General features: G+C 61.3%; 101 protein-coding genes, 1 tRNA gene and 1 pseudogene (2 of these 103 only partly in view). 52 read left to right on the top strand and 51 right to left on the bottom strand.

Going from position 1 to position 115,343, the window contains the following annotated elements:
* Together RBH20_RS05505 and RBH20_RS05500 are read left to right on the top strand one after the other, a co-directional pair.
* Positions 1–2,120, top strand: partial view of an ATP-dependent DNA helicase gene (locus tag RBH20_RS05505; RefSeq protein WP_306706342.1) — the 3' portion only. It extends 331 nt beyond the left edge of the window; only the last 2,120 of its 2,451 coding nucleotides appear in the window; the start codon falls outside the window, past its left edge; its stop codon occupies positions 2,118–2,120.
* 286 nt (positions 2,121–2,406) lie between these two features.
* Positions 2,407–3,495, top strand: a complete 1,089-nt coding sequence (locus RBH20_RS05500) for a TRC40/GET3/ArsA family transport-energizing ATPase (RefSeq protein WP_306706341.1) — start codon at positions 2,407–2,409, stop codon at positions 3,493–3,495.
* Between the two features lie 17 nt (positions 3,496–3,512).
* On the opposite strand, the gene RBH20_RS05495 is transcribed toward RBH20_RS05500, so the two are convergent.
* The 4 genes from RBH20_RS05495 to RBH20_RS05480 form a co-directional block, all read right to left on the bottom strand.
* Entirely contained in the window at positions 3,513–4,337 is an 825-nt protein-coding gene (locus RBH20_RS05495) for an SDR family oxidoreductase (RefSeq protein WP_306706339.1), read from the bottom strand.
* A 55-nt stretch (positions 4,338–4,392) separates the two neighbouring features.
* Positions 4,393–5,202, bottom strand: coding sequence for an endonuclease V (locus tag RBH20_RS05490; RefSeq protein WP_306706336.1), 810 nt, complete (start codon positions 5,200–5,202; stop codon positions 4,393–4,395).
* Between the two features lie 2 nt (positions 5,203–5,204).
* The gene (locus tag RBH20_RS05485; protein ID WP_306706334.1) at positions 5,205–6,143 is read right to left on the bottom strand and encodes a rhomboid family intramembrane serine protease; all 939 of its coding nucleotides are present in this window, start codon (positions 6,141–6,143) and stop codon (positions 5,205–5,207) included.
* 131 nt (positions 6,144–6,274) lie between these two features.
* Positions 6,275–7,219 (bottom strand): response regulator, encoded by a 945-nt coding sequence (locus RBH20_RS05480; RefSeq protein ID WP_306706332.1) that lies wholly within the window; start codon positions 7,217–7,219, stop codon positions 6,275–6,277.
* Positions 7,220–7,629: 410 nt separating this feature from the next.
* Here RBH20_RS05480 and RBH20_RS05475 point away from each other — a divergent pair, with 410 nt between their 5' ends.
* Complete coding sequence (locus tag RBH20_RS05475; RefSeq protein WP_306706329.1) at positions 7,630–7,764, top strand: hypothetical protein; 135 nt, start codon at positions 7,630–7,632, stop codon at positions 7,762–7,764.
* Positions 7,765–7,851: 87 nt separating this feature from the next.
* Here the strand turns inward: RBH20_RS05475 and RBH20_RS05470 are convergent, their stop codons facing one another.
* Positions 7,852–9,930: a hypothetical protein gene (locus tag RBH20_RS05470; RefSeq protein WP_306706327.1), complete on the bottom strand. Its 2,079-nt coding sequence runs from the start codon at positions 9,928–9,930 to the stop codon at positions 7,852–7,854.
* A 227-nt stretch (positions 9,931–10,157) separates the two neighbouring features.
* Here RBH20_RS05470 and RBH20_RS05465 point away from each other — a divergent pair, with 227 nt between their 5' ends.
* From RBH20_RS05465 to RBH20_RS05455, 3 genes are read left to right on the top strand one after another with little or no spacing between them, the layout of a single operon-like run.
* Positions 10,158–10,610: a DUF5788 family protein gene (locus tag RBH20_RS05465; protein ID WP_306706325.1), complete on the top strand. Its 453-nt coding sequence runs from the start codon at positions 10,158–10,160 to the stop codon at positions 10,608–10,610.
* Between the two features lies 1 nt (position 10,611).
* Entirely contained in the window at positions 10,612–12,348 is a 1,737-nt protein-coding gene (gene polX / locus RBH20_RS05460; RefSeq protein WP_306706323.1) for a DNA polymerase/3'-5' exonuclease PolX, read from the top strand.
* Complete coding sequence (locus tag RBH20_RS05455) at positions 12,341–12,805, top strand: Mut7-C RNAse domain-containing protein (RefSeq protein WP_306706321.1); 465 nt, start codon at positions 12,341–12,343, stop codon at positions 12,803–12,805. Before polX ends, RBH20_RS05455 begins: the two co-directional genes overlap by 8 nt.
* 24 nt (positions 12,806–12,829) lie before the next feature.
* Here RBH20_RS05455 and RBH20_RS05450 read toward each other — a convergent pair whose 3' ends face one another.
* Positions 12,830–13,849 carry an outer membrane lipoprotein carrier protein LolA gene (locus tag RBH20_RS05450; RefSeq protein ID WP_306706319.1) on the bottom strand — a complete coding sequence of 340 codons (1,020 nt, stop codon included), beginning with the start codon at positions 13,847–13,849 and terminating at the stop codon, positions 12,830–12,832.
* Positions 13,850–13,964: 115 nt separating this feature from the next.
* Between RBH20_RS05450 and RBH20_RS05445 the strand changes: the two genes are divergently transcribed.
* From RBH20_RS05445 to RBH20_RS05435, 3 genes are read left to right on the top strand one after another with little or no spacing between them, the layout of a single operon-like run.
* On the top strand, positions 13,965–14,672 hold the full coding sequence (locus RBH20_RS05445) for an ABC transporter ATP-binding protein (protein ID WP_306707483.1): 708 nt from the start codon (positions 13,965–13,967) through the stop codon (positions 14,670–14,672).
* Positions 14,672–15,907: an ABC transporter permease gene (locus tag RBH20_RS05440; RefSeq protein WP_306706317.1), complete on the top strand. Its 1,236-nt coding sequence runs from the start codon at positions 14,672–14,674 to the stop codon at positions 15,905–15,907. Before RBH20_RS05445 ends, RBH20_RS05440 begins: the two co-directional genes overlap by 1 nt.
* 52 nt (positions 15,908–15,959) lie before the next feature.
* Complete coding sequence (locus RBH20_RS05435) at positions 15,960–16,439, top strand: DUF5797 family protein (RefSeq protein ID WP_306706315.1); 480 nt, start codon at positions 15,960–15,962, stop codon at positions 16,437–16,439.
* A gap of 23 nt (positions 16,440–16,462) precedes the next feature.
* Here RBH20_RS05435 and RBH20_RS05430 read toward each other — a convergent pair whose 3' ends face one another.
* The 3 genes from RBH20_RS05430 to RBH20_RS05420 form a co-directional block, all read right to left on the bottom strand.
* The gene (locus RBH20_RS05430; protein WP_306706313.1) at positions 16,463–17,509 is read right to left on the bottom strand and encodes a DUF5787 family protein; all 1,047 of its coding nucleotides are present in this window, start codon (positions 17,507–17,509) and stop codon (positions 16,463–16,465) included.
* 40 nt (positions 17,510–17,549) lie between these two features.
* Complete coding sequence (locus RBH20_RS05425) at positions 17,550–18,215, bottom strand: DUF4013 domain-containing protein (protein WP_306706311.1); 666 nt, start codon at positions 18,213–18,215, stop codon at positions 17,550–17,552.
* Positions 18,216–18,571: 356 nt separating this feature from the next.
* Complete coding sequence (locus RBH20_RS05420) at positions 18,572–19,000, bottom strand: bis(5'-nucleosyl)-tetraphosphatase (RefSeq protein ID WP_306706309.1); 429 nt, start codon at positions 18,998–19,000, stop codon at positions 18,572–18,574.
* A 95-nt stretch (positions 19,001–19,095) separates the two neighbouring features.
* On the opposite strand from RBH20_RS05420, the gene RBH20_RS05415 reads away from it, so the two are divergent.
* Complete coding sequence (locus tag RBH20_RS05415) at positions 19,096–19,428, top strand: uS10/mL48 family ribosomal protein (protein ID WP_306706307.1); 333 nt, start codon at positions 19,096–19,098, stop codon at positions 19,426–19,428.
* A 55-nt stretch (positions 19,429–19,483) separates the two neighbouring features.
* Positions 19,484–20,755, top strand: a complete 1,272-nt coding sequence (locus RBH20_RS05410) for an amidohydrolase (RefSeq protein ID WP_306706305.1) — start codon at positions 19,484–19,486, stop codon at positions 20,753–20,755.
* Positions 20,756–20,760: 5 nt separating this feature from the next.
* On the opposite strand, the gene RBH20_RS05405 is transcribed toward RBH20_RS05410, so the two are convergent.
* Together RBH20_RS05405 and RBH20_RS05400 are read right to left on the bottom strand one after the other, a co-directional pair.
* Complete coding sequence (locus RBH20_RS05405) at positions 20,761–21,222, bottom strand: type IV pilin N-terminal domain-containing protein (protein WP_306706303.1); 462 nt, start codon at positions 21,220–21,222, stop codon at positions 20,761–20,763.
* Positions 21,223–21,464: 242 nt separating this feature from the next.
* The gene (locus RBH20_RS05400) at positions 21,465–22,883 is read right to left on the bottom strand and encodes a geranylgeranyl reductase family protein (RefSeq protein WP_306706301.1); all 1,419 of its coding nucleotides are present in this window, start codon (positions 22,881–22,883) and stop codon (positions 21,465–21,467) included.
* 185 nt (positions 22,884–23,068) lie between these two features.
* On the opposite strand from RBH20_RS05400, the gene RBH20_RS05395 reads away from it, so the two are divergent.
* The 3 genes from RBH20_RS05395 to RBH20_RS05385 all read left to right on the top strand — a co-directional run bounded on the left by RBH20_RS05395 (position 23,069) and on the right by RBH20_RS05385 (position 25,179).
* Positions 23,069–23,401 carry a 2Fe-2S iron-sulfur cluster-binding protein gene (locus RBH20_RS05395; RefSeq protein WP_004516873.1) on the top strand — a complete coding sequence of 111 codons (333 nt, stop codon included), beginning with the start codon at positions 23,069–23,071 and terminating at the stop codon, positions 23,399–23,401.
* Between the two features lie 195 nt (positions 23,402–23,596).
* Complete coding sequence (locus RBH20_RS05390) at positions 23,597–24,199, top strand: hypothetical protein (RefSeq protein ID WP_306706298.1); 603 nt, start codon at positions 23,597–23,599, stop codon at positions 24,197–24,199.
* Positions 24,200–24,351: 152 nt separating this feature from the next.
* On the top strand, positions 24,352–25,179 hold the full coding sequence (locus RBH20_RS05385; RefSeq protein ID WP_306706296.1) for a DUF502 domain-containing protein: 828 nt from the start codon (positions 24,352–24,354) through the stop codon (positions 25,177–25,179).
* 26 nt (positions 25,180–25,205) lie between these two features.
* Here the strand turns inward: RBH20_RS05385 and RBH20_RS05380 are convergent, their stop codons facing one another.
* Complete coding sequence (locus RBH20_RS05380; protein WP_306706294.1) at positions 25,206–25,844, bottom strand: stage II sporulation protein M; 639 nt, start codon at positions 25,842–25,844, stop codon at positions 25,206–25,208.
* Between the two features lie 133 nt (positions 25,845–25,977).
* Between RBH20_RS05380 and RBH20_RS05375 the strand changes: the two genes are divergently transcribed.
* Both RBH20_RS05375 and RBH20_RS05370 read left to right on the top strand, forming a co-directional pair.
* The gene (locus RBH20_RS05375) at positions 25,978–26,955 is read left to right on the top strand and encodes a phosphoadenosine phosphosulfate reductase family protein (RefSeq protein WP_306706292.1); all 978 of its coding nucleotides are present in this window, start codon (positions 25,978–25,980) and stop codon (positions 26,953–26,955) included.
* A 700-nt stretch (positions 26,956–27,655) separates the two neighbouring features.
* Positions 27,656–28,846 carry an MFS transporter gene (locus RBH20_RS05370; protein WP_306706290.1) on the top strand — a complete coding sequence of 397 codons (1,191 nt, stop codon included), beginning with the start codon at positions 27,656–27,658 and terminating at the stop codon, positions 28,844–28,846.
* Here RBH20_RS05370 and RBH20_RS05365 read toward each other — a convergent pair whose 3' ends face one another.
* Positions 28,847–30,868: an AMP-binding protein gene (locus RBH20_RS05365; RefSeq protein WP_306706288.1), complete on the bottom strand. Its 2,022-nt coding sequence runs from the start codon at positions 30,866–30,868 to the stop codon at positions 28,847–28,849.
* A 144-nt stretch (positions 30,869–31,012) separates the two neighbouring features.
* Positions 31,013–31,882: an SDR family oxidoreductase gene (locus tag RBH20_RS05360; protein ID WP_306706286.1), complete on the bottom strand. Its 870-nt coding sequence runs from the start codon at positions 31,880–31,882 to the stop codon at positions 31,013–31,015.
* 246 nt (positions 31,883–32,128) lie between these two features.
* On the opposite strand from RBH20_RS05360, the gene RBH20_RS05355 reads away from it, so the two are divergent.
* From RBH20_RS05355 to RBH20_RS05335, 5 genes are read left to right on the top strand one after another with little or no spacing between them, the layout of a single operon-like run.
* Positions 32,129–33,478, top strand: a complete 1,350-nt coding sequence (locus RBH20_RS05355; RefSeq protein ID WP_306706284.1) for an ABC transporter substrate-binding protein — start codon at positions 32,129–32,131, stop codon at positions 33,476–33,478.
* A gap of 9 nt (positions 33,479–33,487) precedes the next feature.
* A complete protein-coding gene (locus tag RBH20_RS05350; RefSeq protein ID WP_306706282.1) occupies positions 33,488–34,432 on the top strand; it encodes a branched-chain amino acid ABC transporter permease in 945 nt (314 codons plus the stop codon).
* Positions 34,432–35,580, top strand: coding sequence for a branched-chain amino acid ABC transporter permease (locus RBH20_RS05345; RefSeq protein ID WP_306706279.1), 1,149 nt, complete (start codon positions 34,432–34,434; stop codon positions 35,578–35,580). The genes RBH20_RS05350 and RBH20_RS05345 overlap by 1 nt, the downstream gene beginning before the upstream one ends.
* A 1-nt stretch (position 35,581) precedes the next feature.
* Positions 35,582–36,337: an ABC transporter ATP-binding protein gene (locus RBH20_RS05340; protein ID WP_306706277.1), complete on the top strand. Its 756-nt coding sequence runs from the start codon at positions 35,582–35,584 to the stop codon at positions 36,335–36,337.
* On the top strand, positions 36,330–37,067 hold the full coding sequence (locus tag RBH20_RS05335; protein WP_306706275.1) for an ABC transporter ATP-binding protein: 738 nt from the start codon (positions 36,330–36,332) through the stop codon (positions 37,065–37,067). The genes RBH20_RS05340 and RBH20_RS05335 overlap by 8 nt, the downstream gene beginning before the upstream one ends.
* A 26-nt stretch (positions 37,068–37,093) precedes the next feature.
* On the opposite strand, the gene RBH20_RS05330 is transcribed toward RBH20_RS05335, so the two are convergent.
* Positions 37,094–37,798 carry a helix-turn-helix domain-containing protein gene (locus RBH20_RS05330; protein ID WP_306706273.1) on the bottom strand — a complete coding sequence of 235 codons (705 nt, stop codon included), beginning with the start codon at positions 37,796–37,798 and terminating at the stop codon, positions 37,094–37,096.
* Positions 37,799–37,905: 107 nt separating this feature from the next.
* On the opposite strand from RBH20_RS05330, the gene RBH20_RS05325 reads away from it, so the two are divergent.
* Positions 37,906–38,490 carry a GNAT family N-acetyltransferase gene (locus tag RBH20_RS05325; RefSeq protein WP_306706270.1) on the top strand — a complete coding sequence of 195 codons (585 nt, stop codon included), beginning with the start codon at positions 37,906–37,908 and terminating at the stop codon, positions 38,488–38,490.
* A 22-nt stretch (positions 38,491–38,512) separates the two neighbouring features.
* Here the strand turns inward: RBH20_RS05325 and RBH20_RS05320 are convergent, their stop codons facing one another.
* Positions 38,513–38,986, bottom strand: coding sequence for a peptidylprolyl isomerase (locus RBH20_RS05320; protein WP_306706268.1), 474 nt, complete (start codon positions 38,984–38,986; stop codon positions 38,513–38,515).
* 129 nt (positions 38,987–39,115) lie between these two features.
* Between RBH20_RS05320 and RBH20_RS05315 the strand changes: the two genes are divergently transcribed.
* Positions 39,116–40,798 (top strand): methylmalonyl-CoA mutase, encoded by a 1,683-nt coding sequence (locus RBH20_RS05315; protein WP_306706265.1) that lies wholly within the window; start codon positions 39,116–39,118, stop codon positions 40,796–40,798.
* 83 nt (positions 40,799–40,881) lie between these two features.
* A complete protein-coding gene (gene mce, locus RBH20_RS05310) occupies positions 40,882–41,271 on the top strand; it encodes a methylmalonyl-CoA epimerase (RefSeq protein ID WP_306706263.1) in 390 nt (129 codons plus the stop codon).
* 25 nt (positions 41,272–41,296) lie between these two features.
* Here mce and RBH20_RS05305 read toward each other — a convergent pair whose 3' ends face one another.
* The gene (locus tag RBH20_RS05305; protein WP_306706261.1) at positions 41,297–41,944 is read right to left on the bottom strand and encodes an NUDIX hydrolase; all 648 of its coding nucleotides are present in this window, start codon (positions 41,942–41,944) and stop codon (positions 41,297–41,299) included.
* 84 nt (positions 41,945–42,028) lie between these two features.
* Between RBH20_RS05305 and RBH20_RS05300 the strand changes: the two genes are divergently transcribed.
* The gene (locus RBH20_RS05300) at positions 42,029–42,997 is read left to right on the top strand and encodes an NDP-sugar synthase (protein WP_306706259.1); all 969 of its coding nucleotides are present in this window, start codon (positions 42,029–42,031) and stop codon (positions 42,995–42,997) included.
* Positions 42,998–43,025: 28 nt separating this feature from the next.
* Here the strand turns inward: RBH20_RS05300 and RBH20_RS05295 are convergent, their stop codons facing one another.
* The 4 genes from RBH20_RS05295 to RBH20_RS05280 are packed head-to-tail and all read right to left on the bottom strand — an operon-like array spanning position 43,026 to position 46,675.
* Complete coding sequence (locus RBH20_RS05295; protein ID WP_306706257.1) at positions 43,026–43,745, bottom strand: diphthine--ammonia ligase; 720 nt, start codon at positions 43,743–43,745, stop codon at positions 43,026–43,028.
* 35 nt (positions 43,746–43,780) lie between these two features.
* Positions 43,781–44,902, bottom strand: coding sequence for a DUF373 family protein (locus RBH20_RS05290; protein WP_306706254.1), 1,122 nt, complete (start codon positions 44,900–44,902; stop codon positions 43,781–43,783).
* A 40-nt stretch (positions 44,903–44,942) separates the two neighbouring features.
* Positions 44,943–45,938 (bottom strand): signal peptide peptidase SppA, encoded by a 996-nt coding sequence (gene sppA / locus RBH20_RS05285; RefSeq protein WP_306706252.1) that lies wholly within the window; start codon positions 45,936–45,938, stop codon positions 44,943–44,945.
* The gene (locus RBH20_RS05280; RefSeq protein ID WP_306706250.1) at positions 45,938–46,675 is read right to left on the bottom strand and encodes a proteasome assembly chaperone family protein; all 738 of its coding nucleotides are present in this window, start codon (positions 46,673–46,675) and stop codon (positions 45,938–45,940) included. Before RBH20_RS05280 ends, sppA begins: the two co-directional genes overlap by 1 nt.
* Positions 46,676–46,762: 87 nt before the next feature.
* Here RBH20_RS05280 and RBH20_RS05275 point away from each other — a divergent pair, with 87 nt between their 5' ends.
* Both RBH20_RS05275 and RBH20_RS05270 read left to right on the top strand, forming a co-directional pair.
* Positions 46,763–47,674, top strand: a complete 912-nt coding sequence (locus RBH20_RS05275) for an RsmB/NOP family class I SAM-dependent RNA methyltransferase (protein WP_306706248.1) — start codon at positions 46,763–46,765, stop codon at positions 47,672–47,674.
* On the top strand, positions 47,671–48,171 hold the full coding sequence (locus tag RBH20_RS05270; RefSeq protein ID WP_306706245.1) for a hypothetical protein: 501 nt from the start codon (positions 47,671–47,673) through the stop codon (positions 48,169–48,171). Before RBH20_RS05275 ends, RBH20_RS05270 begins: the two co-directional genes overlap by 4 nt.
* A 32-nt stretch (positions 48,172–48,203) precedes the next feature.
* Here RBH20_RS05270 and RBH20_RS05265 read toward each other — a convergent pair whose 3' ends face one another.
* Positions 48,204–50,012, bottom strand: a complete 1,809-nt coding sequence (locus RBH20_RS05265) for an ABC transporter ATP-binding protein (protein WP_306706243.1) — start codon at positions 50,010–50,012, stop codon at positions 48,204–48,206.
* A 148-nt stretch (positions 50,013–50,160) separates the two neighbouring features.
* Between RBH20_RS05265 and RBH20_RS05260 the strand changes: the two genes are divergently transcribed.
* The 4 genes from RBH20_RS05260 to RBH20_RS05245 all read left to right on the top strand — a co-directional run bounded on the left by RBH20_RS05260 (position 50,161) and on the right by RBH20_RS05245 (position 53,432).
* Positions 50,161–50,457 (top strand): PqqD family peptide modification chaperone, encoded by a 297-nt coding sequence (locus tag RBH20_RS05260; RefSeq protein ID WP_306706240.1) that lies wholly within the window; start codon positions 50,161–50,163, stop codon positions 50,455–50,457.
* Positions 50,360–50,875, top strand: coding sequence for a lasso peptide biosynthesis B2 protein (locus RBH20_RS05255; RefSeq protein ID WP_306706238.1), 516 nt, complete (start codon positions 50,360–50,362; stop codon positions 50,873–50,875). The genes RBH20_RS05260 and RBH20_RS05255 overlap by 98 nt, the downstream gene beginning before the upstream one ends.
* A gap of 425 nt (positions 50,876–51,300) precedes the next feature.
* Positions 51,301–52,215: a hypothetical protein gene (locus tag RBH20_RS05250; protein WP_306706236.1), complete on the top strand. Its 915-nt coding sequence runs from the start codon at positions 51,301–51,303 to the stop codon at positions 52,213–52,215.
* Positions 52,209–53,432 carry a nucleotidyltransferase family protein gene (locus tag RBH20_RS05245; protein ID WP_306706234.1) on the top strand — a complete coding sequence of 408 codons (1,224 nt, stop codon included), beginning with the start codon at positions 52,209–52,211 and terminating at the stop codon, positions 53,430–53,432. Before RBH20_RS05250 ends, RBH20_RS05245 begins: the two co-directional genes overlap by 7 nt.
* Before the next feature lie 76 nt (positions 53,433–53,508).
* Here the strand turns inward: RBH20_RS05245 and RBH20_RS05240 are convergent, their stop codons facing one another.
* The 3 genes from RBH20_RS05240 to RBH20_RS05230 form a co-directional block, all read right to left on the bottom strand.
* Positions 53,509–55,077 (bottom strand): DUF790 family protein, encoded by a 1,569-nt coding sequence (locus RBH20_RS05240; protein ID WP_306706232.1) that lies wholly within the window; start codon positions 55,075–55,077, stop codon positions 53,509–53,511.
* 77 nt (positions 55,078–55,154) lie between these two features.
* The gene (locus RBH20_RS05235) at positions 55,155–56,426 is read right to left on the bottom strand and encodes a TIGR00341 family protein (RefSeq protein WP_306706230.1); all 1,272 of its coding nucleotides are present in this window, start codon (positions 56,424–56,426) and stop codon (positions 55,155–55,157) included.
* Between the two features lie 136 nt (positions 56,427–56,562).
* Positions 56,563–57,897, bottom strand: coding sequence for a DEAD/DEAH box helicase (locus tag RBH20_RS05230; protein WP_306706228.1), 1,335 nt, complete (start codon positions 57,895–57,897; stop codon positions 56,563–56,565).
* A 151-nt stretch (positions 57,898–58,048) separates the two neighbouring features.
* Between RBH20_RS05230 and RBH20_RS05225 the strand changes: the two genes are divergently transcribed.
* On the top strand, positions 58,049–59,134 hold the full coding sequence (locus RBH20_RS05225) for a right-handed parallel beta-helix repeat-containing protein (protein WP_306706226.1): 1,086 nt from the start codon (positions 58,049–58,051) through the stop codon (positions 59,132–59,134).
* A 94-nt stretch (positions 59,135–59,228) separates the two neighbouring features.
* Positions 59,229–59,299, top strand: a tRNA-Pro gene (locus RBH20_RS05220).
* Positions 59,300–59,534: 235 nt separating this feature from the next.
* Here the strand turns inward: RBH20_RS05220 and RBH20_RS05215 are convergent.
* Together RBH20_RS05215 and RBH20_RS05210 are read right to left on the bottom strand one after the other, a co-directional pair.
* Complete coding sequence (locus tag RBH20_RS05215) at positions 59,535–59,816, bottom strand: hypothetical protein (protein WP_306706224.1); 282 nt, start codon at positions 59,814–59,816, stop codon at positions 59,535–59,537.
* A 63-nt stretch (positions 59,817–59,879) separates the two neighbouring features.
* Positions 59,880–60,158: a helix-turn-helix transcriptional regulator gene (locus tag RBH20_RS05210; RefSeq protein WP_306706222.1), complete on the bottom strand. Its 279-nt coding sequence runs from the start codon at positions 60,156–60,158 to the stop codon at positions 59,880–59,882.
* Between the two features lie 315 nt (positions 60,159–60,473).
* On the opposite strand from RBH20_RS05210, the gene RBH20_RS05205 reads away from it, so the two are divergent.
* Together RBH20_RS05205 and RBH20_RS05200 are read left to right on the top strand one after the other, a co-directional pair.
* Positions 60,474–61,934, top strand: a complete 1,461-nt coding sequence (locus RBH20_RS05205) for a DUF4397 domain-containing protein (RefSeq protein ID WP_306706220.1) — start codon at positions 60,474–60,476, stop codon at positions 61,932–61,934.
* Positions 61,935–62,037: 103 nt separating this feature from the next.
* Positions 62,038–63,288, top strand: a complete 1,251-nt coding sequence (locus RBH20_RS05200) for a mandelate racemase/muconate lactonizing enzyme family protein (RefSeq protein ID WP_306706218.1) — start codon at positions 62,038–62,040, stop codon at positions 63,286–63,288.
* An 80-nt stretch (positions 63,289–63,368) separates the two neighbouring features.
* Here RBH20_RS05200 and RBH20_RS05195 read toward each other — a convergent pair whose 3' ends face one another.
* The 9 genes from RBH20_RS05195 to RBH20_RS05155 all read right to left on the bottom strand — a co-directional run bounded on the left by RBH20_RS05195 (position 63,369) and on the right by RBH20_RS05155 (position 74,695).
* Entirely contained in the window at positions 63,369–65,240 is a 1,872-nt protein-coding gene (locus RBH20_RS05195; protein ID WP_306706216.1) for a PAS domain S-box protein, read from the bottom strand.
* Between the two features lie 54 nt (positions 65,241–65,294).
* Entirely contained in the window at positions 65,295–66,929 is a 1,635-nt protein-coding gene (locus tag RBH20_RS05190) for an AMP-binding protein (RefSeq protein ID WP_306706214.1), read from the bottom strand.
* Positions 66,922–67,776 carry an alpha/beta fold hydrolase gene (locus RBH20_RS05185; RefSeq protein WP_306706212.1) on the bottom strand — a complete coding sequence of 285 codons (855 nt, stop codon included), beginning with the start codon at positions 67,774–67,776 and terminating at the stop codon, positions 66,922–66,924. The genes RBH20_RS05190 and RBH20_RS05185 overlap by 8 nt, the downstream gene beginning before the upstream one ends.
* 142 nt (positions 67,777–67,918) lie before the next feature.
* Positions 67,919–69,085, bottom strand: coding sequence for a branched-chain amino acid ABC transporter permease (locus RBH20_RS05180; protein WP_306707481.1), 1,167 nt, complete (start codon positions 69,083–69,085; stop codon positions 67,919–67,921).
* A gap of 136 nt (positions 69,086–69,221) precedes the next feature.
* Positions 69,222–70,211 (bottom strand): branched-chain amino acid ABC transporter permease, encoded by a 990-nt coding sequence (locus RBH20_RS05175; RefSeq protein WP_306706210.1) that lies wholly within the window; start codon positions 70,209–70,211, stop codon positions 69,222–69,224.
* Positions 70,208–70,906 (bottom strand): ABC transporter ATP-binding protein, encoded by a 699-nt coding sequence (locus tag RBH20_RS05170; RefSeq protein ID WP_306706208.1) that lies wholly within the window; start codon positions 70,904–70,906, stop codon positions 70,208–70,210. The genes RBH20_RS05175 and RBH20_RS05170 overlap by 4 nt, the downstream gene beginning before the upstream one ends.
* Positions 70,903–71,715, bottom strand: coding sequence for an ABC transporter ATP-binding protein (locus RBH20_RS05165; RefSeq protein ID WP_306706206.1), 813 nt, complete (start codon positions 71,713–71,715; stop codon positions 70,903–70,905). The genes RBH20_RS05170 and RBH20_RS05165 overlap by 4 nt, the downstream gene beginning before the upstream one ends.
* 2 nt (positions 71,716–71,717) lie before the next feature.
* Positions 71,718–73,130, bottom strand: coding sequence for an ABC transporter substrate-binding protein (locus tag RBH20_RS05160; RefSeq protein WP_306706204.1), 1,413 nt, complete (start codon positions 73,128–73,130; stop codon positions 71,718–71,720).
* Positions 73,131–73,990: 860 nt separating this feature from the next.
* Entirely contained in the window at positions 73,991–74,695 is a 705-nt protein-coding gene (locus tag RBH20_RS05155; protein WP_306706202.1) for a helix-turn-helix domain-containing protein, read from the bottom strand.
* Positions 74,696–74,848: 153 nt separating this feature from the next.
* Here RBH20_RS05155 and ppc point away from each other — a divergent pair, with 153 nt between their 5' ends.
* A complete protein-coding gene (ppc, locus tag RBH20_RS05150) occupies positions 74,849–77,545 on the top strand; it encodes a phosphoenolpyruvate carboxylase (protein WP_306706200.1) in 2,697 nt (898 codons plus the stop codon).
* 97 nt (positions 77,546–77,642) lie between these two features.
* Positions 77,643–78,095, top strand: a complete 453-nt coding sequence (locus RBH20_RS05145) for a universal stress protein (RefSeq protein WP_306706198.1) — start codon at positions 77,643–77,645, stop codon at positions 78,093–78,095.
* Between the two features lie 23 nt (positions 78,096–78,118).
* On the opposite strand, the gene RBH20_RS05140 is transcribed toward RBH20_RS05145, so the two are convergent.
* The 3 genes from RBH20_RS05140 to glpA are packed head-to-tail and all read right to left on the bottom strand — an operon-like array spanning position 78,119 to position 82,486.
* On the bottom strand, positions 78,119–79,495 hold the full coding sequence (locus tag RBH20_RS05140; RefSeq protein WP_306706196.1) for an anaerobic glycerol-3-phosphate dehydrogenase subunit C: 1,377 nt from the start codon (positions 79,493–79,495) through the stop codon (positions 78,119–78,121).
* Positions 79,492–80,766: a glycerol-3-phosphate dehydrogenase subunit GlpB gene (gene glpB / locus RBH20_RS05135; RefSeq protein WP_306706194.1), complete on the bottom strand. Its 1,275-nt coding sequence runs from the start codon at positions 80,764–80,766 to the stop codon at positions 79,492–79,494. Before glpB ends, RBH20_RS05140 begins: the two co-directional genes overlap by 4 nt.
* Complete coding sequence (gene glpA, locus RBH20_RS05130) at positions 80,756–82,486, bottom strand: anaerobic glycerol-3-phosphate dehydrogenase subunit GlpA (protein WP_306706192.1); 1,731 nt, start codon at positions 82,484–82,486, stop codon at positions 80,756–80,758. Before glpA ends, glpB begins: the two co-directional genes overlap by 11 nt.
* 350 nt (positions 82,487–82,836) lie before the next feature.
* On the opposite strand from glpA, the gene RBH20_RS05125 reads away from it, so the two are divergent.
* From RBH20_RS05125 to RBH20_RS05110, 4 genes are all read left to right on the top strand, one after another.
* Positions 82,837–85,383 (top strand): extracellular solute-binding protein, encoded by a 2,547-nt coding sequence (locus tag RBH20_RS05125; RefSeq protein WP_306706189.1) that lies wholly within the window; start codon positions 82,837–82,839, stop codon positions 85,381–85,383.
* 128 nt (positions 85,384–85,511) lie between these two features.
* Positions 85,512–87,044 (top strand): glycerol kinase GlpK, encoded by a 1,533-nt coding sequence (glpK, locus tag RBH20_RS05120; protein WP_306706187.1) that lies wholly within the window; start codon positions 85,512–85,514, stop codon positions 87,042–87,044.
* Between the two features lie 3 nt (positions 87,045–87,047).
* Positions 87,048–88,130, top strand: coding sequence for a hypothetical protein (locus tag RBH20_RS05115; RefSeq protein ID WP_306706185.1), 1,083 nt, complete (start codon positions 87,048–87,050; stop codon positions 88,128–88,130).
* Between the two features lie 62 nt (positions 88,131–88,192).
* Positions 88,193–89,368, top strand: coding sequence for a Cdc6/Cdc18 family protein (locus RBH20_RS05110; protein WP_306706183.1), 1,176 nt, complete (start codon positions 88,193–88,195; stop codon positions 89,366–89,368).
* A gap of 29 nt (positions 89,369–89,397) precedes the next feature.
* On the opposite strand, the gene RBH20_RS05105 is transcribed toward RBH20_RS05110, so the two are convergent.
* From RBH20_RS05105 to kdgK1, 3 genes are all read right to left on the bottom strand, one after another.
* Complete coding sequence (locus tag RBH20_RS05105) at positions 89,398–90,369, bottom strand: ROK family protein (protein WP_004962100.1); 972 nt, start codon at positions 90,367–90,369, stop codon at positions 89,398–89,400.
* A 52-nt stretch (positions 90,370–90,421) separates the two neighbouring features.
* A complete protein-coding gene (gene pyk, locus RBH20_RS05100) occupies positions 90,422–92,212 on the bottom strand; it encodes a pyruvate kinase (RefSeq protein WP_306706181.1) in 1,791 nt (596 codons plus the stop codon).
* A gap of 100 nt (positions 92,213–92,312) precedes the next feature.
* Positions 92,313–93,272 carry a bifunctional 2-dehydro-3-deoxygluconokinase/2-dehydro-3-deoxygalactonokinase gene (kdgK1, locus tag RBH20_RS05095; protein WP_306706179.1) on the bottom strand — a complete coding sequence of 320 codons (960 nt, stop codon included), beginning with the start codon at positions 93,270–93,272 and terminating at the stop codon, positions 92,313–92,315.
* Positions 93,273–93,622: 350 nt separating this feature from the next.
* Here kdgK1 and RBH20_RS05090 point away from each other — a divergent pair, with 350 nt between their 5' ends.
* The 7 genes and pseudogenes from RBH20_RS05090 (at position 93,623) to RBH20_RS05060 (ending at position 102,747) form a co-directional block, all read left to right on the top strand.
* Positions 93,623–94,816 carry an ABC transporter substrate-binding protein gene (locus RBH20_RS05090; RefSeq protein WP_306707479.1) on the top strand — a complete coding sequence of 398 codons (1,194 nt, stop codon included), beginning with the start codon at positions 93,623–93,625 and terminating at the stop codon, positions 94,814–94,816.
* Between the two features lie 2 nt (positions 94,817–94,818).
* Positions 94,819–96,741, top strand: coding sequence for a HAMP domain-containing protein (locus tag RBH20_RS05085; RefSeq protein ID WP_306706177.1), 1,923 nt, complete (start codon positions 94,819–94,821; stop codon positions 96,739–96,741).
* A 56-nt stretch (positions 96,742–96,797) separates the two neighbouring features.
* On the top strand, positions 96,798–97,226 hold the full coding sequence (locus tag RBH20_RS05080; RefSeq protein ID WP_306706175.1) for a hypothetical protein: 429 nt from the start codon (positions 96,798–96,800) through the stop codon (positions 97,224–97,226).
* A 531-nt stretch (positions 97,227–97,757) separates the two neighbouring features.
* On the top strand, positions 97,758–98,237 hold the full coding sequence (locus RBH20_RS05075; protein WP_306706173.1) for a hypothetical protein: 480 nt from the start codon (positions 97,758–97,760) through the stop codon (positions 98,235–98,237).
* A gap of 122 nt (positions 98,238–98,359) precedes the next feature.
* Positions 98,360–99,066, top strand: a pseudogene (locus RBH20_RS05070) (transposase); the annotation flags it as partial.
* 2,233 nt (positions 99,067–101,299) lie between these two features.
* Positions 101,300–101,713 carry a DUF5805 domain-containing protein gene (locus RBH20_RS05065; RefSeq protein WP_306706171.1) on the top strand — a complete coding sequence of 138 codons (414 nt, stop codon included), beginning with the start codon at positions 101,300–101,302 and terminating at the stop codon, positions 101,711–101,713.
* Entirely contained in the window at positions 101,710–102,747 is a 1,038-nt protein-coding gene (locus RBH20_RS05060) for a tyrosine-type recombinase/integrase (RefSeq protein WP_306706169.1), read from the top strand. Before RBH20_RS05065 ends, RBH20_RS05060 begins: the two co-directional genes overlap by 4 nt.
* 331 nt (positions 102,748–103,078) lie before the next feature.
* Here the strand turns inward: RBH20_RS05060 and RBH20_RS05055 are convergent, their stop codons facing one another.
* The 9 genes from RBH20_RS05055 to RBH20_RS05015 form a co-directional block, all read right to left on the bottom strand.
* The gene (locus RBH20_RS05055) at positions 103,079–103,795 is read right to left on the bottom strand and encodes a helix-turn-helix domain-containing protein (protein WP_306706167.1); all 717 of its coding nucleotides are present in this window, start codon (positions 103,793–103,795) and stop codon (positions 103,079–103,081) included.
* A 30-nt stretch (positions 103,796–103,825) separates the two neighbouring features.
* Positions 103,826–104,815: an amino acid ABC transporter permease gene (locus tag RBH20_RS05050; RefSeq protein ID WP_306706165.1), complete on the bottom strand. Its 990-nt coding sequence runs from the start codon at positions 104,813–104,815 to the stop codon at positions 103,826–103,828.
* Complete coding sequence (locus RBH20_RS05045) at positions 104,812–105,564, bottom strand: amino acid ABC transporter ATP-binding protein (RefSeq protein ID WP_306706163.1); 753 nt, start codon at positions 105,562–105,564, stop codon at positions 104,812–104,814. Before RBH20_RS05045 ends, RBH20_RS05050 begins: the two co-directional genes overlap by 4 nt.
* Positions 105,561–106,238: an amino acid ABC transporter permease gene (locus RBH20_RS05040; RefSeq protein ID WP_306706161.1), complete on the bottom strand. Its 678-nt coding sequence runs from the start codon at positions 106,236–106,238 to the stop codon at positions 105,561–105,563. Before RBH20_RS05040 ends, RBH20_RS05045 begins: the two co-directional genes overlap by 4 nt.
* 4 nt (positions 106,239–106,242) lie before the next feature.
* A complete protein-coding gene (locus RBH20_RS05035) occupies positions 106,243–107,031 on the bottom strand; it encodes a basic amino acid ABC transporter substrate-binding protein (protein ID WP_306706159.1) in 789 nt (262 codons plus the stop codon).
* Between the two features lie 59 nt (positions 107,032–107,090).
* On the bottom strand, positions 107,091–108,413 hold the full coding sequence (locus RBH20_RS05030; protein WP_306706157.1) for an aspartate aminotransferase family protein: 1,323 nt from the start codon (positions 108,411–108,413) through the stop codon (positions 107,091–107,093).
* Between the two features lie 94 nt (positions 108,414–108,507).
* The gene (gene rocF / locus RBH20_RS05025; protein WP_306707477.1) at positions 108,508–109,398 is read right to left on the bottom strand and encodes an arginase; all 891 of its coding nucleotides are present in this window, start codon (positions 109,396–109,398) and stop codon (positions 108,508–108,510) included.
* Between the two features lie 63 nt (positions 109,399–109,461).
* Positions 109,462–110,745: a glutamate dehydrogenase GdhB gene (gene gdhB / locus RBH20_RS05020; protein ID WP_306706156.1), complete on the bottom strand. Its 1,284-nt coding sequence runs from the start codon at positions 110,743–110,745 to the stop codon at positions 109,462–109,464.
* 724 nt (positions 110,746–111,469) lie between these two features.
* On the bottom strand, positions 111,470–112,276 hold the full coding sequence (locus RBH20_RS05015) for an IclR family transcriptional regulator (protein ID WP_306706154.1): 807 nt from the start codon (positions 112,274–112,276) through the stop codon (positions 111,470–111,472).
* A gap of 535 nt (positions 112,277–112,811) precedes the next feature.
* Between RBH20_RS05015 and RBH20_RS05010 the strand changes: the two genes are divergently transcribed.
* From RBH20_RS05010 to nosZ, 4 genes are all read left to right on the top strand, one after another.
* Positions 112,812–113,537, top strand: coding sequence for a hypothetical protein (locus RBH20_RS05010; protein WP_306706152.1), 726 nt, complete (start codon positions 112,812–112,814; stop codon positions 113,535–113,537).
* A gap of 85 nt (positions 113,538–113,622) precedes the next feature.
* Positions 113,623–114,312 (top strand): YqjF family protein, encoded by a 690-nt coding sequence (locus tag RBH20_RS05005; protein ID WP_306706151.1) that lies wholly within the window; start codon positions 113,623–113,625, stop codon positions 114,310–114,312.
* Between the two features lie 200 nt (positions 114,313–114,512).
* Positions 114,513–115,025 (top strand): plastocyanin/azurin family copper-binding protein, encoded by a 513-nt coding sequence (locus tag RBH20_RS05000; RefSeq protein ID WP_306706149.1) that lies wholly within the window; start codon positions 114,513–114,515, stop codon positions 115,023–115,025.
* A 1-nt stretch (position 115,026) separates the two neighbouring features.
* On the top strand, positions 115,027–115,343 hold the beginning of the coding sequence (gene nosZ, locus RBH20_RS04995; protein WP_306706148.1) for a TAT-dependent nitrous-oxide reductase. It continues 1,663 nt past the right edge of the window; only the first 317 of its 1,980 coding nucleotides appear in the window; the start codon lies at positions 115,027–115,029; its stop codon lies off the right edge, out of view.

Genomic DNA, 115,343 nt, shown 5'->3' with positions numbered 1-115,343 from the left:
ACCTCTGTCCGTACGGTCGCGAGGGACAGTTCCCGGACGACGTAGGGACACACGACCGCTGTGAGGACCTCAGGGAGGCGACGGCGCGGTTAGTCGAGGACGACGGGCGTTCGGACGGCGCGGCCGTCGCGGACGCCGAAATCGCCGGTGAGGCAGACGACGACCAGTGGTGGGACCCGCGGAAAGGGCAGGACCTCGCCGCGGCCGCGCGCCCTGACGCGGTCGAGCAATCGACCCTTGGCGACGACACACTTCAGACAGCCGGCGCGGCCTCGCCGTACCGGCAGGCCCAGCCAACAGCTCCGGAATCGATGGCAGAGGGGTCAGACCCGCCGCTGTACTGTCCGTTCGAGGCGGACTGGTACGCCCGCAACAAAGGTTCGCCCGTCGACTTCTCGGCTGGAGAGGAGCACGTGGTGACGATGGACGGCTACCTCCCGGCGGCGACGGAGCGCGGGACCTGCCCGCATCGGGTAATGAGCGTGATGCTGGACGAGGCTGATGTTATCGTCGGGAACTACAACCACCTGTTCGACCCGGGCTCTCGCCCGCTGCTGTCGGACGTGCTCGACAACCAGACGCTCGTCATCGTGGACGAGGCCCACCGACTCGAGGAGCGCGTGCGTGACCTTCTGTCGGACCGCCTGGGCCGTCAGAGTATCGTACAAGCGCGCAACGACTGCACGACACTGATCCAGCGCGCCCAGCAGAGCGCCGACCACAAGGCGCAGGTCCGCGAGGTCCTGTCGGCCCGCGAAGTCCCGCTGGACGCAGTTGACCAGGCCCGGAAGTTCTACGACGACCTCGTCCGGTGGCTCGACAACCGCATCGAGTCCTTCCTCGACGCCGAACACGAGGGCTGGCGCGCGGACCCGTCAACCCTCCCCGAGCACGACCGCGAAATCCCGCTTCGGGACCCCGACACGGTTGAGCAGGACGAACTGACCGAGTGGGCCGAGCGCAAGGGCTACGATGGGTCGCTCTGGCGCTCGCTGTCGAAGGTCGGGGCCGCCGTTGAGGACGCAATCGACCAGCTCGGGCTGACCCGCCAGCCGGTGTGCGCCGCTGTCGGCGTGCTGGCCGGGCAGTGGTGGGAGCGCGACCACGCGACCTTCCTCCGGGAGATCGAACTGGAGCACTCACCGAACCACGGACAGAGCCTCGATTCCGACTACCAGGCCGTCTACACGCCGGGCCTGCTGTGTTACAACTGTATGCCCGCGACGGCCCTGCGGAACGTCTTCGACGACCTCGGGGGCGGTATCCTGATGAGCGCGACGCTGGAGCCGCTGGACGTGTTCACCCGCGTGTCGGGACTGGACTCGATGGCCGAGACGGGCTCGACGGCCCCCGACGAGCAATCCGGCGACGGACGACCGGTCCGGTCGACGACCTACGACCTGCCGTTCCCGCCTGAGAACCGGGCGTCGTACCTCGTCGACGCGACGCCGTTTACCGCGCGCAACCGCGGCGACCCTGGGACGATGCGGCCGCTCGGTGACAACTGGAACCCGACGCGCGACGAGTACGCACAGGCGTTGCGCGCGCTAGCTCGTTCTCCGGGCAACGTCATGGTAGCGATGCCGAACTACCGAGAGGCGCGCTGGGCCGGCGCATACCTGCAGGAGGCCGTCGAGAAGTCGGTCCTCGTGGACGAATCATCGAGCAACGAGGAGACTGAACGGCTGAAACGCGAGTTCTTCAGTGGCGACGGGAAAGTCATGGTCACGTCAACGCGCGGGACGCTAACCGAAGGCGTCGATTACGACGGCGAGAAGCTATCGACCTGCGCGGTCGTCGGTATCCCGCTGGTGAATATCGGTTCACCCCGTGTCCGGGGCGTTCAGCGGGCATACGGTGACGCCTTCGGCGAGGATAGTGCCTTCGAGTACGCCCTGACAGTTCCGGCTGTGCGGCGCGCGCGCCAGGCCATCGGCCGCGTCATCCGCGGCGTTGACGAGGTCGGCGTGCGGGCGCTGGTCGGCCGGCGGTATACGCCGGACGCGCGGCATTCAGTGTCTCCGTACCTGCCTGCCGGCGAACGCGAGGAGTTCACCCGGATGACGCCGGATTTCCTCGCGAGCCAACTGGATTCATTCTGGGCCGACCACCACCAGTAACGCCGTGTCGATTAACCGGAATATTTCGTTGCCAGCGGAAGGCATATACATCGTGGAACGAGTGTACCTATAGATGCCCGAGTGTCAGAACTGCGGTGAATTCGTAACCGAGCAGTACGTACGGGTTTTTACACCAGAAGCCGTTGAAGGCCATGGCCCCCGGGTCTGTCCGAACTGTGAGGACAAACTCCGGGACGGCGCGGACGTCCGTGAAGCGCGATCCTCGAGACAGTAGGACAACTCCTTTTCGGGAAGTACTCAAGGCCAGACAAGCGTAGCTTCTGGCATGAGCGAACTCGACGTCGAAGCGGTCGATGACATCGACGCACCCGCAGGAATCGATGCGGCGGAGTACGTCCTCTACGGCGGGAAAGGCGGCGTCGGCAAGACGACGTGTGCTGCAGCCACCGCGCTGGCCTCCGCGCGAGACGACACGGCGACGCTCGTTGTCTCCACGGACCCTGCCCACTCCCTGTCGGACACGCTGGAGGCAGATATCCCGGCAACGCCAACGCGCATCAGAGAGGAGATACCGCTGTATGCCGCGGAAATCGACCCGGAGGCTGCCGTCGGCGAGGGCCCGCTTGGTGTCGAGGAGGACGCACTGGGCGGCGTGGGCGAACTTCTCGGTGGCGACGGGATGTTCGGCGGGGGTGCAGGCAGTGCAGCGGGCGCAGGCCAGGCCGAGGACCCAATCGGTGGCGAAGAGGGGCTGCTTGGCGGGTCGATGCCCGGAGCTGACGAGGCCGCGGCGCTCCGCCTGCTGCTGGATTACGTCGACGACGACCGTTTCGACCGCGTCGTCATCGACACCGCCCCGACCGGCCATACACTCCGGTTGCTGGAACTCCCCGAGACGATGGACTCGATGGTCGGGAAGATACTGCAGCTCCGCGAGCGATTTTCAGGGATGATGGACAATCTCACCGGCATGTTCGGTGACGATCAGGACGTTGATGCAGAGGCTGGCATTGAGGACTTGCAGGAGCTGTCGGATCGGATCGAGCATCTGCGGTCGATCCTGCAGGACCCACAAAAGACGGACTTCCGCATCGTCATGGTGCCCGAGGAACTCTCTGTCGTCGAGTCTGAACGCTTGCTCGCACAACTCGGTGAATTCAACATCCCAGTCAGCACCGTCGTCGTCAACCGGGTGATGCAAGACCCGAGCGAGGTGCTTGGAGAAGACGTTGACATCGCCGGCCCGAACCACGCCGACTGTGAGTTCTGCGCGCGGCGCTGGCAAGTCCAGCAAGACGCGCTGGCCCGGTCACAGGACATGTTCCGCGGCCATGACGTACGCCGTGTGCCGCTGTTCGCCGAAGAAGTGCGCGGCGAGCGACTGCTTTCGGTTGTGGCGGCCTGTCTGGACTGAACTGAGTGGGGCGGTGATTAGCTTGTCAGCTTCCGGATGACGCCGAACGCTGCATCGCGCCACTGCGCTGGTAGGTAATCGAGCATGAGAAGTAGCTGTGCGCCCTGTCCGACGGGATACCGCGGTTCGGGATCGCTGGCGTTGGCAGCGTCGCGGATAGTCAGCGCAACCGTCCCGGGCGTGACAGAGAGCGCGTCCTGAATACCGACGAGATTTGAGTCCTCGTGGGCCTGATACAGCCAGTCGTACGCGCCGGACGTATCGAGGTTGTCGAGTTCTTCGTCGGCGCGGTTGTCGAAGTTGGTCTCAACCGGCCCAGGTTCGACGAGCACCACGTCGATGCCGAACTCCTCGACCTCCATCCGGAGCGCGTCGCTGAGCCCCTCAAGCGCGAACTTCGAGGCGGCGTAGCCGCCCTGGTTCGGGAACGCAATACGGCCCGCGACGCTGGAGACATTGACGATAGTCCCGTTGTCCCGAGCACGCATATGCGGGAGTGCCTCACGGATGAGTCGGTGCGGGCCGTAGAGGTTCACGTCGAACTGCTCGTGTAGCGCCGCCGTCGATACGTCCTCGACCGCACCAAACTGTGCGTAGCCGGCGTTGTTCACGAGACAATCGAGCCGCCCTTCGGACTCGATAAGCGCCTCGACGACCCGCTCGCACTCCCGTGGGTTTGTCACGTCAAGTTCAGCGGTTTTACAGCCTGTGTGGTCGAGGTCTTCGATGTCCGATTCCTCGCGGGCGGTCGCCCAGACAGTCCAGTCGTCGGCCAGGAACGCCTCGGCACTCGCCCGCCCGATACCCGAGGACGCCCCCGTAATCAGCACCGTCTTCGCCATGTGTTGGCCGGGAGAACACACCCCGGGAAGTTATACTGTCGGTTATCCGACCGAGCTACTCGACGGTTGCCTTCGCCTCGTCGGCGTAGCTGTCGGCCAGTCGGGTCGGCTCGGGGAGTTTGTAGCCGTCGGCAGTGGCGTCGACGGTATCCGCGGCCGTGCGTGCGCTGACGCGATGGCCGGGGCTGACGATGAGCGGATTGATGTGCCGATTCGGTGAGTCGTACTGGCGCGTCTGGAGTGCGTGGCCAATGACTGTCCCGTCGGGGCAAGTCTCGACGCTGTCGTCGGCTGCAATCGGAATCCGCGTTCCTTCTGGATACGTCTCATCGAGGGACCGCTCCGGCGTACCACAGAGGAGACTCTTGGCAACGCCGATGGTCGGCACGTCCAGTGTGACGCCGATGTGTGTCGCCAGCCCGGCTTCCCGGAAGTGGATGCGGCCGCTGCCGTCGACGAGTACCACGTCGGGGTCGGTCTCCAACTCCGCAAACGCGGCCAGGATTGCGCCGCCTTCGCGGAACGACAGCAGACCGGGAATGTACGGAATCTCGGTTCGCTTCACGGCACTGACTCGCTCGATGACCTCGCCGTTCTGTCGCACGACAACAGCCGAGACAGCCTTGTCGTCAACGAACGCCTGATCGACGCCAGCGATGAGGGGCGGGTCCGTTCGGTCGTCGGAGCTGGTGCTCAGTGTCGCCTGGTCGACGTCTGGTGCGTCTCCGGCGCGCGTGATCGCCTCGGGCAAAGCGTCCATGTCATCCTCGAACTGCGCGACTTCCGCGATGTCGCGTTGCAACTCCTCCATCTCAGTCTTCGAGAGCGACGGGTCGGGGACGAACTCGGGGCGAACCGGGTGCATCGTCACGGACGACGCCGGCCCGGACCGCCGGGACCACCCGGTCCACCAGGGCCGCCACCACCGCCGAACTGTATCTGGCCGGGCATCCGGGTCTGTCCCTTGATTTTCTGGCCGTACCAGAGCCCGATGATGAGGCCGATGAGGTGGGCAAGGTGCGCGATGTTGCCACCGAGCAGGCCGGCCCCCATCGGATTGAGCGACCCGAAGATGCTCAACAGGAAGTAGAAGCCGGTGATTGCCCAGATCGGGACGGGAATCAGGAAGTACAGGTAGACGCGCAGGTCGGGTTTCAGGACGGTCAGAAACGCCATGATTGCCAGCGCCGCGCCGCTGGCTCCAAGGACACCAGCAGACGTTCCCTGCACTGCCTGGATTGCGATCTGTCCGAGGCCCGCCAGCGCGCCGGACACGAGGAAGAAGATCGCGAACTTCTTCGATCCGATCTGCTGCTCGACGATCCGGCCGAAGAAGTAGATGATGATCCCGTTCCCGAAGATGTGATAGAATCCAAAGGGGGCGGCATGGGAGAACACGGACGTAACCCAAGTCCAGACGTACTCGGGGTGGTCCGGGCGGAGGACAAACAGCGTCTGGAACGCCTCTTCCCCGAGCGAAAAGAGAACGACATGTTCAAGCATGAACACGATGCCCATAATCGCCAGGAACAGGTACGTGACGTTCCCCCGAAAGTACGCCAGCGGCCCGCCGGGCCCGGTGTCGATACCGAACCGGTCAGCGACACCGCCGCTCCCGGAGGTCTGGCCAGTATCTACACTCTCGTCGAACCCGCTGTCGAACACGCCGCCCGGATCGCTCCAGTTGTCCAGTCCGGGGCAATCGTGGGCCTCGGGAAGCCGGTGTTCCGCACAGTAGGTCCCCCCACAGTGCCCACACTGGTACGGCATGTTCTCCTGCTTTCCACAGGCATCGCACTCCGACATTGTACTACGGTAGGAGTGGGCGGTGGAAAGGGATTGTGCTTATGCTGGGCCAGTCACTGGCAGACCGCTGTGATACTGCGATGTCTGCGCTAGTAGAATCAAAAGGCGGCACACAGCAGCTAAACGGCGACTCACTCGCCAACGTCGGGGTTGCTTTCGGCGTCCCGAAGTACACCAATCCACGCCGGTTCGCCATCGTACTCAATGGACCCGCCGGACACCTCGATGGTACGCGTTTCCCCGTCGGCCTGTCGGCCCTCAAACTCCGAATGGAACGTATCCAGTTCGTCTGAGTCCGCTGTTCGAAGTGACTCGGGCAGTCTGTCGCCGTCGCCCTCCGCTGTGAGGAGAGCCGGCGATTCGTCGATGAGTTCACTCTGGTCATAGCCGAAAATGTCGGCCAGCTTCTGGTTCACGTAGACAAACGTCCCGTCCTGAATAATACAGACGCCCGCGAGCTCCTGTTCGACGAGCCGTTGATACCACGAGAGGGCGTTCCAGAACCGCTGCTCGGTGCGATGTTGCTCGACGGCATTCTCGATTCGGTTGGCGAGAACATCGTATGTGTCTGACCGGCCTCCCTTCTGCATATAGTCCGTAACGCCCGACGCAATTGCCTCGCTCGCAATTTCCTCGCTACCCTTGCCAGTGAACAGAATAAATGGAATGTCCTGATACTGCTTGCGGACCAGCTCAAGAAACTCCAGCCCATCAGTGTTCGGCATATCGTAATCGCTGACGATACAGTCGACTTGCTCTGTCCGGAGGAAATCAAGCGCGGCGACAGCGCTGGCCTTCGTCACGACATCGAAGTCGTCATTGATACGTTCGAGATACACCTCGACCAGTTCACCGACCTGTGGATCGTCGTCGACGTGCAACACAGTACACTGCTGGGACTGCTCGACTTTCGCCAGCGGAATCGGGACCTCTGTCCGCATCTCGTCACGCCGGTCCACTGATTCGGTCCGGAGAAGCGGTGTATGCCGCGTTGCCGCGCGTCGGCTTCCACTGATGGCCGTGCTGGGGAGCTCCACTGTCTTGTCGCCGAGCCACCACTGCTCCTCAGAAGCCATCTTTCCTCCCGGTGGTGTCGACAGCACAGAACCCGTTACCCATCCATTCCATCGAGCCACTCGCGATTGTTGTAGACATTGACCCCCCTGTGTCCGACTCAGAAAGCGAGCCAACAAGACGTATATCTGTCTGATAGTAATCAGGCAATTTCCATTCAATCATCAATACCCAGTCCTGTTCATTAGTTACATACCAGTCTACTAAACGCTACTGATGGGGGTGTTGTTAGAGTGATTCTCATACGTACGCATGGCACGTGCGTGTAATTTTCCCCCTAAATATGCGATTTAAGCCTTAGGTGAGTTGATTTCTGGATTTATCTTTTTATTCTATGCTTAATACAATATATAATATGTAGGTACTTTTCAAATAAATTTAATTATCTCCCTACCATCATCCAAATTGTATCATGTCAGATACCACAATGCGTGAATACCTCGCAGAGCACCCAAAAATGGCCGGCGCACTCTTCACCCTCCTGATGCTACTGTCTCAGGCAGGGACTGCAGCAGCCGCTAACAGCAACACGTACTTTGGGCCGTAAGTTCGGTCAAAAAGCAATCTGGTACGACCGGCTTTTACTCCGCACACTAGTGCGCGAATATATCGTATGAGCGTTACGTAAGCAGAATCAGAGTTCTAATTCAACAGACGAACTCCAATATAGTTCGCCAGAAATCCTCACAGGCACCTCTTGCATCTGTAAAAATTCATGCAGGCTCCCCTCATCGACCTGAAACGTTTTCAGCCTACCGGAACTCAAAAAGTATTCATCAATTTCATCCAAGAGTGGCATAATGATACTTCCAATCCCCTTGTCGTCTGTCGAATAGGTAATCATGGTAACATCGTACACTTGATCTCTGGGCTTTATTTTTAACATATTAGGCGTCCCACTTCTTGCCTGCGTCACGGTAACACCACCGTCACCCACAACAATATACTGCCCACCGAGAATGCTCTCACCGCGTGCGATAGTAAGCGCCGCTCGGAGTGGGAACCCACAGTTTAACAGTCGGGCAACCGCTTCGCCGATGCGAACCGCGCCGTCGTTGAGAACTTCGTTGAGCGTAACGATGCCGGCGATGGCACCCTTTTCAACGAGCGCGAGGCCCTGATTGTACGAGTTGCAGGCGTTCAACAGGAACGTATCGATGCCGACCGAATCGACCGTCGTCACGTCGAGCTTGCCGTCGGAGCAGACGAAGCCGTCGTGCTCGGTGTGGCCGATATAGTGGAAGAACTCCGCGTCGGTCGTGAGGACTGTTCTGAGTTCCGCCGTCGTCAGATTGTCGTGGACTGTAACATCGAACGGCAGGTCGTCGCGGGTGCCGTACACTTCGTCGACGAGCTCTCGTTCCTCGTCCATCCGGGCGTCGTTCTGGACGACGCGAATCGTGATGTCCTCGGCGTTCGTATCGCGGTCAAGTCGGTGTTCGAACGCCGCTTTGGTCAGCTTGCTCGCACCGATAGGGATGCTGTCCCCGATCCAGGCCTGTTCAAGCGAGTCGTGGGCCTGTGGCTCGACATAGTCCGTTTCGGCTGCGGCGGTGCCAGCGTCGGAACTCGCGGCACGAGTGATGACATCGTCGCGGGTGAACTCGGCCTCGGCCTCTGCTGGAACGCTTGCCTGATTCAGTCCTTGCTGCTGGTGTGTCCGGACGATGGCGAGGTCGTCGACAACGTACGGGAGCTGTTCCGCGTTCGTCGGCACCGGGTCGATGTGCGTCGTCAGCCGCCACTTCGGAATGTGGTCCTCAATAACGTCGTACGGGACCTGCAGATAGGTGGCGACTTGCTCCGCCAGTGGTTGCTGGTACAGCGACTGGAAGTCGAGGTCGACGTAGGGCTCGATAGCTGCTCGCTCATGCAAGTCGATCTGATGGAACCCCTCAGTGCGTGTGACACAATCGAGGAAGAAGAGACGCTTGAGCGTGCGTCCGACCTCGGATTCGAACCCTCGTGCAGTATCCAGCGAGTACGTAAATCCTGTGTCGGTCGTGAGCTGTGGCTCGGATGCGGGGACGAGCGAGGCTCCGAGGTAGTACGAAAGCGGCGCGGCAACGAAGATAGATGCGAGATCAGGCGGGAGTTCGAGCGTGACACCGGTATCCGGACTGTCGATATCCGCTGGGATATCCAGACGATTACCGATCTCAAGCGCCGGTGGATGGCCGCGGAGCGTCGGGTAGGAGCGCTCGGGGTCGTGGGCCTTGAGTGCTGACCCGAAGGTTTCGACCGCGGCCATCACGTCAGCCGGCTGCTCGGTCGTCGTGACCGTGGCAGCCGGCCGGTCGTGCTGGGAGCGAGCGCCGATGAGCAGGTCCGTTGGAGCGTCGAACTCGATCCGGGACCGGTCTGAGTCGACGGTGACCTCTATCGCGGTGTCCTCGACCCCCATATACGTCTTGATCTGCGTCAGCGGATCGAGGACGTAGTCATCCGCCGGCAGCGTCTCAGACTCGAACTGCGCAACCTCGGCGGCTATCGCTCCGTCGTCATCACGGACGTACACCATGACCACTGTCGGCAGTTCGATAGCGCGCGTCCGTATCCGGACAGCGTCCCCGACGGGATACTGAAACACGTCGGTCGCCGCCTCCCTGAGCGCGATGGGGGTCGGCGTGTGTATCCGGTAGCGCTGGCGCTCAATCTGGTCAATGACCGCGAGCCCAGGACGGTCGTCAAGCGGTTCGAACGTTAGGGTCATATAATAAACGAGGGGGACAGTATTACTCTCGTACAGTGAGAACGGCAGAGACAATGAAAAAGATATCGCCGACCTCCTTTTGTTTCAGTCTGGACCGCTCACGGAGTCGCCCTGAAACACGGAGACTGAACGGCACGCATGTGTGGAACAAAAACAGGCACCGCCGTGCAAGCCTTGGTGACCGATGGGCGAAGCGGGTAAGGGAGCCCCGGTCTAATACGCTGCTAGTGAAAGAGTTCGAGCGCAAACAGTTGCTGGAGCGCATCGAACGCGACAGCGCGACCGTCGGTGCGGACATTCCCGATGAAATCACTGTCCAGGGCGAGGAGATTGAACTCCAGTCGTTCGTCTTCGAGATCAAGCGTCGGGAGACAGTTCCGCGGGGCGAGCGCGAGCGCGTCGAGCAAGCGAAAAAAAACCTGCGGCGTGAGCGCCTCCAGCGCAAGCAACGGATTGAGGACAACGAAGTGAGCTACGAGCGCGGCGAAGAACTTGCCACGGCCATCATCGGTATCGATCGGGCGCTGAACGCCCTCGAACAGCTCGGTGCGGCGAACATCGAACAGGAAGCACAGGCCCAAGAGACTGCCGACAGGAAACGCTGGATGCAGTTCCTCCAGAAAGCGCTGGGACACGAGGATGCGGACTCCGGCACGGGTCGTGCCGGGCGGAGCTACTAACATGAGCCGGAACGACGAAATCGCAACACTGCTCGAAGAGTTCGCCGACCTGCTGGACGCGAAAGGCGTCGAGTACAAGCCCCGTGCCTACCGCCGGGCGGCCGAGAACATCAGGGACTTCCCCGGCGCAATCGAGGGGCTGGCCGCCGAGGGCGAAGCCAGCGTCGGTGAGATAGACGGCGTCGGCGATGCCATTTCTTCGAAGGTGGTCGAATACTTCGAGACTGGCGAAATCGAGGAGCTGACAGAACTCCGTGAGGAGCTTCCTGTCGAGATGGACGCCCTCACAGCGGTCGAGGGTGTGGGGCCGAAATCCGTCGGCTCGCTGTACGAGGCGCTGGGTATCACCACCCTTGATGAACTGGAAGCCGCCGCTGAGGCTGGCGAGATACAGGCGGTGTCGGGCTTCGGCGCAAAGACGGAGCAGAACATCCTCGACAACATCGACTTTGCCCGCGAGGCCCACGAGCGGTCGTTGCTCGGCGAGGCCCGGCCATACGGTGACCGGATCCGGAGTTACATGGCTTCCGGTGACGCCGTGGCCGAGTGCGCGCTCGGCGGCTCGATTCGCCGCTGGCGACCGACCATCGGCGACGTTGACGTACTCGTCGGGAGCACCGACCCCGAGACCGTCGTCGAGCGGTTCGCCGATTGGGACGGCCTCGACCGGATTATCGAGTCCGGTGACACAAAAGCCAGCGCCTACGCTGACGACGTTCGGGTCGATCTTCGGATCGTCGACCCATCGGAGTTCGGCGCAGCGCTACAGTATTTCACCGGGAGCAAGGACCACAACGTGGCGGTCCGAAACCGCGCTATCGAGCAGGACCTGAAAGTCAACGAGTACGGTGTCTTCGATGTCGCGGGCGTCGAAGACGACGACCAGCGGGCTGGCGAACTGGTGGCCAGCGAAACCGAGGAAGCGGTGTACGACGCGCTGGGCATGGACTGGGTCCCGCCCGAACTCCGCGAGAACCGCGGCGAAGTCGAAGCCGCCGCGGATGGGGCGCTCCCGGACCTTCTCGCCGAGGGCGAAGTCCGCGGCGACATCCACACCCACACGAACTGGTCGGACGGCAGCAACACTCTCGCGGAGATGGTCGAGGGTGCCGCCGACTTCGGCCACGACTACATCGCTGTCACGGACCACGCCACCGGGCCGGGGATGGTCGGCGGCGTCGGCGTCCCGGACGAGAAGCTCCGCGAGCAGTTAACCGAAGTCGAATCGGTCGCCGCAGACGCCGACATCAACGTATTCACCGGCGTTGAAGCGAACATCGCAGCGGACGGCAGTGTCTCCGTCGCCGACGACCTGCTGGCAGAGTTGGATGTGGTCGTCGCCTCGCCCCACGCCGCGCTCGACGGGGACGGCACGGATCGCCTCGTCTCGGCCGCACAGCACCCCGATGTGAACGTCATCGGCCATCCGACAGGCCGGTATCTGAACCGTCGGGAGGGGCTGGACGTGGATGTGGAGCGGCTCGCCGAAGCCGCCGCTGACAACGACACGGCGCTCGAAATAAACGCCAACCCGGCCCGCCTAGACCTCGGCGGCGGCGCGGTCAAGCAGGCCATCGATGCCGGGGCGACAATCGCCATCAACACGGACGCACATAGCCCGGGTAACTTCGAACTCCTGCGCTACGGCGTCCACACGGCGCGTCGAGGGTGGGCCGAGACGGACAACGTACTGAACACCCGCGACGCCGAGGGCCTCCAAGAGTTCCTCGATGCCTGAGAACACACCCAGCGACCGACTCGCGCTTGATGCGATGCTCGGTAAACTCGCCACCTATCTGCGGATGTGTGGCTACGACACGGCCTACGCGCTGGACCGGGACGCCGAGGCCGATGACGACCTCCTCGCGCTCGCGGAACGTGAGGACCGGTTGGTGATTACTCGGGACAGCGACCTCGCCGCCCGCGCATCCGAGAGCGTGCTCCTCAGTGAGCGAGAGATTGCGGACCAGTTGCGAGAACTCGCCGACGCCGGCTTCAAGCTCTCACTCTCTCCCGAGCCGGGCTACTGTGGCGTCTGCAACGGGCCGGTCGAGGAGGTCGATCCGGTGGAACCCACGCCGGAGTACGCACCAAGTGCAGGTGATGAGCGGGTCTGGCGCTGTACCGACTGCGGGCAGCACTTCTGGAAAGGGAGCCACTGGGCGTCAGTCAAGGCGACGCTGGAAGAGGTGTAGAATATAGACAGTTAGCGGGCGTCGCTACAGTTCTTCAGCGACGGCGACGGCCTCATCGGTCGTCCCCTCGATAACCACGCCGGTCGTGACATCGTCTTCGGTCCAGTAGACCACAGCTCTGTCGTCGCGCTCGATTGCGGTCGCGTTCTGGCCGTTCACCTGCACTGCCGTTCCGTTCTCCGCATCGTCCAGATAGCTCGATGCGCCGGTCGCGGTCAGAACCGTCACGTTCTCGCCATCAGCGTCGTACTGCTGAGCGACGGCCGTACTCTCGGGCCGGCTGATGTACCGGGCTTCCTCGAAAGTCCCGTTCTCGTACGCCGGCAGGTCCAAGTCTGTCGCGGACTGGGCCGCGTTGTAGGTGTCGTACGTTTCGACAGTTGTAACGGCGACCCGGTCAGCCGGCGGGGCGAACTGGCTGTCGTCGATGCTGACGTTGAAGTTCGTCTCCTCGACGATGAGTTCCGTTCGGTTCGTCCCGTCGTCAGTGGTCATCTTGTGGACGCGGTAGTCCTCAGTATTGACCCACAGCGTCGTGTTCGGCGCGTCGATGCTCTGGTTGGTCGGTTCAAGATCGAGAACATACGTCGACTCACCGTTGACCTCAGCGGTTCCGCGGAGCGTCGCGGTGACGTTCTCTTCGGGAACCGGGTCGGTGGTGTCGTTCATCGCCCCGGCCTCCTCGGGCAGTTCGCGGCCGTACGACTGATTCTCGCCGACCGCCCAGACGACGGTCCCGTTCGTCCCCATCTCATAGGACCGGTTCTCACTCGTGACGGCGGCCCACGTCTTGTTCGGCTCAGCGGCGGCGTACTCCACCGTCGCAGTCTTCGATGCCGAGTCGTTCGTGACGGTCACTGTCGCGGTCCCGGTAATTGTCTCAGCCGCGTCGTAGCGCTGCTCGGTCTCGTCGAGCACGTCGTCGCCGGATGGCTGCCCCATCTGCTCAAGGCCGGAAACGCCGGCGACTGCCCCCGCGGCCAGCAGTCCGATGGTGACAAACACAGCGACGATAGCCAGTCTCCGTCCGGTATCGGCTGTCATTAGCCACGTTTAGTACTGGAGTGGTAAGTGGGTTGCTCCTCTCACAGTACATCGACTATCGCTGAGTCTGACTGTGGTCGAACCCCTCATTGCCGTCCAGTCCCTACGCGTGGCCGTGAGCGAGTCAGCGAACACGACCGTCCGCGTCGATGGCGTCAGCAAGCAGTACGACCTCGGCGGGACGGTGACGGCGCTGGACGACGTGAGTCTTGACCTGTCGACGGGGTCGTACACGGCGGTCATGGGGCCAAGCGGCTCTGGAAAGAGCACCCTGTTGAACCTCATCGGCGGGCTGGACACGCCGTCGTCGGGGCAGGTCGTGGTCAACGGACAGGACGTTTCGGCGGCCAGCGAGGCCGAACGGGCTGACATTCGCGGCACCGAGGTCGGCTTTGTCTTCCAGACGTTCAATCTCATGCCGCGACTCTCCGCGGTGGAAAACGTCGCCCTGCCGCTCGTCTTCGACGGCTGGGACCGCAGTCGTCGCCGCGAGCGGGCGAGGTCGCTCCTCTCTGAGGTTGGACTCGGGGACCGCACCGACCACGTCCCCTCGGAACTCAGCGGCGGCCAGCGCCAGCGGGTCGCCATCGCCCGTGCGCTGTCGACCGACCCGGCGTTGATTCTCGCCGACGAGCCCACCGGCAACGTTGACACGGACACCGGGGCACAGATACTCGACCTGTTCGACGACCTCCACGCGGCGGGCAACACGTTCCTGCTGGTGACCCACGAACGCCACGTCGCCGAGCAGGCGGAGCGAATCATCCACGTCGAAGACGGCCATATCCAGTCCGTCGAGGACGTCTCCGGGGGGCAGGACTGATGGACACCGGCGAGAGCGTGCGCATCACGCTTCGGTCTATCAGAGCACACAAGCTCCGGTCGGCGCTGACGGTTGTTGGCGTCGTCATCGGTATCGCGTCGGTCATCACCTTCGCTACGTTCGGAGCCAGCGTCGAGGCAGAAATCGTCGGCGACATCGAGACGTCGAACGCAGGCAACATCTACGTGTTCGGAACCCCATCAGGCGACGATGACTTCGACCGGACCCTCCAGCCGGTGTTTACCGAGTACGACATTCAGGAGCTAGAGGGCATTGCTGGGGTACAGGCAGTGCTCCCACGTGGTATCGTCCAAACGCAGTCGGTACAGCACGGGAATCAAACACTTGCTAGACAGCAAGTCACGGCGACGCGGCCGGCCAGTTTCACGTCGGGGGTCCTCGTCGAGGGGCGCTCCTTCGAAACCGAGGAGGATGCCGTCGTCGTCAACGAGCGCATGGCCGGGTCGTTCGCAGAGAACCTCACGGCCGGCGAACGGCTCACGATGACGATGCCTGACGGGAGCGAGCGAAACGTTACCGTGGTCGGCGTCGTGAACGGGACCCGGGGGGAAGTCCCGGTTAGCGAGTTTGCCCGTCAGCCCCGGGTGTACGTTCCTATCGACTCCTTCTATGAGTCGGTCGTTGAGAGCCCGTCGGCGGGCGTGCGGCAACGCGCGTACCCGCAGGTGACGCTCGTCGTCGACCCGCGAGAGATTCCAGAGACGCAGTCGGCAATTCAAACGTACCTCTCCGGTGAGTCCGACGCGCGGTCACTCTCAGCCGACGACACGGACCTGGTCGCTCGGTCCGGGAATGACTTCGTCGAGGAAATCAGCGATGTCATCGAGCGCATCACGCGCTTTGTTACCGGCATCGCCGTCATCGCACTCGTCGTCGGCGCTATCGGCATCGCTAACGTGATGCTCGTCAGCGTCACCGAGCGGACCCGCGAAATCGGCATTATGAAAGCTGTCGGTGCGCGCAACCGCGACGTGATGCAGGTGTTCCTCGTCGAGGCCGCACTGCTCGGGACGATTGGCTCGCTGCTCGGCGTGCCGCTCGGACTGCTCGTCGGCTACGGGGCGACCCGGTATGCCGAAGTGACGTTCTCGCTTGCGCCACTGTGGATGGCGCTAGCGGTCGGCGTCGGCGTGCTGGTCGGCGTCGTCGCCGGGCTCTACCCGGCGTGGCGGGCGGCACGGGTCGACCCAATCGACGCACTCAGACACGAGTGAGCCCTACCCGGATTCAGAACACCGAAATACGTGGTCGTCGTACCGACGGGCCATGACCCTCTCGGAGGAGGCCCGCGAACGGCTTGCCGACATCGTCGAACTCCAGCCGACGAAAAACGGCGAGTTACAGGAGCGCTGGGACATGGACAGCGGGAGCGAGGTACACCAGTACCTCGAATCCGAACTCAAGGAGCACTACTACCGCAACGACAACAGCCTCATCTGTGCGACGCCGGAGGCGACGACGCTTATCGACGGGGAAGACTCCGAACGGATACAGACAGTGACAGTCACCCCGCTCCAGCAGGCTATCGTCGACGTGATCGCCGGTCCGGACGAGGAGAGCCAGAGCGTCGTCGCCGTGTTACACGCCCTCCGCGAGGTCGGTGAGAACCGCGACACCGACGACGTTCGCTCTGCGCTCCGGAGCCTCGCAGACAAGGGTATCGTGGAGACAGTCGAGAAGACCGTCCCGACGTTCAGGCTGGCCGTTCCGCACGACGAGCTAGATATCGAACTGTCTGAGGAGTGAGGTCGGACCGCGGTGTCGGTCGGTTACTCTGACAGTCCCAGCCGCTGGCGGCGTCGTCGCCGCGCTAATAACCGCTTTATTGCCTTGCCCGGCCCGCCGTCGAGCGGCCAGTCCATCGACCGCCACGCCGGCGGTTCCGGCTCGTAGGACGGACACTGTCCCCGACACTCTGCTGCCGTCGGGAGACACTCTTTCGCGGCGCAGTGTGGATACACGCCAGTCTTGTCGGCAGTGAGCTGGAAGTGTCGGCAGTCGGGACGCATCGTGTCCGCGTAAGCGCGCCACCCACGAGCGTACGCCCGCTCAGCGATAGCGAGACGCCGCTCCTGTTTCCAGTCAGTGTCCACGTACTCGAACCGGGCGACGCTGATGTCGTCGTCCGGTCGGTCCAGAATTCGCGTTCCGGGTTCGTCGACCGACAGCGACCGTGGTTGCCAGACCGCCTCAGCCGTGCCGGATTTAGGGTCGACTGTCAACACACCGGCGGCTGCGGGCAGGTCCGCCAGCAGAATCGGCTCTACTCGCTCGTCAGTCGCCGCCGTCGCGACCCACACCTCGTCGGCCAGCGAAAGCGCGATGTCCCGCTCCAGTTGTGGGACGAGATTTCTGGCGGCACTTGCCGTCAGGTCGGGCTTGTTCTCGATTGCGATGACCCGACGGAGCCAGTCCGGATAGGGACGCACCTGACGGATTTCGATCCGATTGCCGCGCTTGCGGGTTTCGATGGCATCGCGGTCAGCCGCCTCGTGAATCGACTCTCGGACGTACCGCCACGGGTAGCCCGGGTCAGGGAGCGCATCGCGATAGTAGGTCCAATCGGCCGGCACGTTCTGCAGAACGTGTAGGTGGTCCGAATCGAACGACTCTGTCCCAAATTTCGCCCGTTCCCGGAGCCCGTCGGGATCGCATTCCAGTACAATCGTATCCCAGCGGCGGTGTTTTGTCCCGAACTGTCTGGCGACCAGCACCGCCGCGTCGTCAGATGGCGACCACGCTCGCTCGGCCCACTGACAGACAGACAGTTCGAAGGCGAACTCGGAGTCTGGGTCGGCTCCGCCACTCAATGTCACGTGTCTCGAAGAAATAGCCGGCCGCGTAAGAACTGCTGGGTTAGGCTGAGGTGGTCGTGCCTGTTACCTGCTGTGCGTTTTTGCTTGTCTGGCTTGCGAATGCCGTTCCGAACATGCGGAAGACGGCGACCTGCCCGTAGTAGGTGACAAACGGAACGAGAACGAGCCCAATGACAGTAACCGCCAGAATATTGCTAATGATGTTCGTGATGATGCCGACAACAATCGGCATCAGGACTGCAATGAAGTAGTCGCTCGTGAGGACGACGTTTTTCAGCAGCGAGAAGTCGAACGCAGCGCCGAGGCTGCCTTCAACCGCCATATTGGCGAGCGCTGCTGGGACAATGTAGTACACGAGGAACATTACCGGAATCAGAAGGAGAATTGTCATGAATCCGAAGCCGGCAATGATTCCGCCGCCAGATTCGCCAGCAGCGCCACCCAGTCCAAGGAGGACGCTGCCGATACCGAAAATGACCGCTACAGGAACGATAGAGTACACGAGACCGACGATACTGAACTTGATTCCGTCGATGATGAGTTCACCCCAGTCGTCCCAGGCGGGTGGCTCGGATTCACCCTCAACGGTCGTTCCGATCACCCGAAGCAAGTATCCATTGAATGCAAATACCGGAATCAACAAGAAAAAGAACACCAGCAGTACGCCGCCGATCAACATCTGTGCTATCCAACTGTCGCCTTGCATTGGGTACGATAGTCCGTCTTCTAACATTTTGGATGCCTCTTTGCAAACTGTAACCTTATCCTACTTAAAAATGCTGTTAGTATTGGAGGAGATATAATTTATATAATCCATACTGGGTAGAAAGTAAGCTAACACCGACTGGTATCGGGGAAATGGAGCTCAGATCATATATAAAGGCAGTTAGTGGAGCACTCTACCACCGAAAGTAGTTCTGTACTGTCATCTCTTATTCATTTTAGACTATTTGCGTTCTTCAGAGAACTCACCTGACTCAGTTATCGAGCGAAGTAGAGCCATTGCTAACTAGGGCGCCTCCTCAGTGCGCATGAGTACGGCCGAGTCCCGTCCGCGCGTCTCTACTCCTCGTTCTCTCGGTCGTCGAGGAACTCGTCTGCCTGTTCGAGTATCTCGCGGGGGCCGTCCTGCGTGACCGTGTTGATGGCCTGCTCGTAGTCGCGCCACTGCAGGTCGCGGTGTTCTGTGGACAGTTCAGCTGACGCTTCGAACGATTTCGCGACGAACAGGTGGACCGTCTTGTGGATGGTGTTGCCGTTCGCCTCGAACACATAGTCGTAGTCTTCGCGGAACCCGTCTAAAAGCCGGAAATCGCCGATACCGGCCTCCTCTTTCACTTCGCGTATGGCGGTCTGCTGGAGTTCTTCCTCGCCCTCGACGCCGCCCTTGGGGAACTCCCAATCGCCGGGTCGGCTCTTGAGCAGGAGGTACTCCCGCCGGCCACGCGTATCGCGAAAGAGGATGGCTCCCGCGCTCGTGGCCTCTATCATTATCCGATTTTATGACACCGCTACTTAAGAGAATATCGGAGACACAACGGAAACAGATGGCCTTTTGTCACTCGCGGCTGAGTGTTCGTCTACAGATGCCCTTCGTTACGACGCTGACGTTCACCAGCGGGGACCGACACCGCCTCGAAGACACTGTCACAGAGATCAAACAGAGCGCCGAGCAGAAGGGGGTTGAGCTCAAGGGACCGCATCCAAAGCAACCACAGGAATTGCGGATTCCACAATCGAAATCGCTGGGGCCAGACGGTGGCCGCTTCGACCCTTGGACCCACACCGTCTACACCCGGACGATAGAGATTGTCGGGTACGAGGAGTTCGCCCGGAACGTTACCCAGCGAACCTTCCCGAACGCCATCCACGTGGAGGCCGGCGTCGAACAGCGGACGCAGGTCGGCAGCGGTTCGTAGAGCCGTCGTCCATTCCTGTGGGTTCTTATAAGTAACTGTGACCCGTTTTGCCGGCATGAACGAAGCCCAACAGGAGCGGCTCAGGTCCGTCCGGCGCGACCTACACAGCTATCCCGAACCCGCGTGGCGGGAATTCTACACCACTAGTCGCATCGTTGACGAAATAGAGCGAATCGGCGTCGACCAGTTGTATACCGGCCGGGATGTCGTGGACGGCGATGCGCGGATGGCAGTCCCCAACGACGATGAACTTGAAGACTGGCAACAGAAGGCCCGTGATGCCGGTGCCCGCGAGGACGTGCTGGAGGCCGCCGCCGGGGGATTCACTGGGGCCCTCGCTGTGCTCGAACAGGGCGAGGGACCGACCGTCGCGCTCAGAGTCGATATCGATGCGCTGCCGATAACGGAGGCAGACAGCGTGGCACACGCCCCGGCGACAGAGGGGTTCCGTTCAACGAACGAGGGGTACATGCACGCCTGCGGACACGACGCCCACGCGACGATTGGTCTTGGCGTGCTTGAGGCAGTCAAAAAGAGCGATTTCAGGGGAACGTTCAAATTCGTCTTCCAGCCGGCCGAAGAGGTCATTGGCGGCGGGAAGGCTGTCGCCGAAAGCGGTCATCTGGACGACGTGGACCACTTGCTGGCGATACACATCGGTCTCGACCATCCGACCGGTGAAATCGTCGCTGGCGTCAGGGGCTTCCTCGCCGTTCGGCAGTTCAGAGCGACCTTCACCGGTGAGACAGCGCATGCCGGCGGGCATCCGGCACAGGGACGGGACGCTGTGCAGGCGCTGGCGACCGCCGTCCAGAACCTCCACGCGATCCGCCGACACGGTGACGGCGCAACGCGTGTCAACGCCGGGGTTGTTGAGGGCGGCACAGCGACGAATATCGTCCCCGGAGAAGCGACGCTAGAAGGTGAGGTCCGCGGCGAAACGACGCCACTCAAGGAATATATGAGCGAGCGGGCGGATGCCGTCATGTCATCCGCGGCCGAGATGCACGACTGTGGGGTCGATATCGAGACAACCGCAGAAGCGCCGAGTGCGGTGAGCGACGATTCGCTCGCGAGTGTGGTGTACGATGCGGCAGACTCCGTTTCCGGCGTCACCAGTCGTCTCCGGACGGATGATCTCGGCGGAAGCGAGGACGCGACCTACCTGATGGACCGCGTCCAGAACCACGGCGGAACGGCGACGTTTGTCGGTATCGGGACCGACCACCCCGGCGGCCACCACACGCCCCTGTTCGATGTCGATGAGGATTCACTGACTATCGGCATCGATGTCGTCACCGAAGCGATCAGCCAACTGAGCGAGTGAACGCGCTACGGCGCGTCCCAGCTGGCAAGCTGAATAGATTTGCTGCTGTCCGGTGACTGCCAGTTCAGCGTGACTGCCGCATCTGAGAGGTCAGACGCCTTCGAAAACGTCACTCGTGACCCGGCCGTGATTTTCGAACCGGCCGCCGGCGCGCCACCGATGCTTGTGAAATCGTGCTGACCGTTGACGCCTGAAGCACCGCTAGCCCCGTTGACGGTGATGTACAGGTTCCCAGCCTGAATCGAGTCACCGCTCCGGTGCTCGATTGTCAGGCTATCGGAACTTCCAGATTCGTACTCGAATGTAAACGCCGCCTGTGGCGCGTTTTGACCGAGACTCCCCGAGCCAAAATCGAGGAAGAACGTCGCTGCTGTCGCCGCCAGCAGCACTGTTATTGCAACCATTAGAATGACACCTACAACTGGTGAGACTGCACTATCGTCGGATTTGAATCTGCGTGCTAGCATGATTGACCCCCACTTGGGTGACGGTTGACACGCTGTCTCCGTCTCGGTGACCCCCCGGTCGACCGATCCCAGTGTGACTTCATTTTGATATCATGTTGTTAGATAATAAAACTTGTTGTTCAAAACTATAGTTCACGAATTAATCAACCACTATCCAGATTAATATCAACAAAGACAGATCTGCCGCTGACAAGCCGTACCAGTATATCAGCCTCAACCGAAAAACGCAACGAACCGCCGAGTCAGTACTTGGGTTCTGCGCCAGTGACTTCGTAGATGTCGTCCATAATCGAATCGCGCTCGCGTTGCCAAGCCTCGAAGCCGCTACGGTTGCTGGGGTAGGATTCGTAGTGCTCCAGCAGCCGGTCGGCAGCCTTTTTCGTCTGGTAGAGGTCCCGAATAGTCCCGAGGTGGCCGATGCTCTTGACGGCCATCTTGAGTTTGAGTCCAAGTCCGATGCTGGTTGAGCCGCCGTACAGCGCTTCGGCGAGCTTTTCGCCGGGGAGCGCGGCCAGCAGCGCCATCAGGTCATCGACGTCGTAGGCGGTGGTGAAGATGTTGTATACGTCAAGTGCCGCGTATCGGGCGCCAAAGTGGTCCATCACGCGCTCGTTGTACTCCCAGAGTGCGGCTTCGTCGTCTGTCCGGCCGGATTCGATAGCCTCGATGGCCTGCTCAGCGGCATAGGTCCCGGCGTAGGCCGCCCCGGCGATTCCGCCACCGGTTGTCGGGTTGACGTGCCCGGCAGCGTCGCCGACAGCCATGAATCCGGGCGCAACAGCAGAATCGTACGGCCGGCGCGTCGGCAGTGCAGCGCCGAGTTTGTCCTGTACCTCCGCGCCCTCAAACTCGCTTCGGCCCTGCAGATCGCGTTTGAGGTCGTCGACCAGTTCCATCGGCTCCTCGTTCATCTGGAAGCCGAGACCGGCATTGATTTCGGTGTCCGTGCGCGGGAAGTACCAGAGGTAGCCGGCAGAGCGCTCGGTCGGTTTGAACACGAGCGCGTCGTCCCATTCGACCGGTTCGTCGACTTCGATTATCTCGCGGTATGCCGAGCAAAACTGCGAGTACTGGACGTTCGTATCGAAGGTCGCGGCTTCGAGGTCGGTCTTGTCCTGCAGGATCGACAGCGCGCCGGCTCCGTCGATGACCATGTCTCCTTCGTACGTGACAGGATCGCCTTTCCGCATGGCTTTCACGCCGGTCACACGGCCGCTGTCGTCTTGCAGCACGTCCTGAACGACCGTGTCGTAGTGGAACTCCACACCGCTGTCGTTTGCGCCCTCGATGAGACAGCGACCATACTCCCAGCGGTCGATGACGGCGAGTTCACCCGGCACGGGGATTTCGAGAACGGTGTCCTCCTGTGGGATCTCGAACCGGCCGTGGTCGACATCCGTATTGGTAAACGCCGGTTCGAGCTGGGACTTCGGAATCGCATCGGGGAAGTCGCTGGCTCCTTTCAGCGCGTCCCCGCAGGCGATATGGCCTGCCTCGGTCTCGTCTTTGCGCTCCACGACGACGACGTCGTAGCCCGCATCCGCGACGGTCGCAGCGGCGTAACAGCCGGATGTCCCGGCCCCGACGACGACAACGTCCACGGACACGGTCCGTGCCGTCGCCGACGCACCGTCGGCGTTGCCGTCCTGGTGTGTGGTCATGCACTCCCGTCCTGCCCGGAGAGAGAAAATTATTCCGCTACGGGTTTCAGACGGACTGCTGGAACTATCTCTCGCGCTGAACGGCCGACTGCGGGTGCTTGGTACAGCATTGACGGACAGCAGTCCGTTTCGCTCCGTGACAGCGGTGATAAAGAGTTTTGCTGGGGGGTATCAAATGGCCGAGCATGACCGAGCATACGGTGACATTTGTGGGGACGGGCGAGGAGATCACCGTCTCCGAGAAGGAGACGATTCTCTCGCGGTGTATCGAGGAGGGTATCGCACAGGAGTACTCCTGCCGCGTGGGGATGTGCTTGGCCTGTTCGGCGGAAATCGTCGAGGGGTCGGTTACCCAGCCTGCCGCCCGTGGACTGACCGACCGGGAACGGGAGAACTACGCACTTACCTGTATGGCGCGACCGCAGTCGGACCTGAAACTCGACCGCGGGAAGTACCCGCCTAGTATTGAAGGGGATGTCAGCCCGGAAGACGGCGACCCCACACCTGCGGACGACTAGTAGGCACTGGATACTACTAACATATGACCTGCTAGAAGGTCTGTAAATACCTTTAACATACCACTCAGATATGGCCTGATATAGAGCGGTGGAACCGCGAATGAAGGACAGGTCATATAAGCAAGTGGCCCCTATAGAGTAGTGACTACAGCGTCAGCGGACGGCCTTCGACGACTGATACACGCTTCCCCAACCATGACCAGCCGCGTATACAGACTTCACTCGACACTTGAACTGCCACTGGAAGACGCATACGATTTCTTCGAAGATCCGGATCTTCCACCTGAAATCGCTGACATCGACATCACCCGTCGAAATAATACACTCATCGTCAGCGCCGTCGCCAAGGACGACTCCATGAGCAAGTACACCCCGACGGCCCAGCTCAAGGCTAGCGTCACGGAGAACCGGGTGTACGAGGAGGACCCCGACGAGATGGGTCCACCCGGGGCCGCGAGTACTGGAAGCTCCGGCGGTGGCCCCCAGTGGGGCGCACTCGAAGAGGAAGAAGAAGAGATCGAGTCCGAACTCGTCGAGTACGCCTGTTTCAAGGGCGACCGCGAGACTGTGCTCCAGAACACCGCACTCCAGTACGCGATGTTCGAGGTCCTGTGTGAGGTCGCGAAAGTCGCCGAAAAGGGCACGCTGACGGCGATTGCCGCGATCGACGAGGAACTAACGGCCGTTCGTATTGTCGATGGGGAGGAACGACCCGCTGCGATCAACGTTGCAGAGGAACCCCGCGACGGCGAGGAAGAAGAAGGCGTCAACTGGCGCGACAACGAGTTCATCTCGTAAGGCTGTCCTCCGGTCGGTTCTCGGTTGCTATCTCATGTCTGAGCGGATGCTGTGAGTCTCTGAACCGCTCGCTTATCAGGGTCTTAACCGGCACTTGCAGGCAGGCTACTAATACGTGCCATCTGTGAATTACCAGTCGTGTCTGGAGAGATATGACTGGTGACGACGGAGCCACGGAGGCCGCGGGGTCAACGAGCGACAAAAACAGTCGGGTGTATACCCACGTTCGTGAGACGATACTCACCGGCGTGGCGATCACTGTCCCCATCGTCGTCACGATATACGTGTTCTCTGTGGTCCTAGATTTCGTGGTTCAGGCGCTCGACCCGGTGATTGCGGTGTTGCGCTGGCTGGGAATCATCGACGCTATCGAGAGCGTCCAACTGGTCGTCCTGCTGATCGAACTGGGCGTGTACTCGCACATCGTCCAGTTTCTCACCGAACTCATCGCTATCCTGGTGTTGCTGGCCGTCGTGTTGTTCGTCGGGAGCGTCGGGAGCCACCGCTACGGAGAGGCGATCGTCGACTTCTTTGACTTCGTGGCCACCCGAATCCCTGCAGTTGGGACGGTGTATCAGAGCGTCCGCCGGATGAGCGACGTGATGGTCGGCGATGGCGACGAGAACTTCCAGGACGTGAAACTGGTCGAGTGTTTCGGCGACGAAGTGTACGTTCTGGGTTTTCAGACCAACAGATCGATCCAGACGGTCGAGTCTGGTGTAGACCACGACAACATGGTCGCCATGTTTCTCCCGCTGGCACCGAATCCCGTCACCGGTGGCTTTCTCACTTACATCCCTGAATCGAACCTCTACGATGTCAACATGAGTGTCGAGGAGGCCGTTCAGAGCATTCTGACCAGTGGTGTCGCGACAGGGGATAATTCGGAGGGCATGGGGCCCCTGTCGCTCGCCGACATCCAGAACGTGGCGGACGCCGGGCCGATATCGTCGCTCGGCCGTGACGGCACGAAGAAGTGATACCGAAGATGGCGCGGGAGTCAGCCCTATCGAGGTGCAATCGCTATCCGGTCCGCGGCGACGCCAGAGAGGTCGGTGTCGGTATACTGCGAGGCGATTTCGAGGGTAAGGTTCGCCTCAATGTAGGCCGCAATGACGATGAGTACGGCGGCTGTCACGAGCAACCATCCGGCTTCTTGGAGGTCCTGCTCCGTCACTAGCGTGTCCACGCTGCCGCGGATGTACTGAATCGTGTGCCACCCAAACCTGAGCCCGACGGCGGCGACGATGAGCAGTGCGGGGATCTCGATAAGGCCATGTGGAACAATGAGCGCGGCAACGACGATGGGTGAGACCTGCTTGAGTGCGATGCCGACGACGACTCCGATGAGCAGTCCGTTCAAGATGAGTGAGAGCACCGTCATCGAACCGAGCGAGATAGCACCGAGTGCCATCACGAGCAACGCGCCAAGGTTGTTAATTGTCAGCGAGAGTGTCGTTAGCTCTGCCGAAATAAAGGGATTCTCGCCAGTCGTTCCGGGATTCTGGAGCCACTCGGTGGGGACCTGACTGCCGAGTCCGTACCCGAGCAGTACACTGCCAAGCAGTATCAACGCGGCTACAGGAACATAGCGCAACAGCCAGCGGTGAAAGAGGCGGGCTGGGAGGCTTGGGCGGTCGTTCATACCACACCTTTCGTACCGGTAGCAAAAAACCCGAGTGACCTAACAGGCGTCCGTGATTTTATTTGCCACCGGATCACACACCTGTCTATCATCCAAAAAGTACTTGGCATTCGTAATTATATCTCATTACACTATGTCCGAATCAGCAGAGTTCCCGGACTATCTGGACGTTGATTACACTGACGGGGAAGGCGAAGACCCCGAAGAGTACCCGACTGTCAACCACAAGATCGAGAAGGCTATCGAGGTCACGAAAACTGGCCTCGAGGAGTACGAGAACCCTGTCGTGATGTGGACCGGAGGTAAGGACTCGACGTTGACGCTGTACTTCGTCAAGGAAGTCGCCGACCGCTTCGACCTCGAAGTACCGCCGGTCGTCTTCATCGACCACTACCAGCACTTCGATGAACTCATCGACTTCGTCGAGCACTGGGCCGACGAGTGGGACCTCGATGTCATCTGGGCCCGTAACGAGGACGTGGGCAACTACGTCGACGAAAACGGTCTCGAACCGGGTGACGACATCCCTGTCGACGAACTCTCCGAGCACAACCAGCATCACATTCGGAACATCCTCGAATACCAGGAGGACACGTTCCCGTTCCTGCTTGACACCTACGTCGGCAACCACCTCCTGAAGACGGTGGCGCTCAACGACACTATCGAGGAGCACAACGTCGACGGCATCCTGTCCGGCATCCGCTGGGACGAGCAGGAGTCCCGCGCCGACGAGACGTTCTTCTCGCCGCGTCACGACCCGGACATCTACCCGCCACACGACCGCATCCAGTCGATTCTCCAGTTTGCGGAAGCCGACGTGTGGGAAGCCTTCTGGAACTTCGTTGTCCCGGACACGGTCGAAGGCTACCCGGACGACGGCTACGTCCCGCAGGGTCAGGACGACCTGCCCGAGGGCATCGAGAAGGAAGACGTGCCGGTCTCGCCGAAGTACTTCGCCGGATTCCGTTCGCTCGGAAGCGAGGTCAGCACCGACAAGTCCGCCGAAGAACCCGCCTGGCTGCAGGACATGGCGAACACGACCGAGCGTGCCGGCCGCGCCCAGGACAAAGAAGACCTGATGGAGCGCCTGCGCGACCTCGGCTACATGTAAGCGGACGCGGAACGCCGCTGGTTCCGTGCCGTTGTTCTCTTGTTGATCCAGTAGCAGCGTTCGCCAAAACAGACAGTAAGCACGCGCCGAATCCGCCTGTCGACCGGAGCGAGCGGTCGCCGGTAGCTGTCTCCCAGAACCCAGACCCGGCTAGCGATGCTGCGTAGTATCTCTCCAACACTTCGACAGGAGTCGATGTTGACTGCGCCGCCAGCAATCGCAGGCCCAGTGCGCTCGAACGCACAGAGTGGACACGGTTGTCGGTACGTGCGCGGCAACGTCTACAGGCGTCGATCGCCACCCGTTACGGACTCTTGTTCACCCTTGCTGAACGATGTAATTATCCGTCCCACAAACTGATAGAGTGTGTCCTAAGCCTCGCTACTCCCCATAAACTGGCCGAAAAAACGTTATGGACGATTGTCGAGAAAAGGTTTAGGTACTGTCGAACAATACCAGTAGGTGAATGAGTTCAGACCAGTACAACTGTCCGAACTGTGGGGCGGAATTGAGCTACCAGACGACGAAGCACAACGGGTGTTCGAACTGCGGTTTCGTTCCGCCACACAGCGCTGAGTAAGGCAGATTGGATTGAGTTAGCGGACGCTCTGTTCTGTCGTCGGTCATTGTAGCGTTCTACGAGCAGCGTTCCGTATTCGGGTCCGACATCTATTTTTCTCGGGTCGCTGTAGCGTTGCCTGTGACGGACCGCACAGACCGGGGCGTTCTCGCGGGCGTTATCTTCGCCGTGTTACTGGCGCAGGTCTTGCTGTATCCGGGTGTCGACAGGCTCGTCCGGTCGCTGGGTGCGACGACGGACCTGAACGCAAGTATGTGGTTCTTGGCCGCTGAGTTCGGGGCGTTCGTCGTTTTCGCCGGCGTGTGGGGCGTACTCAGTGACGCCACCGGACGGCGTACACCGTACATCGCCGGCGGGGCGGGCGCAGGCGCAGTTCTGTATGCCCTCATCGCGTGGCTCCCGGGCGCTGTCTCGCTCCCGTTTGCGGGCGTGCTGGCCCTGCGGGTCCTTCAGGGTGGGGCCACTATCGCCGCGTTCTCGCTGGCGATGACGATGCTGATGGACCTCGGCGGCGGCCACGGCAAGAACATGGGTGCGGCAGGCATCGCTATCGGCAGCGGGACGGCGCTTGGTGCGCCACTCGGCGGCCAACTCTACGAAATCCAGACGACGCTCCCGCTGTACGTGGCGAGCACGCTGTCGCTCGTTGTCGCAGTGGCCGCCCTGCTCGTGACCGACCGCGCACCGTCGGACGGGCGGTCCGGCCTGGCCGCGACCGTGTCCGGGCTCAAACAGCGGCCAACGCTCGGTGTGCCGTACGCCTTCGGGTTCATTGACCGGCTCACTGCGGGCTTTTTCGCACTCGTCGGAACTCTGTATTTCAGGGAAACGTTCGAACTGGGGCCCGGCGAAACCGGGGTTATGCTGGCACTGTTTTTCGCCCCGTTCGCCCTGCTGCAGTATCCCTTTGGCGTACTCTCTGACCGCATCGGTCGAACTGCTCCTATCGTTGTCGGGTCGGTACTGTACGGGCTCACGGTAATCGGCGTTGGACAGGCTCCGACGGTGGCCATCGCCGGTACAGGGATGGTACTGACCGGCGTTATCGGCGCACTGATGGCCCCAGCCACGATGGCGCTCGTTTCGGACCTCGCCATCGAGACGGAGCGCGGCACTGCAATGGCCGGGTTCAACATCTTCGGCAGCGTCGGCTTCCTCGCCGGCATCCTTATCGGTGGCACCGTCGCTGGCGCCTTCGGCTACCCCATCGCGTTCCTCGTCGCTGGCGGGACGGAGATCGTTCTCGCGGTGCTTGCGCTGCCCGGACTGCTACGACTGGAGAAGCCGGCCGGAGATGCCGTTGGGGGCTGACTACGACGCTTCCCGAACCTCGTCCAGCGCTGCGGGGTTCTCGATGCTGGACATATCGCCCAGGTCCTCGCCGCGGTAGACGCCGGCAATCGCTCGGCGGATGATCTTCCCGCTCTGAGTCTTCGGGAACTCGTCGACGAACAGCACCTCGCGGGGCCGGAACGGCTTGCCGAGTTCCTCGCCGACGGCGGCGCGGATGTCGTCCCGGAGGTCGTCGTCGGGTTCGTAGCCGGGTTCCAGCACGGTGTAGAGGACGACGGCAGTGCCAGTGGTGTCGTCCGGCGCACCGACGGCGGCGGCCTGATTGACGGCGTCGTGTTCCATTGCCGCGCCCTCAACCTCTGCCGGCCCGACCTTCCGCCCGGCGACGTTGAGCACGTCGTCGGCCCGGCCGTGGAGGAACCAGAGGCCGTCCTTGTCTTTCTGGGCCCAATCGCCGTGGTCCCAGACATTGTCCCAGGTCGACCAGTACTCGTGCAGGTAGCGGTCGTCACCCGACCAGAGCGACCGGGTCATCGAGGGACAGGAGTCCCTGGCGACCAGATAGCCGCGCTCGTGTGTGTCGGCGATTGATTCGCCATCGGAATCGACAATGTCGATATTCATCCCAAGCCCTGGACCACCCAGCGTGCAGGGCTTGAGTGACTGGATCGGCATCGGCATCAGGAAACAGCCCATGATCTCGGTTCCGCCGGAAATGTTGATGATGGGACAGTCCTCATCCCCGACGTGCTCGTAGAACCACTGCCAACTCTCGGGGTCCCAGGGTTCGCCGGTCGAGCCCAGCAGCCGCAGACTGGAGAGATCGTGCCCCTCCAGCCACTCGTCGCCCTTCTTGCGAAGCGCCCGAATTGCGGTCGGTGAGACGCCGAACGTGGTGATGTCGTGGCGGTCGATCATCTCCCAGAAGCGGTCCGGCTCCGGGTGGTCCGGCGCGCCCTCGTACATGAAGACGGTACCGCCGAAAGCGTGGTTCCCCAGCAGCGTCCACGGCCCCATCATCCAGCCGATGTCGCTCACCCAGAAGAAGCGGTCGCTCGGCTTGTGGTCGAAGCCGAAGTAGATCTCCTTGGCTGCCTGCATGAGCGCGCCGGCGTGCGTGTGGACGATGCCCTTCGGTTTCCCGGTCGTCCCGGAGGAGTACAGGAGCATCGACTCCTGATTGCTTGGGAGTTCCTTAGCCGCGTACTCGTCGTCGGCGGTCTCGATAGCCTCGTCCCACCACTCGTCGCGGCGGGTCCAGCGAATCGTTTCGTCGGGGTCGTCGGCGATGCCGAGACGGTCGTAGACGACAGTATGTTCGACCGGTGTCGTCCCGAGTTCCTCGCCGGCTTGCTTGATTGCCTCATCGGCGCTTCCCTTGAGGTGGACCCCGGAGCCCCGCCGGTAGAAGCCGTCGCCGGTGAACAGGACAGAACATTCGGCGTCCGCGATACGGGTCGCTGTCGCGTCGACGCCGAACCCGGAGAAGATCGGCACGGCGATCGCGCCGACCTTGAGACAGCCGTACAGGATCGATGCGACTTCGGGGACCATCGGCATGTACAGCCCGACGGTGTCGCCGGTGCCGACGCCGACGGATTCCAGATAGTTCGCTACCTTGCTGGCCTGCCGGTTCAGTTCGTGGTACGTAACCTCCCGCACGTCGCCGGGCTCGCCCTCCCAGATGAGCGCGACCGTGTTCCGGGTTGGGCTGTCCCGTGCTGCATGACGGTCCAGGACGTTGTGGGCAGCGTTGATTGTCCCGCCGTCGTACCAGTCGGTGAACTGCGGCCCCTCACTATTGTCCCGGACCTGATCGTATTCTTCGAAGAACTCGATGTCGAGGTACTCCGGGAGCAGGTCCCAGAACCACTCGACACCCGAGTCGGGTTCTTCGGGCAGGTCGGTGGTCGTTCGCTCGATGAGTTCGTCGTAGTTGTCGATATCGTATTCCTGCATGAACTCCCAGACGTTCGTCGACTCGACGAACGCGTGGCTCGGTTCGTGGACGATGGAGTCTACGTGGTCTTGTTCGCTCATTGCGTCAGTGTTCCGTAGTGTTTGTCTGTCTGGTATAAACCCGTACCGCCGCCCGGGACGCCAGACGCGTGTGCCGGTCGGGGAGCTTGGTTCCGCGCCGTCTGTGTGTGGCGCATTGGCAGCTCATCGCCTCACGCCACTGTCTCACTCGTACGTTTTTGTCATGCCGCCGTCGAACAGCAGGTCTCCGCCGTTGAGATGGTCGGCGTGTGTCGAGAAGCCGAATACGAAGAGGTTCGCCACGTCGATGGGGTCCATCATCTCCTTGACCCGGGCCTGGCTCAGCATCACGTCGTCGATGACCTCGTCGACGCTGATGCCCCGCTGCTCAGCGGTGTCGGGAATCTGGTCAACGACTAGCGGCGTCTTGACGTAGCCCGTGCTAATGGAGAACCCACGGAGGCCGTCACCGCCCTCGGCGGCGATAGACTGTGTCAGCCCCCGCAGGCCGAACTTCGAGACGTTGTAGGCCACCTTATCCGAGGTGACGTAGTGGCCGTGGACCGACGCCATGTTCCCGATGGCACCCACGCCGTCGTCGGTGCCGCGGATGTGCGGGATGACGCGCTTCGAGAGGGCAAGCGGCGCGCGCAACATCACGTCGTGCATCTGGTCGTACTTCTCCATGGGGAAGTCCTCGATGGCGTCGATGTGCTGGAGGCCGGCGATGTTGGCAAGATAGCGAACCGTGCCGTGAGAGGCCGCGGTCTCGACGATGGACTCGATGTCCGCGTCGTTCGCGAGGTCGCCGGTCGCTGTCTCGACGGTTCCATCGAGGTCGAGGTCCGTCGCAGTCGTCGCGACTTCGTCGAGCCCCTCGTCGTCGATATCGGTAGCGACGGCGGTCACCCCGTTGGCGGCCATCGCCAGCGCCGTCGCCCGGCCGATGCCCGACCCGCCGCCGGTCACCAGACAGACAGTGTTGCTCGTGTAGTGGTCGTCGTCAACGAATAGGATCGAAGATTCGTCGATTGGCTCGACTTCGAGCCGTTCGTGAGAGGTGCTGGATGCCATTCAGTCACATGTTCTTTAGACATGTCCGAATAGGGGCGGGTTGACATGTATACCCGACTGACTGCTGTGGTGCTGTCGCAGCCCGGCGTGAGAACGCTGTTCCGCTGTCTCACCGGCGACGTGGTTTACGTGTAAACCTCCCGTTATTCGTGGGTTACGTCGGAAGACTCAGTCATCCCTGTGAGCGTGGCACACACCGCGTGACCAGACAGCCCGGGCTTGTCCGGGGCGTATTGGGACACACCTATGGAACAAACGACAACGGACCATGACACTGGTGGCATCGGCAGGCGAAAACTGCTCTCCGCCGTCGGCGGCTCAGCCGTCGCCGCAGCGCTCGCTGGCTGCTCAACGCTGCTGAGCGACGGCGAGGCGGCAGACCAGGGCGGGCAGTCCGGCGGTGAGATTTCCGACGAACCGATACAGGCCGGACTGTTGACCTTCACGCGGGGCGCACCGGGCGTACTCGGAATTCAGGCCCAGCGTGGGGCCGAACTCGCCGTCCAGCGCATCAACGAAGCGGGCGGTATCGGTGGGCAACGAGAGATCGAACTGGATGTCGTCAACGAGGGGTCGAATCCGCTCGACAGCTATAATCAGTTCATAGAGGAGGGGAAAGAGGTGACGTTCGGCCCGATTTCCAGCGGGACCCACAGCCAGATCGCCCCCGAGGTTGAGAAAAACGAAATCATCAACGTCAGCACCGACGGGACGGTGACGACGCTCTACGAGGAAACCGTCCCCGACCCGACCTACTCCTTCCGCTTCCAGAACTACGACATTATGGAAGTGGTGACGATGGCCCGAGAGGCCGTCGAGCGCATCGGCGCGGACAACATCTCGACTGTCGCCGGAGTCAACCCCGGCTATTCCTTCGGCGAGGACGAGATGCGGGTGTTCACGCAGGCCATCCAGAAACTCACGGACGCCGAAGTCGTCTACGAGGGGTTCCCGGAACTCGGAGCTAGCGACATGGCGAATCACATCACCTCGATCAACAACGAGGAGCCGGACGTGACCTTCTCCAGTCTGTGGGGCGGCGACGTGACGACGTTCGTTAGACAGGCGAACGCCAACGACATGTTCGAGAACACGACGGTGTTCGGCACGACGCTGTACAGCGCGGCCGGCGATGTGCCGGGCGATGCACTGGCTGGGACGGACATCTACTCCGGGTCGCGGAACTACTACTGGGGCCTGCCGGCACCCGGAAACTGGCAGCCCGGCCGCGAGCTGTTCGACGCCGCGAGACAGCAGGATGGCGTGACAGTTCCGACGGCACACTACATGAGCGGGTACGGGGCGGTCACCGCCTGGGCGACGGCCGTCGAAAAGGCCATCGACCTGCTGGGTACATACCCAACTCAGGAGCAGATCGCGCAGGTTCTGGAGGGACACGGCTTCTTCACCCCGGCCGGCTACCACAACATCGCCGAGGACCATCAGGGCGCGTCGAACTCCTTTGCCGGGCAGATGGTGTACGACGACGACCTCGGCGCGGCCAGACTTGAGGACGTGAACACTTACGCCGCCACCGAGACAGCACCACCGCCGGGCGTCACCGGGAGCGACTGGCTGGATAGCTGGAGCGCCTGATACCGAGCCATGGCCGTAACACCCACAGCTGCGCTCGTCCAGACGCTCAACGGCATCCAATTCGGGTTCATCCTGTTCATGATCGCCTCTGGACTGACTGTCATCCTGGGCATTCTGGACGTCCTGAACCTCGCTCACGGGGAACTGTTCTCGCTGGGCGCGTACACCGCCATCGGCGTGTTCGGGTTCATCATTGGCGTCATCGGCCCACCAGGGGGCGGCGTCGTCGGTACCGCCGTGTTCATACTCGCGGTTCTTGCGGCCGTGCTGGTGACGGCAGCCATCCTCCTTCCCGTGGGAACGCTCTTTGAAGCGGTGTTCCTGCGCCAGATTTACGACCGCGACCAGGTGTACCAGCTGGTGCTGACCTTCGCCCTCTTGCTCATCCTCCTCGACGTGAAGAAGTTCATCTGGGGGGACAGTTCGATCCGGACCGACGCCGTCTACAGCGCCATCAACGCGATTCCGACGAGCGAACTCGTCGGGCTGAACTACCCGACCTACAACGTGTTTGTCATCCTCGTCGGGTCGGTCGTCGTCGTGGGCCTGTTCTGGTTCTTCGAGCGCACGAAGACCGGCCGAATCATCCGCGCGACGGCCATCGACCGCGAGATGGCGACTGCGATCGGCGTCAGCACTGACCGCGTGTTCACACTCGTGTTCGCGCTGGGCGCGTTCCTCGCCGGGTTCGCCGGTGCGGTGGCAGTGCCGCCGACATCGGCGACCCTGGAGATGGGCACCAATCCACTGGTGCTGTCCTTCGTCGTCATCGTCATCGGCGGCCTCGGCAGCCTCCGCGGGGCGTTCGTCGGCGCACTCCTGGTCGGCATTATCCGGAGCTGGATGATTACACTCTACCCGCCGGGCGAGATCGCGGCCCCGTTCGCCATCATGGCGCTCATCCTGCTGGTCAAGCCCGAAGGGCTGTTCGGAACATGGGGTGAGACAGCGTGATGCCGGAGCGCGTCGACCGCGACGGAACGCCGGCGTATCGCTTCCTCGGAGTCGAAGTAACGCGACGAGAAGCAGCCTTCCTCGTCTTGGGGGTCGTGTTCCTGTTCGTCATTCCCGACATCGCGAGCCTCTCAGATAGCCTCCAGCTCAGCGTCATCCATCAGGGCCTGCTGTTTGGCTTTGCGGCGGTCGGGCTGAACCTCCTGCTTCGGCACACGAAGCTCACCTCGTTCGGCCACGCGGCCTTCTTCGGCACCGGCGCGTACGCGACCGCGGTCCTCGCGCGCTACGCCGGTGTCCAGAGCGTCGGGCTGCTGTTGCTCGGAGCCATTGCCGCCGCGACGGTGATGGCGGCCATCATCGGGGTGTTGTCGCTGCGACACACCGGGCTGTACTTCGCCCTCCTGACGCTGGCCTTCGGCCAACTCCTGTACGCCATCGCACTCGGCCAGAGTGCCCTCGGCGGGAGCGACGGGCTCCCGATTCGGCCGGGGCCGGCGAACCAGCCGCTCCTGTTCGGGACCGCGTTCAGCCCCGATGTGTACCAGATCCTGACGTACTACCTGACGGTGGTCGTCATCCTCATCGGGCTGTTCGTGATGTACCGCATCACGCAGTCACCGTTCCGCAACGCCCTGGACGCCATCGGGCAGGAACGGACCCGGGCGCGGTTCATCGGTCTGCCGGTCCGGCGGTACGTCTGGGCCGCGTTCGTCATCTCGGGCATCTACGGCGGCGTCGCGGGCGGGCTGTACGCCGTCGTCCGCCAGTACGTCCGCCCTGAGGGGACGCTGTTCTTCCTCCGGTCGGGCGACATCCTGTTCATGGCGATTCTGGGCGGGTTCCGGACGCTGGTCGGCCCGCTCATCGGCGGTGTCGTCCTCGTCTTCCTGCAGGACGTTGGTCAGGACGTGACCCAGTACTACGAGTTCCTGACCGGCATGGTGCTCCTGATACTCGTGTACGGCTTCCCGCGGGGCATCGTCGGGTCGCTCCGGTCCGGCGGCATCGTCAACACGCGGCTCAGTGAACTGCGCCGGGAACCGTCCGTCCTGTCGACGTGGGGCCGGACCGCCGCGCAGTCGATAGAACGGAAGGTGACAGAGGCGCTGACCAGCCTGCGGATAATCCTCTTCGGAGTCGACTGATATGCTCGAAGCACGCAATCTGCGGAAGTCCTTCGGTGAACTGGTCGCAACTGACGACATCACGCTCGAATTCGGTAAGGACGAGGGCGAACTCGTCTTCATCGTCGGTCCGAACGGGGCCGGGAAGACGACGTTCGTCAACCTCCTTACCGGCTTTCTCTCACCGGACGAGGGGTCCATCGTCCTCGACGGCGACGATATCACCGGCATGTCGGCAAACGGTCGTGTCGACGCCGGCATCGCCCGGAGCTTTCAGGTCGTCAAGGTGTTCGAGGAGATGACGGTCCGAGAGAACCTCCGGACGGTCGTGTTGACCGAACAGGGCAAGACCTGGAGCCTGTTCTCGATGGCCGACGGCCACGAGGAGGTCGAGTCGCAGGTCGAGGAACTGCTCGAAAAGTTCCGGCTCGGAGACGCGGCCGACACCGTCGCCGAGGAGCTCCCCCACGGTGACCGAAAACTGCTCGACGTGGCGATGTCCTTCGGCCTCGACCCGGACTACCTCCTGCTCGACGAACCGACCTCCGGGGTGTCGACCCGGGAAAAGGAGTACGTCATCGAGACGATTGTTGAGGTCGGCCGGGCCGAAGGCGTCACGACAGTCACCATTGAACACGACATGGATATCGTCACGGAGTACGCCGACCGCGTCGTCGCGCTTCATCAGGGGACTGTCCACGGGGTCGGTCCGCCAACGATGCTCGAAACCGACGACGAACTTCGACGGCTCCTGCTGGGGGTGGGCGAGGATGAGTAACGACGCGCTGCTGTCCGTTCGCGGCCTCAATGCTGCCGTCGAGGGGTTTCAGGTGACCGAGAACGTCGACCTCGACGTGAACGCCGGGGAGGCGGTCGGGCTGGTCGGCCGCAACGGGGCTGGCAAGACGAGTACCTTCCGCGGCATCATGGGCCTGACACCGGTCTGGAGCGGCTCAGTCACGTTCCGCGGCGAGGAGCTGACCAGCATCCGTTCGGAGCTGATTCCCAAGCGGGGCATCGGCTACCAGCCCGAAGACCGGAAGCTGTTCACCGGAATGACCGTCGACGAGAACTTCCGACTCCCGATCTGGACCAGCGGGCCTGCTCGCGGTATCGATGACGAGGACGCGGTCATCGAGAGTGTCTACGACGTACTGACCGAACTCGATGACCGCCGGGACGCGAAGGTCCAGAACCTCAGTGGCGGCCAGGCAAAGATGGTCGCCATCGGGCGGGCGCTCGCACTCCAGCCTGATTTGCTCATCCTCGATGAACCGCTGGAGGGATTAGCTCCAGTCGTCGTCGAAAACCTCAAGCGCCATATCCGGGCCATCAACGACCGCGGGATTGCGGTTCTCGTCGCTGAATCGAACGTCACGCACGTCCCTGAGGTCGTTGACCGCCTCTACGTCATTGAGCGCGGGGATATCGTCGCCAGCGGTGATCCGGAGGAGCTGGCAGCGGACGAAGACATCCAGAAGCTGATGCAGGGTAGCGGAGCGGAGTAGCAGCACACACAGCCCCACCGCCGCTCTCACTCGGTCACATCGTTCATCGCTGTCGTGACGCGATCGAGTATCTTCCGCTGACTGCGCCGAAGGTTCTTCGAAATGGCCATCTTCGACACGTCGAACTCCTCGGCAAGCGATGACAAAGTTGCGTCGCGCGGCGTGTCGAAATAACCGCCTTCGACGGCCTTCTCCAGCGTGTCTCGTTCCACCTCCGAGAGTTCCCGACAGCCGTCAACCAGCCGCTTCGCCGAGTTGATGTTCTGTAGCAGGTCGTAGTAGTCCTCCAGGTCGACCGATTCCCGGGACCGGATCGTGTAGTCGTTGTCCCGTTCTAGTTCCGACAGGGTTCCCTCCGCGACGCGTTCAGTATCGAAGCCGACGTGCCAGATTTCCGATCCGTCTCGGATTCGGAACGGTCCGGTAATGTAGCCGCTGTGGTCGCGGATGACGCTCATCGCGTTCGTCTCGTCAATGCGTGAACGGATGAGCGCCAAGTCGCCCTTCCGGCGGAGAAGCTGATAGGACTCCATGTGGTCGTGTGTCTCCAGTGCGTTCAGCCCGCGATCTAATTCCTCACGATCTGCGCCGTTGACCATGATCCGCGTCTCCAGCTCCCGCTCGACAGGGTGGAAATCCCACTGCTTGGCCAGAAACGACACCTCGTAGTCCCGTGTTGTGTCGATGTACGGACAGTCGTACTGGACCATGTCCATCTCGAGCGATATCATGAACAATCAATCATGTGGAACTGTCTTAGTGATTGCCTCTCCGCTGGGTCGTCTCCCGTCTCAATCACGCCGCAAACCCTTTTGACTGAGGCAGTTAACTTTGTGGTATGTACGTCCGGGATGCGAAAAACCGCGAGGAAGTCTGGTTGCTCGACCGTATTGAAGAGATGGGGCTGGACGAGACGGCTTTTAGATCCCGGGACTACGTCGTCGCTATCGACGAGGAAAGTCACGAGAAGGCGGGATTCGGCCGCATCCGTATCCACAAGAGCGACGAGGTGTCTGTCTGTGAACTGACCAGTATCGGCGTCCTGCCCGAATGGCGCAATCAGGGCGTCGGCGCACACGTCATCGAGCGACTGGTCGAATACGCTGGTGACGAGGGGTTTGACACCGTCTACTCGCTGACGAACGCCTCGGAGTTCCTCGCGAAGTTTGGCTTCGAGCGCATCGAACCGGCGCAACTCCCCGACTCGCTCCGGGACCGGCTCGCGACCAAACAGGAGAACATCCAGCCAGACGCGGTGCCCCTTCGGGTGGCTGTCGACCGCTTCGAGGTGCCCGGCCACCTCCGCAATCGGTTCAAGCAGGCCAGCGCCGGCGAGTCCGAGGAACCCGAGCCAGAAGAGGGTCCTGAAGACTTCGGCATTGACCCCGACGAAGCGACCTACAAGTATGACACGGGCGACTGATTATCCGACGACGACGGACTGATTATCTGACGTCGACGACTTCGATATCGAACACGAGCGTCTTGCCGGCCAGTTCGTGGTTAAAGTCGACCTCAACGGCGTCGTCTCGGACAGCAGTTACGTCCCCATGAAGTCCGTTTTCAGCCTCGACGTGGGTTCCGACTTCCGGCTCTTTTCCCACCATGCTCTCGAACGTTTCGGGGTCGTATTCGCGGATTCGGTCAGTCTGGAACTCGCCGTAGGCTTTGGCTGGGGGCACCGTGACAGTGGCCTCCTCGCCCGCGGCCATGCCGACGAGCGCCTCGTCGATTCCCTCAATGATCTCTCCTCCACCGACAGTAAAGGAAAGCGGTGCGTACTCGCTCGCATCGACGCCCTGTGCCTCGATCAGTCCGTGCTCTCTTGCTACTTCGGGACGTGACGTATCGAAGGTGGTCCCGTCCTCAAAGCGACCGACGTACTCGATGGTAACGCCGTCACCCGGTTCGATTGGCATACGTCCTCGGTAGAATGCGACGATATAAACCCACCTCGGAACAGCACGCCGTGGATTACCACAGGCTTCGTATTACAAATCGTGAAGGATTTAAGAACCCTTAAGCCTCCGCCGTCCGACAATCCGTCCATGTTTGACCCCGACGAGCTGGAGGAGATACGGGAGTCGAAGGCTCAGTGGGAGGAAGACGACGTCCAGCCCACCGTCGACCGCTTTGGCGAACGCAAGGAGACGTTCACCACGGATACCGAAGGACACGAGGTAGACCGCCTGTACACCCCGGAAGATATCTCCGATCTCGACTACGAGGAGGATCTGGGGTTCCCCGGTCAGGAACCGTATACCCGCGGCGTGTATCCGACCGGCTATCGGGGCCGACTCTGGACGATGCGCCAGTACGCCGGGATGGGGACCGCGACGGAGACCAACGAGCGGTTCAATTACCTGCTCGACCAGGGCCAGACCGGGCTGTCGATGGCGTTTGACCTCCCCACGCAGATGGGGTATGACTCCAACCACGCGATGGCCGCCGGCGAGGTTGGCAAAACCGGCGTCGCCATCGACTCGCTTGATGACATGGAGACCGTGTTCGACGGCATCCCGCTGGACGAAGTCTCGACGAGCATGACCATCAACGCCCCTGCCTCGGTGCTGCTGGCGATGTACATCGCTGTCGGCGACAAGCAGGGCGTCGACCGCGAGGAACTCCGCGGGACCATCCAGAACGACGTACTCAAGGAGTATATCGCCCGGAACACGTTCATCTACCCGCCGGAGCCCTCGATGCGGCTCATCACCGACATTTTCGAGTTTTGTGCCGCTGAGACGCCGAAATTCAACACCATCTCTATCTCGGGGTATCACATCCGCGAGGCCGGCTCGACGGCCGCCCAGGAGATCGCGTTCACCCTCGGTGACGGTATCGAGTACGTTGAGGCCGCTATCGAGGCCGGGCTGGATGTGGACGAGTTCGCCCCGCAGCTATCCTTTTTCTTTGCCTCCTACAACAATATCTTCGAGGAGGTGGCGAAGTTCCGGGCCGCACGTCGCCTCTGGGCGAAAATTATGGACGAGCGTTTCGACGCCCAGAACCCCAAATCCAAGCAACTGAAGTTCCACACCCAGACCGCTGGCTCGACACTGACCGCCCAGCAGATCGAGAACAACGTCGTCCGTGTGTCCTACCAGGCGCTGGCGGCCGTTCTGGGCGGAACCCAGAGCCTCCACACCAACGGCAAGGACGAGGCCATCGGCCTGCCGACCGAGCAGTCCGTCCGGACAGCACTGCGCACCCAGCAGATTCTCGCCCACGAGTCCGGTGCGGCGGACACCATCGACCCGCTGGCCGGGAGCTACTACGTCGAGTCGCTGACCGACGAACTCGAAGCGGAGGCCCGCGAACTCATCGAGGAGGTCGACGAACGCGGCGGGATGCGCCGCTCCATCGAGGAGCAATGGGTCCAGCGCCAGATTCAGGACGTAGCCTTCGAACGCCAGCGTGAACAGGAGGCGGGCGAGCGCATCATCGTCGGCGTCAACGAGTATCAGGTCGAAGAAGAGGGTGAGCAGGATATCGAAGAGGTCGACGAGGCCGTCGAACAGGCCCAGCAGGACAACGTCGCCACAGTTCGGGAAGAGCGTGACGAGGCGGCCGTCGAAGCGAAACTCGACGCGCTCCGACAGGCCGCCGAGGGTGACGAGAACGTCATGCCCTATATCATCGACGCCGTGAAGGTGTACGCCACGACCGGCGAGGTGTGTGACGTACTCCGGGACGTGTTCGGCGAGTACCAGCCCGGGTCGTCGATGTAAGGTCGGTTGAAACGCGGACCACAGCCTGTTTTCCAGCTGCCCATGCTCCCAGAATTATAATCCATCCCGGTGTACGGTCGTCCATGCAATTCGACCACGCCGGCATTGCGACGGACGACGCCGACCCGCTCTCGGAACTGTTCGCCGACGCCTTCGAAACACCGGTCGTCCATGAGGAGACGTTCGACGGTCTGCAGGTGACGTTTCTGGAGATGGGCAACGGGTACTTCGAACTGCTAGAACCGCTGCCGGATGCCGACGGCGCGATTCCTAGATACCTCGACAGCAACGGGCCGGGTATCCATCACGTGGCTCTAGAGACAGACGACATCGCCACCGCGCTAGAGACAGTCAGCGACTGTGGTATCGATCTCATCGACGAGGAGCCACGGTCGGGCGCGTGGGGTCACGACGTGGCGTTTCTCCATCCGAAGACGACCGGTGGGGTGCTCATTGAGTTAGTCGAGCACTAACCAAGAGCCCGTCCCGGTCCCGGACTCACTCGTCGTCGAGGAAGGCCGCAAACTGTTCTTCGGCACCGGGAGTTAGCCGCTCGGGCGGCTCCGCGAACCACGCCGCACCGACGAGTTCCGATTCGTCCACATCGAGACTTCCCTTCTTGTACTCAGCTTCGAGGTAGATGTCCAGCGTGTGCACCGACCCCTGCGCGTCGGTGTCGGGATAGTACTTCGAGTGAACGACCTCCGCGACGCCGGTGACTGTACAGCGGATACCAGTCTGTTCGTTGACACGGCGCACGGCAGTCCCTTGCACCGACTCGTACTCGTCGCCCTTGCCGCCGCCCGGCAGCGCCCACATATCAGCGCCGCGCCCAAGCACCAGCAAGACCCGGTCACGGGTGTCGCCGGCCGCCTGATCGGGTATCTGATCGCTCAGCTCTGGGAAATCGGAGCCGCCACGGGTGACGAACACGACGCTGTTCCCGGAGTAGCCCGTCCCGCGTGTCGCAGTGAACACGTCAGCGTATTCGTCGGGCGATAGCTCGAAGGTCTCCTCGATGACCGGTACCTCGTCGTAGGCCGCTTCCAGACTCGAAATACGCTCGTCGACGTTCGTCTGGTTGATCTTTTCCGTGAGGTTCGCATCTCCCACCCCAGTCTCAGGGCCGTCAGCGTCGTCAGTCATACGAGGTTGTACTCCGGGTCACCGATAAGTGCCGTGGTCCAGCCGATGAAAAAGAACTTGTATTCTGGTTGTCTGCTTCTGGACATGAAAGCGATTGTCCTTGCAGGCGGGTACGCCACCCGGCTCTGGCCTGTCACCAAGCACCGGCCCAAGATGCTGCTCCCTGTCGGTGAAACGACTGTCATCGACCGGATTCTCAGCGAGCTGGAGGAGGACGATCGCATCACGGACGTGTTTGTCAGTACGAACCAGCGCTTTGCCGATGACTTTCGGGACCACATCGCCGCGAGTCGCTTCGAGAAAGCGTCTCTGACCGTCGAGGAAACTGCCGAGGAAGACGAGAAGTTCGGCGTCGTCGGTGCGCTCGCCCAGCTAGTCGACCGAGAAGGACTCGGCGACGAAGACCTTCTCGTCATCGCTGGCGACAATCTCATCAGCTTCGACATCGCCGAGTTTATCGACTACTTCGAACAGTACGACGACCCCACGCTCGCCGCCTACGATGTCGGGTCCCTGGAAAAGGCTAGCTCCTACGGCCTCATCGAACTCGACGGCGAGGAGGTCACGGATTTCCAGGAGAAGCCCGACGACCCCAACAGCACACTCGTCTCGATTGCCTGCTATGCGTTCCCGGCCGATGCGATCCGCTTCGACGAGTATCTCGAAGACGGGAACAATCCCGACGAACCCGGCTGGTTCATCCAGTGGCTCGTCGAGGACGGGCCTGTCCGTGCGTTCACCTTCGACGACGCCTGGTATGACATCGGGACGCCCGAAAGCTATCTGGAAGCCGTCGCATGGGAACTCGACGGGGACAACGTCGTCGCGGAAGACGCTACCATCGAGAACACCACGCTTGGCGAGAACGTCCACGTCCTCTCGGGAGCCGAGGTCGTCAACTCCAGTCTCGACGGCACCATCGTGTTTCCGGATACAACTATCCTCGATTCGGACATCCGCCAGTCGATTATCGACCGGGATACACAGGTCGAGCGTCTAGACCTCGCCGGCGCACTCATCGGCGCGCACACGCAGTTGACCGACGGAAATTAGCCCCACCCAGCCGTTCTGTCTTTCCTGATTACGCCAACCACGCGTCTTCGATCTGCACTGACCCGCGACTGCCGTCCCACTGCGTCTCGTACTCAATTTCGATCCGGCGGTCCATGTGCGGGCCGTCAGTGACGAGCGTTTCGAACTCGCCGCCTTCCCCGAGGATGTGAACGCCGTACTCGTCGTTGAGTGCCTCCAGTTCGTCGAGCGCGTCGGCGTCGAGCGTGCGACCCAGCCAGGACTCGTCAAGGCCGTAGGCGGCAACGCGGATAATCTGTATCTCGAAGCCGGCGTCCAGCATCGCGTCGGCGAGGTCGCGGGGGTTCTCCTGCCACAGCGGCGCGAATACGTTGGCTTCGAGGCGGTCGGCCATCGATTCGATGCGGGTCGTCTGGTACTCGCTTTCGACGGCCCCGGCAGTGACGCCGGTGATACCGCCGTCCAGCTCGTCGTCGAGTTCTCGCAGTGCTGCTTCCAGCGGTTCGAGTTCGGCATCGCCCTGCTCGCCCGAGTCAGGCACGTCGTCGGCTCCGAAGTCATCAGGTTCGACTTCGACCAGTTGGATGCCGATGCTCTCGGCAGCTAAGCGGGCTAACCGGGTCGCCGGAACGTGGTACATGTATGAGTCGCCCTCCGGGTGGACCGTCACTAGGCGCTCGACGGGGTGGCCCCGTTCCAGTGCCCGGTACAGCGCCCACGAGGAGTCTTTACCGCCGGAAAACAACGAAACCCACGCGCCGTCTGTCATGGCTGCTGATAGCTGTCGGCGGCGTAAATCGCTGTCTATTCCACCAGTTCGTCTTCGATATCGGTGTGGCTGACGTAGGTCGCCACCCTGACGCCAACGAGGCTGATGAGGATGCCTGCAAGGATGAACAGCGCGAGGCGGGTCCCTGCATCCAGCAAGAACCCCTGAATCTGTACGATGCCGAGGTTCGTCTCCGGCACCTGAAACGGCTCAAACACGCCACCGCGTTCGAGGAAGTACGCAGAAAAGCCGCGAACGACGAGCCCGACAGCGACCGCACCGAACGGGAGGTTCACGTACGCGCTCCGAACCCCCTCTTGCTGGATGAGTTCGTCCAGCAGGCGGCCAAGCGAAGCGGCCAACGCCGCGCCGGTCAGCCACGGCACGGACGCGAAGGCAAAGCGGTTTGCAAGCAGGAAGGGACTGATATCACCGACCGCAGAAACGCCCAGCACACCGGCGAAAACTCCGACGAGCGAGAGGCCGGCGGCGACGACGTAGGTCACGAGCGACACCTGTCCCGAGTACAGCGCTTCCCGGGTCTGGCTGGGAAGTTGCGAGAGGTACGCGTCGATACCCAGTCCCTTGTAGATGAGGAACACGCCGATGGCGGCCGCGATAGCGCCGACGGCGATGGTCGGGCTGGTGACGACGAGCAACAGCGGGAACGCGAGCATGATGATGCCGACGGGGACCAGCACCGTCTTGCGCAGTTCCTCGTCGGCCAGGAACTGCTTGAGCAGGTAGTACGTCGATTCAATATCGCGGGCCTGGCGGACGACAACGCGGTCGACGGCATCGACCCGAACGCGGCTCTCGATGATGGGGACCAGCCGCTCGTCGTCGGCGCTGTCGACGACGACGACCGCGGAGCCCGGGTCGTGCTCGGCGACCAGACTGTCGATCTGGCTGGCGATCTCCCGATCCGAGCCGACGCTGTCGCTCCCGCCGCCGACGACGGCGAGGACCGGCTCGGACCCCTCAGCATCGAGTTCATCCGCGACTGCGAGTCCTTCGAGGAGGCAGTTGACCCGACTATCTTCCGGGTCAACGACCCCCGTCTGTGTGATGAGTGACTCGACGGCGTCGCGGCCGACAACGGGACACGCGGCTGTGGCCGGACTGTCCCTGTCGATACACACCACCAGCGTGGTCACACTACGGCGAAGGCGGTCCCCGGATAAAAAACCTCCCGAGCTATCGCCGGAAGGAGAGGCCCTCGATATCGCCGTCAGCGACGCCGGCGATACCCGCTCCCAGCGCGAACGCGACCTGCTGTGCGCCCCCGCGGAGCTTGCCCGTCAATCCGCGCTCGGGCTCGTATTCATTGATCGTCACGTCCTCACCCAGCCGTTGCTCCAGACTCGCCTCAACGTCGTCACGCGTCCCGAGACGGTCGACGAGCCCACGTTCTTCTGCCTCGTCGCCGAGGAAGATTCGCGCTTCGGTGTCTTTGAGCGTCTCGGCGTCCATCTCGCGGCCTTCGGCCACGGTGTCGATGAACTGGTCGTAGTAGTCGTCGACGATGCCCTGCAGGTACTCGCGCTCGTCTTCGGACATTTCCTTCAGCGGGACGCCGGCGTCCTTGTACTCACCGGCGGTGAACTGCTCGTAGGAGAGGCCCAGGCGGTCGGCCAGTTCCTTGGCGTTGACCCGTGAGCCGACGACGCCGATTGAGCCGACGATAGAGCCCTCACGCGCCCACAGTTCGTCGCAGCCGGCGGCGATATCGTAGCCGCCGCTGGCACAGACGTCCGTCGCGTAGGCGATGGTCGGCCCGTCGAACTGCTCGGCGGCGATTCGGATGTCCTCGCTGGGGACGATTTCGCCACCCGGGGTGTTCAGCTTCAGAAGCAGTGCCTCCGAGCCCCGGTCGGAATCAGCGCGTTCGATCTGTTCGACGATATTGTGGGCCGACGCACCGACTGGCGGACTGGTGATGCCACCACCGCCGTCACGACTGATCGGCCCTTCGACGGCGACTTCCGCGACGTTGTGTGCCGGGAGGAGAGAGCCGGCGATGTTGCTGCCGATACGGGCGGTCGCGACGGCGACAGCGATGACCAGCAGGACGCCAAGTAACTGGGCAAGATTGTCGGGCGTCCTGACAAACAGCACCCACCCCAAGATCGTCCCGATACCGACGATAGCTATGACCAGTAACCCGCGAACGATGTCGTCTGCGCCCGCCATTACTGATACATCCCAAGCGGCCGTGCGCTCGTGCTCTCCTCTTGATTCTCCTGCAGCTGCTGTGCGAGTTGCGCCTTGGCTCGACCGATTTCCTCGGCCTGCTCGACCAGAGCCTCGGTGTCGATCTCGAAGTCAGTGAGCGGACTGATACCCGTCTGCAGGAGCGCCCGCGCCGCTTCCGGGTCGGGGAACTGCTGGTCGGCTTCGACGATAAGTCCGACGCTCGTCAGCCCGGTTCGCTGCGATTCATGGACTAGTGCGCCGGTCGGCCCAGTGATTGCGCCGTTCTCCGAGGGCGGATTTACGTCCGCCTCCGCAAGCATTGCCGCCCCGTCGCCCGTCGAGATGCCGTACACGTCTGGAACCCCGTCTTTCTCAGCAGGACGGCCGCTGAGGTAGACCGGCGTCGCATCGCTGGACTCGAACCAGCTGACCATACAGCCGGCGAACTCCGTCGCACCGGATGGGGAAATCGGTGCGTCGCTCTGGAGGACGAGCAGGTCGCGATCCTCGTCCGCGTACAGCCGGACCGGCGGGCGAACCTCTGGGTCGTCCGTTCCGTACACGGCGATTTCTGGCAACCCTTCGCAGTGGGCCGACGCGTAGTACTCCATGTCATAGACATCAACAAGATGGTCAGCGGCTATCTTGCCGACGAGTCCGACCCCTGGGAGTCCCTCGATCAGTGTGGGTGAGTCGAGGGAAATGTCGTCGCGGTGGACCTGTATGTGTGCCATACCTCAGATATCGTCCGCCGACGGCTTGAAAGCCATGGGCCGGTGCCGTTCGAAACCCACAAACCGACCGCCAGCGAACGCCGGACAATGGAACCACTCGACCGCTACCGACCCATCATCGACGACTTCGAGGCGTTCATCGACGCATGTGAACGCCCGCTGCCGTCGGCTGTCAGGGTCAACACGATCAAAGCCACCGTCGAGCGGGTCCGGACGGCGCTTGCGGATGCAGACATCGCCTACGACCCCGTCGACTGGCACGACGGCCTGTTCGTCCTGCCCGAGGACTCCCCCGGCGCGAACTGGCCGTACTTCCACGGCTGGATTCACGGGCAGGAGGAGGTGTCCGTGATTCCGGCGACCGTACTGGACCCCCAGCCCGGCGAGCGGGTCTGGGACGCCTGTGCGGCACCGGGGAGCAAGACGACCCAGCTCGCCGCGCTGATGGAGGATACCGGTGAAGTCGTCGCAACCGACAACAACCTCGGGCGGATTTCGGCGTTGCGGACCAACACCGAGCGACTGGGGGCGACGACGGTTGCCGTCACCCACGAGGACGGCCGCAACCACTCGCTCAAGCCCTTCGGCGGCAAGGGGTACGACCGGGCGCTCGTCGACGTCCCCTGTTCCTGTGAGGGGACTATCCGAAAGAACCCCGACACGCTGGAGGACTGGTCGCTCTCGCACGTCGAGGGTATCTCCGGCGTCCAGAAGGGCATCCTCAAACGCGCCGTCGAGGTGACTGAGCCCGGGGGGACCGTCGTCTACTCCACCTGCACGTTCGCCCCGGAAGAAAACGAGGCCGTGCTGGACTACGTGCTCGACGAGGTCGCCTGTGAAATCGTGGACTACGACCTCCCGCTCGATCATGCACCGGGGATCACCGAGTGGGAAGACGAGAGCTTCGACCCCAGCGTAACCAGCGCTAAGCGCATCTACCCGCACCACAACGACACGGGCGGGTTCTTCTGTGCGAAACTGGAGGTGCCCGCGGAATGAGCAACCAGAGCACTGAGTTCACGCGACTCCCAGAGACGGACGAAGCGCGTGAAGACCCCGAGCGAGCGACCCGACAGGAAGTGCTCGGCTTCTGGGCTGAACGCTTTGGCGTCCCGCCGGAGACCTTCGAGGGGTACACCTTCTGGGAGCGCGGTGCTGGCAAACTATGGCTGTATCAGGGCAGCCCGCCGTCGCCGGTGGACATCGAGGGCTTGGGAATGACGTTCCTGCGAACGCGTCAGGAACACTGGAAGCCGACGCTGGAAGCCGTCCAGCGGTTCGGCGAGTACGCCAGCCAGAACGTCATCCACCTCGATGAGGACACCGCCCGGGCGTTCGTGGCCGGCGAGGATCAAGAACTCGACTGGGACGGTGACTGGGGGTATCTCGTCGTCACTCACGACCTTGCTGGTGCGGCTGAACCGGTTGGCGTCGGCCTGTACGTCTACGGCGAACTCAGGTCACAGGTGCCGAAAGGGCGCCGGCGAGAAGTCTAACCCGACGACCCACCCGTCCCACTGAGAACCAGTTAGCCACTGGAAGACTGTGTGGCTGCCGTTCCCTGCATCGCGTACAGCTCCGCGTATGTCCCGTCGCCGTCAAGCAGTTCGGCGTGGCTACCCTGTTCTGTGACCTGCCCGTCCTCAACAGTGTAGATTCGGTCGGCGTTCGAGACTGTCGAGAGACGGTGGGCGATTGCGATCACAGTCTGGTCCCCGTCAAGCGTCTCGACAGTACGATGGATTTGCCGTTCCAGATTTGAGTCGAGGTCGCTAGTGGCTTCATCGAGTACAAGCACCTCCGCGTCGGTCAGGAGCGCCCGGGCCAGTGCGACGCGCTGACGCTGTCCGCCGGAGAGTTTCACGCCATCGTCGCCTAACACCGTGTCGAGCCCCTGTGGAAGGTCATCGAGAAACTCGAGAACGAGTGCCTTCTCAGCGACTTCGTAGAGCGTCTCATCGGAGATATCGCGGCCGGCAGTGAGGTTGTACCGCAACGTATCGTTGAAGATGTGGGGGTCCTGTCGAACCATCGCAACAGCGTCACGCCATTCCTCAAGGGCATAGGCCGAAATCGGCGTCCCGTTCGCCAGGATATCACCACTATCCGGGGTATAGAGTCGCGTGAGCAGCGAGACAACTGTTGATTTGCCGCCACCGGACTCCCCGACGATGCCGACGAACTCCCCTCGCTCGACAGCCATCGAGAAGTCCGCAAGCACTGGCTCGTCCTCGTAGGCGAACGAGACGTTCTCGAACGCGATTTCCCCAATTCGGTCTGGGACCGACTGCCCGCCAGTTGGCTCCTGCTGGGCTTCGAGGCGGTCGATGAACTGGTGGGTTCGGACCAGATGTGGGAGCTCTCCCTCGATAGCGTAGATGGTAGAGTTGAGCGAACTCAGCCGGGGGGCGAGTCGGAGCATCGCGAACAGGAACACGCCGAGTTCCGCGATAGATAGCGCCCGAAAACTGATGGCGACGTAGACGAGCCCAAACAGGAGCAGCGAGACCGAGAGGCGATAGAGGCTTCCGATTGCAACCTGGTTCCGGCGGACGGCAACGCTAGTAGAGGTGTACCGGTCGAGTGTGGACCGGAACTCAGCAAGCAGTCCGTCGTGCATACCAAACAGCTTCACGTCACGGATACCTTGCGTCCCCGCCTGTGTTGTCTCCTGCAGCTGTTCGTTTGCCGTCGCCACACGGTCGCCAACAGCGTACCCGGGCTCGATGCCGTATCTGATGATTGCCGTGACACCGCCGAGGGCGACAGCCGCACCGACTGCTAGCACCGGAGCGATAGCCAGTGCGATTCCGATATACACCAGACAGAGGATTCCCTGCTGGAAGAACTGGATTATCCGGCCGATGACACGGCCGGCGTACCGGGTCTGTGTCAGAATCGTGTTTATGATGTCATCGGACCCTTTGTCGTCGTAGTAGCCGACTGACGCGCCCATTGCCAGTTCGTAGGCCAGGTCTTTGAGGTCACGTTCGTACGTCTGTGTGAGCTTCGCCGCGAGCCATTTCACGGTAAACGACGCTGTATATCGGACAACCATCACGAACGCGAGACCGGACAGCAAAAATTCGAGTGTGAGCGGGAGTCCCGCAGCGGCGTACGCGGAAAGGAATTGGCCGGTGACGCCGTCCGCCTGAAGCGGGAGACCCTGCCCAGCCTGTGCGGCGTCGAGTATCGGAAACAGGAACGAGAGGCCAACACCCTCCAGTAGCATCACGAAGAGGCTGGCAGCGACGATACTCCCCGTCAGTGCCGGCCGGTACAACGCTACGCGGCGCAACGATGCGTATTTTTCACTGACGGAAGGAGTCGTAGCCATTGTTCAGGATGCGGTTTCTATGCGGCATAGTTACCGGCTTACTACGGCCGGGTCGTTTGGGAGCGAAGGGCACGTCTAACGGCAGCCAGAGTCACCATGGAGGCGAAAAGAGGCCATAACAAATAGTGCGAGTATCGCCGATATCCATATGGTCGCGATAGATTCCGGATCGACTGTTGTCGCAACTGACGACTGCGTCACCACGACTATCGACGGCGAAATCGTGTTGCTCAACAACGAGACGGGACGGTACCAGGGCCTGTCAGGGGTCGGCCCGGACATCTGGGACCGAATTCAGGAACCGACAGAACCAGCGGCAGTCGTCTCGGCGCTGGTCAAAGAGTACGATGTCGACAGGAACCGGGCCGCAAATGATGTGGAACGCTTTCTGGAAACGCTTGCCGCGGAGCAACTCATCAAGGTCGATGCGAACCCGACTCCGTGAGTTCAGGGCGTTGTCACGGGCGCAGAAGCTATTGCTCTGTGAAGCAGTGGTACTGATCATTGCGAGCAAAGTACTGCTTACAGTCGCCGGGCTGGAGGATGCAGAGTGCTGTTTCGGCACAGTCTCCCAGTTCTTCCCGTGTCATCGACAGTCTGGATCACCAGAGTCAGTACGCTGGGCGGTTTCGACAGCTGGATCGTGTCTTCCGGGCACCTATGATTGTCTTGAGCGGGCACTCACTGGGAGTACATTGCTGAAGGCGAGTGATTCGCCACATTGTCTCCGCTTCGGTGTGGATACACAGTCCGATACGTTTGAGGCTCATGCTTGGGTCGAGTCAAACGGTGATGTCCTTATCGGGGATGTCGACGACTTTGGGCGTTTCCGACCACTCACGGAACGCGAAGTACGCGACTAACGGATAGTAAACACCCTATTCTGTTGAAATTCAGCAGTAATAGATAATATAACAAATACATATATGCCTGAAAGCAGATGTGGAGGTAACCAATGAAGGAATACGAAACGCCGTCGGTCGAAACGTACGGAACTGTCGAAGAAAAGACGAACTGGTGGGATCACGACGACGGATACGGGAAGTGGAGCTAGCGTCCACAGTCTGTTCACACATCTAGCGGACTCCTCTTTTTATCAGTACTCGATACTGGCACTATTCAGTGGATACATTGCGACGGTTTCGTGGTTGTGTACTGGGAGTAGAGAGTCCATTCTTATCCACCACAGCAGTCAAGCGGTCTGGTATGAACCAGGGGTGTCGTAGCTGGGGTGTGTCTCACCACAGACGGAATCGATGGACAACTATGCGGGGAGGACACTAGTCGGATGGCGACAGCAAACACAGCCACGTACGAAGCCTTTGGGCTGACAGTCCGCTCGGCCTTCGACGTACCGGAGCTTCCGCCCGTTGAGACAGCGCCTGACGGGCAGGCTGATGTCACTATCACTGAGGAACGGATTCCCCGCCCACTATCGGCTGCGTCCGGGTCAACCTTTCACGCGGTAACCGAGCGCGAATACTACCTTCTGTACGATGCCGCAACGGTCAGAATTCTCGACGGGAAATCCATCGCTGTAGACCCGGCCTCGGACGTGCCAGGCGAAGTCCTCCGCCACGTACTGGTCGGCCCAGCGTTGAACCACCTGCTGGATCAACGGGGCTACTTCGTGCTGCACGCCAGTACCGTCAGCATCGACGGGCGCGCAGTGGCGTTCGTTGGGGAGTCGGGAGTCGGAAAAACGACAACTGCGATGGCCTGCCTGCTCGACGGACATCGTGTCCTGAGCGATGACGTAGCTGCGATAGCGCTGGACGATGCGGGACCAGTCGTCCGAAGTGGCTACCCATCGATGAAACTCGATCCGGAGGCGGTCGAGGTGTTTGATCCTCCGGTCGAGCCGCCGGAACAGGTCCACAGCGGTCGCCCTCGGCACTTCTATGGGCTCAGGCACGACCAGCCCGCGACCCCGGTGCCGCTAGAACGGATTTACCTGCTCGAAGACGGCGAGACAATCGAGGTGGACGCAGTCAGGCCGGACGAGCAGGTCATGGCGCTCGTGGATAATACATACACGCTGGGCGCGCTGGAAGCCGACGGCCAGGCCGCGTCCAATTTCAGCACCTGCGGAGAGATTGTCGAGATGACTGATATAAAACGGCTTCGCCGACCGCGAAATCTCGATGCGATTCCGGATGTCGCAGCCCGGATTCAGTCTGATCTCAAGAGTGACTCATGCTGACGGAGGCTGAACCCGAACTTCAGGTGGTCGTCGATTGTGCTCGTACCGCAGTCGTCACCGACGCTTCCCCCGATCCTCCCGCGGTGGATGGGACGCCAGACTGGGACCGCGTCGTTGCACTCGCCCAGTATCACGGTGTTGTGCAACTCCTCTATGAGGGACTGGAAGCGATGGCACGCGAGAGTGATGATGAGTTCACCGTGCCAGCGGCCGTGTTGACACGACTTAGCAGCATCGTACAGGGAAAACGGATGCGGAATCTCGCGTTTACGACCGAGTTACAGGAGATAATCGAGAGTTTTGAGAAGCGTGGTGTCCGTGCGATACCGTTCAAGGGGCCGGCGCTGTCCGCCGCCGCTTACGACGACGCAACGGTGCGTGAGTACAACGATCTAGATCTGCTCGTCCACCCAGAAGATATCCCCGCCGCTGCGGATATTCTCGAAGGACGAGGATATGAGTGGCGCGGGGGCACGCCGCGGTTGGATGACGCCGCGCTGTTAGGCGGTCCTGTGACGAAGGCAATCGTTCACGAGTACGAGATGCGTGGTCCGGAGTTCGACGTGGAACTTCGCTGGCGCGTGGGCGATGCCGAGCGACCGTTCTCCATCCCGTTCAGTGAACTCTGGGACCGCCGCGACACCATAGCGGTCGGCGGCCAACCGCTTCCAGCACTTGCACAGCCAGATCGGCTGCTCGTGTTAGCGTTCCACGGAACCAAGCACCGCTGGTATCTCCTGAAGTGGCTCTGTGATTTCGTTGCGGCACTGGAGTCGACAGACGCCGACTGGTCACACGTCCTCGCTCGGGCGCAAAAAACTGGCGTCGAGCGTAATCTACTGCTTGGGGCCGCGCTTGCCCGTGCTGTCTTCGGGTACACCCTCCCAGCGCCGCTACTGGACCGCCTTCGTACGGACAGCCGCGTGTCCGAATTAGCCGAAACCGTCGTTGAGTCGCTGGCCGCTGGGACGCCAGAGGCGCCCACACAGTTCGAAGCCGCTCGGTTTTATCTGGCTGCCAGCGATTCGATGACAGCGCTGTTGCCGCTCCTGCTGTTACATTCGTCACTTCACCCGACCTACTCGGAGTACCAGTTTCGCCCGCTCCCCGGCCCGCTGCATCCGCTGTACTACGTCATTTGGCCGCTCCGACTCCTCCTCGAAACGCCACAGTGGCGGCGACAGCCTTCTGAGAAGCGACGTGACGAAGCGACCTGAACAACGATTGCTCCTTTGATAGCGATGTGAGATGCTGTACCTGAGAGCGGAGTCCCCACCGTTTCTCACAGACCACTCATTCCCGTGGCTGGATTGTCCCCTCACCCAGTCCTTCCCAGGCGACGCGGTAGCCAAGGCGCGCGAGCGCAGCGCTGTCGTCCGCAACCCCGTACGCCGAGAGTCGATCGGTCGCCGTCTCGTATGCCATTCCGGGTTCGATTTCCTCGGCCAGTTCGTCCAGTACGGTGGGGTCAACGAGTGTGCGGCCGACGCGCTCGTGAGCCGGAAAGACCACATCTTCCAGCGCACCCTCGCTAACACCGTGCTCCGCGGCGAGGTCGGCGAGTGAGATAACGTCGGCAACCGGCCGCAGTTCGTCGGATATCTCTGCAACGCTCTCATGCACGAGTCGCTCCTCGTAGGGTCGCAGGGCGTCTCGCACATCTTTTACTCTGACCGTGCCGGAGTACGGAATTGCCCGATTATCCGTTGCCTCGATTTCCTCGCCGACGCCAAGCGATTCGTCGACTGCGACCAGCATCTCGATCTCCTCCAGTGCGTCAAGACGGGCAAGTTTTTTCTCGACGTACTCCGGCGTCCAGAACCCCATGATTTCGAAGAAGACGCGGAAGGGTGTGTCGCCGTCGGTCACGTCCGAACCACCCGTACTGCGACCGGTATCCCGCACCCCGGTGTCAGTGCCGGGTCGCCACTCGAATGCGAAGTCCGGAATGACGACGTGTTCGCCGGCGCGTAACGGCTCCGGTTCGCGTATCAGGTCCCAGTCGAGGTCCAGTGCGGCGAACCGGCCGGCGAAGTCGGCTTCGACGCCGCTGTCGTAGCTGACCTCTGTTACGGGCTCGACACCGGGAACGGAGACATCTCCATCTGAAAGGGTGAGTTCCCGCTCGGTGCCCCGGTCGTCGATGGTTGCCGTCAGCTCCCACTCGTTTGCGGTCGCGACCGTTCGCAGGAGGCGCGCGAAGCGGGTCCCGTACCGGCGCGTGTTCGAGAACAGCGCGTCCGGTCCTGTAACGACGACTTCCCGACCGTTCCCTGTCCGACGGATCTCGTACATCAGCCGGAGGCGTTTGACCGCCGAGACGAGCGCCTTCGGATCGGAGGAACGGACTCGCACCTCTGTCGCGTCGAACAGCGCCGTTTGCGCCAGCGAGAGATTGTACTGGGTCCGAAGTTCGGCCGGCCCCCAGCGAGAGTCCACCTCCGTGAGGACCTGCCGAGAGCCCCGGTCGGCGTACAGCGTGTCGGCCAGCGATGCGGCATCCGTGCCGAAGTGGTCAGCCGCTTCGGCGAGTGCCTGCTGGCGCTCGGCTTCGGTCACGACGCCAACGTCTGCAGCGGCTTCGAACACCCGACGACGGGCACGAACAGGGTCGATCGGGGCGTGCGTCTCAAATGTTGCTTCCCGTTCGACGAGTTTCGCCAGCCCGCGGACCAGCTTGAAATCGTCGGCCTCCCGTTCGACATCCGCGAGTGCCGTCTCCAGCGTCTCGCGGGACTCGCCGATGTGGCCCTGATAGATACCGAGTACGCGGGCCGCCAGTTGCTCCGCGTCGGCGTCGGCGAACTGCAGGTGATAACCACCGCCCGCGCGGGACACCCGCAGGAGGTCTTTCGTCAGCACACGCGTCCCTCCGCCACGGAGCGACAAAAACACGGGGAGTGACGACGCCCCCGCAGAGACGCCCGTCGCAGCCGGCATCATTCCGCCGGATGTCTGTCCTCAAAGGTGACTTCGACAGTTGCATCGTCCGCGATCGACCGGCCGACGGCACGTTCGAGGTCGGAGACAAGAGCCGGATACGGCCGGTCGGCGGGCCGACTGACCGCGACGGTGACCACCCGGTCCAGCCGGTACACTGAGACGCCGCCGAACCGGGTCTGGACCGACTGTAATCGGAGCCGCTCGTATGATTCGTCGGACAGCACTTCGGTAACAGCGTCGTTTACCGACGTTTCGACCTGCATCTGTTGGGCGGTGACCGTCCCGGCGCCGGCAAACGCGACCAGCAGCGCCAGAACAGCGAAAACGGTCGGCGCGTACGTCCGGATCGTCTCTGTCGGCGAGCGGTCGGCCGCCCAGTTCAGCGGACGGAATCCGAGTCCCCAGAGGACAAGAACGCCGGTAAGGTTGATTGACGCGACGTTGACCAGCAGGAGGATACCCGCCCCGAGTGCGACGGCCGGCAGTCCCCAGGCGATACCGACCCCGATGGCCGCAGCGGCGGGGATGAGCGCAGCAGCGATCATCACACCAACTAGTGAGACCGGTAGTGCCGTCGCCAGTCCGAACGCCCCAGCGGCTCCAGCACAGAGTCCGACCGCAAGCGACAGAAAGCCCGGCGAAATGCGCTGGGCGATCTGCTGGACTGTCGTGACACGGAGCTGTCCGGGGACAAACCCGCTGTACCGGATGAACAGTCCGAACAGGGCCGCGCTCCCGATGGCGACAGCGAGCCCGAGCAACTGGTCGCGGACGCCCTCGGCGATGAGCCGGCGGTCGCTGAGCGTCGTCCCGACGCTGGCGATGAGTGCGGAACCGACCTGTGGCGCAATGACCATCGAGCCAACGACGATAGCTGGAGAGTCAAGAAGCAGACCCGCCGTCGCGACGATTGCACTCAGGACCGTCATTCCATAGTAAGTCCCTTGTCCGGGGTTCATGCCGACCGCGCGACCGCGGAGTTCGTCGTGGGAGATGCGGTCCTCGTGGCGGCGGGCAGAGTTTGACTGGTCCGGCCGGGCAGTCTCGGCGTTCCCGACGACAGTGTACCGGTCGGCATCGAGCCCGGTCGCTTCGAGATCGTCGAGCACCTCGTCGACGGCCTCCGGCGGGAGCGGAAACTGCAACAGCCACGCCGTCTCGTCGTCGCTCGTCTCCTTGGTCTGAACATAGCTGATATCACGGTCGTCCAGCACGCCGCAGACGCTGTTGAGGACAGCGTCGGGAACACGGATGTGTATCAACCGCACTCGGACGCACCTCGCGACCCGCAACACTGGCGATTAGCATCGAGCATTTCTCTGCTTCTCGCCGGAGAGAGCCATAGTTATCAAGGTGGTAAGTCCGGTTAGCGTTGGGAGTGCCTGGGCAACGACATATCGCCCGCTACCTGCGTCGCCTGGCGACCCGCTCTTCGGCGGTTTCCTCTGTCACGAGTTCGTACAGCAGTGCCCGTCCGCCGTCGGCTTTCGGTCGGAGAATACGGCCAAGTCGCTGGGTAAACTCCCGCTCTGAGCCGCTCCCCGAGAGGACGACGGCGACGTTCGCGTCAGGCACGTCCACTCCCTCGTCAAGGACGTTCGCGGTCACGACCCGGGAGTACGTCCCGTCACGGAACCGCTCTAGTATCTCCCGACGCTCGCTCGCGCCAGTCTCGTGCGTTATCGCCGGAATGAGAAACCGCTCGGAGAGGCGATACACGAGGTCGGTGTGGGCGGTGAAGACGATGATCCGGTCCTCGCGGTGGCGGTCCAGAATCGTCGCCAGCCGGTCGACCTTCCGCTTGGCATTCATCATCACCTCGCGGGCGCGCTGTTTCGCGAGCAGCGCCTCGCGAGCCGCCGGGTCGTTGCCGGACCGCTTCACGAGTTCCTGATAGTCGCTGCCGGATCGGAGTTGGATGTTGGATTGCTTGAGGTAGTCGGTGAACGTCCCCTGATACTCCTCGTAGCGGTCCCGTTCGTCCGGCGTGAGTGAGACTTCGAGTCGCTTGATATCGTAGTCCGCGAGGTGCTCGCCCGCCAGGTCGTCGACACTGACTCGCTGGACGAGCGGTCCGACGAGGTCCTCTATGACCTCGTGGGCTCCGTCCGGCCGCTCGAACGTCGCTGTCAGTCCGAGCCGCGCCGGCGCAGCGAGCAATCGAGCGATATCCTGATACCCCTCCCCGCCGAGGTGGTGGACCTCGTCGAAGACGACGAGCCCGAAGCGGTCCCCGAGTTCGTCGGCCCGCAGGTATGCCGAGTCGTACGTCGACACAGTGATATCCTCGACGCGCTGTTCGCCCCCGCCCATGCGGCCGACCGGCTGGTCGAACTCCCGTTGTAGCTCGCGCTGCCACTGTTCCAGCAGGTCGATGGTCGGGACGACGACCAGGGTTGGCGCCCCCAGCGCGACCATGGCCGCGATGCCGATGACGGTCTTGCCACTCCCTGTCGGTAGTTCGAGACAGCCTCTGTCCTCAGCTTCACGCCAGGCGTCCAGTGCCGCTTGCTGGTACTTTCGGAGGTCATACGCCGTCGAAAGCGCCAGCGACGGGAGCGAGAAGACGCGCTCCTCATACGCCAGTTCACGATCCTCGAGCACGCTCCGGATGTCGGCGTACCGGTAGGCCGGCGCCCGCCCTGTCTGTGAACGCCGGTCGTACTCGACGCCGGGCAGGTCCGACGGTGGGTCCCCCGACACGCGAATGGTCCCCGACTCGTACGTCAACTCCAGCACACTCCGGGGTTCGCCGGTCCGGCCGATAACGCTTTCGCGGGCCACGCCGCTGCGTGTGTCGCCTGGATTCCCGTCTTCAGCGTAGTGTTACGTCGACAGCGGGTGAAAGAACAATACAGTTTACATCTATTCACCCCCTATTACTCCAACTATGGACGACACGCGTACGACACTACTTGCGCTCTTTCTGTCGGTAGTGCTGACCCTCACTATGATACCGGCGAGCGTGGCCGGAACACAGACGGCGCAGGACACACTGACCGTCGATAAAGGCGGGAGTGCCGACTACCAGTCGATACAGGCCGCTGTGAACGCTGCCGACAGCGGTGACACCGTCGAGGTCCGGCCGGGCACCTACCGGGAAGAAGTCCGAATCAACGAGAGTATTACCCTCGTCGCACCCGGCCGGGCGATACTGGACGGTTCGCGGTTCGTCAACGGAACCGGCGTTACGGTGGCTGGCACAGCCGAAGCGAACATCACCGGATTCACCGTGCGGAACTACCGCTTTGGCGTCGCCGCCAACGGAACCAGCGGTGACTGGACGGTCACTGACACAACCGTTATCGCTGCCGATGTCGGGGTCTACGCACCGAATACGACCGGAAACTGGACTATCGAAGACGCCGCCGTCGCCAGCACGACCTACAGCGGCGTGTTCGCCCGCGGCACCAGCGGCGACTGGACGATCCGCAATACCCGCTTTGTCGAAGTTGGCGGTGACGGCGTCGACGTCCGCAAGTCCTCTGGCGACTGGACGGTCGCCGCGGTCGTCGTCGATCGGTCCGGCGCAGACGGCGTCGACGCCTCCGGGACAACTGGTGACTGGACGGTCCGGAACACGGAGGTCCGCCGAAGCAACACTGGCGTCAAAGCTATCGACAGTGGCGGCAACTGGACGGTGACTGACCTGACGGTCCGCCGGAGCGACACCGGCCTCGTAACTGCTTTTTCAACCGGCGCGTGGACGCTGGAAGATGCATCGATTGAGACCCGAGATGTCGGTGTCTTCGCCGCTCGAACGGCCGGTGCATGGACTATCCAGAATACGACCATCGAGAGCCAGCAGCAGGGAATCCACGCCGTCAACACCAACGCACCGTGGACCATCTCTGAGTCGACTATCTCTGTGACTGCTCAAAGGGATGCTATTGGTGTCGACGCTCGGTCTGCGACTGATGGCTGGTCACTTACCGACGTCACCATCGAAAGCCCTGGTATCGAAGTTGCCGAATGAAGGAACCACGCCAGCGGTGTCTCCCCGTTACGGGCTGCCACTCTCGTCACCAAAGCGAAGCCCTTAATTAAAACACCCCCCTCTCCCAGAGTGCGGGACCGTGGGGTAGCGGTATCCTCGGCGCATGGGGTGCGTCGGACCTGAGTTCGAATCTCGGCGGTCCCACTTTCTCTAAAGCGTGATGAAACCAGCAAGGGAGTAGTGCAACCCTTTCACCCTCACTGTGTCCAGCCACGGTAGATTCGGGTTACTTGCATACAATTCATATTCCTGTCACTTTCTAGCTGAACTGTGGCGGACAGGCATTGCGATATCCTAAGGCGAAATTGTCACGAGAGCGGTGGAGACATAGTCGGTAACGACGTAGTTCAGACAGGCGGTTGGTGGGTGACGCCTGGCGTCACTTCCAGGTGAAGTACGTCAACACACCGATTCCAAGCGTTTCGAGCATCTGGAGCACCATCATCACCTGAACAGCTACCGCAGGCATCGCCGGGGCCGTGAAATAGAAGTACAGAGCAACGGCGTTCTCCGCGAGCAGGAACGACGCGAACACGATGGAACCCAGCGTCAGCGGGGCACGGATTTCGCGGTAGGTCTGCACCCAAATAGTAATAAGGACGCCCAGAAGCAGGATGTTGGCCGCGGCGGCGATACGGGCCCCGTTCAACACGAGACTCATGCTGTGGGCTCCTGTGGTCGGTTCGCTCCCGCTGGTCGTTGGCAGTGTCGTGTCGTGTGCATATCAGTCGTCCACCTGTCTGAGGATTCGCTCGACCGTGTCCCAGTGGGTTCTCGCACGTTCGCTTGGGAGATAGATAACGCCGTAGTCGGCATCGCTACTGGTGATGACCCCGTTCTCTTTGAGCACATCGAGATGGTACCGGATTGTGTTGTATGCCAGATCGAGATCATCGGCGAGCTGGTTGGCGTTTCGCGGCTGGTCGGCCAGCGCGCGTAAAACACGGGCACGGTTGGGTCCTCCGCGAGTACCTGCCAGCGTTTGCCAGAGGACCGTCTCCATTCTGGTCACATTTCCGGTCCGGATGGCAAGAATCCACCGACATACGGGCTAGACGTGCGAGTCGGCTTCGATGGGGCACACCGGTGGAGGCTCGCGATCGCAGGGTACCACGCTCCCACTCGGGGTCCGGAACCACCCCCGACTTCAGCGTGTCAAACCTATTCTCCATGCGTTACAGTTCTGAGAATAGTGGATAAAACAGTTTCGACGAATCAGAAGAGATAGGCGGTTTCAAACCCTCTAGGAGAATTTGAGTGAGAATTGAGAGAGACTCACGAAATGTACTATTTATCTGACAAACTGAGCAAGTGATGTATGACACCAGACACGACTCGACGACGGATTTTGTTCGGTATCGGAACCGGTGTGACAGTCGGTCTCGCCGGCTGTAGCGGCGACGGTGGCGGCGGTGCCGAGCCGACCGAGACGGACAGCGGCATGGACACGCCGATGGAGACCGACACAGATGCGCAGACCGAAGCGGAAACCGACCCGGGAATGGCGGCGGTCCGGGTGGCACACATGTCGCCGAACGCCCCGAACGTGGACGTCTACGTGGAGGGCGATGCAGTCCTCGAAGACGTGCCCTTCGGTGCGGTCAGTGAGTATTTGGACGTGCGCGCGGGAGAGCGGTCGGTCGAGATTACCGCCGCTGGCGACCCGGACACGTCGGTGTTTTCGGGATCCGTCCCAGTGGAAGCGGACACCGAGTACACTATCGCGGCAATCGGTGAAATCGGCGACGACGCCGACCAGGCGTTCGAACCGCTCGTACTGGAGGACGACAACAGCGACCCCGGCGGCGATACCGCACGCGTCCGTCTGGTCCACGCCTCGCCCGACGCGCCGGCCGTTGACGTGACCCTCGCATCGAACGGCGACACGCTGTACGACGGCGTGGAATACGGCGGCTCCGGCTACGTCGAAGCACCCGCAGGCGATTACACGCTTCAGGTCCGGGGTGACACGGAAAGCAACGACGGCGATGTCGTTGCGGAGTTCGACGTGAGCCTGGCCGGGGGCGAAGTGTACACCGCCTTCGCGGCGGGCTATCTCTCGCCGGATGACGAGCCGGCCGACACGCCGTTCGACCTGCTCGTGACGCAGGACACGGCCGGCGACGGTATGGAGACTGAAACCGAATCCGAACCAGCAAGCGTTCGGGTGGCACACATGTCACCGAACGCCCCAAACGTGGACGTCTACGTAGAGGGCGATAAGGTCCTCGAAGATGTGCCTTTCGGTGCGGTCAGTGAGTATCTGGACATCCCCGCTGGCGCGCGAGCGGTCCAGATAACCGCTGCCGGCGACCCGGACGCGTCGGTGTTCGAGGGCGGCGTGCCCGTCGAGAGTGGGCAGGCGTACACTGTCGCCGCAGCCGGCGAAATCGGCGACGAGGCCGGTAAGCCGTTCGAGCCGCTCGTCCTAGAAGACACCACCGCGGCGCCCAACAACGGGACGGCCCGGCTCCGTTTAGTTCACCTGTCACCCGACGCTCCACAGGTCGACGTGACGGTCAAATCGAGCGGCGACGTGCTGTTCGACGCCGTGGATTTCAGGGAGTTCGGCAGCGTCGAAGTGCCGGCGAACGAGTACACCGTTGAGGTTCGCAGCGCCACGCCCGAGAACGACGGGGACGTCGTCGCGGAGTACGACCTGGGACTCGCGAGCGAAACGGGCTACACCGGCTTTGCAGCGGGGTATCTCTCGCCGGACGACGAGCCGGCCGACACGCCGTTCGACTTGACCGTTGCACAGGACGCGGACGGGATGTAACGTTCTGCGGGATGCCGTAGGCGCTATTCGCCGGTATTTGCCACGGTCGACTACGTGGGACGATTTCCTCTACACTTTTGTGACGCCACTAGCAAGCGGGGGTATGGGAAAGGCAAACGACGTAGACTACGCTGACCTGCACGACCCGAACGCAGAGTACACGATGCGGGAGCTCTCTGCGGAGACAATGGGTGTCACCGCCAAGCGCGGCGGCGGTCGCGACGTGGAGATCACCGACGTTCAGACGACGATGGTCGACGGGAACTTCCCGTGGACGCTCGTTCGAATCTACACCGACGCAGGCATCGTCGGCACGGGCGAGGCCTACTGGGGCGCGGGCGTCCCGGAACTCATCGAGCGGATGAAGCCGTTCGTCGTCGGCGAGAACCCGCTGGACATCGACCGCCTGTACGAACACCTCATCCAGAAGATGAGTGGCGAAGGGAGCGTCGAGGGTGTCACCGTGACAGCTATTGCGGGTATCGAGGTCGCACTGCACGACCTCGCGGGCAAGATCCTCGAAGTGCCGGCCTACCAGTTGCTCGGTGGGAAGTATCGTGACGAGATGCGCGTGTACTGTGACTGCCACACCGAGGAAGAGGCCGACCCCGAGGCCTGTGCCGAGGAGGCTCGCCGCGTCGTTGACGAACTGGGCTACGATGCGCTTAAGTTCGACCTTGACGTGCCGAGCGGCTTGGAAAAGGACCGCGCGAACCGTCACCTCCGTCCGGGCGAAATCCGCCACAAGGCCGAGATTGTCGAGAAAGTCACCGAAGAGGTCAAAGACGAGGCTGACGTGGCCTTCGATTGTCACTGGACGTTCTCGGGTAGCTCAGGCAAGCGTCTTGCCGATGCCATCGAGGAGTACGATGTCTGGTGGCTCGAAGACCCCGTTCCGCCAGAAAACATCGAGGTCCAGGAAGAAGTCACCAAGTCCACGACGACGCCGATCACTGTGGGCGAGAACCGCTATCGTGTCACCGAGGAACGCCGACTCATCCAGAACCAAGCTGTCGACATGATCGCGCCGGATATGCCGAAAGTCGGTGGGATGCGCGAGACGCGCAAGGTCGCCGACGTGGCGAACCAGTACTACATCCCGGTCGCGATGCACAACGTGTCCTCACCGGTGGCGACGATGGCGAGCGCACACGTCGGGGCTGCCGTCCCGAACTCACTGGCTGTCGAGTACCACTCCTACGAACTCGGCTGGTGGGACGATCTGGTCGAGGAGACCGTCATCGAGGACGGCTACATCGAGATTCCGGAAGAGCCGGGCCTCGGGCTGACGCTCGATCTCGACGTTGTCGAAGAGCACGTTGTCGAGGGCGACACCGTCTTCGACGAAGCGTAAGGCTCGGCCCCATCGTTGGTGTTGACTGGGGCGGCACCGGGTGACGTGGTGGTCACCCGATAGTACTCACGGCGGCACAGTTACGCCGCACCGAACTCGACGCCGGTGACCTCGAAGCGAGCACCGCCGGCGTCGCTTTCCGTGACCGTTATCGACCAGCCGTGGGTATCGACGATCTCATCGACGATTCGGAGGCCGAACCCGGGACCCGAAGCCAGCGAGTAGCCGCCCTCGAACACCGTGTCGCGCTCGTCGGCCGGAATCCCGACGCCGTCGTCGGCGACGTAGAAGCCGTCGTCCAGTTCGCCGACAGTGAACGTCAGGTCAGCGGTTGCTCCCTGCGACTGTGATATCGAGGTTGTCGCACGCTGTTCGCCGGCGTCTTCCTGTCTCTCGGTGTCTGGCGTCTGTCCATGTTCCACACTGTTGCGGATCAGGTTCTCGAACAGTTGTCGCAGCCGGCTGGGGTCCGCCCGGACCACAGCCGAGGTCTGTAGTTCCAGTGTTGCGTCACCGGTCTCGACAGTTTGCCAGCACTGCTCAGCGACTGTCTGGAGTGGCACCGGCTCGCTGTCGAGCGCTGTCTCGCCGTTCTGGGCCAGCGTCAGGAGGTCGTCGATGAGCTGTCCAATACGGCCGTGAGCTCGCTTGACCGCGTCGAGATGCTCACTATCCTGTTCCATCCGTGCGAGTTCTAGCTGGCCCCGGGCAACATCCAGCGGGTTCCGGAGGTCGTGACTGACGACGCTGGCAAACTCTCCAAGGCGCTTGTTTTGCTGTTCAAGGGCCTGTTGGCGGCTTTCGCGATCGGAGACATCACGTCCGATACCGGCCACGCCGGCTGTCGAGCCGTCAGCAGCCGTTATCCGGCCCCCGGTGAATTCGTATGGAACTGTCGTGCCATCGGCAGTCAGCAGATCGGCTTCGAACGACGTTTCACCCGCCTCAAAAGCGGTCTCGATACCCTGTCGAACGGTTTCACGATCTGATGGGGCGAAGAGTGCTGTCAGCGCCATCGGCGCGAGATCAGCGTCTGCGTACCCGGTGGCTGCCGCCAGCGCATCGTTCCAGCCAGCCAGATCGCCGTTCTCATCGAGTTCATAGAACAGATCCGGCACTGCATCAACCGGTGCGTCAGGGCGGTCAATTTCTGTAACATGTTTCGATTCGCGTCGCTTCCGCTCGGTGATGTCACGGGAGGCGCCGACGATTCTGGCGACCGTCCCATCCTCAACAATGGGTTGTGCCTCGGCACGCACCCAGCGCTGTTCGCCATCCGGTCTGGTAATTCGGAATTCGAGGTCGACGGATTCGCCGGCTGAGACGCGCTGCATCGACTGGACGACTCTATCCTGATCCGTGGGATGAATCGCCGTCATGAACCCCGCGGGGTCGGTTTGCAGCGACTCGACGGAGCGGCCGTAGAGCGTTTCGTATGCCGAATTAACGAACTGTATCTCGGTCCAGTCCCCGGAGAACACCCATAACAGTTCATTCGACTGTTCTGCCAGTTCTGTGAGTCGCTGTCTGGTCCGATTCGCGAGTTCTGTTGACCGGTGATGTTCAACGAGCAACCGAACCCGATTGGCGAGGAGGTCGCTACAGTCAACGGCTGTGTCTCTTCTGAAAACGTCGGTGACTCCGTTGGAGATTGCGTCGCTGGCAACGGAGTCCGACTCGGTCAGCAGCAACACCGGGACATTGCTGTCCCGCTCGTGGACCGTGTTAGCGAATTCACGGCCGGACCGGTCCGGGAGGTTGTCCGCGGCGACGATGCCATCGATAGCCGTGTCTTCGAGCCGTTCGAGCGCACTGCCAGCCCGGGCAGTCGTCGTCAGTGTCAGCGAGTCCGGGTCCCGATTATCCGGGAACTCGACAGTCTCGTCGAGTAGCGGTGTGTCGTCGACCTGCAACACGTGTATCGAATCCGCGGTCGCATATGTGTCAGCCATCTTGTGTAAATAGAACTGCATCACCCCTCTTGAAGCTACGCCTGCAGTGATACATTACGCACCGAAGCGGTCCGAAACTGCATCCCGATCAATCTTGTCCGGGCCGCTGGTCGGCATCGCCTCGACGAACGCGATATCGCGGGGGTGTTTGTACCGCGCTAGACGGTCGTCGAGGAACACTCGGAGGTCGTCGAGCGTCAACGGCTGGTCGCCAGCGCCGTCGGTTGTGGCACTGGTCGCGGGCTCGATGACGGCCTTTCCGACCTGCCCCCACTTGTCGTCGGGGACCGGAATCACCACGACTTCGCCGACCGAGGAATGGTCGGCGATAGCGTCCTCGACCTCCGCTGGAAAGACGTTCTCGCCGCCGCTAACGAACATGTGCTTGGTGCGACCCTCGATGTAGTAGTAGCCGTCCGCGTCAACGCGAGCGAGGTCCCCGGTCGACACCCAGCCGTCGCCAAATGTCTCAGTGGTGGCCTCGGGGTTGTCGAGGTAGCCCGTCGCGGCGTGGGGCGAGCGCAACTGGAGTTCGCCGACGGTACCGGGGTCGACCGAGTCCCGTGAACCGGTGGGGTCGCCTCCGTCGTCGCTATCTTCGGGGTCGACGATTCTGGCGTCAACATGCAGAACCGGCTTGCCGACGGAATCGGCCTTCTTGTGGGGCCAGTCCTCGGGCATCGCGAAGTTGTTCGGCCCGCACTCGGTGAGGCCGTACCCCTGTGAGAGGTCGACGCCACGGTCCCACCACGTCTCCATCACACTCTTGCGGCAGGGGCCGCCGCCGGATTTGGCGAAGCGGAGCGACGAGAGGTCCGTCTCCGCCCAGCGGTCGTGGTCGGTCATCATCCGCAGGATTGCCGGGACGGCGACGAGGACGGTCCCACCCTCTACGTCGATGGTCCCCAGTACGTCGCCAGGATCAAACTCGCGGGCGATGACCACTGTCCCACCCATATGCCACAGCGGGACGGTGAGGACGTTCCAGCCCCCGGTGTGGAACATCGGGAACACCATGGGCGTCACGTCGTCCTCGCGCAGTCCCCAGGCCGTAATCGTGTTCAGGGAATTCCAGACGATGCCCCGGTGGGTTAGTTCCGTCTCCTTGGGTGTCCCCGTCGACCCGCCAGTGTGCAGGAGGAGATGCGTGTCTTCCGGGGCCGTTGTCGCCGTCTCGACAGGTGTGTCGTCCTCGGGGAGGGCCGAAGCGTAGGGCGTGCTGTCGAGCGTGGCAGCCGAGGACGCGTCGTTGGTGGCGGTTTCGAGATGGATAAGTTGGGGAGCCGTCGCATCTGCTGTCTCCAGAGCAGTCGAGACAGTCTCGGTGAAGGGTGCCTCGACAACGAGGACTTCCGGGCCCACGCGGTCGAGGAGTTCAGCGAGTTCCGGGGGCGCAAGTCGATGGGACAGCGGGGCCAGTCGGCCCCCGGTTTTTGCGGTGGCGAAAAACAGGTCGACGACGGCGGGACGGTTCCGCGAGACGATGGCAACGGTGCCGGCGGCCTCGCCGCGGTTGCCGACGCCGTACCGCCGGAGCAAGCGAACGGTCCGATTCGCTCGCCGGTCCAGTTCGGCGTACGTGAACCGCTCGCCGGTCGTCGCGTCCACCAGTCCCTCGCGGTCCGGCGTGAGCGCGGCCCGGCGCTCGCTCCAGGCACCGACCCAGTCCTGTGGCGTGCCCTCAGACATCGTCGATGAACTCCCGGATCTGTGTGTTGACGCGATCGTACTCCTCGATGAACAGCAGGTGGGGGCCGCCGTGGACGGTAATGAAGTCGGCGTTCGGGAGCCCGCGTGCCAGCAATTCTCCGTTCTCGTAGGGGACCACCTCGTCGGCGGTCCCGTGGATGACGAGGGCCGGAACTGTGATTTCACCGAGGCAGTCCGACGCGTCGAACGCCTGGACCGCCGCACCCTGCCATTCGAGAGCGTGGTCGCTGGCGTCGCTGTCGATGCGCCAGTCGATGATGCGCTCGATGAGGTCTTCGTGGGCATCCATGAACGAACCTGAGAGCGCCGGCTGCATCTTGTACCGCCGGAGTTCGCGCTCGTCGAGGTCATCGGGGACGGCGAACATCCGCTGTTGTGTCTCCTCTGGGACTGGAGCCGCTTCGGGGCCGCCCGGTGAGGTACACATGAGCGTCAGCGACTGGGCCCGGTCGTACTCTAGGGCGTACTGCTGGGCGATCATCCCGCCCATGCTGGCCCCGACGACGTGGGCCTGTTCGACGCCGGCGTCGTCGAGCACGGCTTCGAGGTCACTCGCCATCTGGCTCATCGTGTACGGACCCGCGGGTTCGTCGGAGTCCCCGGTACCACGGTTGTCCCAGACGATGGTCTCGTATTCCTCGACGCGCGCCTCCTGTTGCCACAGCCACATCCAGCGGCCGTAGCCGATGCCCTCGACGAAGACGACTGTTTCGGCGTCCGGGGGCCCCTCGCGCTCGTAGGCAAGCGAGACGCCGTCGTTGGTTGCGTATTGCATACTGACTGGTTCTGGTTGAATATCCTTCAAGTAGTCCGGTTCCGCGTTCATTGCTCTGGCTCTGAGTTCGGATGGTCGCGTGGTGCATCGTTTCGCCGTCGATACGCCTCTGTCGGGTAGCCGGGCAGTGATCGGCCACTCCACGCCCAAGTCGTCGTTCTGTCAGGCGGTTCGATGGTCGTTTTTACGGATTTCATTGGTCGGACTCACCCCAGAGTTTCGCCGGCAGCGCCTCGGCGAACGTCCCGCCGACGCGCGCCCGTAGCGACCCCAGCAGTCCGTCGGGAACGTAGAGCACGAACAGCACGAACACGATACCGACGTAGAGGCTCGCGTGGCCGTTCAACAGCAGGTCGATGAGCGCGCCGATAGTCGTGTCCCCGACCAGCGTCGTGTCAAGTGTTTCCTGCCCCAGCAGAGCCCGGAGATAGGGCAATAGGCCGCCGCCCTGCCCAGCCTTCGAGAGGAACTCTCGAACGGTCTCATCGAACAAGTGGCCGTACAGCGAGCCGGCGAGGGTGCCGAACCCGCCGATGATACTCGCCAGCAGGGCGTCGCCGGTCACCAGGAAGTAAAAAGAGTTCTCCGGGCTGGCCGACCGCTTGAAGCCGGCGAATAATCCGCCGGCGACGGCGGCGAAGAAGCCGCTGATGGCGAAGGCCCCGAGCTTATACAGATACGTGTTGTAGCCGATGGCGACGGCTCGCTCCTCGTTTTCCCGGATCGCGATCATCACTCGGCCGAAGGGAGAGTGGATGACCCGCTGCATGGCGAAGTAGCAGGCCAGAACGACGAGGCCGATCATGTAGTAGGACACTGCCGTGCCGGACAGCGTCGACCCGAGCAGGGCTACCTCGTCGCCGGTGAGGACGCCGATTGACAGCGAGAGCTGGTCGATGCCGGGAATTCCGATCTGGAACCCCTCGGCGTGGCTTGGCCCGACCGCGGGGCCGTCCCGGGGGTTGGTCGCTACGTAGTCCCAGCCGCGAACGAACACGTAGAACACCTGTGCGAAGCCGAGGGTGATCATCGCGAAGTAGACGCCCGAGAGGCGAAACGAGACGAGTCCAACGAGTATGGCCAGCACGACAGCTATACAGCCGCCAACAAGCAGCGACAGCATGAACGGCGTTCCGGGACCGAGTAGCGGCAGCTTCCCGTTGGCGATGAGGATGATAGTGTACGCGCCAGTCCCGTAGAACACCGCGTGGCCGAACGAGAGGTAACCGGTGTAGCCGCTGATGAAATCAAAGGAGATGGCAAAGAGGCCGAAATAGAGGACGCCGACCATCGTCTCTACCGTCGGTAGGAGCATTTGCGTCTCGGCGCTGACCGCCGAGTTCAACAGCGTGTGATACACCGGCGGGTACAGTGCCAGCAGGGCGATGATGACGATATGGGCAGTGTGGTCCCGCAGGTACTCACGTGGCCATCCTGTTTCCACAGTCGTCGCCGGTGGCTCGGACGCCGCCTCGGCGTCAGCCTCGGACTCTGCGCTAATGGCCCCCCACCTCCTCGACGCCGAACAGGCCCTGCGGGCGGAGGATAAGCGTCACCACGAGCACCAGAAACAGCACCAGTTCCGGCAGGCCCGTGAACTCGATAACGTTCTGGAACCACCAGGTCGTCACCGCGTCTGCCATCCCTACCACGAGGGCGGCGACGACGGTGCCCCGGAACGTCCCGAGGCCGCCGACGATGACGACGATGAACGCCGGCAGCAGCGTCTCGGCCGCGAGCGGAACGCTCGCGCCCCACGTCGGGTCCCACATCAGCAGTGTTCCGGCCGCGCCAGCCAAGCCGATACCCAGCGCGAACACGACGGTAAACACCTGGCGAACGTCGATACCAAGCGCCGACGCCATCTCCGTGTCCTCGCTGCCGGCCCGGATGTACAGGCCATAGCGGGTCTTGGTGAGGAACGCCCAGATGCCGACCACCGTGATCGTTCCAAGGAGTATCTGGAACAGCGACATCCAGCCGGCGCTGACGGGACCGAGCGTGACCGGTTCGCGCAGAATCTGCGGCTTGGTCGCCAGCGCGGCCTGCCAGTCCGACAGCGGCTGGAGGTCGTAGATACCCAGCACGATGCGAACGAGCTCCTCAATAACGAGCGTCAGGCCGAACGTCAGCAGGATCTGGTATATTGGCGGCCGGTCGTACAGCGGCCGAATGATAGTTGTCTCGATGGCCCCGCCCAGCACCGTCAACAGCGCGAAGGCGACGACGATGGCGACGAAAAACAGGCCGAGACGGGTCAGCGGCGCTGTCCCGCCGGTGACTGTGACCACCATCAGGAGACCGCCAAGGTACGCCCCGACCATCGTCAGCGACCCGTGGGCGAAGTTCAGCACGCCCATGAGGCCGAAGATGAGTGTGAGGCCGCTGGCGATCATCACGTACAGCGCCGACTTGGCGAGGCCGTTGACGATGACGCCGCCGAGTTCGCCGAGGGTCAGGAACTCCGTGAGCGCGTCGACGATCATGCCGACAGATACCTCCTGAACCGCTCGTCGTCGGCAGTCACCGCCGCCGTCTCCCCGTCGTCAACGACGCGACCCTTGTCGAGGATGTAGAACCGGTCAGCGAGGTCCAGCGCCAGCGGGAGGTTCTGCTCGACCAGCAACATCGTCACGTCCTCGCTCGCTTTCGACAGCGCCTCGGCCACGTCGGCGACGATTTGCGGGGCCAGACCCTCACTCGGTTCGTCGACCAGCAGCAGGTCGTTGTCACCGACAAGACCACGAGCGATGGCGAGCATCTGCTGTTGCCCGCCCGACAGCGTTCCGGCGTCCTGCCCCCGCCGCTCTTCGAGGATGGGGAACGAGTCGAAGGCCAGTCGGAGACCGTCGCCCACATCGTCCGGGTCCGGTATCGCCGCCCGGAGGTTCTCCTCGACGGTGAGTTGGCTGAACATCCGACGGTCCTCCGGAATCCAGCCCAGTCCGCGCTCGGCGACCTCGTGCGTCTCCAGCCCGACCAGCGACTCGTCGCGGAACGTGATCGACCCCTCGCGAGGCGGCGTCAATTGAAGGATGGTCCGGAGGGTGGTCGTCTTGCCGACACCGTTGCGGCCGGCCAGCGCGACTACCTCTCCCTCCTCGACGGAGAGGTCCACGCCTTCGAGGATGTGGCTGTCGCCGTAGTACGTGTGGACGCCGCCGAGTTCGAGCAGGCTCACGCCGTCCCCTCCTCCGAGTCCGGTTCTGACCCGGTCGGAGTTGTATCGCCGTCCAGACTGCCCGGTTCGTAGCCGCCGAGATACGCCGACTGTACGTCGGGGTTAGCCCGTACCTCTGCCGGCGGTCCGTCAGCGATGACCGCACCCTGATGGAGCACGACGACGCGGTCGGAAACGCCCATCACGATGTCCATGTTGTGCTCGACCAGCAACACCGGGTAGTCCTCCGCCACTGCTTCGATGAGGTCCCGGATTTCGTCGACGCTCTCCGAGGAGACGCCGGCGTTTGGCTCGTCCAGCAGGAGCACCGCGGGGTCGCCGGCCAGCGCGATGGCGACTTCGAGCTTTCGCTTTGCGCCGTGGCTCAACGTGCTCGCGAGGTCCCCGGCCCGGTGGGAGAGACCGACCCGGTCGAGAGTCTCGTGGGCGCGCTCGGTGAACTCATCGTAGTGGTCGACGTTGCGCCAGAACGTCGTCGCGTCGTTGCTGTGGGCCTGCTCGGCAACCCGGACGTTTTCCAAGACCGTGCTATCGGGGAAGATGTTCGTCACCTGGTAGGAACGGTGGAGGCCCTTGCTGGCTGTCTCGTGGGGCGACGCGTCGGTGATGTCCTCCCAAGTCCCGTTCCGCCGGAGTTCGACCGTGCCTTCGGTGGGCGAGAGGCTCCCGGTCAGCAGATTGAAGAACGTCGTCTTCCCGGCCCCGTTCGGGCCAATAAGTGAGCACAGTTCCGCGTCGAGTTCGAAGTCGACGCTGTCGACGGCGGTGAGTCCTCCGAACTCTCTTGTCAGTCCCTGTGTTCGGAGCATACCTACAGTGAACAGCCCATCTGGTCGCTATCCTGCGGAATGGTCGTCTCGTCAGCGCTGATGCGAGCGAGCGGTTCGCCGGGCATGATAGCGGCGCCCCAGTTGTCGGCCCACTCATCGGTTGTCGGAATCGGGTTCGCGACGGTCATCGCCGACCGCGCCTGGTTGTTGTACCCCTGGAAGGTGTAGCCGCCCTCGCCTTTCGGCGTGTCGGTGACTGTCATCTCCTTCAGGGCGTCGGCGATATCCGCACCTTCGGTCGACCCGCTCTCCTGAACCGCCTGATGGATCGCCGACGCGCCGGTGAAGGTCCCCGCCGAGAACAGGTCTGGGACGACGCCGTAGGCGCTGGTGTAGCTGTCGACAAACGCATCGTTGATCGGGTTGTCGTACTGGTTCCAGTGGTACCGGGTCGTGAACGGCCCGAGCTGTGAGTCCCTGATCTTCTCGGCTGTCAGGGGCTCGCCGAGCACGCTCTGCATTGTCCCGCCGACGACGCTGTTGGTGATTCTGGTGGCGAACCCGCCGAACACCCGATAGGAGTACTCACCCGAGAGGAAGGCGTTGAACATTGCCGGAAGCGTCGCAACTGTGAATCCGCCGACGACGCCCTCGGCACCGGCTTCTTCGGCGTTGTCAAGCAGCCCTTCCCACTCGGCGTACCCCTGTTCGACGAAGCGTTCGCCGACAATATCGACGCCTTCAGATTCCAGCACGTCCCGGTAGTTGTTGACGACTGCGCGGCCGAAGCTGTAGTCCGCGCCGAACAGGTAGACGCTCGACACGTCCGTCTCTCTGGCGACGTACTTCCCACCTGAGCGGGCGTCCATCGCGGTGTTCTCGCTCGCCCGATAGACGAGGTCGCTACAGGTATCCGAGTTGGACGTGATGTCTGCCGACGCCGCCGGCCCGAGCATGATGGGGACCTGCGCCTGATTGACGACTGTCGTGACGACCCGGCTGGCGACCGCCGAGGACGCACAGCCGGCGAGCATATCTACGTCCTCGTTCTCGACGAGGTTCGTCGCCGCTGTCTGGGCCGTGTCCGCCGAGAACTCTGTGTCCCGTACCAGCAGGCGGTACTCCGTGTCACCGGCGGTAATCGTGATCTCGCCGCTGCCGGGGTCTGTCGGCGGGTCTGTATCACCCTTGTACGCCAGCCCGGAGAGGAACCCCCACAGCGACTGGTCGCCGTAGTATTTCAGGTCGCCTGCGCGGGGTTGAAGTACACCGATACTGACGGTCTGTGCTGAGCCACTGCCGCCCGATTCACCGTTTGTGCCACTGTCCGTCATGCCGCCGTCCGAATCGTCCTGTTCAGTCATGGATGAGTCGTCACTGACACAGCCGCTGAGTCCAACAACACCGGCACCGAGCGCACCGAGAACGCGCCTCCGTGTAGCCGTGTTCTGCATAACAGATCATTGTAGACCCGCCGCCCACATAGTGTGCTGAGTTAACATATTAACGCGGCGGCCGGAACGCAGTTCTCGTCCGGACCGGGGCTGTCACAAAAATGGCGGTAGGCGGCCTGTCTCGTTCCTTGTTTGGGAACTGTCCTCTCACATCGGCTTGATCATCTGCTACGTAGCTGCTTCAGCAACAGTTACCCGGTACATCTCAGCGGTCACCCATGTTAGCAACGGTGGAATAGCAGAGAGTCCCAGACCAAGCGCCACCACGAACTGTGTGTCAGACGAAATAGAGTAGATGTCTGCGACAAAGGTTCCTTTGACGGCAGCTAGCCAAACAAGGACCACTGTCGGTATTACTGGTCGCTGACGAAATGATGCCCACACAGACACAGCCAAGAGCGTAATTCCGAACAGAAGGTACGCGAGAGTTACGATTTCAGCTAGGAGACCGAGTTCGTGGCTGGGATCTATTTGCAGGTGTGTCCAGTACTGCTTGATTCCCAACCAGCAAACGTAGAATCCAGCTAAGCTGAGACCGACAGACGGGAGTTGATCCCGGAGCGTCCTACTGATCTCCATGGGCAGAATCTGTTCACTTATTGTGAATTCTGTGGCATATGTTTTCTTTTTTAGTATGTCTTGTAGCTGATACGGACAGACAGCGACATAGTCGATAATCGGTCTATTTCTACCGATGCTGTTGATGTCGGATTAGCTGGATGGATCCGATACTACATCACATTCGTACAACAGAAAGAGTCAGGCTCCGGTCGGTTGGCTACCTGTGGAAGCCGTAGCGTCCACCTGTTTTCTATTGGCACTCTGGGTGGGAAAGGACCAAGCCGATAGCCACGTCGAAGTCAGTCCTCGATGTCGTCCAGTGCTTCGACGACGCGTTCGATCATCTTCCGCTCGCCGCGCCGGAGATTCTTCGAGACGGCAGGCTTGGACACGCCGAAGTCCTCAGCAAGTGACCCCAGCGTTGCATCACGGGGTGACTCGAAGTACCCCTCGGAGACGGCGGTTTCCAGCGTCTCGCGTTCCGTATCCGAGAGGTCACGACAGCCGTCGACGAGCGTCATCGCCGCGCCGGCGTTCTGCACGAGGTCCTGCAGCTGTGGGAGCGTCGCCGACGTGCGGTCGACCACGTCGTACTCGTTGTCACGGTCAAGTTCCGAGAGCGTCGTGTCAGCGTCCCGGCCGCGGTCGAAGCCGACGTGCCAGGTCTCGCTGCCCGCCTCAATATGGAATGGCCCGGTGATGTAGCCGCCGTTGTCTCTGATGGTCTGCATCGCCGCCGTTTCCTCGATAGTCGTCCTGATATGAGCGGCGTTGTCCTCGCGGCGTAACAGGGCACAGTCGTTCATGTTTTCGTGGGACTGCAAGCTGTTTAGCCCCGTATCGAGTATCCCTGCGTCCTCGGCTTCGACAACCATCCGCGTCTCCAACTCCCGCGCACGCTGGTCGAAGTCCCAGTGTACCGCTGCAAAAGCGACATCGTGGTCTGCCGTCGTGTCGATGAAGGGGCAGTCGTACTGCTCCATGTCCAGTGCGATATCGATCATTGGCAGTCCACTGTATCACGTATGATTCGTGTGATACGGTAAAGAACCCCACGATTAATATTGGCTATTTCTCGCAACCGGGTTCTTCACGAACGTCTATCCCTGATACACCGTTTCAATAGTGTTTTAGGGCTCGGTTCTGGATGAAGTGGTATGACTTTGCACGCCAGAGAGATAAACCAGGACGTACGGGAGTTGGGTGCGCTCCTGGGCGAGGTGCTGGAGGCACAAACGTCGACCGAGGCGTTTGAAACGGTAGAAACTATCCGGAACTCGTGTATAGACTACCGACGCGGTGACGCCGAGACACGGGACGAGGTCCACCGGGCGCTGAACCGACTGAATCCGGAAACGCAGGATATCGTCGCACGCGCGTTTACCACGTATTTCGAGCTTATCAATCTCGCCGAAGAACGCGAACGGGTTCGAGAAATCCGGGAGGGCAGCCAAGGAGATGTGCTGGCCGACAGCGTTGAGGAAGCCGTCCGGGATTTGGCTGAACGTGGCGCAGACCCGGAGGAGTTCGAGCAGGTCCTCGAAGACGTGCTCATCCAGCCGACGTTCACGGCCCACCCGACCGAGGCCCGCCGGAAGACGGTGAAAGCGAAACTCCGGTCGGTGGCCCGTGACATCGAGCGACTCGACGAGCGACGGCTCACTGACCGCGAGCAAAAGCGCATCGAACGGGACCTTGATGCTGAAGTGACGAGCCTCTGGCAGACCCCACAGGTCCGTGACCGCCGCCCAGAAGTCACTGACGAGGCCCTGAACGTCCAGTGGTACCTCGAAAACGTCCTGTTTGACGTCATCGACGAGGTGTACGACGAACTCGAACACACCCTCGAAGACGTGTACGACGAGGACATCGACATCGACACGCTCTATGAGTTCCGCTCGTGGGCCGGCTCCGACCGCGACGGCAACCCATTCGTCACGACCGACGTGACCGAGGAGACGCTGGAGCGCCAGCGCGATACTGTACTGCCGCTGTACCGCACCAAGCTCAAGGAACTCTCCGGCGTGCTGAGCCAAGATGCCTCGAACATCGCGACTGATGCGCTGTTCAACGAGCGACTGGACCGTCACAAGTCTAGGCTCCCCGGCGTCGCCAAGGAAGCCGAGGAGCGGTATCCCGATGAGCCCTACCGCCAGAAGCTCCGGCTGATGCGCGAATCCGTCATCCGGGTCAGCGATGTTCGCCAGGGCGGCTACGAGAACGACGAGGAGCTGCTGACCGACCTCCGCGTCATCGCCGACAGCCTCCGTGAGAACGATGCCGAGGTCATCGCTGAAGCCCATGTCGACCCGCTGATCCGGAAGGTCGAGACGTTCGGCTTCACCCTTGCCAGCCTCGACCTGCGCGACCACCGGAAGATGCACACCGACGCCATCGCCGAGGCTGTCGACCGGCAAGGCATTGACTACGCGTCGATGGACGAGGACGAGCGCGTCGAGTTCCTGACCGAGGCCATCCTCCAGGATAACACCGTTATCGACATGGAAGACACCGAGGGGCTCTCGGAGGACGCCACCCGCGTCCTCGACCGCTTCCGTGCCACCGCCGACTGGCAAAACGAGTTCGGTATCGACGCCATTGATACCTACGCCATCTCGTGGTGTGAAGAGCCCAGCCACGCGCTGGAAGTGCTGTTCCTCGCCGACCAGGTCGATATCGTCGACTTGCCCGGCTACTGCGGGTTCGACGTGGTGCCGCTGCTGGAGTCGGAGTACGCACTCTCCGGCGCCCGCCGTATCATGGGCACGCTGTTCGAGAACGAAGCCTATTCCCAGGCGCTGGAGGCCCGAGACAATATCCAAGAGATCATGCTCGGGTATTCCGACTCGAACAAGGAGAATGGCTTCCTCGCCGCCAACTGGTCGCTGTACAACAACCAGAAGCGACTCGCGGACATCACCGACGACTACGACGTGGAGATGCGCCTGTTCCACGGCCGCGGCGGCTCTATCTCCCGCGGTGGCGGGCCGATGAACGACGCCATGCTGGCCCTGCCAAACGAGACGGTGACCGGTCAGATCAAGTTCACCGAGCAGGGCGAGGCTATCGCAGAGAAGTACGCCAACCACGACATCGCCGAGCGGAACCTCGAACAGATGCTCAACGCCCAGATTCGGGCGCGCCAAAACGCAATCGAGGAGCCCGTCGAGGAGATTCCCGACGAGTGGGAGGAGGCGATGGAGACAGCGGCCGACGCCGCCCGTGACGAGTATCAGGACCTGCTTGAGACCGATGGCTTCGTCGAGTTCTTCGATCAAGCGACGCCAATCACCGTCATCGAGAACCTCAACATGGGCTCGCGGCCGGCGTCCCGAAGTGAAGACCGCAGTGTCGAGGACCTCCGGGCCATTCCTTGGGTGTTCTCCTGGACGCAGGCTCGCTGTATCATTCCCGGCTGGTACTCGATTTCGACTGGGCTCGACGCCTACCTCGAAAACGGTGGCGACATGGAAACCCTACAGGAGATGTACGAGAACTGGCCGTTCTTCCGGACGAAACTCGACAACGCGTCGCTGGCGCTCGCCCGAACTGACCTCGGGATCGCCGAGGAGTACGCCGACCTCGCCGACCCCGAACTCCGCGAGCGCATCTACCCGCGTCTCGTCGAGGAGTACGAGGACACCGTCGAGAAGGTGCTCGAAATCACCGGGCAGGACGGCCTGCTCTCGCGGGACTGGCTCAAGGAGAACCTCGAGCGCCGGAACCCGTATGTCGACCCGCTGAACCTGTTGCAGGTCCGCCTGCTCAAGCAGTCCCACCGGACCGAAACCGAGCGCCGGACCCTGCGGCTGACCGTCCAGGGTATCGCGGCCGGGATGAAAAACACCGGGTGAGCCACTGCACGACGCCGGCTGAGGCGACGCTGTAACGGCTTACTACGAAAGTAGTACCCATCGAAGGATTTACGCGTCTGCCCCCGGAGTAGCCGGTATGGCACTCGAAACAGTTCTTCTCGCAGTTGGACCGAACGACGCCGACCGAATTGACGAACTCGCTGACGCCGTGCTCGATATCGCGGGCCCGGCCGGTGCGACGGTCATCGTCGCACACGTATTCACCGACGACCAATACGACGGCGTCGTCGACAGGCTTGAATTCGCATCGACCGGTGAAGCCGATCCCGACGAGGTCGCCGACCGTCACACAACCGTCCGGGAACTTGTCTCGCGGTTCGATGACGCTGGTCTGTCGACACAGGTCCGTGGTGCCGTGGGCAACCACGGTGAGCAGATCGTCAACCTCGCCGAAGTGACGGGGTCGGACCTTGCCGTCGTCGGCGGCCGTAAGCGCTCGCCGACTGGGAAGGCCGTCTTCGGCTCCACGGCACAGGAAGTCATGCTGAACGCACCGTGTCCGGTCACGTTCGTCCGCGGCGAGGACTAAGACGCAGAAAACGAGTTTTCCAGTTACTCTACAAGCGCGGCTTCGAGGAGTTCAAGCGGATGTCGGATCTCGTAGCCGCTGCCGTGTTCCATCTGCATCGCGCAGGTCGGGCACTCGGTCATGCCAGTTTCACCTTCGGCGTGTTCCATGTGCTCGAACATCTCCTCGCCAATCTCCATCGACTTCTCGTATTTCTCCTCTTTCCAGCCATAGGTTCCCGAGATGCCAGAACAGGAGTCGCCGACGTCCTCGACTTCGGCGCCGTCGAGGTCGCGGAATAGTTCGACGGCCTGGCGGTCGAGTCCCTGATTGCGTGAGTGACACGGAGCGTGGTAGGCGAACTCTTCGGCGAGGTCGCCGTCTACGTCGGCCGCCTGCACTTCACCCTTGAGGTCTTCGTGAATGCGGAGGTACTCGACAGCCTCGAAGGTGTTCTCGGCGACTTTGTCGACGCCGTCAATATCGAACAGTTCGGGGTACTCCTGTCGGAGCGCCATCGAACACGAGGTACAGGAGGCGATGGCGCGGTATCCCTCATCGACGAGCTCGGACATCGATGAGACGTTCGTCTCGGCGTGGCGGCGGGCGTCGTCAAGCATCCCGTTGGCGAACATCGGTGTTCCGGAGCACTTCTGCTCGGGCGCGACGACCTCGTAACCGAACTCCTCGTACACCCGAACCATCGCCTTGCCGACCTCCGGCGTGTTGTAGTTGGAGTAACAGCCGTGGAAATACGCCACCTTCTTGTCGGCATCCTCAGGGAGTCCACGCCGTTTTCGGGCGGCTCTCGCGTTCTCCCGTGATTGGACCTGACCGCCGCGGTCGGCCCACCAATCGCGAAAGGTCTGTTTTGCGAAGGCAGGGAAGTCACGCTCGCTGGTAACGCCGAGCGTCTTTTCCATCACCCAGCGGGCCGGCCCGAAGTTCATGGCGAAGTTCGCGAGTCGGGGGACCTTACTCGCGAGGAACGCGGAAGTGCGGTAGTTCGCAAGAATGCGGTTCCGGATGTACTCGACGGAGAGCTTGTCCATCTGCTCGCTGACGTACTCCCCGCGGGCGGTGTTGTGCATCTGGCTGAGCGGGACGCCCGACGGGCAGGCGTTGTCACAGCGCATGCAGTTCGAGCAGTCCATCACCGAGTCATCGATCTCGTGGTCGTCGTCGGACTGCTTGAGTCGCCACTGTTCGGGACCCTGGAACTTCGGGCCGGGGAAATCGTCGTCGACCTCCGCGACGGGGCAGTTCGTGTCGCAGGTCGAGCATTTGAAACAGGAGTCCGCGCCGGGCCGGAGGTCGAAGTCGTCGCTGTCGGGGAAGACATCAACTGGTTCGAACTCCTCGCCTGTGTTCGGTGCTACCGGGTCAAAATCTGTCTCTGGTGGGGTTTCAGCGTCACTCATCGTGCCTCCTGTGCGGCGCGCTGGCCCGCCGCGTAGCCTGTTGCGATCGAGACCCCGCTACCGGATTTCTCGGCGGCGAAGTCGTAGCCGCCCAGTACGGAGCCGGCAGCGCGCAGGTTCTCGAACTCGCTATGCTCGCTTGCGTCAAGGGGCCGCAGGTCATCATCGGTCGCCACGCCGTAGCGAGCGAACTCGTGGTCGCCGAACAGTTCGCCCTCAAACCAGTCGTAGCGGTCCGCGGCGTGGGGGACGTGGCAGTCGAACACCGGCTCGTACACCCCATCGCGGTCGGACTCGACGCCCTTGCCGACGAAGCCGCCGGTCGCGAGGACGTACTGGTCGGCGCTGTTGGGAATCTTCGCGCCGTTCTTCTCGATGAATACCTTCTCGATGCGGTCTTCGCCCTCAAAGTCGACGACAGGGTTGCCGGTCTCGATGCTGGCTCCGGCCTCGTCCAGCGCCGAGAACAGGGCGTCCTCCAGTCGGAGGCCGGGCAGCGACGGCGGCCCCATCGGGACCTCAAACACGTCGACACCGAGGTGGTCACCCAGTGCGTCGCGGATGGCTCCGGGGTTGTCGTCGCCGAGAATCGCCGGGAAGCCGACCCGCTCTTCGTCCTCCAGCAGCGGGTTCACGCGCTGGGCGAGGGCTTCGCGGGCCGGAACCATTCGCCCGCGAACCGCCACCTCGCTGTTGGTATCGAGAAGTTTTGCATACCGCGTGACCTTTGCGTCTGCGCGCAGGTCGCCCGGGAACCGAATTGTCTCGCCGCGGACATCGAAGGGCACGCCCGTCGCGTCGAGATGGGCAGCGACGTGGGGCGCGTCGAAATCGACCATTTCCTCGATGCCGACCAGCAGCGTGTCGCGGGTGTCGCTAGCGAGGCCGGCGCTGGCTCCGGCCGGGTAGCGGGCGGTCGGTTTGATACTCCCGCCGTGGGTAGGTAGGAGCGCGTTCGTGTCCGTGTGCTCACCTTCGTAGGTCGGAACCGCGTCGTCGAACAGCGACAGTGCGTCCCGGACCGTCTGGACACCGACTTTCCGGTACGGATGAGCCTCCGGCAGCGACGGAATCGCCTCGTACGGATCGGTCAGTGGGCCGTCGCCGTCCGGCGTGTAGCCAAGTATATCTACCAGACCCGACGCCTGTCGAAGCGTGCTCTGTTTGTAGGAGACCAGTCGCACGTCAGCCCCCTCACGGGCGGCCGCCAGCGCGCTGGTCAGCCCGCCGAGGCCGCCGCCGATGACGAGTACCTCCGACTCAATAGCCATTTGTCCCTCCGTCAGCGGCTACGTCCGCGCTGTCGACGCTCCCGCCCGTTTGCCCGCGGCCCGAATCGAACGCCGAGAAGTCCACCGAGTCGCCGTCCGCCGGGTCTTGGTCGCGGTTCTGCGTGGTGGCGTGCAGTGCGTAGTTCAGTGCCGCCTGGGAGAGCTGTTCGCCCCAGAGGGCGTGTCGCTGGCCCTTCCAGCGTTCCTGTAGCAGTTCATCCCAGGCCTCGCGGACGACCGGCTCGTCGTACTCCGAGTGGAGTTCACTCGCCATCCGGTGCGAGCAGAAGCCGCCCTGACAGTTGCCCATCGACGCACGGGTCCGGATGCGGACGGCGTTGAGGTCCGAGCCCGATCCCTTGATAGCGTCCTGAATCTCGGCTCGGGTGACGCCTTCACACGCACAGACCGTCGGGTTCGGCCCGTCGGTCTTGAGCACGTCATCGGCTCGTGAGCCGAGCCGTTCGACGCTCCGACGACCAATCGGCGACCGGAGCCCGAACTCGTCCATGTAGTCCCGCAGCACCGAGAAGTCCTCGCTGCCCGGCAGTGGCTCGTCGGCGGTCCGACAGTCGGCGTCGATGCCGAACTTCCCGCAGACGTGGTCAGCAATCTGCTCGCCCATCATCCGGTAGGTCGTGAACTTCCCGCCGACAATGCTGGTCATGCCGGGCAGGTCGTCGCGCTCGTCGTGGTCGAGCAAGAAGAAGTCCCGCGTGATGTCCGTCGGGTCGTCGCTGCCGACGTCCGGTGGTTCGTACAGCGGACGGACGCCCCAGAACGAGCGGATGGTGCGGGCATCGTCGAGCATCGGAATCAGCTCCGAGAGGGTGTCGATCATCATGTCGACTTCCCACTGCTCTTCGGGGTAGTCCTCGGGGTCCTCGACCTCTTCGTCGGTCGTGCCCAGAATCGCGGTCGTCTCGTGGGGCACGACGATGTCGGCGTCGCCCTTGGGCCGACAGCGGTTGATGACGGTGTCGACCTGGCGGATGTTCATGATTGTCATGACTCCCTTAGAGGGACGGACCTCGATGTCCAGTCCGGCCATGTCGCCGATGCGGCCGGCCCAGGCTCCCGTCGCGTTCACGACGTAGTCGGCCTGGATCTCCTCGGTTCCGCCTTCGGTACCGTGGACGCGCTTTCCGGGACCGGAGTCGTGTTCGACCTCGATGCCGACAACTTCGCCGCTCTCGACGATGAGGTCGGTAACCTTGGAGTGTGTCTCGATGCGTGCGCCGTGTTCTTGTGCGCTCGCGGCGTTCGCGACCACCAGCCGGAACGGGTCGATAGCCCCATCAGGGACGCTGATGGCCTTGTCGATGTCCTTGGCCAGATGTGGCTCCATCGCGCGGGCTTCCTCGCCAGAGACGACTTCAGCGGGAATACCACATTCCTCACAGCCGCTGAGCTTCCTCTGGAAGTACTCCTCGGAGTCCTCCGGTCGCTTGACGAACAAGCCGCCGGTCATTTCGACACAGTGGCTTGCGATATCCCGCAGCACCCGGTTTTCCTCGATACACTCGGTCGCACTGGCCTGATCCGAAACGGCGTACCGCCCGCCGCTATGGAGTAGCCCGTGCATTCGACCGGTGGTCCCGTGGGTCAGATTCCCCTGTTCTACGAGGGTTACGTCGAGCCCGCGCATCGCGAGGTCCCGCGCGATGCCCGCCCCAGTCGAGCCGCCACCGATGACGGCGATGTGTGGTGTCGGTCCCATCTATCTTTCCGTGGTTTTGGAGCGCACGCACTTCACTTTACCGTTGCTGGTGCTTGGGTAGTAAATTTTCTATGTAATCATGAGGAATACCGGCGATCTGCACTGTTGGTTGTGAACGCCCCACAGTTTAAATTTCAATGAATAGTTGTTCGAGTGATCGTACACAACTGCTCGAATGTTGAAAATGAAATTAAATATTAAACTTACTCGGCTGCGTATTTCTATTCTATCCGTAATTACCTCTCTCAAACTTTAATTATCACTACCGCCTACCCAACAGTAACTATTATGTATTTTGATAGTTGATTATCCGCGAGACCGTGTTGGCCGTTTGGCCAGCGAGAGTAACAATGAGTAAATGGAACCCACTTAATTCAGAAGATGGCCGGCCCGATGGGGAACGCACCGACGGTGGCGTCACAGAGGGACGGGACGAAAGCGAGTCGGAGCGTGAAAGGTCGTCGACAGAAGCCCTCCACGAAGCGGCCGGGGAAACAGAAAGCGACCCCGAGCGGGCGGAACTGAAAGCACAGTGTGAGCAACTGGCGGCGGAACTCGAACAGGAGCGGGCGGAGCGTCGCGCACTTGAAACCGCTGTCGACCGTCTCACTTCTGTTGCTGCGGCAAACGCCGACGGCGACCTGACTGCGAAGCCCGGGCAGCCACCAACGGAAGCGGCTGAACCATTGTACGAGGCATACGGTGAACTGCTCCGAGAGTGGACAGACACCGTCGACCGGATGGCGTCGTTCAGCGAACAGGTGACCGCCGCAACGGAACAGGTCGACACCCGCATCGGGTCAGTCAAATCCGCTAGCCGGGATGTGAGCGGTGCCGTCGGAGAGATTGCCACCGGGTCTGACGAGCAACGTGACGAGATCCAGTCGATCTCCGACGAGATGCGGAACCTCTCAGCGACGATTGAGGAGATAGCGAGCGCCGCAAACGAGGTCGCGGACATATCAGGCGAAGCCAGCGTTCGAGGCGAATCCGCACTGGAGTCGGCGTCCTCGGCGATGACGACGCTTGACCAGTTGACCGACAACGCCGAAGCGACCGTCGACAAGGTCGAACAACTGAACGACCTGCTGTCGGATATCGAGGAGATTGTGGATTTCATCACGGATGTGGCGGACCAGACCAATATGCTGGCACTGAACGCCAACATCGAAGCGGCCCGAGCAGGGGAATCCGGCGACGGGTTCGCTGTCGTGGCTGAGGAGGTCAAATCACTCGCAACCGAGACGAAGGAAGCGACCGACGAGATTGCAGCCTCCATTCAGGAGGTGCACGAACAGGCCGACGCAACGGTTTCGGAGATGTACGACACCCGGGAAAGCGTCGAAGACACTCGTTCATCAGTCGCCAGCGCGCTCGATGAACTGGATTCCGTTGTCTCGATGGTTGAGGAAGTTGATTCGAGCGTACAGGAAATTGATGATGCGACGGATACGCAGGCCGATTCCACGCAGGAAGTCGTGTCGATGGTCGACGATGTTGAAGGCATAAGCGCCCGGACGGCCGAAGAAGCGGCCGTCGCCGCCGACGCCGCAGCGGACCAGACGACGGAACTCGCGGAGGTCTCGACGCGTGTCTCGACGCTCACCGAGCGAGCCGAATCACTGGATGCATCGCTCGATTCCTTCGAACTGGCGACCGGTGCAGCGGCGACTAACACGAATGGGACCGTCGTCGAGTTCTGGCACGCGATGGGCGGTGAGAAGGCGCTACTGCTCGAAGAACTGGTTCGTGAGTTCGAATCACAGACTGACGGCATCAGTCTCGCACTGCGATCGAAAGGGAGCTATCGCGGAACTCTCGATGCGACGCTAAACGCCGCCGAAAACGGTGACCCGCCGGCAATCGCACAGATATTTGAGATCGGCACTACGCGTGCGCGCGACAGTAGATACTTTAGACCCGTCGAGGAACTCCTCCCGACAGCCCACATCGACTCGCTGCTTGACCCGGTGACGAATTACTACCGGTTCGACGGGACGCTCCACTCGCTGCCGTTCAACGCATCGAATCCAGTGATGGCGTACAACCGCGACGCGTTCAGACAGACTGGACTCGACCCCGATTCACCGCCGGAAACCTTCGCTGACGTTCGGAGCGCGGCTGAGGAACTCGTCGACAGGAGTGGCGTGGATACCGGTATCACATTCGCGAACTACTCGTGGTTCGTCGAGCAGTGGTTTGCCGAAGCTGACCAGCTCCTCGTAGACAAAAACAACGGACGATCCGGATCGCCGGCCGAGAGCAATCTCGACGGCAAGTTCGCCCACGACCTGTTCGAATGGTGGCAGGGCCTCGAAGCGGACGGACTGTACCACGACCCCGGTATTGAAGCCAGAGGAGCGGCGCGGACACATTTCACCGAGGAGGACGCTGCGATGCTGATCGGCTCGACGTCGTCGCTGAACAGCATCGAAAGCAGCGCCGACTTCGATGTCGGGACCGGCCGATTCCCCGTACTAGACGACCGGACCGGCGTACTCGTCGGCGGCGCATCGCTCTGGGTCGGCGATGAAGTTTCCGAAGCCGTGCACGACGCTGTCGGGGAGTTCCTCACCTGGCTCACCGAACCGGCTCAGCAGCGTCGGTGGCATCAAGAAACTGGATATTTCCCCGTCCACGAGGAAACGATTCCACAGCTCCGGTCGGCGGACTGGTTCGAACAGAACCCACACTACCGAACGGCATTCGACCAGCTCACGGAAACACGTGACACCACGGCGACGCGGGGCGCGCAGATCGGCCCGTTCGATACGGTTCGAACAATCATCGAAGATGCCGTCGACAGTATGGACGGGCCTGATTCAGTCCCGTCCGCGCTCGATCGACTCGACACACAGGTCACAAAGCAGCTTGAGCGGTACGATTCCGACCGGTAGCGCCGCCCCGTCCTTTCTTTACTCGCCAAACATCACCATTAGTAATCTTTATAATGGTTCACTATGTTGTTTACTGGCAAGGTGGTAGCTTTCATAAATAAGCTACCTCCGCCACGGAGAACACAACAATGGCAGACACATACGTTGGCGCGATCGACCAGGGAACGACCGGTACCCGCTTCATGGTATTCGACCACAGCGGCCAGGTCGTTGCGAACGCCTACGAGAAGCACGAACAGATCTACCCGGAGCCCGGCTGGGTCGAACACGACCCCGTCGAAATCTGGGAAAACACGCAGGAAGTCGTGACCAAGGGGTTGGCGGATGCAGGCGTCGGTGCCGAACAGCTTGAGGCACTTGGCATCACGAATCAGCGTGAGACGACGATCGTCTGGGACAAGGAGACCGGCAAACCTGTCCACAACGCGCTGGTCTGGCAGGACCGCCGAACCACCGACCGCGTCGAGGAAATCCAGGAAGAGGACAAAGTCGAGTGGATCCGCGGGAAGACCGGGCTGGAATGTGACGCCTACTTCTCAGCGACCAAAACCGAATGGATTCTCGACAACGCGGAGCCGCTCAAGATGCAGAGCTCGCGCGGTGCTGACCTCCGCGAACGAGCCGAAGACGGTGAACTCCTGATGGGGACTATCGACGCGTGGCTCATCTACAAGCTCACCGGCAACCACATCACGGATGTCTCGAACGCATCGCGGACGATGCTGTACAACATCCACGACATGGAGTGGGACGATGAGCTCCTCGAAGAGTTCGGCGTTCCGGAGTCCATGGTTCCGGAAGTCCGCCCGTCCTCCGACGAGAGTCTGTACGGGCACACCGACGCGGACGGCTTCCTCGAAGAGGAAGTCCCCGTTGCGGGCGCGCTGGGTGACCAGCAGGCCGCACTGTTCGGCCAGACCTGCTTCGATAAGGGTGATGCGAAGAACACCTACGGGACCGGCGCGTTCTACCTGATGAACACAGGCTCCGAAGCAGTCGCCTCCGATAACGGCCTGCTGACGACCGTCGGCTTCCAGATGTCCGGTGAGCCCGTCCAGTACGCGCTGGAAGGCTCTATCTTCATCGCCGGCGCGGCCATCGAATGGCTCGAGGACGTCGACCTCATTAACAACGCTGCCCAGACAGCGGAACTGGCCCGCTCGGTTGAATCAACCGACGGTGTCTACATGGTGCCGGCCTTCACGGGTCTCGGCGCTCCGCACTGGGACGGCCGCGCCCGCGGGACGATTGTCGGAATGACCCGCGGAACGCGAAAGGAGCACATCGTGCGTGCCACGCTCGAGTCCATCGCGTACCAGACCCGCGACCTTGCGGAAGCGATGGAGGAAGACTCCGGTGTCGAGATGACGACGCTGCGAGTCGACGGTGGTGCAGTCAAGAACAACTTCCTCTGTCAGCTCCAGTCCGACATAATCCAGACGGACATCGCTCGACCACAGGTTGACGAAACCACTGCCCTCGGGTCGGCATACGCAGCCGGCCTCGCGGTTGGGTACTGGGACACCGTCGACGAACTCCGGGACAACTGGCAGGTTGACGAGGAGTTCTCGCCGGAGATGGACGCTGGAAAGGCAGACAAGATGTACGACCGCTGGGACGACGCTGTCGATCGTTCCCGCGACTGGGCACAGGAGGAATAATAGATGGCGATCGCATTCGGACTCACGGCAGTTGATATGCTCGTCCTCGCCATCGCGGCGTTTGCGGGCGGCGCGTTCGGGGCCTCCATCGGTGCACTCCCGGCATTCTGTTTCACCGGCTTCATGGTCCTTATCGGTGAAGCCGGCAACGTCGTTTCCGAGTCGTTCGTCGGCGGTTCTCCTGATGTCATTTCGGGCGCCGCCGGTGGGTATGGAGCCGGTATCGTCGGCCCACTGGCGTTCGGCCCTGTGTTCGGGCCGCACGTTGCCTTCGCCGGTGGTGTGGCAGCAGCAGCGTACGCCGCGAAGTATGACGGCATGTACGAGCCGGACGACGGTGACTACCACCCGGCGAAGGACATCGCCTATGCCCTCGGTACCCGACCAGATGTCCTCGCTGTCGGTGGGGTCTTCGGTATCCTGGGGATGGCAATCAGACAGACGTCCGGTGGACTCGGGGTTCCGATTGACCCGCCTGCAGCAGGTGTCATCCTGACGGCTGTTATCGCCCGCTTAGTCTTTGGCTACCCGGTTATCGGACGTGTCCGCGGCAGCAGCCTGCTGGATATGTCGCCATTCGAGAGCGGCAAGATGCGGTCGGGTGAGGAAGTCGCAACGGATGGTGGAATGGCCGCCGAACGACCGGCTGTCGAGCCGTGGCTCCCACACCAGTACAAGTGGACGCACGTCGCAATGCTCGGACTCATTACCGGCATCCTTGGTGCGTACATCTTCGCGAAAACCGGGAGTCTCTTCCTCCCATTCGGTATCTCAGCAGCGAGTCTGCTGTTCCTGAACCTCGGCGTGGAGAAATTCCCGGTTACGCACCACATGACGCTCCCGGCAACGTTCGTCGCCAGTATGGCGATGACGGACGGTGCGAGTGTCCTGGTCGCGCTCGGCCTAGGAGCGTTCTTCGGTATCCTGGGTGCGCTATTTGGTGAGGTCTACCAGCGCATCTTCTACGCCCACTCAGATACGCACTTTGACCCGCCAGCCGCATCAATCATTACGACGACCCTCATCCTGGGCATTCTGGCACTGGCTGGAGTGTTCACGACATCCGCAGCTGTCCCCCTGCCGTAAGAACTCATACGGCTTTTTATTTACAGGTCCAATCGAATATACACACGATCTAATTTCCAAGCATGGATATTGAAGCGAGAATCAAGCGTCGACAACGCCGGAACGGTGAGCCCCGGCTCATTCAGGATTACGAGTCCATCTCACCGGTTGTCCACATAGAGGAGCCGGCCGACCGCGGTCCGGTCCTCGAACGACTCCTCGACCACCTCGACCCGGTGTTCGATGGGCAGCTTCCGCCGAACGCGTACGTGCATGGTCCCTGTGGCTCAGGGAAATCCGCGGTTATCACGGCGCTGTTCGCCAACTTAGAACAGCTCCCGACGGAGCAACAGGCGATTATCCACACGACGACCCGTGCGCAACCACCGACCTCTCCGTCGTTCGTCTACGTGAACGCCCGGGAGACCGCAAGCGAATTCGCGTTCTACCACGCGGTCCTTGACGCACTCGTTGACGAATCGGTGCCGGAACACGGAATCGGGACGGAGACGCTCAAGTCGCGGCTTCACGACCTGGTCCGAGAACAACGCACAGGCATCGTCATTGCAGTCGACCACATCAGCGAACCGGAGAGCATTCAGGCCCCAGCACTCGTTGACCTGTTTGCCGGCTTACCGAGCAACGTCAGCTGGCTCGCTATCGGCCGCGATGACCCGTCGACGACTGAACTGACGCGGTACACCGCCGAGTCGATTAGTATTGACCGCTACCAGCGCCAGATGCTCGTCGACGTGTTGATGACCAGAACCTCGAACGGGCTGGCCCAGCAGGGGCTCGATCACGGTCAGGCAAGACATATCGCTGACTGGGCCGACGGCAACGCCCACGATGCCCTTGCCGCTTTGTTCATCGCCGCAGAACTGGCCGAAGAACGGGGTCAGGACCGCATCACACAGGCCAACGTCGACGCGGCCATCGCGGAGGTTCCAAACCCCTGTGTTTCGTTGGGTGTTGTTCTCTCCCTGCCGACGAACCGACAGACCGTTCTCAGGGAGCTCATCGACCTAGAGGAGAGCGAACGCTCCTCGGTGACGGCGACGACAGAGGCGATTGCGTCAGCACAGTCCGTCGATCTCTCTGCCGGGACCGTCAAGCGGTTCCTCTACGAAATGGCTGAATCCGGCGTCGTTGACCGCGTCGAAGCGACGGTCACTAACGGTCAAGGACGCCCGCCGAGCCGTGTTGAACCGCGATTCCCCCCGACGGCGTTCCGGCGGCTGTACGACTTGCAACAGTAGCCAACAGTTCGCGGTCAGGTCGACGCTTTTTACACGCGCTGTGACGGGTCACCTGTGCCGCCAGTCAGCGCGGATGCCAGTGCGCCGCGAACCACGACATCGTCGCCGAACTGCGTCAACTGGATGTCCGGAATGTTCGACATCACCATGTCATCAAGCCGCTCCCGGATCGGATTGAGTACCTGTTCGGGGTTGTTGAGTGCAACGGCCCCACCGACGTAGACGACAAGGGGAGCATACGCGTGAACGATGTTCGCGACGCCAATCGCGTTCCAGTGACAGATCTGATCAAGAACGTGAGACGCGAACTCGTCTTCCCCAGCATATTCGAAGATATCTGCCGCGGAAAACTCCTCAGTCTCGATTGGGAGCGCTGTCTCGACGGGGTCCTCCCGGTGCAGCTGTGTGGCGTACCGCGGAATGTTCTCGCCCGAGCAGTACGCTTCCCAGTGGCCGTCGTGCCCGCAGCCACAGGTCATGAACCCGTGCGGATCAATTGTCAAGTGACCGACTTCGCCGGCGTTGCCGTCCCAGCCTGAGAGGATGTTCCCGTCGACAGCCACCCCAGCGCCGACCCCGGAGGAGATAGTGAGATACACCATGTCATCGGGGCTCCGGTCCGAGTAGAACCGCTCGCCGATGACGCCGGCGTTGGCGTCGTTGTGCAGCGACACCCGCTCACTGCCGATGAGATTTTCGACCGGCCCAGTCAGCGGAATCCGGTCGATGGTGTCGGGAAGGTTCGCTGGGTTTTCCACGACGCCTTCGGCCAGATCCATCGGGCCGAAGGATCCGATACCGGCGGCAACCACGTCTGTGGGGGCGATGTCGGCGGCGTCACAGGCCTGCCGGATCGCATCGAGGACCGCCTCCGTGACCGCAATACCTGCCGGTCCACGTGGTGTTTCAGTTTTGTGTGACGAGACTATCGAGCCCGTCTCATCACCGATAACAGCGCGAATATGTGTCGCTCCGAGGTCGACCCCTGCGTAAGCGCCCATGCTGGTCGAAGGGTTGCCCCACCGATACTTAACTACACAGATTCTACTGCGGTTAGTAGTCTCGCTCTCTGCCTGAGATGTCCTCTCGTCCGACGGACTCCTCGTAGACGACACCGCGCTCGGAATCCAGTGTGACGGTCGACCCGTCCGAGACAGCATCAGGCAGGTCCGCGTTCGATATCATCGGAATCGAGAGTTCGCGGGCAACGATGGCAGCGTAGCTCGTGACTCCCTCGTGGGCGTCAATGATGCCGCCGATACGGCTGGTGTCGCCCACGAACTCGCCGTCGAACCCTTCCGGAACCGCCAGTATCGCCCCGTCGGGGACGTTCGAGAGGTCGCCCGGCGACTCCTGGGGCGGGGCCGCCGAAAGCCGATGGACAGGGCCGGTCACCAGGCCGTCGACAATTGACCGACCGCTGGCGACCGTTTCGGCCGCGACGTGGACTTTCAGCATATTCGCCGTGTTCATCCCCTCCAGTTCAGTCATCATCCCGGAGAGGACGACGACCGTGTCACCGCTGTCCGCGGCTTCGGTTTCGAGAGCGGCCTGAACAGCCGTCTGGATGACGGCATCGGCCCCTTCGGTAGTGTACTCAGTCGTTACGGGCGTGATGCCCCACGAAAGCGCGAGCTTCCGTCGGACGCGCTCGTTTGGTGTCGATGCGACGATTGGGATCGACGGCCGGTACTTTGCCGATTTCAGGGCGGTGTACCCGGATTCGGATGCGGCGACAATCGCCGACGCCCCGATATCACGTGCGAGGAACCGACCTGAGCGCGCGAGCGCGTCCGTTCGGGTATCACCAGCGTTTGGCACGCGCTGTTCGCGGGACTCGGCGTACTCCTCGCTGCCCTCGACATCGCGGATGATCCGGTCCATCGTCTCGACGACGCGGGACGGGTGGTCACCGATCGCTGTCTCGCCGGAGAGCATCACTGCGTCCGTCCCGTCAAGCACTGCGTTTGCTACGTCAGAGGCTTCTGCGCGGGTCGGCCGCCGGGAGTGGACCATCGAATCGAGCATCTCGGTCGCCGTGATGACCGGGACGCCGGCCTCGTGACACCGACGGATGATGCGCTTCTGGATGATCGGGACATCCTCTAGCGGGCACTCCACGCCGAGGTCACCGCGGGCGACCATCACACCATAGGCCTCATCGATGATCGAATCGAGGTTTTCGACAGCTCCGGCCCGTTCGATCTTGGCGATGATCGGAATGTCGACACCGCGCTCTTCGAGTGCCTGGCTGATCTCGTAGATATCCTCGCCGTCACGGACAAACGAGGCGGCCACGAAATCAGGCTCCTTCTCGGCGGCCACGTCGAGTTCTTGTTCGTCGTTTTCCGTAATCGTCGGCAGGTCGAGTTCGACGCCGGGAACGTTGACGCCTTTGCGGGCGGACAACTCGCCGCCGTTCTCGACGGTCGCAAACACTGTGTCGTCCTCGACGCGCTCTACGGTGGTCTCGATTCGGCCGTCGTCAAGCAATACCCGGTCGCCCGGCTCAACTGCTGTAATCGACTGCGAGAGCCCGACCTCTTCCGGCGTCGCATCGTCACCGACGACGTACCGGATAGTGGACCCCTCCGTGAGCTGAATCGGTTCATCGATCTCCGCGGTCCGGACTTCCGGCCCCGGCATGTCAAGCATGGCCGCGACCGGCTCCTCGACCGCCTCGTCGACCTTGCGGATGCGATCGATCATTTCACGACGGTGTTCCGGCGAGCCGTGGCTTGCATTCAGCCTGGCAACAGACATACCGGCCTTTGCAAGTGACGCGATGTCGTCGACTGAGTCCGACGCAGGACCGAGCGTACAGACGATCTTTGCGCTACGCATTGTGACCTCGGCCTCCGGGGAGCCACAGTTTACAGCGTTCATAGTTAATCATACTCTGTCGTTCCCCGCGAAGGGATAAGAAGCTTGCTGGACGCCGTAGCTACCGCGAAATCGCTTCCATGTCGCCACTAAGAATAGAACGGATCTCGTCTGGGGATACGACAGCAATATCGCCCGGGATCGTCCGTTTGAGTGCAGCCGTCGCAGCACCCCAAGCGAGCCCGTCTGCAACGGTGCCACCGGAGAGGTACTGCGAGAGGAAACCACCGACAAAGGAGTCGCCAGTCCCGACCGGGTGCGCATCGGTCGACTCAAACGTCGGTTGCTCCATTACAGTCCCATCAGCAAGCGCGAGCGCCCCATCGCTGCCGCGGGTGATCACTGTCGCTTCGAACCCGTACTCGGCGGCGAGGTCCCGGGCAATCGTTTCCGCGTCGCCGGTCCGGTCTAACACGACGTTCGCATCGCGTTCGGCAACGACGAGCACGTCGACAGACGGGAACAGCTCAGTCAGAACTGAGCGGGCTTCCGCCGGCGTCCAGAGCTTCGATCGGTAGTTCAGGTCAAAGCTCGTAGTCGTGCCGGCGTCCTGTGCGAGCGAGAGGAGGTCAGCAGTGGTCGATTCAAGCGTCTCCGAGAGCGCCGGTGTGATCCCCGAGGTATGGAACCCTGTGGCGTCTGCGATGGTCTCTGTGGGAAGCTCAGCCGGGGTGGCAGTTGTGACACTGGCGCTTTGGCGATCGTAGATAACATCGTTACCCCGTGGTGGACTGCCCTGTTCCAGATAGTAGGTTCCCTGCCTGGCGCTGTCCGAGTCGTCCCAGGCAACATCGACCGACACGCCGTGGTGCCTGAGTTCACCCGTGACTCGACGACCGATCGGCGACTCCGGGAGTTTTGAGGTCCACGTCGCGTCGAGCCCAAGCCGCTGGGCGGCGACAGCTACATTTGACTCCGCGCCAGCCGCCCTGACGGTATACTGGTCTGCGGTCTCCAGTCGCTCGTCACCAGGTGGCGATAACCGTAACATTGTCTCACCGAACGTAACTAACTCCGTCATATCCGACGTTGCTCACTGGCTTGGTATAAATCCCGGAGAACCAGTCGTCTAACGGCCCTGTTAATCACACCTTACTAGAGCGGAGGGCGTTAGATCGTATTTTTCGTATAGATTATGGACAGTATAAGTTTTCTCCAAAAGTTTATGTGCTATAGTAATTTAGACACGCCAGTATGGATTCAGGGAGAGATGGAGGTGGGCCGTCGGTCTTTAGGCGGAACCTACTCCGTTCGATTGGTGCGGCCGGACTGGCCGGACTTGCGGGCTGTGGTGGCAGCGAGGGTGTGACAGATGGGGACGGGACGCCGACCTCAACTCCAGTTGGAAACTTTCCGGTATCCGGGGATTCGGTGACGTTCGGCTTCAACGTCGCTTCCTCGGGGGCGTACTCAACGGCCGGCAAGCAGGAGCTACGCGGTTTCAAACTCGCGGTCAAGCACATCAACAACGGTGGTGGATGGGTAACAAGCGAGAAGTATAACTCGCCCTTGGACGGTGACGGGCTTCTGAATAAGGATGTCGAGTTCGTTGTCGAAGACACGGGTGGAAATTCGGATACCGCCCGGAGTAACGCACAGCGGCTTGTCGATAGTGAGGATGCCATTATGCTTGCTGGTGGCACGTCCAGTAGTTCCGGCCTGGCCAACCAGGAGGTTGCCGCGCAGAATCAGGTCGTGTATATGGCGACGATGGCTAACGCGAACTCGCTGACGGGTGCCGACTGCAACCGGTACTCCTTCCGCGAGATGTTCAACAACCGCATGGCGGCCGAGGCGCTGGCCCCGGCCCTCAGTAAAGAGTTCGGAGAAGATGTCAATTACGTCAAGATCTTCCAGGACAATGACTGGGGGCGGACGCTCCGGGATGATATGGACGGAGCCCTCGGGAAAATCGGCTGGGCTCCTGTTTGGGACACGACAGCACAAGTCGGGACAAGCGACTACTCCCAGTACGCAGCGGATATCAAGTCAGTCGATTTCGACGTAATCGTGCTTGGACTCGGCGGTCTTGACGCGGTAAACGCACTCAGAGCATTCCGAGAGGAGTTCCCGGAGTCAAATATTGTCCTTCCGTTAGCTTCGAGAGATATCGCCCAGACTGCAGGCGATGCGATCGAGGGTGTCATCGGAACTGTTGCTTGGAGTCCGGCAATCAACTCGCCGCTATCTAATACCTTCCGGGAGGCGTTCCGCGAGGAGTACGGCAGTTCGACGGGGTCCTCGAAATCGGCGCTCCCAGCAGGGGCAGCGCATATCGCATATACGCAAACGCTGCAATACGCCAGCGCAGTCGAGCGAGCGGGAACGTTCAATCCGATCGATGTCATCGGGGCGCTCGAAGGACACGAGTACGACGCCGGTCTTGGACCGCAGACGCTCCGGGCCTGTGATCACCAAGCAACGCGTCAAGTGCCGGTTGTGAGAGGAAAATCAGAGATACAGCAATCCTATGGCACCTACTACGGCCTAGTTGGGGAGCCAGCGGATGTACAGTACGCGTGCGATAGCGGGCCAGCGGCTAACTGCTCGCTTGGAGGGAACTAAGTATGAGTTCAGGAGATACACAGATACCAGACAGTTCAGAGAACGATTCGAACGCCTCCGGTGGGATTCTGGCGACAGTCGTCCCGGATTTCATCCGGCGAAACTTCGCACTCAAATTCGGTATCGTCCTCTTTGTCATGGCGCTGTCGGTTGGGCTCATCGGCCTTGCCGCGACAGAGCAAGTCAAGAACTACACGGAACAACAGGTTCTGAGTGACTACGAAAACGCCGCTGCACAGGAAGCAGACATCCTGTCACAGTGGGTCGACCGAAACCGGCTATCGACCCAGTTCGTCTCTTCGGACGACGTCTGGGCCAGTAATGATACCGACGATATCGATATCGAACTCAACAATCGGAAAGCCGCCTTGTCCGCAGACGCTGCCGACATCCATCTGGTCGAACGGAATGCCGCCCAATCGCAAGTTGTCGCCAGCACATCTAACTCACAGGTGCTGACTAACTCACCGCTCGAATCGACGAGCAGGGCCTGGCTTGCCGGTGCGAACTTCGAAACGGCGAGCGATGTGGTCGTCTCCGACGTGTACCAGACGAACTCCGGGCCGGTTGTCGGCTTCGTCAGTCCTGTCGCTGCCTCGCAGAACCGGTATATCCTCATCGAATACTCGCTTGACGAGATCGCGAACTCGCTTCAAGGGAACAACAGGGCTGAAGGCGGGTTTACCCAAGTCGTCAACGGATCGGCGGTCGTCATGATTGACGAACCCAGAGACGGGAGCCGCGGCCTCGGTGAGAACATGCTGCAGTCGTACAGCGAGAACAACCGCGCCACCGAACCAATCGGTGAGGCGAACAATCTCCGGTCTTCGGAACAGCAATCCGGCGTCACCGCTGATATGCCGGCGGCCGACGTGCTCAGCGAACGCTACACGGTCGGTTATGCACCGATACAGGGGACAGACTGGGTTGTTCTCGTGCACGCGCCCAACTCCGCGGTTTTCGGCTTCGTCCAGAACGTCCAGCAGTACGGGCTCATTGGGACGGCGCTGATGGTGTTGCTCATCGCGGGCGTCGGTGCAATACTCGGATACAACACGGCCACATCGATCGACCGCCTGACCCGAAAGACGGACCAGATGCGACAGGGCAATCTTGAGGTCGAGATCGCCACCAGTCGTATCGACAACATCGGCCGCCTGTACAGCGGGTTCGCTGACATGCGTGACGCGCTCAACGAACAGATCAATGAGGCCGAGCGCGCACAGAAGGAAGCGGAAGTTTCCCGCGCAGAAGCCCTCGAAGTCAACAAGTACCTCCAGAAGAAGGCCGAGGAGTTCTCCGACGTGATGGAGGAGACGGCCGCTGGAAACCTCACTGAACGGATGGCAACAGACGGCGAGAATGAGTCGATGGACCGTATCGCCAGCGAATTCAACGGCATGGTCGACGAACTCGAAAAGACTATCGGCCAACTCAACAGCTTCGCCGACGAAGTCGCGGAATCCGGAGACGTCGTTCTGTCGAGTGCGGAGTCCGTCCGTGACGCGTCCGAACAGGTCGCCGAATCGACACAGAAGATCTCCGACGACGCCTACGACCAGAAGGACCGTCTCGCGACCATCTCAGAGGACCTCGACACTCTCGTCGACACACTCGAAGAACTGGAAGCGGACAATCCGGACATCAATCTGGGCGACTCGCTTGAACGGTTCCGGACGGTTGCGACGACGCTACAGTCGGCCGCTGAAACGAGTGACCAGATGATGGCCGAAACCCAGACCGTTGCCGGCGCAGCCGAAGAACAGGCTGCAGAGCTCAACGAAGTGTCCTCTCGAGCCGAGCAACTCAAACGCTACGCAAAACCACTCGGTGATATCCTGAACCGCTTCGAAACCGAAGCTGAGCACGAGTTCGTCTTCTCAGGTGGTCCGTCACAGAGTCTGGGCGAAGAGGAAGAAGAGTAACCCGCTTCACTGCTTTCACCGAAACCGACTTTCGCACTGGCGTCGTACTTGATGCAATGAACGACGACGCGGGCGATATCTCACAGGCTGAACTCGCCGAGTACTGTCGAACCCAGGCTGCGATTCTTGCGGGCCATCTGGACCAGCGCAGTGCAGAGCTTTCAGATTTACTTGCGGAGATCGAACAGGACACTGCCGACGCTCGTACGGCGTTGACTGAAGGCCTTGGCCAGCCGGAGACTGCTGGGGAAGCAACTGTTGCCGACATAGAGGCCAAGCAGGAGCAAGCCCAGGCGAAACAAGCAGAACTGGACGAATACCGAACGCTTACCGAGGGGTATACTGATCTTGCCGAACAACTCGCAGAGGGTTCCGGTGACCTTGAAACCGTTCTTGAATTCGAGATCGACACTGATGCGCCGACGTATTTTGACGCCGAGACGACGATTCTGGGAGTGGCGACCGGAGAAAATGGGGACGACTGATTTGTAGAATTCATCTACCGAAGTTCTGAGGCCACTGCCCCACCCAGAAGTTGAGACTGGCGCTCTCAATGCATACGGGCTAATCTTCTCGCGATTTCGTTCAGCAAGATGTTGACCGAACCGGCTACTCAGTAGGATTGTGTATATATCGAACGCGTTTTACACCAATGCAGGGCTGTGTAGAATGTGAATTATCCCCTTTCCCCCCGGAATAGATTCGTATTATTCGGGGCCGTAGCCGCTTCTTCAGTCCTCGCATCAATCCTGCTCCTTGACCAGACCTTCTTAGAGACCAGCGTTTCGGCAGTTTCTGTGGGTATTGGAGTCGTATTGGCTCAGCAGTTCTTTGAGTCCACTCAGTCGCGCAACGAATAACCGGTACTGACTACAACCGACTCATTGAATTTACTGGAGTTACCGCTTCATTTCAGGACTTCCCGTGAGAACACTGTTCAGTAAGGGTGCGTATTGAGCGGGGAGTGTACCCGATAAGCCAAATACTCTTTTGGAAGTCGTGTTGACGGTGGTGTAATGGGACAGTCCATTGAGGAGCTACGGGAAGCCAGCCCCACCTCCGAAGAGAAGCCTTCGTTTGGCCACCTACTACTGGTCTGGTTTCTTGTCGGGTCGTCGTTCCGGACCCTCGGATTCGCCTTGGTCGATGCAGTTCCGGCTGCCATCCCCTTCTCACGAATGGGTGCTGGGCTGTTGTTTGGTACAATTGTCATTGTCCTGCTCTGGTCTGCCGGCTGGCACCCGTCACTTCCAGTCAGTGCTGGTTACTTCGTCGCTGAAATAGCCCTCAATATCCTCCTACTCCTCGCCTTCAACCTCGTGTTCAGTCGCAAGTTGACGCCCTGGATGGAAGTCGGCCTCCATACCACATCGATTTCCCTGGCAGCGACCCTCGTATTCACGAACTACGGAAGAAAGATCCGAAACCGGGTCCGCCAACGCATACACTCTCTACTCAAACTGCCATCTGAGGACAACTCATCCAGTCAGGAGTAGGGAGCCTGATATCCGGGAGTATTTAGCGCGCGATAAGTAGATCCCTTGTACTGACTACTGTCCACTCATACTGCTTAGCGATACTGAGAGGTGAATGTGTTCTCTCTATTACTAGTTAGACGAAATTTATCGGGACGAAAGAGCAGATTGATGAGTACGCCTACCAGTGGGCGACAGTCCAACTGGTCGGGAACGGTGTCCCAATCGTACTGGATGCGCGACCAGTACGGAAGGGCGAGAGTCGGAAAGAAATCGTCGAGGATCTGCTCAACTCTGCTGAGGAGTTGGTCCACATCGATAACGTGTTGATGGATCGGGAGTTTGAAGCCAGCACATTCTGGAGATGCTCAGCCAGCGTGGACTGTCATATGTCGTCCCGAAACGGATGCAGACCAGCGAGAAAGCCCAAGCAAAGCGGTTGCTCCAGCGGGGTCAAGACCGATATGAAACCGATAGGAAACTGCATCTCGGGAAGAACGAGTGGCACGAGACGACGCTGGTCTATCGGCGAAAAGAGGATTCTGAGCATGACGACCACGGTCAGTGCTCAGTGTTCATGTCTAACCGCGGTAGTAGCTTCCTCACTGAGTACGGTTACCGGTGGGCGATCGAGAGTGGATACAAATCGATCAAGCGATTCATGGCTGCCACTGCGTCGAAAGATTTCGGGCTGCGATTCTTTTATTTCGCGTTTGCGTGTCTCCTGTACTCGATTTGGCTTGCGGTGAATCTACTCGTGCAGGTGGAGTTGACCGGAGAGTACGAGCACCAACCGATTGTGACGGCAGATAACACGCTAACGTTGGTAAAGAAGGAAAGAATCGGGTAGAGAGTGACTCAATCAGGGTGTAAGGCGGTGTCTGAGTGGATACAATCTTGAGAGTCTTTGAAATTCGGCAATATAGTCAGTAATACAACAGGAACCAGTGAATGAGAGCTAATCTTGATCGGTTTTTCGCTCGGCGATTCGTCCAAATACACGCATTACAGCCTCGCTAAACCCGTTATAGTCTCAACTTCCTGCCCACCTATTTGATATAGCGGTATGCAATTTATGTGTCTTGGGCGGACCAGTGTGATGATGGTCTCAAGGTTACCAGCAGTAACCAGCAAATGGACTATCCACAGTAATCTCCGTTAATTACCGCTACAGACTATCGACGCGCATAGACTATTGAAGGAAACGAAATCACGAATTAAACGTACGCTCGACGAGGTATTTGACCAGATAGAACCCGCCAATAAGGGTGACAGCCATGACTACCAGTACGATCGCAATCATGAACAAAAGGACGAGTGCGTCGTTAGCCACCGGACTCACCCGCCTGAGAGAACGCGTGTCGTCGGGAGCGCATATCGCTAGCTTCAGCCTCGACACGCTAATGTAGGAGGGTTTCGGTTTAGCACTCTAGTGCTCGTCTATACTGAAGTCCGTCTATTGGGGGATGTGTTACGTGTGCAGGAGAGAGTGACGGGGCCACGCCGAGACAGGTCAGATTGAAGGCAATACAGGGCTGTTCTCAGTGCAGTACCATTCTTCGAATGATACACAAAGACAGCGAAGCGCTGTGCGGGTTCTTCGATACGAACAGGTACTGTGACGAGCCGAATACGTCGGTTACAGGACACCGAACTCGCCGGACTTCCGTGGCAATGATCGTGATTGGCGTGTACGCAAAGGTAGCATTCGCTGCATATCATACATCGTCGAATGAGGCGAGCAGTCCGATTTGAGGTGCTGATCGGGGGCCAACTGAAGGACCGTACAACCACCGGGCGTCTCCGACTCGAAACCGCTGGCGACCCGCATTATCCCGATGACAAAAAGCAGGCCGGACCTATGGCACGACGAGACTGAATGCACCTGTCGAGTGTTGCAACCCGTGACTGTTTCTGGCAAGGCACGGGACGCCACTGGCCGACGAAACGGCCGCTTTGAGTCCTAGTGCCACACTCTTGTCGCCTGCACTACCGCAACCGGCGAGCAGTACCTGCACAAAGGCCGTGGGTCGGGCCAGCGGTTCCGTGCGACGACGGAAAAGCGCCCAGTGCGGTCCAAATTGCCCGAGAGACGGCGTCTCTTAGAGTCACAGAAAGACAGAGTCTCGCGGACGGCTACGGGAAGGCCAATGCAGTAGCGAACGTCTCTGGCAACTGCTCGGAAGCGGACCCGACGCCGCAGCCACGCCGAAGAATCCCCATGTCGTGCCCTGCTGGAACGACTGGACAGGAACGGCTGGACACAGTGTATCTCGGTCAGAAGCGTGGGCTTGTTAGCAGTGCCTGCAGTGGGAGACACAGGCCGGCTGACGGAGAATCAAGACCACACCTCACTGTCCGGTAGATATCGAAGGCCACGCAGACCGTACGTTGTCAGAAACGGTTCTGGAGTGGCACGCAAAGCAGGCAGTCGAGCTGACGACGCGGTTCGTGGGGTTAAGCGGGGCTACCACGTCTGGTTGGAGGGTCACATCCTCATAGTCTCAAAGACCAGCATACAGACCTGAATACGGTCCAGCGTGACCGGTATAGTGCGTCCGGGTACACTAAACCAACTGTGGCTCCAGGAGAAAAGCCACGCCGTTCTCCGCCGGGAGGATGCCAGCCTCAGTAGCACATGCCACATCTGGGGGACTGTGGATGCTACGTAGCGTGGGAAGGTTAAGGAGCCAACCGTGCAGGGAAATCAGTGAGACTGAGCAACTGGATAGACTGCCAACCCCATGGTTTGATTTCGGCGAGTAGTGGATCAGGCCTGTATAGTCTTGGACTCGACCCCGTGGCCGTTCACTGCGCCAAACCGAATATTGATACCCTGTCAACAGGCGGTAGTCTGCTTTCGTCCACCTGAATCTTGTTGGGCAGGTGGGCTAACCAGAGAGAGTACAGTAATCTGCGCCCGTATTTATATTTGTGAATATGTGCCTATTTTTCGATAAAGCGTGAATTAGTTGTCAGTAAGGCGACAAATTGCGGTGAAATAGGGTGTCACTCACCCAAATAAAGGCTTTTATCTCTAAGTATGGGACTACATTGAAGTTCCCGGCATCCGAGAGTAAAATGTGTCCAGTGACAGTGAGCGAACGACGGTTCGGACGTACATTCCGGCCTACCAGAAAGAGCAATGGCAGGCCCACGCTGAGGAACTGGATATGAGTCAAAGCGAGTTCGTCCGGACGATGGTACAGGCAGGCCGAAGCGGATTCGAGTCAGCAGCGTCCGAGACGACTGAATCAGACGCCGCTGAGAGCGATAGCGAGGAACCCCGTTCTCCGGATGCTACCCCTGGGGGTGAGGGGCTGAAAGACCGGGTCCAGGAGATCCTTGCTGACGGGGACTACTACGAGTGGGACGACCTGCTCGCAGGGCTGACCGATGATATCGAGGAGCGACTCGAGGACGCACTGCAGGAACTGCAGTCAGACAACAAAGTGCAGTACAGCGGGCGACACGGGGGGTATGTTCGAGACGAATGAGCACGGATGCAGCCACACCGGGCGCCGAATCGGACCCGGTTGGGTATTTCCTTGATGATATCACGTACCACGGAAAGAGCGACCGGACTCGTGCGTCCTACGAGCGCGTCCTCCGGGACTTCGAATCCTATCTGGCGGACGGCCACCAGCCCCTCCCTGTCCGAGAGGCCTCCCACCGGGACTGCATGGCATACGTCCACAGCCTCCGTGGAGATGTCGGGGAAAGCACTGTCGCAACGTATGCCTCCTATCTGCACCGGTTTTTTGCGTATATGACCCAGGTAGGCGTCTTCGAATCGAACCCGATGACGCTGGTCATGGAGGAGATGGACGAGTCCATCAACACCGACCCGACCCGTCGGGAGATAGACCTCCAGTCGATGCGTGCGTTCGTCGACAGCGTCTCGCACCCACTAGAGCGCGCTATCATAGTAACACTGTTGAAGACGGGAATGCGGGCTGGCGAACTGTGTAACCTCGATATCCGCGACCTCAACCTCGAAACCCCCGGCCCCAGACCGGAGATCCCGGTTCGAGCGGGCCTCGATGGGCGTCCGGACTCGTTGTTCGTCGCCTCGGACCCGGCTCGTAGCGAGGCCAGTAACGGGGAAGAACGAACTGCGTCAAACAAGCGCAAGCGTGAGACAACGATTCCAGTCGACGCCGAGCTGACATCTGTACTGCGACGCTGGCTCGCAATCCGACCGGACACGCAGTCCCCGGCAGCGCCGCTGTTCGTGTCTACAAGCGACAGCTGGGGGGATAGACTCACGCCGAACATGGTACACCATATCGTCGAGTCTCACGCCCGCGAGTTCGGTTGGTACACGGATGGTGGCGGAGCCGAAGAGAACGTGACGCCACATTACTTCCGGCACTTCTTCACGACACATCTCCGGGACCGGACCGGTGATCGCGGCGTCGTCAAATACCTCAGGGGCGACGTGGCACAGGATGTTATCGACACGTACACCCACGAATGGGGGACCCGAGTCAGGGATGTGTACGAGGCCGAAATCTACTCACTACTGTAGCTTTTTGTCAATTTTTAATACTATAATTGCATTTGAGATGGTCGCTGCTGAACTAATAAACTCCATAATGCTATATGGAACTGGCCGAATGCTACTTCGCATTTGTACTGTCTCAATGATGGTTCTGATGGCCGCATATGAGACAGACAGGTTCCATGCGTCGGTTGTCCTGTGGTAAAATCGATCGAACAGCCCGTTGACAGGCATTTCCAAAGCAGCAGATCAGTGTATAGCACATCACTGGACTGAGACGGCGGCAGAACCAGAGACTGTCGGCACTAACCTTACATACGTCCATATCAGCCGCTATCCAGAGGGAGATCCGGAGAAACTACTCAGGGTCCAGAAGTTTCGACTCGGCAGTTCGGAGATGTTCGAGGAGTGTCGTCTTCGAGATGTCCATCTGGTCGGCGAGTTCGCGGACTGAAATCCCGCGCGGCCACTGGTAGTAGCCCGCGTCGCGGGCCGCTTCGAAGGCCCGTCGCTGAGCCGGCGTCAGCGAGTCAGTACGCAGCCCCCCCACCGACCGCTCAGTATCGCTGTCCGGGGTGACAATGGATTCGACCGACACGTCAGCGTCGGCGTCAGCTTCGACAGCATCGAGTGCGGGCTGAATCTCGGGGCGTTCGCCGGTGAAACTCACCTGCCACCGTTCGCGACCGTCTTCGATGCGAACGGGGGCGCTGTGGACGAACCCATGTTCGAGCAACGTCGGACAGACCAGTTCGCCCGGGTCGTACTCCAGCAGGAACTGTCTGACGACGGTGCCCGGCGCATCGCGTTTGTGGCCGATACGTGCCTGAAGTTCCTGTATCTCCCCGGCGTGAGACGACGCACGGACTGCGTCAAGACAGTCCTCGACAGCCGACTTCGTGGCTCCGTACGCCGTAAACACGCCGTTGACCGATGCTGTCGGCGACTGGACGCTCTGTTGCACTGTGTGTGCCAGGATACCGCCATCGGTGCGGTCGGTCGCTTCGATAGCCCAGCAGTTCGGGTGCCACAGGTCGAGTGTTAGCCGTGCTCCGGCGCTATCAGCGTGACTCATGGGATGTGCTGGAATAGTTGAGCGGAAACCCTAAGAGAGTGGCCATTGTCTTGTGTGTCCGACACCGGCGGTTGCAGTGTGCGATTCGACGCGGTCCATCAGTGCTGATGCCGAGACGACTAGGGCCAGATACAGTATCGCCACCAGCACGAAGAGTTCTGTATACTGGTACGTCTCGTTAGCGAGGGTGCTCGTTCTCCCGTACAGTTCCTGGACGGTGATGAAACTCGCCAGTGAGGAGTACTTGATGAGATACACGAGTTCATTCGTCCAGCTGGGAAGCGCGAGTCGCAGACCCTGTGGAACGACGACGTACCGTATCCCTTCTAGCTTCGAGAGCCCGATCGCGCGTGCGGCAGTCAACTGCCCGCCATCGACGGACTCCAGCGACGCACGCAGGTATTCGGACTGGTAGGCGGCGCTGTTCAGCGTGAAGCTGATGACGGCGACCCAGAACGCCTGTGCTGGAATGAATCCGACACCGACTCCCGGGACGCCTCTGAGAACCTGCGTTAGTGAGGTCGCAAAGTAGAGGACGAACAACTGGGCGAGCAGCGGCGTCCCGCGAATGAGTTCCGTGTACGACAGAGCGAACCACCGGGCCCATCGCCCGCCGTACACGCGGACGACGCTGAGCGGGAGCGCCAGCATGAACCCGAGGCAGACACTGAAGACTGTCAGTAGGACCGTCGTCCAGATGCCGTGCGCCAGCGCCGGCAGGTACGCCGTCGCATCGGCGGTGAACCGGAGCGTGTCAGCGAGCCATACCAGCGGCGCTCCGGCGGCACCGAGTGGCGTGGCAAGCGAGGCAACGGTATCCGCTGTTGTCAGAAACGGGGCTGCCGGGACAAACGGTGCGCCACGGTCGAGTCCGAATACCCCTGCGAGAACGAAATCAGTGGTCCAGCGGGCGAGAACCCAGATCCAGAACAGTGCCAAGCCGACTGTGAGTGGACGGACGCTGAAGACTGTCTCGACGCGGTCCCGAAGCGGTGACGTTGTAGATTCGGCTGTGCTCATGCCGTTTCCTCGTGCGCGTGCAATCTGCTCAAGAACTGTTCGGTTCGATCCGCTGTGGGGTTCTGGAACAGTTGCTCCGGTGGGCCATGCTCGACAATCTCGCCGTCATCGAGGAACACGATGTCAGATGCGGCCGACCGGGCGAAGTCCATCTCGTGACTGACCACGAGCATCGTAATGCCCTCGGCAGCGAGGTCACGCATCACTTCGACGACTTCGCCGACAAGTTCGGGGTCGAGCGCGCTGGTCGGCTCGTCAAACAGCAACAGTTCCGGGTCCATCGCGAGTGCGCGGGCGATGCCGACACGCTGTTTCTGTCCGCCGGAGAGTTCCGCGGGGTAGGAGTCCGCCTGCTCCAGCAATCCGACCTGTTCGAGGTGGTTCCGTCCGGCTGCCTTGGCGTCGGCAGCGTCCATCCCGAGTACTTTCTTTGGGCCGAGCGTGACGTTTTCGAGCGCGGTCAGATGCGCAAAGAGGTTGAAATCCTGAAACACCATGCCGACCTGCTTTCGCAGTTCGTTGACGTCGGTGTCGACCCCAGTCACGTCTTCCCCATCGAGCGCAATCCGGCCGCTGTTGATCTCGGTTAGCCGGTTCACGCACCGGAGCAGCGTGGACTTGCCCGAGCCGCTGGGGCCGATGAGGACCGTCACGTCGCCTTGATCCATCTCGAGGCCAACGCCTTCCAGTACCTCCTCGCTCCCGTAGGACTTGTGCAGATCGTCGATTGAGAGTAGTGGCTGTGTCATGTCGTTCCCTCCGGTACCGCGTAGTAGTCGCTGAGTCTGTCGAGTGACCGGTTCGTCGCGAACGTCAGCACGAAGTAGACAAGGCTGACGGCGAGGAATATCTCGAGTGCCGCCGTCGACTGGCCGCCTTCGTAGAGGTTCTGTCCTGTCGTCAGCAGTTCACCGATACCGATGATGATGGCGATGCTCGTGTCCTTGAGGACGATAGTAAACTCGTTCTGGAAGCCCGGAACACTCCGGCGGAGCGCCTGCGGGACGACAACGTGCCGGATCGCTTCGAACCGGGACATCGCGACGGCGCGTGCCGCTTCGAGTTGCCCATCGTCGACGCTCTGGAGCGCACCGCGGAAGATCTGGGACTGGTAGGCGGCGCTCCGGAGCCCAAGCGCGATGGTCGCCGTGACGAACGCGCTACTGGAGACGGACAGGCCGAAGTACAGGATCATAATGATGACTAGCAGCGGAGTGCCACGAAGGACAACCCCGACCTGTTCGACCAGCCGACGGGCTCTGTCCGAGCCGTACACCTCTATCGCACCGGCCGGGAACCCGATTGCAAATCCCAGGAGAATGCTGGCTACGGTGAGCGCGACGGTAACAGCTGTCCCACCGAGCAACAGTCCAAGGTTGTCGACGACGAACAGCCAGTCGGCGACCTGAAGTATTGCTTCCATGGCCTCACTTTTGTCCGAACCACTTCTCGGTCAGGTCCCGGTACGTCCCATCGTCCTCAACGGTGGTCAGCCCGCTGTTGAGCGCACCTGCGAGTTCGTTGTTGCCGGACTGAATTCCGAAACCGAACTGCTCGCCAGTCTCGTGGACGAACGCGGATTCGATGGAGCGGTCTGCCACGAACGAGTTCGCGACAGGGACGTCGATGATGATGACGTCGACGTTTTCGTTCAGCAGATCCTCAACAGCGAGCACGTAGTTACCGTACGCGTTGTAGCTAGACTCTTGAATCGTCCCCGCTTCGATGAGCTGGTCCTTGATAACGGATTCGCCGGTTGTCCCCTTCTGTGCCCCGACTGTCGCCCCGGAGAGGTCATCCAGCGACGACGGTGAGAACGACCCGCTTTCTCGGACGATGATGGCCTGATTCGAACTGTAGTACGGGTCGGAGAAGTCGATCGCTTCGTCGCGTTCGTCGTTGATCGTCATGCCCGCTGCGACGACGTCGACATTCCCGTTGTTCAGCGCCGGGATAAGTGATTTGAACTCAAGTTCTTCCCAGCCGCTCAGTTCGTACTCCGACGCCGCGACAACGGCTTCCAGCAACTCGACGTCGAAGCCGACGAGTTCGCCGTCCTGTTTCATCTCAAACGGCGGAAAGCCCGGCGCTGTGCCCGCGGTAAGCGTCTGTGAGTCCCCGCTGCCCGATTGACAGCCAGCGACCGACAGGGTCGCGACAGTGCCACCAATTGCCTGCAGATACCTCCGTCTGTCTACGCGTGCCTCTCGTGGCATAGTGCCACAGTCGAATCAGTCATATTTTAACATTTCGGTTACCGCAGAAGTCGCGAGGGTCAGGCGGACGCGACAGCGCCTGCAACCTCGGTAAACACCGAATCGAGGATGTCGAGACAGAGTTCCAGTTCGCGCTCGGTGACGTCGAGTGGCGGAAGAAGCCGGAGAGATTTCTGGCCACAGCCGAGCGTGAGGAGGCCGTGCTGGAGCGCAGTTTCCATCACAGCGTCGCGTCGATCAGCCGTATCGAACTCCAGCGCGGTCATCAAGCCGAGGCCGCGCACGTCTTCGACCAGCGAACGGCCCGCCGAGATATCGCGGAGCCGATCCATGAAGTACGTCCCCTTCTCGGCGGCGTTGTCCACCAGATCATGGTCCTCGATAGCAGCGAGAGTCAGCGCGCCGCGCATCGAGCCGAGGATGTCGCCGGCCCCCCACGTCGAGGAGAGCCGTGACGTTTCGGACGGGAAGATGTCCGACCGGGAGACGGTCGCGCCGACCCGAAGTGCTTTCGCGCTCGTGATGACATCCGGTTCGATGTCGTAGTGGTCAACGGCCCACATCTCGCCAGTGCGGCCCACTCCTGACTGGATTTCGTCAGCGATGATCGGGATATCGTGTTCCCGGCAGAGGTCGTCGACGGCTGAGAGGAACTCGGGGTTCGGAACGCGATAGCCGCCTTCGCCCTGTATCGGCTCCAAGATGAGGAACGCGACTTCCTCGGGCGGGATGTGGCCAGTGTCTGCGTCGAGCTTCGAACGGAGGCGCTCGACGCCGGCCTCGGAGTACTCCACGTCGTGAATCCCGCTGATTTCGGGGAATTTTCGACGGTAGACGGACTTCGAACGGTTAAGCGATAGCGCCCCCAGCGTCCGACCGTGGAACGCGCCGTCGAAGGTAATGCCGTACTTCGGCGTCTCGCAGTTATCGTAACAAATCTTCATCGCGTTCTCGACGGCCTCGGCACCAGAATTCGAGAGGAAGACGGTGTCGAAGTCGTACTGGCTGGTAATATCGGTCAGTCTATCCATCAGGTGGGCGGGCCCCGGTAGCGACGTTTCGTCGGGTGAGCCGCCGGTGCTGATGTAGAAGTCCTGACCGGCGATCTTCAGCGGGTCGACCATGTCGAACTCGTCGGCACGGTCGAGCACCTTCGGGTTATTGTACCCGAGCGGCGATGCGGCGACGTGACAGGTAAAATCTAGCAGGACGTTGCCGTCCGCGTCTGTACAGAACGGGCCGATTGCGTCCTCAGTGATGTCCCAGACGAATTCGTACACGTACGTACTCGGCGCGGCGGTTTCGTGATGGTACTCGACCCACTCGCTGCTCTGTGGGCCAGGCATACTATCGACACGCGGCTCCGCAGTATCGCGGTCCATGTTATCACAATAACAATCATTAGTAATAAATCACTGTGTTCCGGGCCCGCGTACTGGCCACATAGCTGGGTCCTTGCTGCGGTTCGAAACTGGGCTACAGGATCCGCTTGCCGAACGCGCTAGCGGCGAGTTCGGCCGCTCGCTCGCCCGTCGTGTTGCGCTGGTCGAGGATGGGGTTGACCTCGACAACATCAAGCGAGCGCAGCACCGATTCGGCGGCGTCGCGGTCGGCGACCCGTTCCATCGCCGTATGCGCCTCCCGGTAGGTGACGCCGCCGGGAACCGGTGTCCCGACCCCCGGTGCATCGTCCGGGTCAAGCCAATCGAGGTCAAGGCTCACGTGGATGTCATCGACCCCATCGGTCGCGATGTCGAGTGCCTCATCAGTGACTGGGCCGATACCCCGACTGTCGATGTCTTCCATCGTGAAGACGGAGATGTCACTCTCGCGGAGGACTGCTCGTTCGTCGGCATCGAGGCTCCGCGCGCCGACGATGACGGTGTTCTCCTCGGCAACGTTCGGGGCGGTGGCCCACGGCATCTCTGCGAAGTCGCCGTAGCCGTGGGCGGCCGCAAGCGGCATCCCGTGGACGTTCCCGCTGGGCGACGTAGTCGGGGTGTTGTAATCGCCGTGGGCGTCGAACCAGATGACGCCGAGTTCGGTCGTCTGAGCCGCACCGCGCATCGTGCCCATCGCGATAGAATGGTCGCCACCTAACACCAGCGGCACGCTCCCGTCGGCTATTTCTGTCGCCACCCGGTCGGCAAGTGTATCGGTCATTTCCGCGATAGCGTCGAGGTACTTCGCACTGTTGTCGTCGGACGCCGGTTGGGACTGTAGCGTCGGCGCTGAAAGGTCTCCGACGTCAGTGTAGTCGACGCCGGCCGTATCAAGCGCAGCGGTGAGGCCGCCGTAGCGAATCGCTGACGGGCCCATGTCGACGCCGCGCCGGTCGGCACCGAGGGCGAACGGGACACCGAGCACCGCGACAGGTGACACGGGACGACTACGGTCTCGCGAGTGGGTGGACTGAAGCGACATCCGTTGTTACGGCCATAGTCCACGAGCGTTCATAGCGTCACCGATTCGCGAAAGCGCGACGATGTAGGCAGCTGTTCGCCACGTGACATCACGGTCCTCGACCTCAGCCTGCAGGGCCTCCCAGGCATCGAGCATCTCGGCTTCGAGTTCGTCGTTGACTTCTTCACGGGACCAGCTCCGTCGGTTGATGTGCTGGAGCCATTCGAAGTAGCTCACGGTGACGCCGCCGGCGTTCGCGAGGATATCCGGGATGACTGGGATGTCGCGCTCCTTGAACACTGTATCGGCCGCTGTCGTTGTCGGGCCGTTCGCCCCTTCGACGATAATGCTCGCCTGTACGTCTGCAGCGTTCTCCTCGGTTAGGACGTTCCCGACTGCTGCAGGAATGAGGACATCGACATCGAGTTCCAGCAACTCGGCGTTGGATACCTGACGTGGTGCGTCAACAGCCCCCAGCTGGCCGTGTTCGTCGCCGTCAGCCGAAATCGATTCGATATCGAGCCCGGATTCGTCGTAGATGCCGCCGTCCACATCGCTGACAGCGACGACAGACGCACCCCACGAGTCAAGCAGGCGTGCGGCGTTCGCGCCCACGGCACCGAAGCCCTGGACGGCGACAGTCGCACCATCGATGTTTCCGTCGTAGTAGTCGAGTGCTTCGCGGGCGACGATAGCGACGCTTCGGCCGGGTGCCTCCTCACGGCCGTGTGTCCCGCCAACCGCTGTCGGTTTGCCAGTCACAATGCCGGGGACCGTCTCGCCTTCCTGCATTGAATACGCGTCCATGAACCAGGCGACGGTCTGCTCGTCGGTCCCCATATCGGGTGCGGGGATGTCTTTCGTCGGTCCAACGACTTCGCGTAGTTCCTCGGCGAACCGACGCGTCAACTGCTCGGTCTCCTGTGCATCGAGCGTCGACGGATCGACGACGATGCCACCCTTCGCGCCGCCGAAGGGCAGGTCCATCACCGCACACTTCCACGTCATCAACATCGCTAGCGCCGTGCACTCCTCGGCGGAGACGCTCGGGTGGTATCGCATACCGCCTTTATACGGCCCCCTGATCTCGAAGTGCTGGACGCGATACCCGCTGAACACCTCAACGCTCCCGTCGGTTCGGCGGATCGGAACAGATACCTCGACTGTTTTCGATGGGTGGCGGAGCTGCTCAAGCATCCCCTCAGAAAGGTCAAGGTGTTCAGCTGCTTGCTCCAGCTGGTGGCGGGCAGTCGCGATTGGCGATTCGTCCTCGTCTGTCGCTTGCTCTGATGGCTCCTTCTGTGTGCTCATGATTGGGTTGTGGGTTCGGTGGTGCGTACGCCCACTCGCTTCGGGACCAATGGGGCGAGTACGCTGAGTTGTTCAGACGCTGGTTCCGTCTTGACTGTCAGCATCCGACGGCTGGAGTGAGACAGTGTATCGGCACCAATACCGGTATTGTTAATAAACATTTGGGACTGTCTACGGGACAACTAGTTTGAACATAGCAAAAGTTAATAACGCCTTCTCAAGCCAATTACAGAAGATTTTAAGCCCATCTAACGCTTTATCTGTGAAATACTGCTGGAATATACGCTTGATATACTCAATCTGAGAGTGATTGCGGTACTTGCATGAACGTGCGCATGATGCCACAGAGCATACCGTATGCGCGCTACAGCGCGTCTGTCTACCGGAGTTGGGTGACAATAAGTAGTTTGAGCAAGTCAAAAGCAAGCTTGGTATCGTAGCAACGGGGTACTATACCGAGGCATGCCGGCGATAACAGGTACCAATCTCGTAGTACCCCACCGTAGACTGCCTACAACCACGACTATCCGATCCGCTGTGCTATCGTGGCTTGGCTACTAACGGTGGTACGACTGTTATTATTGATCGCTCGACGGGACAATCGCTCCGTTCCATCGTCACAGCAGCACACCTGTGATTTGAGTAATCCAAATTGGAGTGGCCTGAGGCCGTCGTCGGTTAGTGGTCGTCGCCGACACACAGTGACGAGCGTATGACGAGGCTGTTACGTGCTCCGGTCGAACGAGGTCATTTCGAGATTGACCTCGATGAGGTTGGCTGCCTCCATCACCATCTCAGGAATTTCGGTGTCGAAGCGGGCCCCTTTCAGACGGCTGGTCGGTGCAGTCACACTGACCGCGCCGACGACGGTCCCATCGTTGTCCAGAATCGGCGCACCGATCGCCCGGAGGCCACGGATCTCTTCCTCGTCGTTCGTTGCGTATCCCCGCTCCCGGATAGTTTCTAGCTCGTCACGAAGTGTTTCTCGGTCCGTAATCGTGTGCTGTGTCTGTCGTGAAAGGCCTTCCCGGTCGATTATTTTCTCAACGCGCTCGTCCGGGAGACATGAGAGGATTGCCTTGCCCGAAGCGCTGTCGTGGAGGTGTTGTGGTGCCTCCCGCAGCTGGAGGTGGTAGTCCATTCCGACGGCATGTTCGCCCCGCCGTTCGTAGATGGCGACTTCGCGACCGTCGTTTTCGACGACTAGATGGACGTACTCACCGGATCTGTCGGCCAGTTTGTCTACTTCCTCCTGTCCAGCAGTGTAGAGCTCCGTCTCGTTACGGACGTGTTCGCCCATCGTGACGAATCGAAAGCCGAGCTGGTACGTGTCGTCGTCCTTCGTGAGGAAGCCACAGTCGGTCAGCGTCGCAAGATATGTGTGAAGCGTTCCCTGGGAAAGCTCGATTCGTTCGCTCAGTTCCTGCAACGTCGCGCTGTGTGACTCCTGTACGGCTTCGATGATCTCGCAGGCGTTCTCCACGGACTGTATCCGCCGGCCCGTGTTTTGTGTGTTGGCGTCGTCGGTCATTACCGAGTAGAGTTGCCGTCATTATTTAAAACCCGGATGTAAACGATGGGCAGCCAGACCAACAGACCGGCCGCTGGTAACCGACACCTGTCAATATCTGACATAATCAGACTCTATGGATACCGCTCTATGGAGTTGGTGGAAGCCGAAGCGTAGACCAGGCCGTAGCTTAAGCACCAGAGTGCGTGTGGCCAGTATTTAAATTTATATCTCTCTTATGCCACGAGAATTAGGGAATATATGGATTTTATAATAGCAATACAATCGCATATCTCGGGACTTCTATATTATACCGTATTTTACGTTTTGTATAGTTCTATATGGAACCGGTTTGTGGGTAAATATGGGTTATATGTCTTGCTCTTGCAGTCAGATACGGTTCGGTGCGAGCTGTAATTGTCGATAGATTGAAACCGCAGGACACACCGCGGACGCAACGCCGCTGTCCGATATCCTTTATAAATAACCGTACAGAACACGGTGGTGTTGACGGGTAACTAAAACACTTATTGTTGTTACTGAACGAGAGACTAGTATGTCAACGACGCCTGCGCAGGACGGCACGCAGTGGTTCCTGCACACATGGCGAGACCACATTCTCGAGCCGGTAGAGACGGCTCTCACAGTGCTCGACAGGGAGCACACCGAGCTTGCAGCCGAGCAAGACGGGCTCGAGGACTTTCTACAGCGTGTGCGTGCCGTCGACCCCGCCGAACAGCCCTCCTCCCCCGTCGGTGCGCGAAGTCGACAGTCCGTATCCGACCCCGTTGAAGCGCTACGGGACGCCTACGCCGACACGGTGCTGGCTGTCGATCACTACGAGTCGGTGTACGACGAGTCGCTGGTGGAGAACGTTGCTATCGAGTTCGGGCCGGACTACGCAGCGCTGTTTCACCCTGAGACGAACGTCGGGCTCTCGCCGCCGATCAAGCGTTCGCTGGTGGCCGCGACTGAGCAAGCAATCGACGAACGGACCTCGCTGGACCGCGCTGTCAAAATCGAACAGGAATCGATGCAGGAGTACCACAGCAGTCTGCAGGAGATCATTGAGACGCTCGACAGCACAGTCGTTCCTGAGTGGTATCGCGAGACGTTCCAAAACGACGTTACAGCGCTTCTACAGGAACGACAGGACCAACTCCACTCAAGCGTTCACCGGTTCGAGACACACGAGTTCTGCACATATATGTACGAAGAGCAACTCTGGACGTATCCGGTTTTGACCAGTCTCGCACGGTTACAGGAATCCGTGGACAGCTGAGCTACTGGAAGCGGGCGCTAGATCTCGCGCGCTATCTGACGCCTCCAACAGGAGACTCTTTTCGCTACGGTGTGAACTCGAGCGTATGGTCCTGCCCCTGGAGATGAGCTGGCGGCAGTTGCTGTTCGAGAACTGGCCGGTCGACCCCGAACTGATGGATGCACACCTCCCGCCCTCGCTCGAAGCCGACCGCTACGACGGGTCGGCGTGGCTTTCGGTCGTGCCGTTCACCAACGTCGCCGTCCGACCGAAAGGGGTCCCACGGTCGCTCGGCGTTCGGCTCCCGGAGATCAACGTCCGTACGTACGTCACCCGCGACGGCGTCCCGAGCGTCTACTTCTTCAGCCTCGACGCACAGGGGCTTGCGAGCGTCGTCGGCGCACGCCTGTTTCACCACCTCCCGTACTACTACGCCCGCATCTCCCTGCAACTTCGCGACGGTCGCGTACAATTCGACAGCCGACGGCAGCATCCCGGGGCACGTCCCGGCGTGTACGAGGCGGCGTACTGGCCGACGGACGACCCGTTCACCGCCACTGCGGATTCGCTGGCCGAGTTTCTGGTCGAACGCTATCGGTTCTACACCGAGGCACCGGACGGGTCGCTCCGGTACACCGATGTCAGCCACGACACCTGGACGCTGTACCCGGCGTCGGCGACCGTCGAGACCGATACATTACTGCGGGCCGACGGGTTCGCCCGTCCCAACGATGACCCCGTGTGCTACTACAGCCCGGGGGTAGATGTTGTCGCATCCCAGAGTAAACCGGTGTGAGGCGTCCGCCGGGGAGACCCGAATCGATCACTCCCAACTGCCCCGATCAGGTAGTTCGGCAGTCGCTATTCTAACGGAGCCACTGTGAGAATACTCGGTTCACTATTCACCGACGAACATATTCGCCCCGCTTCCTGCGAAATGAAAGTGCGGTTCCCCATATATACAGGTTGGTCTTCGAGTTGCAGTCGTGAGCTACCATGGAAACGCGTAGAACATTCGTGCGCGGTCTGGGTCTCGCAGCTGGAGTTGCGCTGGCTGGCTGTTCGTCGGGCGGCGGGTCCGACAGTGGCGGTGACGGCGACTCGGGCAGCAGCAGCGACGGAGCAGACGGCGGCGAGACTGAGGCCAGTGACGGCGGGAGTGGGTCCGAGTGGACCGAGACGAGCACCGTCGAAATGACGGACGAACTGGCATACGAGCCGAAGAAAATTCAGGTCGAGGCTGGGACGACGGTCACATTCGAGAACGTCGGCAGCATCGGTCACACGGTGACGGCCTACGAAAACAAGATCCCCGACGGCGCGGACTACTTCGCGTCCGGTGAGTTCGACTCCGAACAGGCCGCGAAAGACGGGTACAGCAATGGCCAGGAGGGCAACGTCCCGAAAGGCGAGAGCTACGAGGTCACGCTGGAGACGACGGGCACGTACGAGTACTACTGCATTCCCCACGAGATGAACGGGATGGCCGGCACAATCAAGGTGGTCTGATATGAGTAAGAACGAAACCCCCCGCGACCCGAACGAGGTTCTCGAAGAGTACGAAGAAACGCTTGACTCTGTTCTGGCGGAGGTCGAGTCCCCTGATGAAACGGCTGAAGACGACGACATCTCGCTGGGACTGCCCGGGCTCTCGCTCGGTCGCCGGGACTTCATGAAAGCCGGCGTCGCCGCCGGTGCGATGGGGTCGGTCGCCGGGTGTTCGGCGCTGACTGGTGGCGGTGGCAGCGCTGGCAGCCAGTCGACACCATCGGGCAGCGGCGCGAGCCACACGGTCGAACCCGGCGAACACGACGAGTACTACGGCTT

Source organism: Haloarcula sp. H-GB4 (assembly GCF_030848575.1).
Classification (GTDB): domain Archaea; phylum Halobacteriota; class Halobacteria; order Halobacteriales; family Haloarculaceae; genus Haloarcula.
Note: the sequence above shows the minus strand (reverse complement) of the source record. Positions and strands in the feature narration are given on the sequence as shown.

Bases quoted from the DNA above. Each gene is read 5' to 3' on its own strand.
- RBH20_RS05500 (WP_306706341.1), top strand. From the start codon at position 2,407: ATGAGCGAACTCGACGTCGAAGCGGTCGATGACATCGACGCACCCGCA.
- RBH20_RS05495 (WP_306706339.1), bottom strand. From the start codon at position 4,337: ATGGCGAAGACGGTGCTGATTACGGGGGCGTCCTCGGGTATCGGGCGG.
- RBH20_RS05490 (WP_306706336.1), bottom strand. From the start codon at position 5,202: ATGCACCCGGTTCGCCCCGAGTTCGTCCCCGACCCGTCGCTCTCGAAG.
- RBH20_RS05485 (WP_306706334.1), bottom strand. From the start codon at position 6,143: ATGTCGGAGTGCGATGCCTGTGGAAAGCAGGAGAACATGCCGTACCAG.
- RBH20_RS05480 (WP_306706332.1), bottom strand. From the start codon at position 7,219: ATGGCTTCTGAGGAGCAGTGGTGGCTCGGCGACAAGACAGTGGAGCTC.
- RBH20_RS05475 (WP_306706329.1), top strand. From the start codon at position 7,630: ATGTCAGATACCACAATGCGTGAATACCTCGCAGAGCACCCAAAAATG.
- RBH20_RS05470 (WP_306706327.1), bottom strand. From the start codon at position 9,930: ATGACCCTAACGTTCGAACCGCTTGACGACCGTCCTGGGCTCGCGGTC.
- polX (WP_306706323.1), top strand. From the start codon at position 10,612: ATGAGCCGGAACGACGAAATCGCAACACTGCTCGAAGAGTTCGCCGAC.
- RBH20_RS05455 (WP_306706321.1), top strand. From the start codon at position 12,341: ATGCCTGAGAACACACCCAGCGACCGACTCGCGCTTGATGCGATGCTC.
- RBH20_RS05450 (WP_306706319.1), bottom strand. From the start codon at position 13,849: ATGACAGCCGATACCGGACGGAGACTGGCTATCGTCGCTGTGTTTGTC.
- RBH20_RS05440 (WP_306706317.1), top strand. From the start codon at position 14,672: ATGGACACCGGCGAGAGCGTGCGCATCACGCTTCGGTCTATCAGAGCA.
- RBH20_RS05435 (WP_306706315.1), top strand. From the start codon at position 15,960: ATGACCCTCTCGGAGGAGGCCCGCGAACGGCTTGCCGACATCGTCGAA.
- RBH20_RS05425 (WP_306706311.1), bottom strand. From the start codon at position 18,215: ATGCAAGGCGACAGTTGGATAGCACAGATGTTGATCGGCGGCGTACTG.
- RBH20_RS05420 (WP_306706309.1), bottom strand. From the start codon at position 19,000: ATGATAGAGGCCACGAGCGCGGGAGCCATCCTCTTTCGCGATACGCGT.
- RBH20_RS05415 (WP_306706307.1), top strand. From the start codon at position 19,096: ATGCCCTTCGTTACGACGCTGACGTTCACCAGCGGGGACCGACACCGC.
- RBH20_RS05410 (WP_306706305.1), top strand. From the start codon at position 19,484: ATGAACGAAGCCCAACAGGAGCGGCTCAGGTCCGTCCGGCGCGACCTA.
- RBH20_RS05405 (WP_306706303.1), bottom strand. From the start codon at position 21,222: ATGCTAGCACGCAGATTCAAATCCGACGATAGTGCAGTCTCACCAGTT.
- RBH20_RS05400 (WP_306706301.1), bottom strand. From the start codon at position 22,883: ATGACCACACACCAGGACGGCAACGCCGACGGTGCGTCGGCGACGGCA.
- RBH20_RS05395 (WP_004516873.1), top strand. From the start codon at position 23,069: ATGACCGAGCATACGGTGACATTTGTGGGGACGGGCGAGGAGATCACC.
- RBH20_RS05390 (WP_306706298.1), top strand. From the start codon at position 23,597: ATGACCAGCCGCGTATACAGACTTCACTCGACACTTGAACTGCCACTG.
- RBH20_RS05385 (WP_306706296.1), top strand. From the start codon at position 24,352: ATGACTGGTGACGACGGAGCCACGGAGGCCGCGGGGTCAACGAGCGAC.
- RBH20_RS05380 (WP_306706294.1), bottom strand. From the start codon at position 25,844: ATGAACGACCGCCCAAGCCTCCCAGCCCGCCTCTTTCACCGCTGGCTG.
- RBH20_RS05375 (WP_306706292.1), top strand. From the start codon at position 25,978: ATGTCCGAATCAGCAGAGTTCCCGGACTATCTGGACGTTGATTACACT.
- RBH20_RS05365 (WP_306706288.1), bottom strand. From the start codon at position 30,868: ATGAGCGAACAAGACCACGTAGACTCCATCGTCCACGAACCGAGCCAC.
- RBH20_RS05360 (WP_306706286.1), bottom strand. From the start codon at position 31,882: ATGGCATCCAGCACCTCTCACGAACGGCTCGAAGTCGAGCCAATCGAC.
- RBH20_RS05355 (WP_306706284.1), top strand. From the start codon at position 32,129: ATGGAACAAACGACAACGGACCATGACACTGGTGGCATCGGCAGGCGA.
- RBH20_RS05350 (WP_306706282.1), top strand. From the start codon at position 33,488: ATGGCCGTAACACCCACAGCTGCGCTCGTCCAGACGCTCAACGGCATC.
- RBH20_RS05345 (WP_306706279.1), top strand. From the start codon at position 34,432: ATGCCGGAGCGCGTCGACCGCGACGGAACGCCGGCGTATCGCTTCCTC.
- RBH20_RS05340 (WP_306706277.1), top strand. From the start codon at position 35,582: ATGCTCGAAGCACGCAATCTGCGGAAGTCCTTCGGTGAACTGGTCGCA.
- RBH20_RS05335 (WP_306706275.1), top strand. From the start codon at position 36,330: ATGAGTAACGACGCGCTGCTGTCCGTTCGCGGCCTCAATGCTGCCGTC.
- RBH20_RS05330 (WP_306706273.1), bottom strand. From the start codon at position 37,798: ATGATATCGCTCGAGATGGACATGGTCCAGTACGACTGTCCGTACATC.
- RBH20_RS05325 (WP_306706270.1), top strand. From the start codon at position 37,906: ATGTACGTCCGGGATGCGAAAAACCGCGAGGAAGTCTGGTTGCTCGAC.
- RBH20_RS05320 (WP_306706268.1), bottom strand. From the start codon at position 38,986: ATGCCAATCGAACCGGGTGACGGCGTTACCATCGAGTACGTCGGTCGC.
- RBH20_RS05315 (WP_306706265.1), top strand. From the start codon at position 39,116: ATGTTTGACCCCGACGAGCTGGAGGAGATACGGGAGTCGAAGGCTCAG.
- mce (WP_306706263.1), top strand. From the start codon at position 40,882: ATGCAATTCGACCACGCCGGCATTGCGACGGACGACGCCGACCCGCTC.
- RBH20_RS05305 (WP_306706261.1), bottom strand. From the start codon at position 41,944: ATGACTGACGACGCTGACGGCCCTGAGACTGGGGTGGGAGATGCGAAC.
- RBH20_RS05300 (WP_306706259.1), top strand. From the start codon at position 42,029: ATGAAAGCGATTGTCCTTGCAGGCGGGTACGCCACCCGGCTCTGGCCT.
- RBH20_RS05295 (WP_306706257.1), bottom strand. From the start codon at position 43,745: ATGACAGACGGCGCGTGGGTTTCGTTGTTTTCCGGCGGTAAAGACTCC.
- sppA (WP_306706252.1), bottom strand. From the start codon at position 45,938: ATGGCGGGCGCAGACGACATCGTTCGCGGGTTACTGGTCATAGCTATC.
- RBH20_RS05280 (WP_306706250.1), bottom strand. From the start codon at position 46,675: ATGGCACACATACAGGTCCACCGCGACGACATTTCCCTCGACTCACCC.
- RBH20_RS05275 (WP_306706248.1), top strand. From the start codon at position 46,763: ATGGAACCACTCGACCGCTACCGACCCATCATCGACGACTTCGAGGCG.
- RBH20_RS05270 (WP_306706245.1), top strand. From the start codon at position 47,671: ATGAGCAACCAGAGCACTGAGTTCACGCGACTCCCAGAGACGGACGAA.
- RBH20_RS05265 (WP_306706243.1), bottom strand. From the start codon at position 50,012: ATGGCTACGACTCCTTCCGTCAGTGAAAAATACGCATCGTTGCGCCGC.
- RBH20_RS05260 (WP_306706240.1), top strand. From the start codon at position 50,161: ATGGTCGCGATAGATTCCGGATCGACTGTTGTCGCAACTGACGACTGC.
- RBH20_RS05255 (WP_306706238.1), top strand. From the start codon at position 50,360: ATGTCGACAGGAACCGGGCCGCAAATGATGTGGAACGCTTTCTGGAAA.
- RBH20_RS05250 (WP_306706236.1), top strand. From the start codon at position 51,301: ATGGCGACAGCAAACACAGCCACGTACGAAGCCTTTGGGCTGACAGTC.
- RBH20_RS05245 (WP_306706234.1), top strand. From the start codon at position 52,209: ATGCTGACGGAGGCTGAACCCGAACTTCAGGTGGTCGTCGATTGTGCT.
- RBH20_RS05225 (WP_306706226.1), top strand. From the start codon at position 58,049: ATGGACGACACGCGTACGACACTACTTGCGCTCTTTCTGTCGGTAGTG.
- RBH20_RS05215 (WP_306706224.1), bottom strand. From the start codon at position 59,816: ATGAGTCTCGTGTTGAACGGGGCCCGTATCGCCGCCGCGGCCAACATC.
- RBH20_RS05210 (WP_306706222.1), bottom strand. From the start codon at position 60,158: ATGGAGACGGTCCTCTGGCAAACGCTGGCAGGTACTCGCGGAGGACCC.
- RBH20_RS05205 (WP_306706220.1), top strand. From the start codon at position 60,474: ATGACACCAGACACGACTCGACGACGGATTTTGTTCGGTATCGGAACC.
- RBH20_RS05200 (WP_306706218.1), top strand. From the start codon at position 62,038: ATGGGAAAGGCAAACGACGTAGACTACGCTGACCTGCACGACCCGAAC.
- RBH20_RS05195 (WP_306706216.1), bottom strand. From the start codon at position 65,240: ATGGCTGACACATATGCGACCGCGGATTCGATACACGTGTTGCAGGTC.
- RBH20_RS05190 (WP_306706214.1), bottom strand. From the start codon at position 66,929: ATGTCTGAGGGCACGCCACAGGACTGGGTCGGTGCCTGGAGCGAGCGC.
- RBH20_RS05185 (WP_306706212.1), bottom strand. From the start codon at position 67,776: ATGAACGCGGAACCGGACTACTTGAAGGATATTCAACCAGAACCAGTC.
- RBH20_RS05175 (WP_306706210.1), bottom strand. From the start codon at position 70,211: ATGATCGTCGACGCGCTCACGGAGTTCCTGACCCTCGGCGAACTCGGC.
- RBH20_RS05165 (WP_306706206.1), bottom strand. From the start codon at position 71,715: ATGCTCCGAACACAGGGACTGACAAGAGAGTTCGGAGGACTCACCGCC.
- RBH20_RS05160 (WP_306706204.1), bottom strand. From the start codon at position 73,130: ATGCAGAACACGGCTACACGGAGGCGCGTTCTCGGTGCGCTCGGTGCC.
- RBH20_RS05155 (WP_306706202.1), bottom strand. From the start codon at position 74,695: ATGATCGATATCGCACTGGACATGGAGCAGTACGACTGCCCCTTCATC.
- ppc (WP_306706200.1), top strand. From the start codon at position 74,849: ATGACTTTGCACGCCAGAGAGATAAACCAGGACGTACGGGAGTTGGGT.
- RBH20_RS05145 (WP_306706198.1), top strand. From the start codon at position 77,643: ATGGCACTCGAAACAGTTCTTCTCGCAGTTGGACCGAACGACGCCGAC.
- RBH20_RS05140 (WP_306706196.1), bottom strand. From the start codon at position 79,495: ATGAGTGACGCTGAAACCCCACCAGAGACAGATTTTGACCCGGTAGCA.
- glpB (WP_306706194.1), bottom strand. From the start codon at position 80,766: ATGGCTATTGAGTCGGAGGTACTCGTCATCGGCGGCGGCCTCGGCGGG.
- glpA (WP_306706192.1), bottom strand. From the start codon at position 82,486: ATGGGACCGACACCACACATCGCCGTCATCGGTGGCGGCTCGACTGGG.
- RBH20_RS05125 (WP_306706189.1), top strand. From the start codon at position 82,837: ATGAGTAAATGGAACCCACTTAATTCAGAAGATGGCCGGCCCGATGGG.
- glpK (WP_306706187.1), top strand. From the start codon at position 85,512: ATGGCAGACACATACGTTGGCGCGATCGACCAGGGAACGACCGGTACC.
- RBH20_RS05115 (WP_306706185.1), top strand. From the start codon at position 87,048: ATGGCGATCGCATTCGGACTCACGGCAGTTGATATGCTCGTCCTCGCC.
- RBH20_RS05110 (WP_306706183.1), top strand. From the start codon at position 88,193: ATGGATATTGAAGCGAGAATCAAGCGTCGACAACGCCGGAACGGTGAG.
- RBH20_RS05105 (WP_004962100.1), bottom strand. From the start codon at position 90,369: ATGGGCGCTTACGCAGGGGTCGACCTCGGAGCGACACATATTCGCGCT.
- pyk (WP_306706181.1), bottom strand. From the start codon at position 92,212: ATGCGTAGCGCAAAGATCGTCTGTACGCTCGGTCCTGCGTCGGACTCA.
- kdgK1 (WP_306706179.1), bottom strand. From the start codon at position 93,272: ATGACGGAGTTAGTTACGTTCGGTGAGACAATGTTACGGTTATCGCCA.
- RBH20_RS05085 (WP_306706177.1), top strand. From the start codon at position 94,819: ATGAGTTCAGGAGATACACAGATACCAGACAGTTCAGAGAACGATTCG.
- RBH20_RS05080 (WP_306706175.1), top strand. From the start codon at position 96,798: ATGAACGACGACGCGGGCGATATCTCACAGGCTGAACTCGCCGAGTAC.
- RBH20_RS05075 (WP_306706173.1), top strand. From the start codon at position 97,758: ATGGGACAGTCCATTGAGGAGCTACGGGAAGCCAGCCCCACCTCCGAA.
- RBH20_RS05060 (WP_306706169.1), top strand. From the start codon at position 101,710: ATGAGCACGGATGCAGCCACACCGGGCGCCGAATCGGACCCGGTTGGG.
- RBH20_RS05055 (WP_306706167.1), bottom strand. From the start codon at position 103,795: ATGAGTCACGCTGATAGCGCCGGAGCACGGCTAACACTCGACCTGTGG.
- RBH20_RS05050 (WP_306706165.1), bottom strand. From the start codon at position 104,815: ATGAGCACAGCCGAATCTACAACGTCACCGCTTCGGGACCGCGTCGAG.
- RBH20_RS05045 (WP_306706163.1), bottom strand. From the start codon at position 105,564: ATGACACAGCCACTACTCTCAATCGACGATCTGCACAAGTCCTACGGG.
- RBH20_RS05040 (WP_306706161.1), bottom strand. From the start codon at position 106,238: ATGGAAGCAATACTTCAGGTCGCCGACTGGCTGTTCGTCGTCGACAAC.
- RBH20_RS05035 (WP_306706159.1), bottom strand. From the start codon at position 107,031: ATGCCACGAGAGGCACGCGTAGACAGACGGAGGTATCTGCAGGCAATT.
- RBH20_RS05030 (WP_306706157.1), bottom strand. From the start codon at position 108,413: ATGGACCGCGATACTGCGGAGCCGCGTGTCGATAGTATGCCTGGCCCA.
- gdhB (WP_306706156.1), bottom strand. From the start codon at position 110,745: ATGAGCACACAGAAGGAGCCATCAGAGCAAGCGACAGACGAGGACGAA.
- RBH20_RS05015 (WP_306706154.1), bottom strand. From the start codon at position 112,276: ATGACCGACGACGCCAACACACAAAACACGGGCCGGCGGATACAGTCC.
- RBH20_RS05010 (WP_306706152.1), top strand. From the start codon at position 112,812: ATGTCAACGACGCCTGCGCAGGACGGCACGCAGTGGTTCCTGCACACA.
- RBH20_RS05005 (WP_306706151.1), top strand. From the start codon at position 113,623: ATGGTCCTGCCCCTGGAGATGAGCTGGCGGCAGTTGCTGTTCGAGAAC.
- RBH20_RS05000 (WP_306706149.1), top strand. From the start codon at position 114,513: ATGGAAACGCGTAGAACATTCGTGCGCGGTCTGGGTCTCGCAGCTGGA.